Origin of the sequence: Streptomyces sp. HPF1205, assembly GCF_020400825.1 — a bacterium.
Taxonomy (GTDB): Bacteria; Actinomycetota; Actinomycetes; order Streptomycetales; family Streptomycetaceae; genus Actinacidiphila.
Genome location: NZ_JAINVH010000010.1, coordinates 57,672 through 173,014, shown reverse-complemented (window position 1 = coordinate 173,014; position 115,343 = coordinate 57,672). Strand labels below are relative to the sequence as shown.

Sequence of the window (115,343 nt, the reverse complement as noted above, 5' to 3'; positions counted from 1 at the left end):
GCGCAGCCGTCCTCGGGCGGCGGTCCGTGGTCCGGCGCCGGTGGGGCGGCCGGCGGGGGGCTGCGGAGCGGAGAGCGGCTGACGCACTGCGGAACCTCACACCTCGTCGTTCGGTCGGGGGGCTGGAGCGTGGGTGGTGCTCCCATGTCCTTTGCCACGCGAAACGCCAGTCATCTCGTGTGACGAAAAGAAACCCTCGTCAGGGGGCCAGAATGCCCTCTCACGGCCCCGTCCCGCACACCGGGGGTGGGCATGTGCAAGTGCTTGACGGTCCGTGACGTCCGGGTTCAGCATGTGGGAGCGCTCCCACCCCCCACCGCTGGAGGACGCGTGACCAGATTCCGCATACCACCCGGAGCCCGGCGGGCCCGGGCGGCCGCCGTCACCCTGGCGGCGGCACTGCTGCCCCTGACCCTCGCGGCGGCGGCCGGGGCCCCCGCCGCCCACGCCGCCAGGAACGCCGCGGACGCCGCCCCCGCGTACAACTACGCCGAGGCCCTCCAGGACTCGATGCTCTTCTACGAGTCCCAGCGCTCCGGCAAGCTGCCCGCCGACAACCGGGTCTCCTGGCGCGGCGACTCCGACCTGTCCGACGGCGCCGACGTGGGCATCGACCTGACCGGCGGCTACCACGACGCCGGCGACGAGGTGAAGTTCGGCTTCCCGATGGCGTTCTCGATGACCATGCTGGCCTGGGGCGGCGTCGACGAGTCCGCCGGCTACACCAAGAGCGCCCAGAGCACCTACCTGCTGCGCAACCTGCGCTGGGGCGACGACTGGCTGCTCAAGGCCCACCCCTCGCCCAACGTGCTGTACGGCCAGGTGGGCGACGGCAGCTCCGACCACTCCTTCTGGGGGCCGGCCGAGGTCAACCCCTCGCCCCGCCCCTCGTACAAGATCGACGCCTCCTGCCCCGGCTCCGACCTGGCCGGGGAAGCGGCGGCGGCGCTGGCCTCCTCCTCCATGGTGTTCAAGGCGAGCGATCCCACCTACGCGGCGACGCTGCTGACCAACGCCAAACAGCTCTACACCTTCGCCGACACCTACCGCGGCACCTACGACAAGTGCATCACCGCCGCCCAGGGCTACTACAACTCCTGGAGCGGCTACTGGGACGAGCTGGTGTGGGGCGCGATCTGGCTGTACCGGGCCACCGGCGACAGCTCGTACCTGACGAAGGCGGAGACGTACTACGCGCAGCTCCCGAAGATGAGCCAGTCCACCACGCCCGAGTACAACTGGACGCTGGCCTGGGACGACAAGAGCTACGGCGACTACCTGCTGCTGGCCGAACTGACCGGTCAGCAGTCTTACGTCGACGACGCCGAGCGCTGGCTGGACTGGTGGACGACGGGCGTGGGCGGCTCCAAGGTCGCCTACTCGCCCGGCGGCCAGGCGTTCCTGGACACCTGGGGCTCGCTGCGCTACTCGTCCAACACCGCGTTCGCCGCGCTGCAGTTCAGCCACTGGCTGACCGGCCAGGGCAGGGACACGGCGAAGGCGCAGACGTACCACGACTTCGGGGTGCGGCAGATCGGCTACGTGCTCGGCGACAACCCGCGCCACGAGAGCTACGAGATCGGCTTCACCAACTCGGGGACCAACACGAACTGGCCGCAGAACCCGCACAACAGGACCGCGCACGGCTCGTGGGACCAGTCCATGTCCGATCCGCCCACCACCCGGCACCTGGACATCGGCCTGCTGGTCGGCGGACCGTCGAGCGCGAACGACTCCTTCACCGACGACCGCCAGCAGTACGCGATGACCGAGGGCGCCCTCGACTACAACGCGGGCTTCTCCGGCGCGCTCGCCGCGCTCACCGACGAGTACGGCGGCACCCCGCTGACCGGATTCCCGAAGAAGGAGAGCCCCGACGGCCCCGAGGAGTTCATGCAGGCCGCCGTCAACACCGCGGGCACGAACTTCTACGAGATCAAGGCCCAGGTGGTCAACAAGTCCGGATGGCCCGCCCGGCACCTCACCCACGGCAGCTTCCGCTGGTACTTCACCCTCGACCCGGGCACCAGCGCGTCCCAGGTCACGCTCACCTCGCCGTACAACCAGTGCTCGGCGCCGACCGGGCCCACCCAGTACTCCGGCAGCGTCTACTACGTGACCGTGAGCTGCGAGGGCCAGGACATCGCGCCCGCCGGGCAGTCGGCCTTCCACCGGGAGGTGCAGTTCCGGCTGACCTTCCCCGGCGCCCACAACCCGGCGAACGACTGGTCCTACCAGGGAGTCCCCACCACGCCGGGCGCCACGCCGGTGACGGTCCAGAACGTGGTGCTGTACGACGGGTCCACCGCGGTGTGGGGCAACGCGCCCGACGGCTCAAGCACTCCGCCGCCCACCAGCCCGCCGCCCACCACGCCCCCGCCCACGAGTCCGCCTCCGACGAGTCCGCCTCCCACCACCCCGCCGCCGACCGGCGGCGCGGCCTGCGCCGTGGTGTACAAGGTCACCAGCTCCTGGAGCGGCGGCTTCCAGGCGGACGTGGCCGTCACCGACACCGGGGCGAGCGCCGTCAACGGCTGGAAGCTGACCTGGACGTTCGGCGGTGACCAGAAGATCGGCAACGGCTGGAACGGCACCGTCTCCCAGAGCGGCCAGAAGGTGACCGTCACCGACGCCGGCTACAACGCCGCCATAGCCCCCGGCGGCTCGGTCGACATCGGCTTCACCGCCACCTGGTCCAGCAGCAACGCGGCACCGACCGGCTTCGCGCTGAACGGCGCCGCCTGTTCGACCTGACCGTCGGTGAACACCGGGCCGGGGCACCGTCGAATCGCGACGGGGCCCCGGCCCGTGGCGTGTCCGGCGCGCCACGGGACATGCGTCAGTGCAGGGGACGGCCGCCTGATCCACAGCGGTGGCCGTGCACCGCCAACGGAAGTGTCCGGCGCGCGACAGCCGCGGGCCGGTGTGAGACTGACCGGCGAGGAGGTGATCTTCCATGGCCGTGCACCGGCCGAGTACCGCGCAGAGCGGGACCGTCACCACCGACGTACCCGCGCGCCTGGACCGGCTGCCGTGGTCGCGGTGGCACTGGATGATCGTGGTGGGTCTGGGGACCGTGTGGATTCTGGACGGCCTGGAGGTGACCACGGTCGGCAACATCGCCGGCCGGCTGTCGCAGGAGGGCAGCGGCCTGGCCGTGACCTCGGCTCAGATCACCGGCATAGCGGCCGCCCTCTACGTGGCCGGAGCCTGCTCCGGCGCCCTGTTCTTCGGCTGGCTGACCGACCGCCGGGGCCGCAAGAAACTGTTCATGCTCACCCTGGCGGTGTACCTGGGCGCCACCGCCATGACCGCGCTGTCCTTCGCGCCCTGGTGGTTCTTCCTGTTCCGCTTCCTCACCGGTTTCGGCATCGGGGGCGAGTACGCGGCCATCAACTCGGCCATCGACGAACTCATCCCGTCCCGCTACCGCGGCCGGGTGGACCTGATCATCAACGGCAGCTACTGGCTCGGCGCCGTCGGCGGCTCGTTGCTGTCCATCGTCGCCCTCAACACCCGAATCTTCCCGGTCGACGTGGGCTGGCGGCTCACCTTCGCGCTCGGCGTCGTGCTCGGCCTGGTCATCCTGCTGGTCCGCCGGCACGTGCCGGAGAGCCCGCGCTGGCAGTTCATCCACGGGCGCGGTGACGAGGCGGACCAACTGGTCGACTCGGTGGAGCGGCGGATCGAGCAGGAGAAGCAGGAGCGGCTGCCGCGCGTGCGGCAGCGGATGACCATCCACCAGCGCGAGAGCATCGGCTTCGGCGTCATCGCGAGGACCGTCTTCACCGCCTACCCCAAACGGGCGATCCTGGGCCTGGCCCTCTTCGTCGGCCAGGCGTTCCTCTACAACGCGATCACCTTCGGCTTCGGCAGCATCCTCACCACGTTCTTCGACGTCGGCACCGGCGACACCGGCTACTACTTCGCGGTCATCGCGGCCGGCAACTTCCTCGGCCCGCTGCTGCTCGGCCACCTCTTCGACACGCTGGGCCGGCGCGTCATGATCTCGTCCACCTACATCGTGTCGGGTCTGCTGCTGTTCGGCACCGCCTGGCTGTTCGACCGCGGCTCGCTGGACGCCACCACGATCACCGCCTGCTGGTGCGTGGTGCTGTTCTTCGCCTCGGCCGGTGCCAGCAGCGCCTACCTGACGGTCTCGGAGATCTTCCCGATGGAGACGCGGGCCATGGCCATCGCGTTCTTCTACGCCCTGGGCACCGCGGCCGGCGGCATCAGCGGTCCGCTGGTCTTCTCCGACCTCACCAAGTCCGGTGTCGTCGGCGACACGGTGCTGGCCTTCGTCATCGGAGCGTCCCTGATGTGCGCGGCCGGTCTGGTCGCCGCCTTCCTCGCGGTCGACGCGGAACAGCGGTCGCTCGAGGACATCGCCGCCCCGCTGTCGGCCGCGCCGGCGGCGAGCCCGACGGGCGGCGCCTGAGCGGAACGAACGGGGAGGGGTGCCCGGTCCCGGGGGCCCCTCCTTCGTGCTCGGTGCGGGTCGCCTGGAGCGCCGGACCGTCCGGAGTGCCGGACCGCCACGCGGACGGGAGGACGGGAGGACCCGCAGTCGAGCGGGCCGCGAAGCCACGGGCCGCGGAGGCGAGGACGCCATTGGACGCAGGGAAGCCGCGCACGCGAACGGCGGCCGCGGCCCGGGGAGGGGTTCCGGGCGGCGGCCGCCGAGTGCGAGTGCGCGGCGGGCGCGACGTCACTCCTGCGCGAGCAGTCCCGCGCGCAGTTTCGCGATGGTGCGGCTGAGCAGCCGGGAGACGTGCATCTGCGAGTAGCCCAGCTCCTCACCGATCTGCGCCTGCGTCATCTCCTCGCCGAACCGCATCCTCAGCAGCCGCCGGTCCCGCTCGGGCAGCTTCTCGATCAGCGGTGCGAGGCTGTGGAAGTCCTCCACCAGCTCCAGCGCCGGGTCGCAGGCCCCGAAGGTCTCGGCGAGCGTGCGTCCTTCGCCCTCCGCGCCGCCGTCGGTGTCGCTGTACGGGGTGTCGAGCGAGCCGGCCGTGTAGCCGTTGGCCGCGACCAGGCCCTCCAGGACCTCCTCCTCGCTCATGCCGAGGTGCTCGCCCAGTTCCTGCACCGTCGGGTCCCGGTCCAGGACGACCGACAGCTCCTCCTTCGCCTTGCTGAGCTCGACCCGCAGCTCCTGCAGCCTGCGCGGCACGTGCACCGCCCAGGAGGTGTCGCGGAAGAACCGCTTCATCTCCCCGACGATGTACGGGATGGCGAAGGTGGTGAACTCCGTCTCCCGCGACAGGTCGAAGCGGTCGATCGCCTTGATCAGGCCGATCGTGCCCACCTGGATGATCTCCTCGTGGTCGGTGGCCGGCCTGTTGCGGTACCGGCCCGCCGCGAAGTGCACCAGCGCGAGATTCATCTCGATGAGCGTGTTGCGCGCGTATTGGTATGCGGCTGTTCCCTCCTCCAGCTCCTGCAGGCGGTTGAAGAAGAGCTTCGACAGCGCCCGGGCGTCCTTCGGTGCCACGCCCGCCGCGTCATCGATCAACGGCAGTCCGCCGGTGGTGCATTCGTCCCCCACCGCCCACTGCGCCCTCATCGCGGTCCCGTTCGTGCCTTCCGACTTGCCAACCGTTGTGGTCACGTCATCGCCTCGCACATCGTCGACTGTTCGCGAGCCGCCTTCCCGCTCCGAGCGGATGTATTCCACATCATTACCCGACTTCTTCGTCCCGGTATTCGTCCGGGACCCGGGCGCGCCCCGGCCCGCCGGCGTACCCGGCTTCCGTACCGGTCCCGGGGCGGCCGGCGCGGTCCTCGCGCGCCCGCCCGGGGCCGCCGCCCGCCCCGTGCCGCAGGCCGTCCATCAGCAGGTCGAGCAGCCTGCCCGCCTGCTCGCGGTTGTCGGGCCGGCCGGCCGCCAGCGACACCCCGCTCAGCGCGGTGAGCACGTCCGCGGGATCGATGTCGGTACGCAGCGCGCCCTCCCGCGCACCCGCCTCCAGCAGTGCGGACAGCGTCCCGACGAGCAGGTCGCGGCTGTGCGCGAAGGGGTTGCCGCCGGAGGCGACGACCGCCCGCAGGGCGTCGGCCATGCCCCGCTTGGCGATCATGTAGTCGACGAAGCGGTCCATCCACGCCCGCGTGGCCAGGTCGGCCGGGCCGGCGTCGAGCAGCAGCGGGGCCGCCTCGCACAGCCGGGTGAGCTCACTGCGGTACGCGGCCTCGACCAGCGCCTCCCGGGTGGGGAAGTGGCGGTAGAGGGTGCCGATGCCGACCCCGGCGTCCTTGGCGATGGCCTCCAGCGTCACCTCGCCGCCGTCGGCGAGCGCGCTGACGGCGGCGGCGAGCAGGCGCTCGCGGTTGCGCCGCGCGTCGGCGCGCAACGGACGTGAACCGGTGCCCGGCACGGTGGCACTCCTTCGCTTGCAAGCGGAGGAACCTCCGCTTATGGTGGGTCGTAGTGGAGGAACCTCCGGTTCCACCATGGTACCGGCCGCTCCCACGGCGCGCGGGCGCGCGCCCGCGGCCGGCCGGCCGCCGGCCGGACTCCGCCGCACCGGCACATCTTCACGGATCGGCCCTCGCGCCGAGAAATGGTCCGACATGACTTCGCACTCCTTGACCACCACCCCCTTCGACCGTCACTCGACCGCGGCCGAGGTCGTCGCCGGCATCGACCTCACCGGCCGCAGGGCCGTCGTGACCGGCGCTGCCTCCGGGATCGGCGTCGAGACCGCCCGCGCCCTGGCCGGCGCCGGCGCCGAGGTCACCCTCGCCGTCCGGGACACCGCCGCGGGTGAGCGGACCGCGCGCGACATCACCGCCGGCGCCGACAGCAAGAACGTACGGGTGGCCCGTCTCGACCTCGCCGACCAGGCCTCGGTGACCGCCTTCGCCGAGGCGTGGCACGGACCGCTGCACATCCTCGTCAACAACGCGGGGGTCATGGCCTCGCCCGAGACGCGCACCCCCGAGGGCTGGGAGCTGCAGTTCGCCACCAACCACCTCGGCCACTTCGCGCTCACCGCCGGGCTGCGCGAGGCGCTCGCGCGGGCCGGCGGTGCCCGCGTGGTGTCGGTGAGTTCCTCGGCCCACCTGCGCTCGCCCGTGGTCTTCGAGGACATCCACTTCCTGCGGCGGCCCTACGACCCGTGGCTCGCCTACGGGCAGTCCAAGACCGCCAACGTGCTGTTCGCCGTCGAGGCGAGCAAGCGCTGGGCGGCGGACGGGATCACCGTCAACGCCCTCATGCCCGGCGGAATCCGCACCAACCTGCAGCGCCACGTCACCGACGAGGAGCTGAACCGGCTGTGGGCCCGGTCCGGCGCGGGCGGCGCCGACTGGAAGACGCCGGAACAGGGAGCCGCGACCTCCGTCCTCGTGGCGACCTCGCCGCTGCTCGACGGCGTCGGCGGCCGCTACTTCGAGGACTGCCGGGAAGCGGAGGAGAACCAGCCGGGCACCCGCCGGGGCGTGGCGCCGTACGCCCTCGACCCCGAGGCCGCGGCCCGGCTCTGGGAGGTCACCGAGGAGATGCTGGCCGCCCGCACGGCCTGAACCGCACGGCCTTCCCGACCGGCCCGAACGGCCTCGACCGCCTGGGCGGCCTCAACCGCCCGAACGGCCCGGACCGCCCGAACGGCCCGAGCGGCTTCGGGCCCGGGCGGTTCCCCGATCGTGCCGGGCCGCCCGCGGCGGACCGGCCGTACCCCTGCCGTACGGCCGGTCCGCGAAGAAGACGGGCGTCATGCCTTCCTGGGGCTGCTCTCGCCGGCGGGCCGGCCACCCGGGTCGGTGGTGCAGCCGCCCTTGCGGCAGTTCACGTCGGGACAGGACATCGTGGGTCACCTCTTTTCTGCCAGGTCGTCGGGAACGCAGTCCAGAAGGAGCTTGTCGACGCGCTTCCCGTGCCACAGGGCGGCGCTGCGCAGCCGTCCGGCGATGCGGAAACCGGCCTTGAGGTAGGCGTGCACCGCGGCGGTGTGGGGAGCGAGCACCTCCAGCCACACCGCGCTGAGCGACGCGATGGTGAACGCCCAGTCCAGGGTGAGCGCGGTCGCCTCGGCCGCGTAGCCCCGGCCGCGTTGCTCCGGGGCTATCACCACGGTGAATTCGGCGGTGTTGACGGACTGGTCGACATTGAGGGAGGTGGTCCCCACCGGGGTCCCGCCGTCAGCGGTGACCACCTCGAAAAGCTGGTAGTGGGTGGTGGTGTGACCGCTGTGGAATCTGGCCCGGAAGACTTCCCAGGACACCGGCCAGCGGGCACCGAAACCGACGACCGTCGCCGGGTCGGTCTCCCACCGGTGGTAGTCCTGCATCATCTCTTCCCTCGCCAGCGCCAGCGCCAGCCGTTCCCCGGTGCGCAGCGGTACCGGTGCGGTGGTGCGGGGTGTGGTCATCACGCGATGTCTCCCCTAGGTTTGCCCGGTCGGGCTCGTTGCGACCGTCCATAAAGCGTCATTCCTTTGACCGCGCGAAGGGGGCCGATCCCCGGTATTGGCGCGGGAGCGGCGGATATGTGCTTGTCGCCGTTCCGGTTACGCCGCGAAGGCGGACGTACCGCGACCGGCCGGTGGCCCGCCGTGACCGCAAGCACGCCTCATGCGTCGCTCCGGTGGATCGGCGTCACAGCAGACGTCGGTGGTCGGCCGCCCGGCCGGGCCGCAGCGCCTCCTCGGGGCCGCGCGGGACATGGCCGGATCGCGAGCAACCTTTTCCGGCCACGCCCGGCACGGTAGAGGTGGCCGCGGGCGGGGAAGGCAACGAGCACGGTCGTCGAGGGCGGGAGGATCAGTGAAGGTCGGGCTGCTGACGCGCGAGTACCCGCCGGACGTGTACGGCGGGGCGGGGGTGCACGTCGAGTTCCTGGCCCGGCACTTGCGCGCCCTGGCGGACGTCGAGGTGCACTGCTGGGGCCGGGGCGGCGACGAACCCGGGGTGGTCCGGCACGGCCCGCCCGGCTTCCTGGACGGCGCCAACGACGCCCTGCGCACCTTCGGCACCGACCTGTCCATGACCGCCGCCCTGCGGGGCCGCGACCTGGTGCACTCCCACACCTGGTACGCCAATCTGGCCGGCCACCTCGCCAAGCTGCTGTACGGGGTGCCGCACGTGTTGACCGCCCACTCGCTGGAACCGCTGCGGCCCTGGAAGGCCGAGCAACTGGGCGGCGGCTACGCCCTGTCCAGCTGGGCCGAGCGCACCGCGATGGAGTCCGCCGACGCCGTGGTCGCGGTCTCCGAGGGCATGCGCGGCGACATCCTCGGCTGCTATCCGGCGCTCGACCCCGGCCGCGTGCACGTCATCCGCAACGGCATCGACACCGCCACCTACCGCCCCGACGCCCGCACCGACGCGCTGGAGCGGATCGGCGTCGACCCCGACCGCCCGTACGTGCTGTTCGTCGGCCGCATCACCCGGCAAAAGGGCGTCCCCCACCTGCTGCGCGCCGCCCGCCGCACCGATCCGGCCGTGCAGCTCGTGCTGTGCGCGGGCGCACCCGACACCCCCGCCCTGGACCGCGAGTTCCGTGCGCTGTTCGACGAACTGAGGGCCGTCCGCGACGGGGTGCACTGGATACCGGCGATGCTGCCGCGGCCCGCCGTCGTCCAACTCCTCACCCACGCGGCGGTGTTCGTCTGCCCTTCGGTGTACGAGCCGCTCGGCATCGTCAACCTGGAGGCCATGGCGTGCGGCACCGCCGTCGTCGCCTCCGCGGTCGGCGGCATACCCGAGGTCGTGCGGGACGGCGTCACCGGACTCCTGGTGCCCTACGACGAGGGGCGCCCCGAGGACTTCGAGGCCGCCCTTGCCGCCGCCGTGGACCGGCTCACCGGCGATCCGGCGCTGGCCGCCCGTATGGGCGAGGCCGGCCGGGACCGCGCCGTACGAGAATTCGGCTGGGACACCGTGGCGGCACGCACCGCCGAGCTGTACACGCGGGTCCTCGGCGGCGGATGAGACCCGTGCCCGTCCACACCGACGGGCGACCCCGGACGCGGGCAGGACACAGGCGGACACAGGCGGACACGATCCAAGGGGGAACCCGATGCGCGGTGGACCTTCGGTGCTGGGCATAGTGCTGGCCGGCGGGGCGGGCAAGCGGCTGATGCCGCTCACCGCCGACCGGGCCAAACCCGCGGTCCCCTTCGGCGGCACCTACCGCCTGGTGGACTTCGTGCTGTCCAACCTGGTCAACGGGGACATGATGCGGGTCTGCGTGCTGACCCAGTACAAGTCGCACTCCCTGGACCGGCACATCAGCACCACCTGGCGGATGTCGAGCCTGCTGGGCAACTACGTCACGCCCGTGCCCGCCCAGCAGCGGCTCGGCCCGCGCTGGTACCTGGGCAGCGCCGACGCCATCCTGCAGTCCCTGAACCTGGTGTACGACGAACGGCCCGACTACATAGCCGTGTTCGGCGCCGACCACGTCTACCGGATGGACCCGCGGCAGATGCTCGCCCAGCACATCGAGCACGGCGCCGGCGTCACGGTGGCCGGCATCAAGGTGCCCAGGGCCGACGCGCACGGCTTCGGCGTGATCACCCCGGGCGCCGACGGCATCCAGGTGGAGCGGTTCCTGGAGAAGCCCGCCGACCCGCCGGGACTGCCCGACGACCCGGCCCACGTCTTCGCGTCCATGGGCAACTACCTGTTCACCACGAAGACCCTGATCGACGCGCTGCAGGAGGACGCCGAGGACCCGCAGTCGGTGCACGACATGGGCGGCAGCATCCTGCCCCGGCTCACCGGCAAGGGCGTCGCCCAGGTCTACGACTTCGGTACCAACCACGTACCCGGCGAGACCGCCCGCGACCACGGCTACTGGCGCGACGTCGGCACCCTGGACGCCTACTACGACGCCCACATGGACCTGGTCGGCGAGCACCCCGCCTTCAGCCTGCACAACGGCAACTGGCCCATCTACACCCACACCGGACCGCTGCCGCCCGCGAAGATCGCGGCAGGCGGCATCGTGGGGGAGTCGGTGATCAGCCCCGGCTGCGTGATCCGCGGCCAGGTCACCCGCTCGGTGCTCTCGCCCGGGGTGATCGTGGACCCCGGCGCGGTGGTGCAGGGCTCGGTGCTGCACGACAACGTACGGGTCGGCCGCGGCGCCATCGTCCGCGGCGCGGTGCTGGACAAGAACGTGGACGTGCCGCCCGGCGGGACCATCGGGGTCAACCCCGACCGCGACCGGGAGCTGTACACGGTCTCCGCCTCGGGCGTGATCGTGCTCGGCAAGGGCCAGCCCGTCCGCTGACCGGATCACGGCGGTCCCGGGCACCGGGCGCGGGCCGGATCGGAAACCGGTTCGGCGCAAGGCATTGACGGTGTCACGGGACCGCTCTACCGTCACGGGTCGTACGTCGTACGTCGTACGTGGTACGTCATATATCAGAATCGCTCCACCCGTCGGGGATCCCGCGGAGCAAGGGCGTTGACGCCTATGGCAAGCGCTTGCTACGTTGGCGGTGATGCGACGGTGACACAGGTGACCTGAGTTCGGGCCGAGTTGTCCTACCCGTTTCTCGGAGACCCTGGTCGAACCGCAATGATGACGCCTGCGCGCCCGGCTCCCGATGTCCGGGGGTAATCGCACGCCGGCACAGTAAGCGCTTGCTGATCGTTTACCGACGGTGAGCGTGTTTCGTCGCCGCCCCCCACGGCGGCCCCCCACATCCTCCTGACGAGAGGGAACGGCACATGAAGCTCACGCACGTATCAGTCGAGCGCCCGAGCGGCGCGCGCCGCCGGCGTCTGGCGGCCGCCGCGGGCACCGCGGCCCTGGCCCTGGCGGTCGTCCCCGCGGTGACCGGCGCCCCCAGCGCCCACGCGGCGTCCTACGAGTCGTCGCCCGTCGGGTACGGCGCCGGCACCACCGGCGGCGGCTCGGCCGCGGCCAAGACCGTCAGCAGCCTGTCCGCGTTCAAGAGCGCGGTCAGCGGCGATTCCGCGAAGGTCGTCAAGGTCTCCGGCCTGATCCCGCTGTCCGGCCAGGTCGACGTCGGCTCCAACACCACCGTGCTCGGAGTCGGGTCGAACTCCGGCTTCACCGGCGGCGGCCTGCGGGTGAAGGACAGGACCAACGTCATCATCCGCAACCTGGTGATCAGCAAGGCCGTCGGCACGGACGCGATCACCGTGCAGCACTCCACGAAGGTCTGGGTCGACCACAACGACCTGTCGTCCGACCAGAGCCACGGCAAGGACTACTACGACGGCCTGCTCGACATCACGCACGCCGCCGACTACGTGAGCGTGTCGTGGAACAAGTTCCACGACCACTACAAGGTGTCCCTGGTCGGCCACTCCGACAGCAACGCCTCGGAGGACACCGGCCACCTGCGGGTGACCTACAGCCACAACTGGTTCTACAACGTCAACTCCCGGCTGCCCAGTCTGCGCTTCGGCAAGGGCCACATGTTCAACAACTACTACGAGAACGTCGGCGACAGCGGCATCCACTCCCGGATGGGCGCGGAGGTCTACGTCGAGAAGAACGTCTTCACCAACGTCCCCGACGCCATCACCACCACCGGCGACAGCCCCACCGACGGCTACGCCAACCAGTCCGGCAACATCCTCAACAACTCCACCACCGACATCACCCGGACGTCCTCCTACAAGCCCTCCTACAGCTACAGCGCCGAGAGCGCCTCGACCGTGGTCTCCTCGGTGACCGCGGGAGCCGGCACCGGCAAGGTGGGCTGACCGTACGACCCCGGTACGGGGCCGCGCCTCCTCGCGGCCCCGTACCGGGGGCACCACGTACGAGCCGCGTGACGACGGCCCGCACGGCAGCGACCGTGCGGGCCGTCGGCGTGCCCGGGCCCCACCCGAACGGCGTACGTGCGGTGGCCCCCGGGCGGCGGACGGTGACAAGACTGGAGAAGCGTGCGTGCGACGTCCCGGGCCGGGCAGGCGAACGCCATGACCGGACAGCGCGCGGGTCCCCGCGCACATTCCCCCGTCATGAGACCCGCATGAGAGGTGAACACCATGCCTCGAGGTTCGTCGCCCAAACGTGAGCGGCAGTACGAGCACATCAAGGACAGCGCCCGCGAGCGCGGCGAGTCCGAGCGGCGCGCGAAGGAGATCGCCTCGCGGACCGTGAACAAGGAGCGGGCCCGCTCCGGCGAGGCCCGCACCGCCAGCCGTACCTCGGTCCAGGACATGTCCTCGTCACGGCGCGGCGGCAAGCGCTCCGGCAACCGGTCGGGACCCGGCGGTCCGACCAGGGACCAGCTCTACAACGAGGCCAGGCAGCGCAACATCAAGGGCCGCTCGCACATGAGCAAGGAAGAGCTCAGCAAGGCCCTCGGCCACTGAAGGACGCCGCCCCGCGGACGTCCGCCGCCCGGCGCCACGCGCGCCGGGCGGCGGGCGGCGGGCGGCCGGAAAGGTGCGTATGACCACGATCAGCGGAAAGGCACGCGGCCAGGCTCCCGGCGCCCCCTCGCCGGGGACGGCGATCGACGTCACGGCCCTGGAGAACGCCCTGCGCGGCGAGGTGGACGGCGAGGTCCGCTTCGACCCGGGGAGCCGGGGTGCCTACGCCACCGACGGCTCCAACTACCGGCAGATACCGCTGGGCGTGGTCGTGCCGCACAGCGTGGACGCCGGGGCCGACGCCATAGCCGTCTGCGCCCGCTTCGGCGCCCCCGTGCTCTCCCGGGGCGGCGGCACCAGCCTGGCCGGCCAGTGCACCAACACCGCGGTCGTCATCGACTGGACCAAGTACTGCTACGGACTGGTCTGCGTGGACACCGAGGCCCGCACCTGCGTGGTCGAGCCGGGCATCGTCCTGGACGACCTCAACCGCCAACTCGCCTCGGTCGGCCTGCAGTTCGGCCCCAAGCCGTCCACCCACAGCCAGTGCACCATCGGCGGCATGATCGGCAACAACTCCTGCGGCGCCTCCGCCCAGGCGTACGGCAAGACCGTGGACAACGTCCGCCGCCTGGAGATCCTCACCTACGACGGCGTGCGCTGCTGGGTCGGTCCCACCTCGCACGAGGAGTACGAGGCGGTCTCCGCCATCGGCGACCGGCGCGCCGAGCTGTACCAGGGCCTGCAGGGCATCGGCGACCGCTACCTCGCCGACATCCGCCGCGGCTACCCCAAGATCCCGCGCCGCGTGTCCGGCTACAACCTGGACGACCTGCTGCCCGAGAACGGCTTCAACCTCGCCCGCGCCCTCGTCGGCAGCGAGGGCACCCTGGTCACCGTCCTGCACGCCGAGCTGGAACTGGTGCCGGTGCCCGCCGCCGAGGCCGTCCTGGTGCTGGGCTACCCCGACATCTGCGCCGCGGCCGACGACGTGCCCCGCCTGCTGGAGCACTGCCACCCCGGCCAGCTCGAAGCGCTCGACGACCGCATGGCCCAGCTCATGCGCGAGGAGGGCAGCCACCTCCAGTCGCTGCGCAGCTTCCCCGAAGGCGGCAGCTGGCTGCTCCTGCAGTTCACCGGCGACTCCCAGCAGGACGTCGAGCGGCAGGTCCACGACCTGCTGGCGGCGATCGGGCGCGACGAGAGCGACCCCGGCGTGTCCTTCTCCGAGGACCCCGCCCGCGAACAGCGCATGCTCAAGGCGCGCGAGGCCGGCCTCGGCGTCACCGCCCGCCCGCCGGACGACCGCGAGACGTGGGAGGGCTGGGAGGACTCCGCCGTACCGCCGGACCGGCTCGGCGACTACCTTCGCGACCTCAAGGGCCTGTTCGCCCGCTTCGGCTACGACCACCCCGCCCTGTACGGCCACTTCGGCCAGGGCTGCGTCCACACCCGCATCCCCTTCGGCCTGCGCACCGCCGAAGGCGTCGCCGCCTTCCGCGACTTCCTCCAGCAGGCCGCCGAACTCGTCGTCTCCTACGGCGGGTCGCTGTCCGGCGAGCACGGCGACGGCCAGGCCAGGGGAGAGCTGCTGACCATCATGTACGGCGACCGCCTGGTGCGCGCCTTCGGCGAGCTGAAGGAACTGTTCGACCCGGCCGACCGGATGAACCCCGGCAAGGTCGTCGCCCCCCACCGCACCGACCAGGACCTGCGTCTGGGCGCCGACTTCCGGCCCCGCGACGACCGCGACGCCCGCTTCGGCTACCCCGAGGACGACCACTCCTTCAACCGCGCGGTGATGCGCTGCGTCGGCATCGGCAACTGCCGCAGCCACGAGGGCGGCGTGATGTGCCCGTCCTTCCGGGCCACCGGCGAGGAGGAGCACTCCACCCGGGGCCGCGCCCGGCTGCTGTTCGAGATGATCGGCGGCCACACCGACTCGCCGATCACCGACGGCTGGCGCTCCACCGAGGTCCGCGACGCACTCGACCTGTGCCTGGCCTGCAAGGGCTGCAAGTCCGACTGCCCGGTCGGCGTCGACATGGCCACGTACAAGGCGGAGTTCCTCTCCCACCACTACGAGGGCAGGCTGCGGCCGGCCGCCCACTACGCCCTGGGCTGGCTGCCGCTGTGGGCCCGCGCCGCCTCGATGGCACCCGGGGCCGCCAACACGGTGCTGCGCGCCCCCGGCGTCTCCCGGCTCGGCAAACGCCTGGCAGGTGTCGCCGACCGCGACGCGCCGCTGTTCGCCGAGGAGTCCTTCCTGCGGTGGTGGCACTCGCGCGGCACACCGGAACCCGACCCCGCCGACCCCAGGGCCGTGGTGCTGTGGCCCGACACGTTCAGCACCTACTTCCACCCGTCGGTCGCCCGCTCGGCGGTCCGGGTGCTGGAGGACGCCGGGTTCCACGTGGCCGTTCCCACCCGGCCCGTGTGCTGCGGACTGACCTGGATCTCCACCGGGCAACTCGGCGTCGCGGAGCGGGTGCTGCGGCGCACCGCCCGGACACTGCGGCCGTGGATCGAGGCGGGCACCCGCATCGTCGGCCTGGAGCCGTCCTGCACCGCCGTCTTCCGCGCCGACGCGCCGGAACTGATGCCGGACGACGAGGACTTCGAACGGCTCGCCGGGCAGTTCCACACCCTGTCCGAGCTGCTCCTGCGGCACGCCCCGGACGACTGGCGGCCGCCCCGGCTGACCCGCGCGGCCACCGTGCAGACCCACTGCCACCAGCACGCCGTCACCAAGTTCGACGCCGACCGGGAACTGATGCGCCGGGCGGGGCTCGACGCGGACGTGCTGGACGAGGGCTGCTGCGGCCTGGCCGGGAACTTCGGCTTCGAACGCGGCCACCGTGAACTGTCCATGGCGGTCGGCGAACTCGGCGTGCTGCCCGCGGTCCGCCGCGCCGCGCCCAGCGCCCTGGTGATCGCCGACGGCTTCAGCTGCCGCACCCAGATCGAGCAAGGCGGCACCGACCGCCGCGCCCTGCACCTCGCCGAGGTGCTCGCGCTCGGCCTGGACGCGGGTCTGCCCGCCGACCGCCCGGAGAAGGCGGCCGCGCGCCCCGAGCCGCCCTCGCCGGCGCGCGCCCGGCTCGTCACCGCCGCCGCGGCCGGCGCGGTGGGCGCCGCCGGCTGGGCCGTGACCCGACGGCTGCGGACCTGACCCGAAGGCGCCCCCGGCCGCCCGCCAACCGCTCAGCGACGAGAGGAAGACCCGTGTCGATCAAGGTGTCCGACTACATACTCCAGCGCCTGCGCGAGTGGGACGTCCAGCACGTCTTCGCCTACCCCGGCGACGGCATCAACGGGCTGCTCGCGGCGTGGGGCCGGGCCGAGAACAAACCCCAGTTCGTCCAGGCCAGGCACGAGGAGATGGCCGCGTTCGAGGCCGTCGGCTACGCCAAGTTCTCCGGCAAGGTCGGCGTCTGCGCCGCCACCTCGGGCCCCGGCGCCATCCACCTGCTCAACGGGCTGTACGACGCCAAGCTCGACCACGTGCCGGTCGTCGCCCTCGTCGGCCAGACCAACCGCAGCGCCATGGGCGGCAGTTACCAGCAGGAAGTCGACCTGCACACCCTGTTCAAGGACGTCGCCGCCGACTTCTGCGAGATGGTCACCGTCCCCGAGCAACTGCCCAACGTCCTGGACCGCGCGCTGCGCACCGCCTACGCCAAGCGCACCGTCACCGCCGTCATCCTGCCCGCCGACGTCCAGGAACTGGACTACTCGCCGCCGACGCACGCCTTCAAGATGGTGCCCTCCAGCCTCGGCGTCGCCGACTACGCGCCCGTGCCCGCCGACCAGGACATCGCGCACGCCGCCGAGATCCTCAACGCCGGCCACAAGGTCGCCATCCTGGTCGGCCAGGGCGCCAGGGCCGCCCGCGCGGAGGTCGAGCACGCCGCCGACCTGCTCGGCGCCGGCGTGGCCAAGGCGCTGCTCGGGAAAGACGTCCTGCCCGACGACCTGCCCTACGTCACCGGCTCCATCGGCCTGCTCGGCACCCGGCCCTCGTACGAGATGATGCGGGACTGCGACACGCTGCTGGTGATCGGGTCCAGCTTCCCGTACACCCAGTTCATGCCCGAGTTCGGGCAGGCGCGGGCGGTGCAGATCGACAACGACCCGTTCATGATCGGGCTGCGCTACCCCTTCGAGGTCAACCTCGTCGGCGACGCGGCAGGCACCCTCAAGCGGCTGCTGCCCATGCTGAAGGCCAAGCGGCACGGCGACTGGCGCAAGACCGTCGAGAAGAACACCGCCCGCTGGTGGGAGGTGATGCAGCGGCGCGCGGCCGTCGACGCCGACCCGGTCAACCCCGAGTACGTCGTCCACGCCCTCGACGACCTGCTGCCGGACAACGCCGTGCTGGCCGCCGACTCCGGATCGGCCGCCAACTGGTACGCCCGCCACCTGCGCATGCGCGGCCACATGCGCGGCTCGCTGTCGGGCACGCTGGCGACGATGGGGCCCGGTGTGCCGTACGTCATCGGGGCGAAGTTCGCCCACCCCGACCGGCCGGCGATCGCCATCGTCGGCGACGGCGCCATGCAGATGAACGGCATGGCCGAACTCGTCACCGCGGCCAAGTACTGGCGCCAGTGGCGCGACCCCCGGCTGGTCGTCGCCGTCCTGAACAACCAGGACCTCAACCAGGTGACCTGGGAGATGCGGGCCATGGAGGGCGCGCCCCAGTTCCTGCCGTCCCAGTCCATCCCCGACGTGCGCTACGCCGACTTCGCCCGGTCCGTCGGCCTGGAGGGAACGCGGGTGGAGGAGCCGGGCGGCGTCGTCGACGCCTGGCAGCGGGCGCTGGCCGCCGACCGGCCGTTCGTCATCGACTTCCGCACCGACCCCGCCGTGCCGCCCATTCCGCCGCACGCCACCCTCGACCAGATCGAGGCCGCCGCCTCCGCCGTACTGCACGGCGACAGCGACCGCGTCGGCATGGTCAGGCAGGGCGTGAAGGCCAAGGTGCAGGAGATGCTGCCCGGCCGCAGGCACCGCGGCGACCGACCGGGGGCCGACGACCAACGATGACCGGACCCGCGGGCGGGCGGCGTCCGCGGGGGCCCGGGCACGGCCGCACGCCGTGCCCGGACGGGCGGAGCACTACCAGGCGGGGTGAGGAAGCGGATGCGGCGGACGACGGTGGACGGCGGCGGGCGGGACGAGCGGACCGGGGCTCCGGCCGGGGCACACGGCGGATCGCCCGGCTGGGCCCGCGCCTACCCGCCGCAGTCGCTGCGCGACCATGTCCTGCTCGCCGACGGCGAGCGCGGGGCGCTGCTCGGCCCGCGCGGCGAGGTGGCCTGGATGTGCGCGCCGCGGTGGCACGACGACGCCGTCTTCGCCACCCTCATCGGCGGCGCCGGGGTCTACGCGCTCACCCCCCGCGGCCGGTTCGTCGGCGGCGGCGCTTACGAACCCGGGTCGCTGGTCTGGCGGCGCCGCTGGATCACCGCGACCGGCGTCACCGAGTGCCGGGAGGCGCTCGCCCGCCCCGGCGAGCCGGGCCGCGTCGTCCTGCTGCGCCGCACCCACGCCCAGGAGGGGCCGGCGCACCTCGACGTCGTGCTGCACCCCGCCGCCGGGTACGGCCGCGCGCCGCTGACCGGGGCCCACCGCGACGAGGCCGGGGTGTGGACCGCGCGCAGCGGGGACCTGTGGCTGCGCTGGACCGGCGCCGGCGACGCCCGGATCGCCGACCCGGACGGCGCGGGGGAGCGGTTCCTCGCCCGGCTGGACCTGCCCCCCGGCGCCCGCCACGACCTGGTGCTGGAACTGGGCACCGGCCCGCTGCCCGACACGCCACCGCCGGACCCCGACCGGGCCTGGGCCGCGACCTCGGCGGCCTGGGCGGACACCCCGTCCATGACGCACACCATCGCGCCCGCCGACGCCCGGCACGCCTTCGCGGTGATGCGCGGGCTGACCGGCGCCGGGGGCGGCATGGTCGCGGCGGCCACCACCAGCCTTCCCGAACGCGCCGAGGAGGGCCGCAACTACGACTACCGCTACGTCTGGATCCGCGACCAGTGCTACGCGGGCCAGGCGGCGGCCGCCGCCGGCGCGTACGAACTGCTGGACGACGCCGTGCGCTTCGTGACCGCGAGGCTGCACCAGGACGGGCCGCGGCTCGCCCCCGCGTACACCCCCGACGGCGGGCCCATACCGGGCGAGCGGCGGCTGAACCTGCCCGGCTACCCCGGCGGCTACGACGTGATCGGCAACAAGGTGCGCGGGCAGTTCCAGCTCGACGCGTTCGGCGAGGCGCTGCTGCTGCTCGCCGCGGCTGCCCGGCACGGCCGGCTGGACCGCGACGGCCTGACCGCGGCCGCGACCGCCGCGGACGCTGTCGGCAGGCGCCGGGACGAACCCGACGCCGGCATCTGGGAGCTGAGCCCGCGCCGGTGGACGCACAGCCGGCTGACCTGCGTGGCGGGGCTGCGCGCCCTGGCCGCGGCCGTGCCGCACGACTCGCGTACGGGGGAGTGGACCGGACTCGCGGAGAGCCTGCTGGCCGCCACCACGGCGGAGGCGCTGCACCCCGACGGCCACTGGCAGCGCTCCCCGGACGACCCGGCCCCCGACGCGGCGCTGCTGCTGCCGCCCATCCGCGGGGCACTGCCCGCGAGCGACCCGCGCACCCGCGCCACCTTGCGGGTCTACCGGGAGCGGCTCACCGACGACCACTTCGCCTACCGCTTCCGCCACGACAGCCGCCCGCTGCCCGAGGCCGAGGGCGCCTTCGTGCTCTGCGGTTTCCTCATGGCACTGGCCGAGCATCAGCAGGGCAACGGGATCGCCGCCCACCGCTGGTTCGAACGCAACCGCTCGGCCTGCGGCGTCGCCGGACTGTTCGCCGAGGAGTACGACGTCGCCCAGCGGCAGCAGCGCGGGAACATCCCGCAGGCGTTCGTCCACGCCCTGCTGCTGGAGAGCGCCGCCCGGCTCACCACACCGTACGGAGAGGACCACCAAGCATGACCCGGACAGTCGTCGTCACCGGTGCCAGCGGAGGGATCGGGCGGGCCTGCGCCCGGCAGTTCGCCGCACGCGGGGACAACGTGGTGCTGCTCGCCCGCGGCCGGGCCGGCCTGGAAGCCGCCGCGGCCGAGCTGGAGGCCCTGGGCGGCCGCGCCCTCGCGGTGCCCACCGACATGGCCGACCACCAAGCCGTGGAAGCCGCCGCGGACGCCGCCCAGGGTGCGTTCGGAGCCGTCGACGTGTGGGTCAACGTCGCCTTCGCCTCCGTCTTCGCCCCGTTCACCGAGATCACTGCGGAGGAGTACGAGCGCGTCACCGCGGTCAGCTACCTGGGCTTCGTCAACGGCACCAGGGCCGCCCTGCGCCTGATGCGCCCGCACGACAGCGGGGTGATCGTGCAGGTGGGCTCCGCGCTGGGGGAGCGCTCCATCCCGCTGCAGTCCGCCTACTGCGGCGCCAAGCACGCCGTGAACGGCTTCACCTCCTCGCTGCGCACCGAGCTGATGCATGACAAGAGCCGCATCCGCGTCACCGTGGTGCAGATGCCGGCCGTCAACACCCCCCAGTTCTCCTGGGTGCGATCCCGGCTGCCCCGCAAGCCGCAGCCCGTGCCGCCGATCTACCAGCCGGAGGTCGCCGCCCGGGCCGTGGTGCACGCCGCCGACCACCCGCGCCGCAAGCAGTACTACGTGGGCGCCTCCACGGTGGCCACCGTGCTGGGCGAGAAGGTCGCCGCCGGCCTGCTCGACCGCTACCTGGCCCGTACCGGATACGCCTCCCAGCAGACCGGTGAGGCGGACACCGTCCGCCCCGACAACCTGTGGCACCCGGTCGACGAGGCGCCGGGCACCGACCACGGCGCCCACGGCGCCTTCGACGACCGGTCCGCGGCACGCTCCTACCAGTCCATGGCCGCCCGCCACCCCCTGCCCACCACGGCGGCGGCGGTGTCGGCCGCGGCGGCCGTCGCGGTCGCGGTGCGCCGGCACCGCGGCTGACCGGCGGGCGTCGCCCCGGCGGACCCGGCGGGCGTGACCGCCGCCGGGTCGGCCGGGTCAGGGGATCCAGTTGAAGCTCTCCGGGTCCGGGCCGGTGCGCTCGTCACGGTTCAGGGCGGTGATCGCGGCCATGTCGCCGGGCGTGAGCTCGAAGTCGAACAGCTCGAAGTTCTCCTCGATGCGCGCCCGGCTGACCGACTTGGGGAAGACGACGTCCCCGCGCTGGAGGTGCCAGCGCAGCGTGACCTGCGCGGCCGACCGGTCCAGCCGGGAGGCGATACCGGCGATCACCGGGTCGCCCAGCACCTTGCCCTGGGCGATCGGCGACCACGCCTCCGTGACGATGCCGTGGCCGCTGTCGAAGGCACGCACCGTGGCTTGCGTCAGATAGGGGTGGACCTCGATCTGGTTGACGGCCGGGACCACCTCGCCGCCGTCCAGGAGGCGCTGAAGGTGGCCGGGGTTGAAGTTGGAGACCCCGATCGACCGGCAGCGGCCGGACCGGTAGATCTCCTCCATCGCCTTCCACGTCTCCAGGTAGTCCCCGACCGCGGGCATCGGCCAGTGGACCAGGAACAGGTCGACGTACCCGAGCCCCAGGTCGTCCAGCGTGCGGGCGAAGGCGGCCAGCGCGTCCCCGTAGGCGTGGTGGCCGTTGTTGAGCTTGCTGGTGACGAACACCTCGGAGCGGGGCAGCCCGGAGTCCCTGACCGCCTGCCCCACCTGCTTCTCGTTCCCGTACATCTGGGCGGTGTCGATGTGGCGGTAGCCGGTCTCCAGCGCGGTCAGCACGGCGCTGCGGGTGCTCTCCGGGAGGATCTGGAACACACCGAAGCCGAGCTGGGGGATCTCGACGCCGTTGTTCATGGTGAGCGTGGGCACTGAGGTCATCGGTGCGGTTCCTTACCGGGCTCCTCGCCCTCGGTTCGGCTGCTTCCGACTGCCGGCCCCGCGGACCGGCTCCGTCCGGCTGCCCCCTCACCCACCGTAACGGCAGCGGGGGACTCCGGCGCGCCGGAGGCGGGCCCCGGCGGGGCCGCGGCACCCGGCGAGGACCGGGCCCGCGGCGGCCCTCACGCGCGGCCGCGGGCGATTCGCCGCAATCGTGACACTTCCACAGGTGTGGACCGCGGCCGATCGGGCACCCGGCCGGACGTACACGCCCGTCGACGCGAAAGGGCGCCCGGCCCCGTCCGGCCGCCCGAGGGGATGGCCATGAGCAGCGGGTTCATCGGACCTGAGGGCTACGGCCCCGACTCGTTCGGAGAGTTCCTGGCCCGGTTCCTGGGCGGCGGACAGCGCCGCGGACCGCAGCCGATCGACATCGGGCGGCTGATGAGCGAACCGGCCCGGCAGATGGTCGCGGGAGCCGCCGCGTACGCGGCCGAGCACGGCAGCAGCGACCTGGCCACCGAGCACCTGCTGCGCGCCGCGCTCGCCATCGAGCCGACCAGGAGCCTGATGGCGCGCTCCGGTGCCGACCCGGACCGGCTGGCCGGCGAGATCGACCGCAGGGCCGGTGAGGTCGAGCCCGGCGGCGACCGCCGCTCCCGGGACCCGGTGTCCTTGTCGGTGACCCCCGCGGTCAAGCGGGCCCTGCTCGACGCCCACGAACTGGCCCGGGCGGGCGGCGCCGGCTACATCGGCCCCGAGCACCTGCTCGCGGGCCTGGCCGCCAACCCCGACTCGGCGGCCGGGCACATCCTCAACGCCGCCCGCTTCGATCCCGGGCCGGTCCCGCAGGCCGGGCCCGCCCGGCCGGGCGCCGGGCCGGAACAGCGCCCCGGCCCGGCGGGCGGTCCCGGGACCGGCCCCACGCCCACCCTGGACAGGTACAGCCGCGACCTGACCGGCCTGGCGCGGCAGGGCAGGATCGACCCGGTGATCGGACGCGACGAGGAGATCGAGCAGACCGTGGAGGTGCTCTCCCGGCGCGGCAAGAACAACCCCGTGCTGATCGGCGACGCGGGTGTCGGCAAGACCGCGGTCGTCGAGGGGCTGGCCCAGCGGATGGCCGACGGCGACGTGCCGGACACGCTCGCCGGGCGCCGCGTGATCGCCCTGGACCTGTCCGGCGTCGTCGCCGGCACCCGCTACCGGGGCGACTTCGAGGAGCGGATGAACGGCATCATCGAGGAGATCCGCGCCCACTCGGGCGACCTGGTCGTGTTCATCGACGAGCTCCACACCGTGGTCGGCGCGGGCGGCGGCTCCGAGGGCGGCTCCATGGACGCGGGCAACATGCTCAAGCCGGCGCTCGCCCGCGGCGAACTGCACGTCATCGGCGCCACCACCATGGAGGAGTACCGCCGGTACATCGAGAAGGACGCCGCGCTCGCCCGCCGCTTCCAGCCGATCCTGATACCGGAGCCGACCACCGCCGACGCCGTCGGGATCCTGCGCGGCCTGCGCGACCGGTACGAGGCCCACCACCAGGTCCGCTACACCGACGAGGCACTGGTGGCCGCGGTCGAGCTGTCCGACCGCTACCTCACCGACCGTTTCCTGCCCGACAAGGCCATCGACCTGATGGACCAGGCCGGTGCGCGGGTGCGGCTGCGGGCCCACACCAAGGGCTCCGACGTGCGGGCGATGGAGCGCGAGGTGGAGCAGCTCACCCGCGACAAGGAGCAGGCGGTCGCCGCCGAGAGCTACGAGCGGGCCACGGAACTGCGCAACCGGATCGCCGAGCTCACCGAGCGGATCGGCCGGGGCGAGGCCGAGGAGCAGCGCCTGCAGTCCGGGGACGGGAAGGTCGTGGAGGTCACCACCGAGGACATCGCCGACGTGGTGTCCCGGCAGACCGGCATCCCCGTCAGCAGCCTCACCCAGGAGGAGAGGGACCGGCTGCTGCACCTGGAGGAGCACCTCCACCAGCGGGTGGTGGGACAGGACGAGGCGGTGGGCGTGGTCGCCGAGGCGGTCCTGCGCTCGCGTGCGGGACTGTCGCCCCCGGGGCGGCCCATCGGCAGCTTCCTCTTCCTCGGTCCGACCGGCGTCGGCAAGACGGAACTGGCCCGCGCGCTGGCCGAGGCCCTGTTCGGCAGCGAGGAGCGGATGGTCCGCCTGGACATGAGCGAGTTCCAGGAGCGCCACACCGTCAGCCGGCTGGTCGGCGCCCCGCCCGGGTACGTCGGGCACGAGGAGGCGGGACAGCTCACCGAGGCCGTGCGCCGCCATCCGTACTCGCTGCTCCTGCTCGACGAGGTCGAGAAGGCGCACCCGGACGTCTTCAACATCCTGCTGCAGGTCCTCGACGACGGGCGGCTCACCGACGCGCAGGGCCGCACGGTGGACTTCGCCAACACCGTCATCGTGATGACCAGCAACCTCGGCTCGGAGATGATCACCGGCCGCGGCACCACCCTGGGATTCGGCGGCGGCGGCGCCGCCGGAGCGGAGGCCGACGAGGCGGCCCGCCGGGAGCAGATCCTGCGGCCGCTGCGCGAGCACTTCCGGCCGGAGTTCCTCAACCGCATCGACGAGGTCGTGGTCTTCCGGCGGCTCTCCGACGAGCAGCTGCGCCGGATCACCGACCTGCTGCTGGAGGAGACGCGGCGCCGGCTGCTCGCCCAGGACGTGGCCGTCGAGTTCACCGGTGAGGCGGTCGACTGGCTGGCCAGGCGCGGCCACCAGCCCGAGTACGGGGCCCGCCCGCTGCGCCGCGCCATCCAGCGCGAGGTCGACAACCCGCTGTCCCGGATGCTCCTCGACGGCAAGGTGACCGCCGGTGACCGCGTGGTGGTCTCGGTGGACGACGGCGCCCTGGGCTTCCACGCGCGCCCGGCCGCGGGCGAGGCCGGTGCCGGGGCGGCCGGTCATGGCCCGTCCGGTCCTGGCCCGTCCGCGGGCGACGCCGGTGCCGGGGCGGGCCCCGCGGACCGGCCGGCTCCCGACGGGCCGCCGCCCCCGACGGGCGCGTCCCCGCCGGCGGGCCCGTCCTCCTCCTCGGGCGGCTCCGGGTTCCCTCCGGCGGGTCCGGCGCCGGGCGCGGGCCCGGTGCCCGGGACCGGGCAGGACCGGGACTGACCCGGGGCGGTGCCTGGCGCGGCGGGTGACCGGCGGGCGCGGAAACCGGCCCGCCGGGGATCGCCGCCCGAGCCGCCCCGTACCCTCCGGCCGCCGAGCCGCCCCATGCCGCGGCCTTTCGGCGCATGTCGCGAGCGGACAGGCGAGCGGGCGCGTTCGACGCGCCCGGCGGGGCGGTGCGCGCGATGATCGGAGGATGAGGCGGACCGGCGGTGAGGTCGGGGTTCCCGAGCTGGAACCCGAGGTGTTCGACAGCGCCATCGTGGCCGTCGCGCTGACCGCCGGCCCGGACCACCGGCTGGTGTACCGCAACGACGCGTTCCAGGAGCTGTTCGGCCCCAGGCCGCTGGGCGACCCGGCACGTGCGGCGTTCCCGGAGCCGACGGCCACGCGCTGGCTGCGGATGCTCGACGAGGTGCACCGGGACCGGCGGGCCCGCCAGGTCACGTCGGCGCGGACCACCACGGGGTCCGCGCCCGGGGCACCGGCCGGACGGCACTTCGTCTACAGCTGCTCGCCCGTGGTGTCCCGGCACGGGCCGGGCGTGCTCACCGTCGCCGTCGACACCACCCGCCAGATCGAGGCGATGAAGCGCGCCGAGGACCTGTCCGAGGAGCGGCACCAGGCACTGCAGCGCTACGAGGCCCTGATGTCGGCCGTGCCGCAGATCGTCTGGCTGATGAAGCCCGACGGCGCCATCACCGAGCTGGTCGGGGGCTTCGAGGAGTTCACCGGCACGCCGTGGCGGCCCAGGATCGACGAGGAGTGGCTCGCCGGGGTCCATCCCATGGACCGGGAGCGCCTGGTGCAGACCTGGCGCGACGCCGCCACGGGCACCCCTTCGTTCTTCGCCTGCACCTTCCGGCTGCGTACCGCCTCCGGCGAGTACCGCCATGTCCAGTCCCGCGCGGTTCCCATCGTCCGCGACGGCGTGGTCGTGGAGTGGATCGGCGCCACCGCCGACATCGAGGACCAGTGGCGCAACCGGCTGCGCGAGCGGCTGCTCGCCCGCGTCGCGAGCGTCACCGCCGCCGACGACCTGCCGCAGGCGTTCGCCGCCGTCGCCGCCGCGGTGGTCCCCGACCTGACCGACGCCTGCGTGGTGTGCCTGCTGCCCGCCTCGGGTGTGGCCGCGCCCGCGGGCCCGCTGACCGCGACCCGCGTCGCGTCCGTCGCCCGCGCCGGGCTCCCGCCGGTGCCGCCGATCAGCGACCAGCCGTACGCCGTGGGACAGCTCGCCCAGCAGGTCGTCGAGAGCGGGCGGCCCAAGCTGCTGACCTTCCCCGCCGGCGACCCGCCGGGCGGTGTGCTGCCGGAGATGTCCATGGCCTGGATGCGCAAGGTGCGCTCCACCAGCCTGACCGTGGTGCCGATCGTCATCGACGCGGCCGTGGTCGCCTACGCGTGCGCGGTCGGCTGCGGCGAGAGCCCGCCACCCGGCCCCGGCGACCTCGCGCTGCTCGGCGAGATCCTGCACGGGGTGCGCGAGCCGCTGCGGCAGGCGCTGGAGCTCGAGCGCACCCGGCAGACCGCGCTCACCCTCCAGCGCGCCCTGCTCACCCCCACCCCGCGGGTGCCCGGCGCCGAGCTCGCCGCCAACTACCAGCCCGCCAGCCGTACCGCCGAGATCGGCGGCGACTGGTACGACGCGCTGCTGCTGCCCGACGGGGGCGTCGCCCTGACCATCGGCGACATCGCGGGGCACGACCTGGAGGCGGCCACCTCGATGAGCCAGCTCCGCAGCATGCTGCGGGTCATCGCCTACGACCAGGGCCGCCCGCACTCGCCCGCCGAGGCGCTGTCCACGCTGGACCGGGTCGCCGACGGTCTTGACATGGCGCCGCTGGTCACCGCCGTGCACGTCAGCCTGACGCCCGAGGAGTCCGGCGGCTGGCACGCGGCCTGGTCAAGCGCCGGGCACCCGCCGCCGCTGCTCATCCCGGCCCGCGGCGCCCCCCGCTACCTCGGCGCGGACGGCGCGGACCTGCCGCTGTGCGTGGCCCCCGAGGTGCCCCGCACCACCCGGCACCACGACCTGGGGACCGGCGACACCCTGCTGCTCTACACCGACGGCCTGATCGAGGTGCCCGGCCGCGACATCTCCGAGGGCATGGCCGACCTCGCCGCCCACGCCGAGGAGATCAGGCGCGGAGGCGGCACACTGGCCGAGCTGTGCGCGCGGCTGCTGGCCGCGGTCGTCGACCGCCGGGACGACGCCGCCGTCATCGGCTTCCGCCCCCTGCCGCGCGGACTCGCCGCCGACGGCGACCCGGATCCCGGCCCGGGGGACCGCCGGCCGGGGCGCTGACGCGCCGCACAGGACCCGCGCCCGCCGCGGCGCGGACCCTAGACCCGCACCGCCATCGCCACGCCCAGCGTCACCATCGTGCAGGCGATCACCACGTCCAGCACGCGCCAGGACGAGGGCCGGGCGAACGGCCGGCTGAGCAGCCGCGCCCCGAAGCCGAGTCCGCTGAACCACAGCACACTGCCGAACGCCGCACCCGCCCCGAACGGCCAGCGGGCCGTGCCGTACTGGTTGGCCACCGAGCCGAGCAGCAGCACGGTGTCCAGGTACACGTGCGGGTTCAGCCAGGTCATGGCCAGGCAGGTGAGCACCGCCGCTCGCAGCGACCCCTCGCCGGAACCGCGAGCGCCGCCGGGCCCGCCCGCGGTCAGCGCGGCGGGCCGCAGCGCGCGCCGGGCGGCGAGCACCCCGTAGCACACGAGGAAGGCGCCGCCGATCCAGCCGGTCGCCGTCACCGCGGCCGGCCATCGCCCGATCACCGTGCCGACGCCGCTGACGCCCACCGCGATCAGCACGGCGTCCGAGGCCGCGCAGATCGCGACCACCGCCGGCACGTGCTCGCGCCGGATGCCCTGCCGCAGGACGAACGCGTTCTGGGCGCCGATGGCGACGATGAGCGACAGGCCGGTACCCAGGCCGGTAAGGGCCGCGACAGGTGCGGTGGACATGCCCCGAGGCTAGGAGCACCGCGAACCATGAAGCCAGCTAATGATGCTTAGGTAAGATGAGCTGAACTTATGATGTGCGCCTTGAGGGCCTCGGGGCTCCTGTGGGCGAGGCCCCGGGCGCCAAGGCGCCGAGGGGGCCGGAATTCACGGCTTCGGGTCCCGGGACAACCGGTGCCGGACGGACACCGGCCGGCGCGAGAGGAGCCCGATGATCGACCTTCCGCTGGACCAGGTGCGGACGCTGCTGGCGGCGGTGGACGAGGGCACCTTCGAGGCGGCGGCCGAAGTGCTGCACGTGACGCCGTCGGCGGTCAGCCAGCGTGTCAAGGCGCTGGAGCAGCGCACCGGCCGGGTGCTGCTGCTGCGGACCAAGCCGGTGCGGCTCACCGAGTCCGGCGAGGTGGTGGTCCGCTTCGGGCGGCAGCTCACCCGGCTGGAGCGGGACGCCGCCGAGGAACTGGGGATCGGCGAACGCACCGGACCGGCCACCCTGCCGATCGCGGTCAACGCCGACTCGCTGGCCACCTGGTTCCTGCCCGCCCTCGCCGGCCTCGGCGAGGACCTCGGGGTGTGCTTCGACCTGCACCGCGACGACCAGGACCACACCGCCCACCTGCTGCGTCAGGGCCGGGTGATGGCCGCGGTCACCTCCTCGCCCGAACCGGTGCAGGGCTGCTCGGTACGGCCCCTGGGACGGATGCGGTACCGCGCCATGGCCGCTCCCGGCTTCGTGGCGCGGCACCTCGCCGACGGGTCGCCGAGCGACCTCCTCCCCTCGGCGCCCGTCGTGGTCTTCGACCGCAAGGACGACCTGCAGGACCGCTTCCTGCGGGAGCTGGCGCCGGGCCGCCCGCCCGGCCGCTTCCGGACGTACGTCCCCTCCTCCGAGTCCTTCGTCGAGGCGGTCGCCGCGGGCCTGGGCTGGGGCATGATCCCCGACGCCCAGGCCGCCGCGCACCGGGCGGCGGGCACGCTGACCGATCTGGCACCGACACGGCCGGTGGACGTCGCCTTGTACTGGCAGCAATGGAAGCTGGACTCCCCGGCGCTGGCCGCCGTCGCCGAGGCGGTGGCCAGGACCGCCGCCCGGGCCCTGGCGCGGCCCGAGGGGCGAGGGGGGAGCGACCGGGCCGCCGTACGCCCGCCGGCCCCGGGACGGGCGGCGGCGAGGTAGAAGTAGCGGCCCGGACGGAGAAGGGGCTCACGGGCGTACGGCCGGCCGCGCCGCCTTCGCCCCCGGCTCGCCCCCGGGTTCCAGCCCGTCCGGACCGCCCGGCCCCGCGGCTTCGCGTCCTGCCGCTCCAGCCGGAACGCGCGGGCCGGAATGCGCGGGGACCGGCTGGTGTTGTCATGCGTGCAACAACAGTACGAGCAGGGAGGCATCCCGATGAAGGTCCGCAACTCGCTGCGGTCGCTCAAGCGGCGCCCGGGGTCCCAGATCGTCCGCCGGCACGGGAAGGTGTACGTGATCAACCGCAAGGACCCGAGGTCCAAGGCGCGCCAGGGCTGACGCTTCCCGCCGGCCGAACGCCCTCGCACCAGCCACGGCCCCGGCTCCCCCGCCCCAGCGGCGGGGGAGCCGGGGCCGTCCGCGTCCCGTACACCCGTGGGGCGCGGACGCGTACACCCGCGCCCCCGGGCGGACGCGCACACCCGTGGGCGCGCACGCCGGATCGCACGCGTCCGGTCGACGTGCCGCGTCCGGTCGACGGCGCCGCGTCCGGATCAGGCGCAGGATGCCGCGGCCTTGCCCTCCCCGGCCTTGTCGCTGGTGATACGGCTGAGTTCGGCGCGGGTCAGAGCCGGACGGGAACTCGGCGGGGCGGCGGCGGACCGCAGCCCGGCGAGCTGTATGTCCAGATGCCGCCGCCAGGCGTCGGGCGCCACGGGACCGCTGGTCTCCACGATGCCGCGCAGCCCCCATATCAGCGTCATCACGTCACCCAGCTCTATGCCCGGCGCGACCCTTCCCGCCCGCTGGGCCTGGACCAGCAGGTCGGCCACCAGGTCGCGCAGTTGCTCCACGCCCTCCGCCTTGGTGTGGCCCACCAGCTTCTCCGCGTAGCCGCGGTGCTCGCTGAGGGACTGGCCCACCACCCGCAGGAAGGTCTCGAGCCCGGTGCCGTCGGCCAGGGCCAGCGACCGCCGGGCCTCCTCGGTCAGCCGCCGCAGCATCTGCCCGGCTATCTCGTCGACGAGCGCTTCCTTGTTGGGGAACCGCCGGTAGACGGTGCCGACGCCCACCCCCGCTCGCGAGGCGATCAGCTCGATGCTGGCGTCGGTGCCGAACTCGGCCAGGACCTCGCGTGCCGCCTCGACCACCAGCCGGTGATTGCGCGCCGCGTCCCGTCGCATGGGCCGGTGCCCCGTGTCGTGCGAACTCATCGTCACTCCAGGTCGGTCCGTGATCCGGTCGCTGCCGTCGGTGAGGCGGCGGGGAGGGCCGCTGCCCGGCTCCCGCTCGTGCCCATTGTCGCGCCGGGCGTCACCGGAGGTCACCGCGGGGTCACTCGGGCAGGGTTCCGGCGGAGGCGGCGCTCGTGACGGGCGCGGCCCGGTCCGCCGGCCGCGGCTCGCCCGCGGCCTCCACCCGGCCGGGGCGGCGGCCGACGGGTATCAGTATCGCCGCGATCGCGGCCACCAGCAGCGCGCCGCCGAGCATCGTGAACCCGTGGGTGTAGCCGGCCTCGCGGGGCAGCCCGTCGGCGGCCGGGCTCGCCGTGACCACGCTGGCCATGAGCGCGGCGCCGATCGAGCCGCCGATGGTACGGATGTTGGCGTTCATGCCGCTGGCCACACCGGTCTGCTCGGCCGGGACCGCGCTCACGATCAGGCTCGACATGGCCGCGAAGGCGAAGCCGAAGCCGAGGCCCATGACGCCGGTGGCCACGTACAGCTCCCAGGTGTGGGCGTGCGCGAAGGCGATCAGCGCCATGGCGGCGGTGCCGATCAGCGAGCCCAGCAGGACCACGCCCTTGGCGCCGACCCGCGCGGCCAGGCCGTTGGCCCACAGGCCGGCCAGGAACATGGTGACGGTCAGCGGCAGCAGGATCAGCCCGGACTCGGTGACGGAGGCGCCGAAGCCGTAGCCGGTGGACTTCGGGGTCTGCACGAACTCCGGCAGGAACGCGAACATCGCGTACATCCCGACGCCGAACAGCAGCGCCACCAGGTTGGTGGTCCACACCGCGGGCCGCCGCATCATCGTCATGTCGATCAGCGGTGTCGCCGCCCGGCGCTCCACCTCGACCCAGCCGGCGGCCAGTACGGCGGCCGCGGCGAACAGGCCGATCACCCGGCCGGAGCCCCAGCCCCACACCGGGGCCTGGCTGAGCGCCACGAGCAGCGCGACCAGCCACGCGGACAGCAGCAGCGCCGGCGCCCAGCTGATCCGGCCGGGCATGCGCACCGGGGACCGCGGCACGAAGACGAAGGCGGCGACGGCCGCCACCACGGTGAGGATCATCGGCAGCCAGAACAGCCAGTGGTAGTCCAGGGCGCTCACGATCGGTCCGGCCAGCACGATGCCCAGCCCGCTGCCGACCGCCAGCAGCGAGGCTATGGCCCCGACCGCCGAGTGCAGCCGCTCGCGCGGGAACTCGTCACGGATGATGCCGAAGGCCAGCGGCAGCACGCCGCCGCCTATGCCCTGGATCACCCGGGCGACGATCATGAACTGCACGTTGGTCGCCAGCGCCGCCAGCAGCGAGCCGGCCGCCAGCGCGCCCAGCGTGGCCACGAAGACGCGCTCCTTGCCGATCATGTCGCCGACCCGGCCCATGATCGGCGTGAAGATCGAGGCCGAGAGCAGATACGCCGTCAGCACCCACGTCACGGTGTTCTGGGTGGTGTGGAGGTCGGCCTGGATGGTCGGCAGGACGGGCGTGACCAGGGACTGGAGCAGCGCGTACGCGGACACGCTCACCGCGAGGACGGCGAAGGTGACCTGGTGCGGCGTGCGCCGGGTCTCGGAGGCCAAGGCAAACTCCTCGAAAGGTCGAAAGAAACCGGAACGATCATTCCGTCTCAGGCGTCAACAGCCTCCGGCGATCAGGAATTCCCCTTCCGGTTCGCGGAAGTGAGGGATGGAACACAGGGCGTAGTGGGAATAAACGTGCGCACTCGCGGCAAACGCGCCCGGCGGGAGTCGTCGGCGATATTTACAGCGGTATCGCGGCGCGCTAACTTCGAGGAGTGGGAGCGCTCCCACGTCAGGGACGACCGGCCCGTCGCCATCCATCCTTTCCCCGCCACGGCGGCGGGCCGGTACCCTCCCTATGCTGAACGGGTGTTCTCTCCCCGCGGCCCCTCGCTGCGCGAACTCGCGGTCCAGGCGCTGTCCTCCGTCGAGCGCGGTTACGACCTGCTGGCGCCGAAGTTCGACCACACCCCCTTCCGCACCCCCGACCGCGTACTGGACGCGGTGACCGGCGCGCTGCGCCCCCTCGGCCCCTTCGACGCGGGCCTCGACGTCTGCTGCGGTACGGGGGCGGGGGCGCGGGCCCTGCGGCCGCTGTGCCGTACCCGCGTCGCCGGGGTCGACTTCTCCGCCGGGATGCTCGCCGTGGCCCGCCGGGGCGACTCCTCGCCGCTGGACGCCTGGGTGCGGGCCGACGTGCGGGCGATGCCCTTCCGGCCGGTCTTCGACCTCGCGGTGAGCTTCGGGGCGTTCGGGCACTTCCTGCCGGACGAGCGGCCCGGGCTGTTCCGCGAGGTGCGGCGGTGCCTGCGGCCCGGTGGGCTGTTCGCCTTCCCGATCGGGGCGCCGCCGCCGGTCACCTCGCCGTGGTACTGGGCGTTCCGCGGCTTCGACGCCGGAATGCGGGTCCGCAACGCGCTGCGCCGCCCGCCCTTCGTCATGTACTACCGCACCTTCCCGCTGGGGCCGGTGTGCGCGGACCTGCGCCGGGCGGGCTTCACGGTGACCTCGCGCCCCCTGGAGGAGTTCGGCCGGCGCGGCGACGGCAGCCCGAGCGTCCGCCTGGTGCTGGCCCGCGCGCACTGACGCGGCCGGCCACAGGTGTCGAACCGCCACGGTTCGTCGCGCGAAGTGGGGGACGCGGCCATTGCGGACGGCGGGCATCCGTGGACGGCGGCGAAGGTGTGGGCGGACACCATGAACCGGCGGGGAAGTATGGGCGCCGACCACGTGTGCGGGTCCGCGCCGGGTACCTAGCGTGACGGGCCATGGAGAGCTTTCCGAGCCCCGACGCCGGCGCCGAGCCCACCACGCGCGCGGCGGACACCAGCGGACCGCTCCCGGGCGCGCGCTTCCTGGCCGGCCGGACCGCCCTGGTCACCGGCGCGGCCGGCGGCATCGGCCGGGCCTGCGCGCTGGCCCTCGCCGAGGCCGGCGCCGACGTCTACGTGGTGGACCGCGCCGCCGACGCCGCCAAGGAGGTGGCCGCGCTGGTGGGCGGCGTCCGCCTGGTCGCCGACCTCGCGGATCCGGACGCGGTGGACGCCCTGCCCGCGGACGCCGACATCGTCGTCAACAACGCGGGCCTGCAGCACGTCGCGCCCGTGCACGAGTTCCCGCCCGAGCGCTTCACCCTGATCCAGCGGGTGATGGTCGAGGCGCCCTTCCGCATCCTGCGCCGCACCCTGCCGCACATGTACGCGCGCGGATGGGGCCGGGTGATCAACATCTCCTCGGTGCACGGCGTGCGGGCAAGCCCCTACAAGTCCGCGTACGTCGTCGCCAAGCACGCGCTGGAAGGACTCAGCAAGACCGTCGCCCTCGAAGGCGCCGCCCACGGCGTGACCAGCAACTGCGTCAACCCCGGCTACGTGCGCACCCCTCTGGTCGAGGACCAGATCGCCGACCAGGCCGCCGCCCACGGCATCCCCGAGTCCGAAGTGGTGGAGCGGGTGATGCTGGAGCGCACCGCCATCAAGCGGCTCATCGAGCCCGACGAGGTCGCCGCCGCCGCGCTGTGGCTCTGCTCGCCGCACACCGGCTACGTCACCGGCACCTCCCTTCCCCTCGACGGTGGCTGGACCGCGCACTAGCGCCCCAGGGCCCGCCGCCCCGCCCGCCTGCGCGTCATCCCGCCCTCGTCCGCACCGCCCCTTCGTACCCGCCCCCTCGCCTCCGTCCCCACCCCCATCCCGGAACCGGTGACAGCCATGGCCCCTCACAGCGTCGTGCACGGCCCCCGCCCCGCAAGATCCGACCGACTGACCCGCGTGGTCGCCGCGAGCCTCATCGGCACCACCGTCGAGTGGTACGACTACTTCCTGTACGGCTCCGCCGCCGCGCTGGTCTTCGGCAAGGTGTTCTTCCCGGACTCCGACCCGCTGACCGGCACCCTGCTGTCCTTCCTCACGTACGCCATCGGCTTCGCCGCCCGTCCGCTGGGCGCCCTGGTCTTCGGGCACTTCGGCGACCGCATCGGCCGCAAACGCCTGCTGGTGCTCAGCCTGCTGATGATGGGCGGCGCCACCACGCTGATCGGCTGCGTGCCCAGCTACCACAGCATCGGGGTCGGCGCGCCGATCCTGCTCACCACCCTGCGGGTGGTGCAGGGCTTCGCCCTCGGCGGCGAGTGGGGCGGGGCGGTGCTGCTGGTCTCCGAGCACGGCGACGCCGGGCGCCGCGGCTTCTGGGCGTCCTGGCCGCAGGGAGGCGCGCCCGCGGGCAACCTCATCGCGGTGGGGGTGCTGTCGCTGATGACCGGCGTGCAGAGCGACGCGGCCTTCGTCGCGTGGGGCTGGCGCATCCCCTTCCTGTTCTCCGCGGTGCTGGTCGGCATCGGCCTGTGGATCCGCCTGTCGGTCGACGAGTCCCCGCTGTTCAAGGAGGCGCTGGCCAAGGCCGAGCGGCGCGAGAAGGCCCGAGGGGCGGTCGACCGGCTGCCCGGCCTCGCCGTCCTGCGCGACCACTGGCGGGACGTCCTGGTCGCCATGGGCGCAAGGATGGCGGAGAACATCTCGTACTACGTGCTGACCACCTTCGTCCTCGCCTACTGCGTGGAACACCTCGGGCTGCACAAGCAGACCGCGCTCAACGCCGTGCTGATCGGCTCGGCCGTCCAGTTCTGCCTGATCCCGCTGTTCGGCGCGCTGTCGGACCGGGTCGGCCGCAAGCCCGTCTACCTGGTCGGCGCGGTCGGCACCGGCGCCTGGGCGTGGGCGTTCTTCACCATGCTCGACACCAGGAACTTCACCGCGCTGGTGTCCGCGGTCACCGTCGGGCTGGTCTTCCACAGCGCGATGTACGCCCCGCAGGCCGCGTTCTTCTCCGAGCTGTTCGCCACCAGGATGCGCTACTCCGGCGCGTCGATCGGCGCGCAGTTCGCGTCCGTCGCCGCCGGGGCGCCCGCGCCGCTCATCGCGGTTGCGCTGCTCAAGTCCTACGGTGACGCCACCCCGGTGTCGGTGTACGTCAGCCTCGCCGCCGTCGTCACGGTCGTCGCCCTGCTCTTCGCCCGCGAGACCAGGGGCCGTGACCTGGAAACCCTCACCTCGGGCGGCGGCGGGGCGGGCCGGGGTTCGGTAGGTTCGGCGTCCACGGAGACCGCCGCCTCGTCCGCGTGACGGCCGGCCCCGCCGTACGTCCCCGGTGAGGGAGCCGCGAAGGAGCGGCTCCCTCACCGCCCGTCGTCCCGAACACCGGGCGGGAATCCTGGCACCGAGCGCGGCGCCCGGCCCCGCCCCACGTCCGATCAGCCCGCGACCCGCACGGTGGCCGAAGATGTCCGCACAGCCCGCTCCCATCGCCGCGCACATGCGCCGGCTGCTCGAACTGATCGCCGAGGACGCGCCCGCCGAGGACTTCGGCGCGGTGGCCGCCCGCGCCAGGACCGAAGGGGCGGGCCCCGCCGACCTGTCGGAACTGGAGTCGGCCACCGGCACGGCGCTGCGGCTGCGCCGGGTGCTGCGCCAGCACCGCCGCCGCGAGACCGAGCTCGCGGCCCTGTTCGACACCGCCGGCGACCTGGCCGGGCTGCGCGACCTCGACGCGGTGCTGCAGTCCATCGTGCGCCGGGCCCGGATGCTGCTCGGCACCGACACCGCCTACCTCACGCTGCGCGACGACGAGGCGGGCGACACGTACATGCGGGTCACCGACGGCTCGGTCTCCCCGCTCTTCCAGGCGCTCCGGCTGTCCTACGGCGACGGCCTCGGCGGTCTGGTGGCGCAGACCGCCCGCCCCTACGCCACCCCGGACTACCGCACCGACCAGCGGTTCCGGCACACCGGCTCGATCGACGAAGGGGTACTCGACGAGGGCCTGGTCGGCATACTCGGGGTGCCGCTGCTGCTCGGCGGGCGCGGTGGCACCTCCCGTACCGACGGCGCGGGCGCGGGCGCGGGGCCGGGCGGCGACGGCGACGTCATCGGCGTGCTGTTCGCCGCCGACCGCACCCCGCGGCCGTTCTCGCCCGACGAGGTCGCGCTGCTGTGCTCGCTCGCCGCGCACGCCGCGATCGCCATCGACACCGCGCGGGCCATCACCGACCTGGCCCAGGCCAACGCCGTGATCCAGGAGCACGCCGCCGCCATGCAGCGCGCGGAGGAGGCGCACGACCGGCTCACCGACCTGGTGCTGCGCGGCGGCGACCTGCCCGAGGTCGCCGCGGCCGTCGCCGGACTGCTCGACGGCGGGATCAGTATCCACGACCCGCAGGGCCGCACCCTGGCCGCGGTCGGCAGGGGCGGCGGCGCCTTCCAGGGGCCCGCGCCCGACCCGGACGTACTGGTCGGACATGCCGCCGACTCCCACGCGGCGGCCCGCGCGGTGCGCCGGGACGGCCGGTGGACCTGCGCGGTGTCGGCCGGCCAGGAACTGCTGGGCTGCCTGGTGCTGTACGGACGCGGGCGGCTGGACGACTCCGACCGGCGGCTGTTCGAGCGGGCCGGCGTGGTCACCGCCCTGCTGCTCCTGCTCAGCCGGTCGGTCGCGGAGACCGAGAACCGGGTGCGCGGCGAGCTGATCACCGACCTGCTGACCGCACCCGGCCGCGACCCCGCGGGACTGGTGGTACGCGGCCGCCGGCTCGGCATCGACCTGGGCAGTGACTGCCTGGTGCTCGTCGCCGAGACCGCCGAGGGCCACCGCGACAAGCTGGCGGGCGCCGCCGGCCGCTACCTCTTCGGCAGCCACGGGATCAGCGCCGAGCAGGCCGGCACGGTGGTCGTGCTGCTGCCGCACGACGGAACGCTGCCGGGTGAGGCCGCCAGGACGGCCGTCGGCCGGCTCACCCACCTCGTCGGCGCCCCCGTCACCGCCGCCGCCGCGGGCCCGGCCGCTGGACCCGCCGCCTTGGCCGAGGCGCACGCCGAGGCCTTGCGCTGCCTGCGCGCCCTCCGGGCGCTCGGCCGCATCGGCGACGGCGCCGGCGCGGCCGAACTCGGCTTCCTCGGCGTCCTGCTGGGCAACGCCCACGACGTCGAGTCCTTCGTCACCGCCACCCTCGGCCCGCTGCTGGACTACGACGCCCGGCGCGGCACCGAACTCGTGCGCACCCTCGGCGCGTACTTCGCCTGCGGCGGCACCCTCACCCGCACCAAGGACGAACTGCACCTGCACGTCAACACCGTGGTGCAGCGCCTGGACCGGATCCAGGCGCTGCTGGGGCCCGGCTGGAACACCCCCGAGCGGGCGCTGGAGCTCCAACTCGCGCTTCGGCTGCACCTGCTGTCGGAACCGGGCAAGGGCCGGTGAGAGGGCGGGCGGCGGGCCGCCGGGCCCGCCGCCCGCAGCAGCGCGGCGAGCAGCGCGACCACGGCGAGGTCGCCGAGCCCCGCCGCGGTGCAGTAGCCGGCCGGGCGGCCCGCGACACGGCGGGGGCGGCGGAACGGGGCCGGCCGGCCCGCGCGTCCCGCCGGGTTCTCGGCGCCGGTGAGGTGCTCGGTGAACTGCTTGTGCGCATGGCTGACGGCTCCCGGAACCAGTGGCGGCTTGCGCAAACCGTAGAAGCGGCCCGGCGAGCCGGACATGTGGGCGCGGCACGCACCGCCACGGGGACGCGTGTCGGCGGCCACCATGGCGGCGGGCGGCCACGCTCGGGGACGCTGCCGTCGTGCGGCCCGCCGGCCGCGACACCATCGACCACACCGTCAGTCGCCCGCCGGGGCGCGGCGCACCGCGTCGGCGATGTGGTCCGCCACCACGCGGGCGCCGCGCTCGCCGAGCACCAGCGAATAGTGGTTGACGTCGGGCACGAAATGGAGCGGCACGCCGGACGCCGCGAGGCCGCAGGCGGCGATCGTGTCGGGGGAGTACAGCCCGGTCGGCTCGTTGCGCAGGCCGCGTTCGGCCCACAACAGGCGGGCCGGAACGGTCAGTTCGTGGATCGCCCGGAACACCGCCGGGTCGCGCAGCTCGTCCTCCGCGTCCTCCCGGATCGCCGCCGCCCGGCACGCCGAACGCAACCGCGGCTCCCGCCCGACCAGGTCGCGGTCGAGGTGCTCGGCCAGCAGCGGGCCGCCGAGACCGGCGAAGGCCGGGTGCGCGGCCCAGAACGCGTGGTAGGCGGCCCGGTCGGGGAACTCCATGTCCAGCCGGGCCATCGCGGGACCGACCACCGCGCCCAGCACCGCGTCGATGTCGGCGTCGGCCGGCACCGGGATGCCCAGGCCGCCGTCGACCAGCACCAGTTCGCGGTACCGCGCGGGATCGCGGCGCGCCGCCACGCAGGCGACGAAGGCCCCCATCGAGTGCCCGGCCAGTACGGCGGCGCCGAGCCGGAAGTGGTCGAGCACCGCGATCAGGTCCTCGGCGTGGCGCGCCATGCCGCCGGGCCCCGCCACGTCGCGGCTGCGCCCGCGGCCCCGCAGGTCCGGCGCGATCACCTCGGTACCGCCGAGCGCCTCGGCCACCTCGCCCCAGGCCAGGCCGTTGCCGGTCAGCCCGTGCACGGCAAGGACGGTCCCGGCCCCGGGCGCGCCCGGCCAGCGGCGCACCGCCAGGAGCCCGCCGTCCACCTCGACCGTCACGTCCTGGAAGTCCCGCATCGCGGCCCGCCGCCTTTCCGCCGTCCGTCACCGACCGAGCAGGATAGGGAGCCCGGAGCCCGCGGGGAGACGGCGGCGCGCCACACAACCGGGCTAGCCGGAGTGTGGGCCTGGCACACCGAAGCCCGCGGTGTGCCAGGTTTCGCCGTCCGGCAGCACCACGAAGGCCTCGGTCGCGGGCTGGTCCGCCAGCCAGCCGAAGGACGCGGTGCCCATCGCGTACGAGGCGGTGGCCGACACGTCCGCGTCGGTGAGGGACGGGCAGACCACCGTGACCGAGGCCATCGCGGGGGCGGCCGGACGGCCGGTCGCCGGGTCCGCGATGTGCGGGCCGCGCTCGGCCGCGCCGGAGGTGGCCACCGCGACGTCGCCGTCGGCGTGCACCACCGTGGCCAGCGTGCCCGGGCGCAACGGGTGCGACACCCCGATCCGCCAGGGGCCGCCGTGCGCCTGGACGTCGCCGCCGCCGTTGACGAGGACCGCGTCCGCGCCCGCCGCCGCCAGCATCGCCGCGGCGCGCTCCACCGCCCAGCCCTTCACCAGCCCGGTGGGGTCGAAGCCCCCCGCGTACCCGGCACTGAACCAGCCGCCGGTGCGTCGGCGCGCCGCGTCGCACAGCCGGTGCACCTCCCACACCTCGGGCGTGCACTTCGACAGCGGCAGGGTTCCCGCGGCCAGCCGGCTGATCTGGCTCGTGGGGCGGTAGGTGGAGAACACCTCGTCCACGTGGCGCAGCCACAGCACGGCCTCCTCCAGCGCAGCCGGGATCCGGCCCGGATCGCCGCCGCGTACGTCGAAGGAGAACACCGTGCCCATGGTGTGCTCGACCCGCCGCTGACTGCCGGCCCGCTCCCGGACCGTGCCCCCCGTCACAGTCCCGCCTTGTCGAGCGCGCTCTGCAGCGACTGCGTGTACCCCGCGCTGGTGTAGGTCGCGCCCGACACCGCGTCGATGTGGGCGCTCTGCGCGGCCAGCGCCTCCTGGGTGAGCTGCGGCACCGCGAAGCCGGCGATCTCCTGGTCACGCGGGTTGTCGCTCGGCAGTTGCAGCGCGGTGACCTTGGTGAGCTTCCCGCCGGTGAGGGTGATCCGCAGCTGCACCGGGCCGTAACGGGTCTGCACCGTGTCGCCGTTCACGGTCCGCGTGGCGGCGGAACCGCCGCCGCTGCCGCCGCTGCGCGAGGAGCCGGACTTGGAGGAGCCAGACTTCGAGGAGCCGCTCGTCGACGTGCCGCCCTTCGAGGAGCCGGACGACCCTCCGGACGGCGTGCTCCCGCCGGAGGCCCTGCCGTCCGAGGAGCCGCCGGTGGACGATCCGGTGCCCGCGGTCGCGGTGGAGGAGGGGGCCGGGACGGCGGCCGCCGTGGTCCCGCCCGTCGTGTGCGGCTTGAGGGACAGCAGGACCACCACACCCGCGACGGTGGCGCCGGTGGACAGGACGACGCGGCGTGCAGGGCGCCCGTGCAGCGCGCTCACCGGCGTACCTCCCCGCGTCCGCGCCCGGCGGGCGCCACGCGGCCGTCTCGGGCCGGCGGGCCGTCGTTCACTGGTGCGGGCATCGGGACTCTCCTCACAGTTCGAAGGACTCGTGGTGGATGTGCCGGGCGGGCACACCGGCCGCGCGCAGCGCCTCGTAGCCGGCGTCGGCCATACCGGGCGGGCCGCACAGGTACACGTCGTGCCGCGCGATGTCGGGCAGCGCGGCCCGCAGGCCGTCCGCGGTCAGGGCGGGGCGGCGCCCGTCCGGGCCGTTGAGCGCGAAGATCAGCCGTGCCCCGCGGACCGCCGCGATCGACTCCAGCTCACGGCGCAGCGCGAGGTCGGCGGCGGATCGGGCCCGGTAGACCAGGGTGAGGTCGCCCGGCCCGGCGGGGAGCGACTCGAACAGGGCTCGCAGCGGGGTCACCCCCACGCCGCCCGCCAGCAGCAGGACCTTGCGCCGGGTCCTGCGGTCCGCCGTGAGGCCGCCGTACGGGCCCTCCGCCCAGATCCTGGTGCCCGGCCGCAGCCGCGCCAGGGCCGCGCTGTGCCCGCCGACCGCCTTCACCGTGATCCGCAGCAGGTCCGGGCGCGGCGCCGCCGACAGGGAGTACGGATTCGCCGTCCACCACAGCCCCGGCGCCAGGAACCGCCAGCGCAGGAACTGGCCCGAGCGCGCCCCGAGGTGCCGCAGCCGCTCGCCGCGCACCACGATCGACACCACGTCCGGGGCCTCGGGCACCACCGAGTGCACCCGCAGCCGGTGCCGCAGGTTGAGCCGCACCGGCCCCAGCACGCGGTACCAGAGCACCGCCCCCGCCGCGGCCGCGTACAGCGCGTACCAGAAGGCCTTCGCCGCGCCGCCCGCCGCGAAGTCCGCGCCGAGGGCGAGCTGGTGCCAGAAGGCGAGGAAGATCGCCACGTAGGTCAGCAGGTGCAGGTAGTACCAGACCTCGTAGCGCATCCGGCGGCGGGCCGCGCGTACCGACACCGCGCCGACCAGGAGCAGCAGCAGACCGCCGAGGGTCGCCTTGCGCATCTCCGGGTACGTCCACACCACCGTCCACGACTCGCTCAGCACGGCCGCGTGCGACTGCGCCGCGTACCCCCACAGGATCAGCACGATGTGCGCGACGAGCAGGCACACGGTGTAACGGCCGGCCATCGCGTGCCAGCGGGCCACGCGGTCGCTGCCGACGCCGGTCTCCAGCGCGGGGATGCGGGCCATCAGCAGCATCAGCAGCGCGCAGCAGTAGCCGGCCAGCAGACCGCTGATGCGGCCCGCGCCCAGCAGCCAGTCCGTGGACCCCACCACCGCCGTCGTGTCGTGCCACCACAGGCCCAGCACCGCGGCCGCGCCCGCCCACCCGAGGGCCAGGACCCAGGCGGCGGTCGAGCGCCGTCGCGGGGCGGGCGCGGCCACCGCGTGCCGCGCCTGGCGTGGGGGCGAGGTGCTGGTCATGGGGGTGTTTCCTTTCGTGGCGTACACCGGCCACTGTGCGTGCGTAACTTCTGAACGAGCTCTGAACGGGCTCGCAATCGCCTCGGAAAGCGCTCGGAACGGGCGCAGAACCGGCTCGGACGGGGGCTGGAAGCGGCCCGGAACGGCCCGGAACGGCCCGGCAGGCGCCCGGCACCACCCGGCACACGCCCGGCACCGATCGCCGGTGGCCCGATTCACAGCGATCGCAAAGGCCGCTCCCGTCCCGCCCGGCCGCGTGTCGGGGGATGCTGGGAGGCATCATGAACAGCACCGCGCATCCCCTCACGCACCCCGACGGCACCCCTGTCCGCGTCTTGGTCGTCGACGACGAGCCCGACCTCGCCGAGGTCCTTTCCGGCGTCCTGGCGTACGAGGGGTGGCAGGTGCGCACAGCCGGCGACGTGGCCACCGCCGTGGCCGAGGCCAGGACCTTCAAGCCCGACGCGGTCGTACTCGACGTGATGCTGCCCGACGGCGACGGAATCGCCGTGCTGCACAAGCTGCGGGAGGGCCGGCCGGACGTGTGCGTGCTCTTCCTCACCGCGCGCGACTCGGTGGAGGACCGCATAGCGGGCATCACCGCCGGGGGCGACGACTACGTCACCAAGCCGTTCAGCCTGGAGGAGGTGCTGGCCCGGCTGCGCGGGCTGCTGCGCCGGGCCGGGATGACCAGGGCCCGCGGCGACGCGGCCGTCCTCGCCGTCGGCGACCTGGTCATGGACGAGGAGGCGCGCGAGGTCACCCGCGGCGGCGAGGCGGTGGAGCTGTCCCCGACCGAGTTCGAGCTGCTGCGCTTCCTGATGCGCAACCCCCGGCGGGTGCTCAGCAAGGCCCAGATCCTCGACCGGGTGTGGTCCTACGATTTCGGCGGCCAGGCGCACATCGTCGAGCTGTACATCTCCTACCTGCGGCGCAAGATAGACGCCGGCCGGGAGCCGATGATCCACACCGTACGGGGCGCCGGTTACGTGCTGAAGGCGGCGCAGTGGTGAGGAGTCTGGTGCCGCGCACCCTGCGTGCCCGGCTCACCTGCGGGCTCGTGGTGCTGCTCGCGCTGAGCTGCGCGGCCGTCGGGATCGCCGCGGTCGTCGGGCTGCGCGGCTTCCTCACCGAGCGCCTGGACCAGCAGGTCGTGCAGGCCGGCAGCCACTTCCCGGCCAGCCTCGAACACACCCACGGCGCGCGGGGGGAGCCCGACGCCGACAACAAGTACGCCGACACCCGCCGCCAGGCACCGGGCACCTTCGGCGCGCGGCTGCTGAACGGCAAGGTCACCGACGCCGCCGTGGTCCGCGCCGGGTCGGACACCTCCGTACGGCTCAGCCCGGCCGACCGCGCGGCGATCGCGGCCGTGCCGGTGGACGGGCACTGCCACGGGCTGGACCTGTCCGCGCTCGGCGACTACCGGGTGCAGGCCACGGCGGGCGACGACGGGGACGTCCTGCTCACCGGCCTGTCGATGCGCAGCGTCGAGGACGCCGCCGAGCGCCTGGTCGTCGTGGAAGCGGTCGTCTTCGGCTGCGCGCTGGTCGCCGCCGGCGCGGCCGGGGCGTTCTGGGTCCGCTGGTCGCTGCGCCCGCTGCGCAGGGTGGCCGCCACCGCCGCGGCCGTCACCGAGCTGCCGCTGGACAGCGGGGAGGTCGTGCTGCCCGACCGGGTGCCCGACACCGACCCGCGGACCGAGGTCGGGCAGGTCGGCGCCGCGCTCAACCGGATGCTCGGACACGTCGAGGGCGCCCTGACCAAGCGGCACGCCAGTGAGGAGCGGCTGCGCCGCTTCGCCGCCGACGCGTCCCACGAGTTGCGCACACCGGTCGCGGCGATCCGCGGCCACGCCGAACTGGCGCTGCGCCATCCCGACCCCGTGCCGCCCGGCGTGACCCGGGCGCTGGACCGGATCGCCGCCGAATCCACCAGGATGGGCGGCATGGTCGACGACCTCCTGCTGCTGGCCAGGCTGGACGCGGGACGCCCGCTGGCCCGGGAACAGGTCGACCTGACCCGGCTGGTCCTCGACGCGGTCGACGACGCCCGGGCGGCCGGCCCCGGCCACCGCTGGTCGCTGGACCTGCCGGCCGAACCCGTCGTCGTCACCGGCGACGGCGCGCGCCTGCACCAGATCGCAGCGAACCTCCTGGCCAACGCCCGCGCCCACACGCCGGCCGGCACCCGGGTGACCGTCCGCCTCCGGCAGACCGCGCGGGCCACGACCCTGGCCGTCAGCGACGACGGCCCCGGCATCCCCGAGGCCCTGCGCGAATCCGTCTTCGACCGGTTCACCCGCGCCCCGCATCCCCGCTCCGGCCACGGTGCCGGGCTGGGCCTGTCCATCGTCTCGGCGGTGGCCGCCGCCCACGGCGGCTCGGCGGGCGTGACGTCGGTTCCGGGCCGGACCACGTTCACGGTGACGCTGCCGGGCGGCCGGTAGCGGGGCCGGCCGCGGTCGACCCGCGGGCCGTGGTGCCCGCCGCCGGGTCTGCGGGCCGTGGTGCCTGTGCCGGACCCGCGGGTTGTGGTGCCTGTGCCGGACCCGCGGGCCGTGGTACCCGTGCCGGACCCGCCCCCTCCGCGGCGGGTCCGGCACCCAGCGGACGGGCCCGCGCGCTACTCCAGCAGCCGCCTCGCCGTCCCCGTGGGCTCGCGGCCCGCCGCAAGCCAGCCGGCGGCCGCCGCCAGCAGGGGTACGCCGGGCACGGCGGTCAGCAGGGGGAGGTACAGGCCGTGCCGCAGGGACGCCGGATCGTCCGCGTAGGCGCACAACAGGACCAGGTAGGCACCGGCCGTGCCCAGCAGGGTGCCGGCCAGGGCCAGCGAGCCGGCCGTGGCCGCGCCCAGGCCGCGCCGGGTCCGCGGCCCGGCCCCGGCGGCCGTCAGCGTGCGCAGGTCGTCGGCCGATTCGGCGCGGACCGTGCCGACCGTCATCGCCAGGACGCCCAGCGCCAGCCCCGCGCCCGCCGCCACGCAGCCCCGGCGCACGGTCTCCAGGCCCTCCTGGAGGTTCCGGGTCTCGGTGGTCAGGCCGTTCGCCACGGCCATGTCCCGCGCGGCGGAGCGCTGCGCGGCGCTCAGGTCGTGCGGGGCCGAGACGAACCAGCCGGCGGTCAGGGTCCGCCAGCCGCCCCGCCGTACCGCGTCCGGGGTGATGAACACCCGCGGCTGCGAGGAGTACGCGGGCCCGGGCACGTGCGCGGTCGCGGCGCGGTCGCCGCCGCGCCGGGCCTGGCCGAGCAGCGTGAGGGCGTCGTGGCCGGGCAGGAAGGTGAGGACATCGGCGCCCGCCCGGCCGGGCGGGCGCAGGCCGAACCGGCGGACCGCGTCGGGCGTGGCCACGTACAGCCGAAGGCTCGCCCAAGTGCGCGGCCCGGTGGGCCGGCCGGCCTCCAGGACCTGCCGGCCGGAGCCGCCGCTCCGCATGCCGCCCGGCGGTACGGCCGGGTCGTAGGCCATCACCAGCGGGGTCGCGGTGCCGCCGAGCTGCGCCGCGTACCGCTGGACCGCCTCCTGCCGGTGCCGCAGGTCCGGGGCGGACAGGACGGGCACGAGCGGCCCGTCGTAAGGGGCCCGGACCAGGACGTCCCGGGCCGAGAGGTTCCCGGCGGCGGCGCCGTCCCGGCTCACCGCGGCCACCACGCTGATCGCCACGGGCAGCCCGATCGCCAGGGTGATCGCCGCGAGGGCCGCGCCCGAGCGGGCCTGGTGACGGCCGAGATCGCGCAGGACCAGGCGTACGGTGAGCGGGGCCCGGCCCGCGGCCGCCGCCAGGCCGCGGACGACCAGCGGGCTGACCAGCAGCATCCCCGCGACCACCGCGACCAGGCCGGCCACGACGAGGAGCCCGTCGGTTCGGCGCGAGGCGACGAGGCACCCGGCGCCCGCGGCGACCAGGACCACGGCGGCCCGCACCGAGCGGCGGCCCCGCACGGGTTCCGGCGGCCGGGCGGACAGCGCCCGCACCACGGGCACCCTGGCCATCGTGCGGGCCGGCCACCACGCGGCGGCGGCCGGGGTGAGCACCGCGACCGCGAGGAGCGGTGCCAGCAGCGTCCAGGGCAGGGCGAAGGCGTCGATGCGGTGGCCCGCGGCGCCCTCCAGACGAGGGGCCAGGGAGAGCCACGCGGCCAGGCCGAGCGCCGTGCCGGTGGCGGCGCCCGCCAGGCCGGTGAACAGGCCCTGCCCGACCAGTACCAGCCGCAGGTGCCGGTCGGTGGCACCGATCGCGCCCAGCATGCCGATCTGGCGCAGCCGGCGGTGGGCGATCACCGCGAAGCCCGCGGCGGCGACCAGCGCGACCAGCAGCAGGGCGACCGTGGCCGCCGCCAGGACGAGGACGTCGGCGCCCGCGGACGCGTCGCCGTACCGGTCCTGGACGTCGAGCGGTCCGTCGCCGCCCGCGCGGAAGGCGGCCATCGCGTCGGGGGAGGCGTCGGCCAGGAGGTCGACCGAGGCCGCGGGGAGTCCGGCGACCTCGGGGTCAGCGGCGCCGGGGGGAGCGGCCAGCGCGAAGGTGTCGGCGAGCCGCCCGGGGTTCTCCACCAGCCCGACCACGGTGAGCGAGCGGCCGCCGAACCGCGACGAGCGCCCGACGCCCGTACGGAAGAGCGCGGCCGCGGACCGGGTGAGGGCGACCTCGCCCGCCGAGGCCGGGTAGCGGCCCTCCAGCAGCCGCAGCCGCCCGGCGCCGTACGGCCCATGCGGGTCCTGCGCCCGCACGTCAAGCACCGACACCGATCCGGGGACGGGCACCTGCCGGTGGGCGATCACCTCGACGGTGCCCAGCTTCGAGCGCGCGGACGCGATCCGCGCCTCCAGCGTCCGCCGGCCGTCGTCGCCCGCGTCGAGGCGCACCAGTTGCCGCGCCGACCCGAAGGTCCCGACCGGGCTGTACTGGTACGCGTCCACCGCGACGAGCCCGCACACCGCGCCGGCGACCGTTGTCACCAGGAGCGCGAGCAGCAGTGCCTGGCGGCGCCATTCGCGGCGCAGCAGCCGCCACGACCAGCGGACCACGGCCACCCGCGCGGGCAGCCCGCCGTGCGTCCGCGAGCGCCCGCCGACCGGGCCGGGCGCGGTCCGCACGGCCGTCACGACTCCTCCCCACCGGACGCCAGGAGCGACTCGGGTCCCGCGAGGGGGCGGGTGGAGTCGACGATCCCACCGTCGCGCACGAAGACCACCCGGTCGGCCCACGAGGCGAGTTGGGCGTCGTGGGTGACCAGGACGGCCGCGGCGCCGGACCGGCAGGCGGCGCGGATCAGCCGCATCACGCCCTCCCCGGCGCCGGAGTCGAGGGCGCCGGTCGGCTCGTCGGCCAGCAGCAGCCGGCGCTCGCCCACCAGGGCCCGGGCCAGCGCCACCCGCTGGCGCTGGCCGCCGGACAGCTCGTCGGGGAAGCTGTCGGCGCGGTCGGCGAGGTCCAGCTCGGCCAGGGCGCGCAGCCCCGCCCGGCGGGCCGCCCGGGACCTCACCCCGTCCAGTTCCAGCGGCATGGCGACGTTCTCCACCGCGGTCAGCCCCGGCAGCAGGTTGAAGTCCTGGAAGACGTAGCCGATGCGGCGGCGGCGCAGCCCGGCGCGCTCGCCCCGGCTCAGCCCGGACAGCGCGGTGCCCTCGACGAACACCTCGCCCGTCGTGGGCTCCTCCAGGCTGCCGGCGATGGTCAGCAGCGTGGACTTGCCCGACCCGCTGGGTCCCATGACGGCCACCATCTCGCCGGCCTCGACCGACAGGTCGACCTCGGCGAGCGCGCGCACGGCCGCGGCCCCGTCCCCGTACGTCTTCGACACCCCCCGCAGTTCCAGGGGCGGCGCCGCGCTCATCGCACGGCTCCCTCGGGCGGGACGGGAGCCCCGGCCGCCGGGCGCTGGGAGGGCGCGGGGCCCGGCGGGGTGCGGTGGCGCAGCCGCGCCTGGGTCGCGTCGAGCCAGCGGACCACCGCTTCGAGCCGGTAGAGCTGCGCGTCGGCGACCATGAGCAGCGCCAGGTCGTCGGCGGCGTGCTCCTTGAGGCGGGTGAAGTGCTGCATGCGGACGATGGTGTGGTTGCGGTGGGTCTGCAGGAGCGCGGGCAGGTCGGCGCCCGGCAGCCGCAGCGCCACCAGCACCTTGATCACCAGCTCGTCGCGAGGCGGGGCGTCGTCGGCCGGCGGGGTGCGCAGCCACGCCGCCAGCTCCTCGGCGCCCGCCTCGGTGATGCGGTAGGTGCGCTGCGGGCCGGGCCGCGCGGCGTCCTCCGGGTCGCACTCCACCAGGCCGTCCCGCTCCAGCCGCTGCATCGTCGAGTACACCTGGCCGACGTTCAGCGGCCAGACCTCGCCGGTCCTCGCCTCGAACTCCTGACGTAGCCGCAGCCCGTACTTCGGCCCCTCGCCGAGCAGGGCGAGCAACGCGTGGCGCACGCTCACCGCGATCCCCTCCTTCGCCTGAATACCCCGTACAATACTCGGTATACAGGCGGGTGGAAGGCCACCGGGGATTCCACCGGAAAGAACGGGCGGGCGGCGGACCGCCGGAGAACCGGCGCCCGCCACCCGCCAGGACGGTGCCCCTCCGCCGGGGGGCGGCCCCCATGCCGCCCCCCGGCCGCGGCAGGGCTCAGCGGCCGCCGTCGGACCGCTTGCGGTGCAGGGTGAAACGCTCGAAGACCGACAGCTCGCCGTTCGGCTTGTTCACGTTGTAGTACGTGACGTGCAGCCGGGTGGTGTCGCCGGGGAAGCGGCCGGGGTCCACCGTGAACGCGGCGAAGCCGTACGGGTGGTCCACGTCGCGGACCGCGCTCCACACCGCCTGCTCCTTGACGTAGGTCGCGGCGCGCTTGCCGTTGGCACCGGGCGTCGCCGACACCGCGGTGATGACCTTCGCGCTGCCGTCCTTGTAGAACGTCTGGTTGCTCGTCCCGGACACGCCGCCGCCGCCGAGCACCATGTGCACGGTGCCCAGGCCCGTGTCGATGTCGTCGGTCGCGGCCGAGACGGGGCTCGGGGTGAGCGTCTCGCTGCCGCCGAGCACGCCGCGCACCGCCAGCGACCGCTCGTAGTGGTGCTCGTGGCCGCAGACCACCAGGTCCACGCCGTAACGGTCGAACAGCGGGCCGTACTTGGCACGCAACCCCAGGTCCGAGCCGTTGAAGTCCGCCGAGGAGACCATCACCTGGTGCATGGCCACGACGACCCAGTCGACGCCCCGGTCCGCGCGTGCCGCCCTCAGCTCCCGCTCCAGGAAGGCGAGCTGGCGCCCGCCGGAGTAGCCGTTGATGTAGACGTCGCCGCCGTCCTGCAGGCAGTTGTCGTCGTTCTGCAGCACGATCACCCGCACGGAACCGGCCGTGAACGCGTACCACAGGCCGGACAGCTCCTCGTCGGTCTCGTCCGAGGGCAGCTCGAAGTACGTCTGGTACGCGCCCATGCCGATCGGGCCGTTGCCGCTCTCGATCTCGTGGTTGCCGGCGGCCGGCATCCACGGGCGGAAACGGGCCGAACGGCTGTTGTTGGTGAAGAAGTTGTTCCAGGTGCGCACCCGGTCCACGTCCAGGTTGGCGTAGCACAGGTCACCGTTGAGCAGGTGGAACAGCGGCGCCACCTGCTCGATGCCGGTGACGATGTCCTTGCTGGCCGGCGCGACGTTGGCGTCCAGGCCCACCGCGCCGGCCGCGGTCCACGACACCTCGGGAGTGGACTGGTCGCCGAAGCTGGTGAACGTCAGCGGCACCCGGCCGCGCGGAGCCGTGGTGAAGGTGCCGCTGTCGGGCGTCGCCCCGTCGTGCGAGACCAGGTACAGGTACGTGGTGCCCGGGCTCAGCCGGGACAGGGCGGCGTGGTGGACGTACACCGTGCGGCCGGACTTGCCGTCGCTGTAGCTGCGGGTCGTGGCCGGGGCGCCGGATCCCAGGCCGTGCGCCAAGGTGCCGTACAGCACCCGCGGGCGCCGCACGGGGGCGTCGGTGATCCAGGACACCACCATCTGGGTGGCCGGGTCCTTGCCGAAGGTCAGGTGGAGGCCCTGCACCGGGGCCGCGCCGCTCGCGTCGGGCGTCGGGTGGAAGGCCGGCGCGCCGGCCGGCGCCGCCGCTGCCTGACCCGCCGTCAGCAGCGGGCCCGCGACCGCCCCCGCCCCCGCCGTGCCGAGCAGCCCGACCGCGGTGCGCCGGCTCAGGCGGTTCCCGGACGGGGAGCCGGCCGGACGGGCGGCCCCGGGCTGCGGTGTGTCCATCTGTGCGGCCATCGTTACTCCCTGGTGCAAGGGCGGTGAAGGGCGTACCGGTCGTGGGACCGCGTGAAGACTCCCGCCCGCCGGCGACGCCCGGTTGAACGGCGCCTTGCCGGGCGACGTCGGAACGCGATGTGACCGTGCGAACGCGCGACCGGTGACGTACCGGACGGCCGGGCACTCGCGTCCCACCCGCACCGCCCGCCGCGGCGCGCCGCGCGCACGCGGGCTGTTCGCGACCCGTACCGCGCGGCGCCACCCGGGCGATACGGTGCCGTCGCCCGCTGTCGCTGCTCTTGGGACCGCCCTCCCCACTTTCCCCGAGCCGAAGAGGTCCAGGTCAGACATGTCCGAACTCAACCGGCGGCGGTTCCTGCGGATCGCGGGCGCCACCGCGGGCTTCACCGCCCTGTCCGGCAGCATCACCCGCGCCGCCGCGATCCCGGCGGCCCGCCGCACCGGCACCCTCCAGGACGTCGAGCACATCGTCGTCCTGATGCAGGAGAACCGCTCCTTCGACCACTACTTCGGCTCGCTGCGCGGAGTGCGCGGCTTCGGCGACCCGCGTCCCGTCCGGCTGCCGAACGGCAAGTCCGTCTGGCACCAGAGCGACGGCGCCAAGGACGTGCTGCCGTACCACCCGCAGGCCGACGACCTGGGCATGCAGTTCATCGAGGGCCTCAACCACGAGTGGACGGGCAGCCACAAGGCGTTCAACGACGGCAAGTACGACCAGTGGATCCCCGCCAAGGGCGCCGGCACCATGGCCTACCTGACCCGGGACGACATCCCGTTCCACTACGCCCTGGCGGACGCGTTCACCGTCTGCGACGCCTACCACTGCTCGTTCATCGGCGGCACCGACCCCAACAGGTACTACATGTGGACCGGTTGGACGGGCAACGACGGCAAGGGCGGCGGCCCGGTCCTGGACAACAGCGAACTCGGCTACGACTGGACCACCTATCCCGAGCGCCTGGAGAAGGCCGGGGTGTCCTGGAAGGTCTACCAGGACATCGGCGACGGCCTCGACGGCCCGCACTCCTGGGGCTGGATCGAGGACGCCTACCGCGGCAACTACGGCGACAACTCACTGCTGTACTTCGACAACTACCGCACCGCGCGGCCCGGCGACCCGCTCTACGACAAGGCCCGCACCGGCACGAACGCCGCCGCGGGCGACGGCCTCTTCGACGTGCTGCGCGCCGACGTCCGGGCCGGCCGGCTGCCGCAGGTCTCCTGGATCGCCGCCCCCGAGGCGTTCTCCGAGCACCCCAACTGGCCCGCGAACTACGGCGCCTGGTACGTCTCCCAGGTGCTGGACGCGCTCACCTCCGACCCGCAGGTGTGGAGCAGGACGGCCCTGTTCATCACCTACGACGAGAACGACGGCTACTTCGACCACGTCGTGCCGCCGTTCGCGCCCCCCGGCCCCGGCCGCGGCGCGTCCACCGTGAGCACCGAGGGCGAGGTCTTCGGCGGCGACAGCGTGTACCGGCCCGGCCCCTACGGGCTCGGCCAGCGGGTGCCGATGCTCGTGGTCTCCCCGTGGAGCACCGGCGGCTGGGTCGACTCCGAGGTGTTCGACCACACGTCGATCATCCGCTTCATGGAACGCCGGTTCGGCGTGCGCGAGCCCAACATCTCGCCCTGGCGCCGGGCCGTGTGCGGCGACCTCACCTCGGCCTTCGACTTCGGCCTCACCCGCACCGCGCCGCCCGGGCTGCCCCGCACCGACGGCTACCGGCCCACCGACAACCAGCGGCACGACTCCTACGTCCCCGTGCCGCCCGCCAACCCCGCGCTGCCGGTGCAGGAGAAGGGCCACCGACCCGCGCGCCCGCTGCCGTACGCGCCCCTCGTGGACTCCTCGGTGAGCCGGTCGTCCGGCCGGATCACCCTCACCTTCGGCGGCGGGGTCGCCGCGGGCGCCTGCTTCCACGTCACCTCCGCCGACCGCGCCGACGGCCCCTGGACCTATACCGCCGAGGCGGGCAAGAAGGTCACAGGCCAGTGGGACACCGCCGCCACCGGGGGCCGGTACGACCTCATCGCCCACGGCCCGGCCGGCTTCCTGCGCGCCTTCAAGGGTTCCACGGCGCAGGCCGGGCCCGAGGTGACGGCCCGCCACGACGCGGCCTCCGGCCGGGTCGAGCTGACCCTGGCCAACGCCGGCACCACGGACGTGCGCCTCACCGTCACCAACGCCTACGACGGCCGGCGGCAGACCCATGTCGTGCGCGCGGGCCGCCGCGTGACGCAGTGGGTGGAATCCGGCGCCGGCCACCGCTGGTACGACCTGACGGTGGTGTCGACCCACGACCCGGTGTTCCTGCGCAGGCTCGCCGGGCACGTGGAGAACGGCCGTCCGGGCGTCAGCGACCCGGCGATCGCCACCGGCTGAACCGGGCCCGCCTCGGGGTGGGTGAAGCCGTCGGGAGGCGGCGCCGCGGTGTCAGCCGCGGCGCCGCCCGCGGCCGTAACGCGCCGGCGGGACGCCCATGTGACGGGTGAAGTGCCGGTTCAGGTGTGCCTGGTCGTAGAAGCCGACCGCCGTGGCCACCTGCGCCGGCCGCTGCCCGGCCAGCAGCAGCCGGCGGGCCAGGTCGATGCGCCTGCCGGTGAGGTACGTGTGCGGCGGCAGCCCGTAGGCACGGGTGAAGCAGCGGATCAGGTGGGTCGGGTGGGCGTGCAGCAGCGCGGTCGCCTCGTTCAGGGTGAGCCCGGTGGTCAGCCGGGCGTCCAGCAGTTCGCGCAGCCTCGCCGCCAGCCGGTCGGCCTCGCGGCCGGTGGCCGGGCGGGCCGGCGCCGGCCCGCCGACGGAGGTTCTCGCGCCGAGGTGGTGCAGCAGCCGCTCGCGTACGAAGGCCAGCCGCGACTGCGCCTCGAACACCTCGGTGTCGTCGCGCAGCGCGGCGTGCAGCCGGTGCACCCGGCGGCGCAGCAGCGGGTCGCCCAGCACCGGCACGTCCACCGCGTGCCCGGCCAGCCGCTCGGGCAGCACGTCCGTGTCCAGGTACAGCACGCGCTTGCGGAAGCCGGTCGGGTCGACGGTGCGGCCGTCGTGCGGCACGCCGGGCGGCAGCAGCACCACCCGGCTCGCGTCCCATGCGCCGTGCCTGCGCCGGTCGAGCGCGAAGTCGACCGCGCCGTCGTCCAGGAGCATCAGGTCCCAGGTGTCGTGGGTGTGCACCGGGTACGCGTGGTCGGTGAAGTGGGCGTGCAGGACCTCGGTGATCCCCGCCACGGCCGGCCGCCAGGCGCGGACCTCGGTTCCGGTCCGCGATCCCCTCACGTCAGAAATGTACAAGACCGGCCCGCGCCGGCCGCGCGATGCTCGTGCCATGACCGACACAGCTCCCGCAGCTCCCGCCGTCACCGAGCCCGCCCGCGAGACCGCGCCCGTAACCGGGCCCGAGAACGCCCCCGGGACCGCCCCCGAACCCGGGACCGCCCGCAAGGCCGTCAGCATCGCCGGCAAGCTCGCGCAGTTCAGCGAGCTGTGGGCGCAGCGCACCGTAGCCACCGTCAACGACTACGAGGTCAAGGTCGCCAAGGTGCACGGCGAGTTCGTCTGGCACCGGCACGACGACACCGACGAGTTCTTCCTCGTGGTCAGCGGCCGCCTGACCATCCAGCTCAGGGACGGCGACGTCGTCCTCGGGCCGGGCGAGATGTACGTGGTGCCCAAGGGCGTCGAGCACTGCCCGCTGGCCGAGGAGGAGACGGCGATCCTGCTGCTGGAACCGGCCGGCACCAGCAACACCGGTTCGGCAGGCGGCCCGCGCACCAAGGCGCCCGTGGCGCTGTGACCGGGCCGCTCGGCGCCGCGGGCGGGCTCAGTCCGCCGCCGGCGCCGGGTCAGCGGGGTCCGCCTGGTCCGCGGTCGCCGGGGGCCGCGGGCCGTTCGCCGTGAGGGCGCGGCGGGCCGCCGACTGGATGACCTCCTGCATGACGCGGGCGGCGCGGGGCGGGGCGACATCGCTGCGGTGGGCCAGGGCGACGGTGCGGCGCAGACCCGGCCGGGCCAGGGGGGTCACGCGCAGCTCGGGACCGGTGCGGGCGGCAACCGTGGCCGGCACCACCCCCAGGCCCAGCCCCGCCCGCACGAAGCCGAGCACCGCGTCCATCTCGCCGCCCTCGACGGTCAGGTACGGTTCGAAGCCCGCCGCCCGGCAGGCCGCCAGCGTCAGGTCCCGCAGGTCGTAGCCGTGCCGGAACATCACCATCGGCAGTCCTTCCAGGTCGGCCACCCGCAGCGGCGACCGCGGCGCCGGCGCCCGCGCGGAGGAGACGACCACCAGGTCCTCCTGGAACAGCTCGACCGTGGTGAGGGCGGGGGACGGGCTGGGCAGCGGCAGCACCACCAGCGCCAGGTCCAGCGCGCCGCGGGCCAGTTCCCGTACCAGGTCGTGCGAGCCCCCCTCCTCGATCAGCAGCGCGATGCCCGGATGGCGGTCGTGAAAGGCGCGCAGCACGTCGGGCAGCAGGCCGGTGCACAGGCTCGGGGTCGCGCCCAGCCGCACCCGGCCGCGCCGCAGCTGCGCCAGCTCCTGCACCTCCTGCCGGGCGGTGTCGGCGTCCGCGAGGATCCGCCGGGCCAGCGGCAGCAGCGCCTCGCCCGCGTCGGTCAGCGTGATGTGGCCGCGCGCCCGACTGAACAGCTGCGCGCCCAGTTCCCGCTCCAGCGCCTTGATCTGCTGGGACAGCGAGGGCTGCGAGACATGTACCTGCTCCGCGGCGCGGGTGAAGTGCCGGGTGTCCGCGACGGCCACGAAGTAGGCGAGCTGTTGGAGCTGCACGCGCACAGCTTAAGCGCAGTCCATAGGTAGCGCCTATTGACATGAGCCGAACCATGTCTTGGACCACTGGTCATGTGCGCCCCTAACGTCTGGTGCCATGGCACTGGCAACTCAGACGGATCGCCGGCCGTCCGCCGCGCGGACGCTGTGGGACTCGACCGTGGGCAAGAAGACGATCATGGCCGTCAGTGGCCTGATCATGGTGCTCTACCTGCTCGCCCACATGATCGGCAACCTCAAGATCTTCTTCGGGGCCGGCCAGTTCAACGGGTACGCCCACTGGCTGCGCACCCTCGGCGAGCCCTTCCTGCACCACACGTGGGCGCTGTGGATCATCCGCGTCGTGCTGGCCGTCTCGGTCGTCGCGCACGCGGTGTGCGCGTACCAGCTCAGCCGCCGCGACCTGCGCGCGCGCCCGGTCGGCTACGTCCACCGCAAGGCCCGCACCAGCTACGCCACCCGGACCATGCGCTGGGGCGGGGTGATCCTCGGCCTGTTCGTCGTGTGGCACCTGCTGGACCTGACGACCGGGACCGTGCACTCCGGCGGTTTCCAGCCGGGCCACCCGTACCAGAACGTGGTGGACACCTTCTCCACCTGGTACGGCGACGTGATCTACATCGTGGCGGTGCTGGCCCTCGGGCTGCACATCAGGCACGGCTTCTGGAGCGCCGCCCAGACCCTCGGCGCGGGAAGCCGCACCCGCGACCGGGTCCTCAAGACCACCGCCAATGCCCTCGCCCTGGTGCTGACGGCCGGCTTCGTCGCCGTGCCCGTCGGCGTCATGACCGGAATCGTGAGCTGACCCATGACCGACTACACCGAGTACGAGGTCGGCGCGCCGGTCGCCGACACCAAGGCGCCCGCCGGACCCATCGCCGAGCGCTGGGACACCCGCCGCTTCACCGCCAAGCTGGTCAACCCCGCGAACCGCCGCAAGCACACCGTGATCGTGGTCGGCACCGGCCTGGCCGGCGGCTCGGCCGGCGCGACCCTGGCGGAACAGGGCTACCACGTGGTCCAGTTCTGCTACCAGGACTCCCCGCGCCGCGCCCACTCCATCGCCGCGCAGGGCGGCATCAACGCCGCGAAGAACTACCGCAACGACGGCGACTCTATCCACCGGCTGTTCTACGACACCGTCAAGGGCGGCGACTTCCGCGCCCGCGAGTCCAACGTCCACCGGCTCGCGCAGATCTCGGTCGAGATCATCGACCAGTGCGTCGCCCAGGGCGTGCCGTTCGCCCGCGAGTACGGCGGCCTGCTCGACACCCGCTCCTTCGGCGGCGTCCAGGTCTCCCGCACCTTCTACGCCCGCGGCCAGACCGGCCAGCAGCTCCTGCTCGGCGCCTACCAGGCACTGTCCCGGCAAATCGCGGCCGGCAACGTGGAGATGCACCCCCGTACCGAGATGCTCGACCTGATCGTGATCGACGGGAGGGCCCGCGGCATCGTGGCCCGCGACCTGATCACCGGCGAGATCCGCACCCACTTCGCGGACGCCGTGGTCCTGGCCTCCGGCGGTTACGGCAACGTCTTCTACCTGTCCACCAACGCGATGAACTCCAACGCGACCGCGATCTGGCGGGCCCACCGCCGCGGCGCGTACTTCGCCAACCCCTGCTTCACCCAGATCCACCCCACCTGCATCCCGCGCACCGGCGAGCACCAGTCCAAGCTCACCTTGATGAGCGAGTCGCTGCGCAACGACGGCCGCATCTGGGTGCCCAGGGCCAAGGGCGACACCCGGCCGCCCGCGCGGATCCCGGAGGACGAGCGCGACTACTACCTGGAGCGCATCTACCCGTCGTTCGGCAACCTGGTGCCCCGCGACATCGCCTCCCGCGCCGCCAAGAACGTCTGCGACGAGGGCCGCGGCGTCGGCCCCGGCGGCCAGGGCGTCTACCTGGACTTCGCCGACGCCATCGCCCGCATGGGCCGCAAGGCCGTCGAGCAGAAGTACGGCAACCTCTTCGAGATGTACGAGCGGATCACCGCGGAGAACCCGTACGAGACGCCGATGCGGATCTACCCGGCCGTCCACTACACCATGGGCGGCCTGTGGGTGGACTACGACCTGCAGACCACGATCCCCGGCCTGTTCGCGATCGGCGAGGCCAACTTCTCCGACCACGGCGCCAACCGGCTCGGCGCGTCCGCCCTCATGCAGGGGCTGGCCGACGGCTACTTCGTGGTGCCCGCGAGCGTCAACGACTACCTGGCCCGGCACCCGCACGGCGAGCCGGTCGACCCGGCCCACCCCGCCGTCGTCGAGGCGGTCACCGCGACCAGGGACCGGCTGCGCCGGCTGGTGGCCGTCGACGGCGACCGCTCGGCCGACTCCTTCCACCGCGAGATCGGCGAACTGATGTGGGAGCTGTGCGGGATGGCCAGGTCCGAGGAGGGCCTGCGCAAGGCCCTGGACCGCATCCCGCAGATCCGCGAGGAGTTCTGGCGCCGGATCAAGGTGCCCGGCACCGAGGCCGAGTTCAACCAGTCCCTGGAGCGGGCCAACCGCGTCGTGGACTACCTGGAACTGGCCGAGCTGATGTGCCTGGACGCGCTGCACCGCGCCGAGTCCTGCGGCGGCCACTTCCGCGAGGAGTCGCAGACCCCGGACGGCGAGGCCGCCCGCAGGGACGAGGAGTTCTCCTACGCCGCGGCCTGGGAGTTCACCGGCACCGGCCGGGCCCCCGTCCTGCACAAGGAAGACCTGGTCTTCGAATACGTCCACCCCACCCAGCGGAGCTACGCATGAAGCTCACCCTGCGCGTCTGGCGCCAGAAGAACGCCGACGCGCCCGGCGCGATGGTCACCTACGAGGTCGACGGCGTCTCACCGGACATGTCCTTCCTCGAAATGCTCGACACCCTCAACGAGCGGCTCACCGCGGAGGGCGGGGAACCCGTCGCCTTCGACCACGACTGCCGCGAGGGCATCTGCGGCGCGTGCAGCATGGTCATCAACGGCGACGCGCACGGCCCCGAGCGCACCACCACCTGCCAGCTGCACATGCGGTCCTTCCAGGACGGCGACACCGTCGACATCGAGCCCTGGCGGGCCGCGGCCTTCCCCGTCGTCCGCGACCTGGTGGTGGACCGGTCGGCCTTCGACCGGATCATCCAGGCCGGCGGCTACATCACCGCGCCCACCGGCTCCGCGCCCGAGGCGCACGCCACCCCCGTACCCAAGCCCGCCGCCGACCTCGCCTTCGAGCACGCCGAGTGCATCGGCTGCGGCGCCTGCGTCGCCGCCTGCCCCAACGGCTCGGCGATGCTGTTCACCTCGGCCAAGGTCAACCACCTCGGCGCCCTCCCGCAGGGCGCGCCGGAGCGCGAGACCCGGGTGCTGGACATGGTCGCGGCGATGGACGCCGAGGGCTTCGGCGGCTGCACCCTGACCGGCGAGTGCGCCACCGCCTGCCCCAAGGGCATCCCGCTGACCTCCATCACGTCCATGAACAAGGAGTGGCTGCGGGCCAACCGCAAGGTCCCGCGCGGCCGGTAAGCACGTGCCCCGCCCCGCCCCTGCCCGGGGCGGGGGCGCACGGCGGAAAATGCGTTGCCGTCGGCCCCGGCGCCGTGGTGCGGTGATCCCGTACCGAGCCACCGACCCGGGAGTTGATCATGCGGGGAGCGTTCATGTCCAACCAGCTGAAGATGACCCGTCTCTCAGAGGACATGACACTTCGTGCACACGCTCAACCTCGGAATCCTGGCGCATGTCGACGCCGGTAAGACCAGCCTGACGGAGCGGCTGCTCCACGCCGCCGGAGTCATCGACGAGATCGGCAGTGTCGACGACGGCAGTACCCGCACCGACTCCCTGGCGCTGGAGCGGCGGCGTGGGATCACCATCAAGTCCGCCGTCGTGTCGTTCGCCGTCGACGGCGTCACCGTGAACCTCGTCGACACCCCCGGCCACCCCGACTTCATCGCCGAGGTGGAACGCGTCCTCGGCGTGCTCGACGGCGCCGTGCTCGTGGTCTCGGCCGTCGAAGGGGTGCAGCCGCAGACCAGGGTGCTGATGCGGACCCTGCGCCGGCTGCGGATCCCCACCCTCGTCTTCGTCAACAAGATCGACCGGCACGGCGCCGACCCCGCCCGCACCCTGCGCGACATCGCCGGCCGGCTCGCCCGCGACGTGGTGCCGATGGCCGCGGCCGTCGCCCCCGGCACCCGCGCGGCCCGGTCCGTACCCCACACGGCAGCCGACCCCGCACACGTGTCGCGCCTGACCGAGGTGCTCGCCGAGCACGACGACGCCCTGCTGGCCGCCTACGTCGCCGACGGCCCGCCGGTCCCGTACGAACGGCTGCGCGCCGCGCTCGCCGAGCGCACCGCGCAGGCACTCGTGCACCCCGTCTACGTCGGCTCGGCCATCACCGGCGCGGGAGTGGACGCGCTGGTCGCGGGGGTACGCGAGCTGCTCCCGGCGCGGGCCCCGGACGCCGGGGGACCGGTCCGCGGAACCGTGTTCAAGATCGAGCGCGGGCCGGCGGGGGAGAAGATCGCCTACGCCCGGATCGCCTCCGGCACCGTACGCACCCGCGACCGGCTGCCCCTGCACCGCGACGGCGAGGCAGCGGGCGAGGGCAAGGTCACGGCGATCAGCGTGTTCGACCACGGCACCGACGTACGCCGGGACGCGGCCGCCGCCGGGCGCATCGCCAGGCTGTGGGGGCTGGGCGACGTCCGCGTCGGCGACGTACTGGGCCACGCCCCGGCGGGGCAGGACACCCGGCGGCACTTCGCCCCGCCGACCCTGGAGACGGTCGTCACCGCCCGGCACTCCCGCGACCGCGGCGCCCTGCACGCCGCGCTCGTCCAGCTCGCCGAGCAGGACCCGCTGATCAACCTCCGGCGGGACCCGGTGCGCCGCGAGATCGCCGTGTCGCTCTACGGCGAGGTGCAAAAGGAGGTCCTCCAGGCCACCCTCGCCGAGGAGTACGGGGTGGACGTGGTCTTCCGCGGGACGACCACCCTCCACATCGAGCGGCCGGCCGGCACCGGCTCGGCACTTGAGGTCAAGGAGAAGGACGGCAACCCGTTCCTCGCCACCATCGGGCTGCGGGTCGAACCCGCGCCCGCCGGCAGCGGGGTGGCCTTCCGGCGCGAGGTCGAACTGGGCGCCCTGCCGTTCGCCTTCTTCGCGGCCGTCGAGGAGACCGTCCGGCAGACCCTCGCCCAGGGACTGCACGGCTGGCAGGTCACCGACTGCGCGGTCACCATGACCCACTCCGGCTACAACCCGCGGCAGAGCCACGCCCACGCGGTGTTCGACAAGAGCATGTCCAGCACCGCCGGCGACTTCCGCGCACTGACCCCACTGGTGCTGATGACGGCGCTGCGCCGGGCCGGCACCGCGGTGTACGAGCCGATGCACCGCTTCCGGCTGGAGCTGCCGGGCGACGCGCTCGGCGCGGTGCTGCCGGCCCTGTCCCGGCTGCGGGCCGTGCCGCGCACGCAGGCGGCGCACGGCGTCGCGCGGGGCGCGGCGGACGGTGTGGCGGAGGGCGGGGCCGCCGCGTATCCCGCCTCGTACGTCGTGGAGGGCGACATCCCGGCGGCCCGCGTGCACGACCTGGAGCTGCGGCTGCCCACGCTCACCCGGGGCGAGGGGGCGCTGGAGAGCGCCTTCGACCGCTACGAGGCGGTACGCGGACCGGTGCCCGAGCGGCCCCGCACCGACCACAACCCGCTGGACCGCAAGGAATATCTGCTGCGCGTGCAGAGGTTGCGCAGTTGAGAGGGCCGTTCGAGACGGCCGCTCGACATGCTCGACATTGGCTGATGTCCGCAGACAGGCGCACCCGAGGGAGAACGCCGTGACACGTCCCGTACTCAAGCCGGGCCCCGACCACCCGATCACCGTGCGGCCCACCGCCTCCCGGCTCGTGGTGCGGGCCGGCGGCAAGGTGATCGCAGACACCTCCCGCGCCCTGACCCTGCAGGAGGCCGACTATCCCGCCGTGCAGTACATCCCGCTGGAGGACGTCGAGCCCGGCGCCCTGCGCCGCACCGACAGCGCCACGTACTGCCCCTACAAGGGTGACGCCTCGTACTACACCCTGGTCACCGCGGACGGCGAGGTGCCCGACGCGGTGTGGACCTACGAGCGGCCCTACGAGCCGGTCGCCGAAATCGCCGGGCATGTCGCCTTCTACCCCCAGCACGTCGAACTCAGCGTGCAGGACGCCTGATCGGCCCGCCGGCCGGCCCGTCACACTTGTCCCATGGGTGAGAACAAGAGGCGGATGCTGGCCGGCGAGTGGTACGTGGCGGACGACGAGGAACTGGCGCGGGAGACGGCCCGCAGGGCGGAGCTGTGCCAGGCGTACAACACGGCGGACGCCCTCGACCACGCGGCGCGGCGCGAGGCGCTCGAAGAACTGATCGGCGAGCTGGGCGAGGACGTGCGGATCAGGCCGCCGTTCCGGTGCGACTACGGGAGCCGCATCGCCATCGGCGCCCGTACCTTCGTCAACTTCGGCGCGGTGTTCCTCGACGCCGCGCCGATCACCATCGGCGAGGACGTCCAGATCGGCCCCAACGTCCAGCTCCTCACGCCCACGCACGAACTGGACACCGAACGCCGTCGGGCGGGGTGGGAGAAGGCGCTGCCCATCACGATAGGCGACAACGTCTGGCTGGGCGGCGGGGTGATCGTCTGCCCCGGGGTGACCATCGGTGAGAACACGGTCGTCGGCGCCGGCGCGGTGGTCACCAAGGACCTGCCGCCGGGGGTGCTCGCGGTCGGCAACCCGGCCCGGGTGGTCCGGAAGCTGGACTGAGCCGTCCCAGGGGCACGCCCGCGCGGCCCGCGCGGCCCGTGACCCCGCCGTGTCGGGCGCCCGCCCGGACCGTGACCCCGCCGCGTCGGGCCCGGGGCCCCGGGGCCGGCCGTCAGGCCCGCGCGCCGCCGTCCACGGGCAGGACCGCGCCGGTCACGAAGGAGGCGCGGTCGCTGAGCAGCCAGGCCGCGGCCTGGGCGATCTCCTCCGGGTCCGCGGCGCGGCGCAGCGGGGTCCGCTCCCTGAGCCGCTGGAGCAGGCCGGGCGACCGGGCCTCCCAGGTGCGGATCATCTCGGTCAGCGTGCCGCCCGGGGCGATCGCGTTGACCCGGATGCCCTCCGGGCCGTAGGTGACGGCGGCCGACTCCGTGAGGCTGTTGACCGCCCGTTTCATGGCGCCGTAGGCGGGCAGCTCGGGGTTGCCCCGCAGACTGCCGACGGACGAGTTGTTGACGATCGCCCCCGTTCCGGCGGTGGCCCGGATCGCCGCGACCTCGGCGGCCATGGCCAGCCACGTGCCTTTGAGGTTCACGGCGTAGACGCGGTCGAAGTCCTCCTCCCGCACCTGGTCCAGCGGGCCGGGCGGTACGAAGGCGGCGCCGTTGTTGAAGGCGGCGTCGAGCCGGCCGTACAGCTCCACGGCGCGGTCCACGGCGGCGCGTACGGCGGCCCTGTCGGCCAGGTCGCACACGACGTGGTCGGCGGTGCCCCCGGCCGCGCGCACCTCCTCGGTCACCGCTTCCAGCTGGGCCCTTGTCCTGGCCGCGAGCAGCACCCGGGCGCCCTCCCGGGCGAACAGCCGGGCCGCCGCGGCGCCGATCCCGCGGCCGGCGCCGGTGATGAGGACGGCCTTGCCGGCCAGCAGGGCCGAGGCCGCGGGGGCGGACGTGTCGGTAGTGGGTGTGATGTCCATACGGCCGAGCCTTGGCGCTGCCGCGGACCCGTTCCAGGCACCGGCGGTACCTGGATCCGCCCCGCAGCACCCGCGCACACTGGGGGACGTGGACCGACGAGAACTGGCCGACTTCCTGCGCTCCAGGCGCGAGCGGATCACCCCTGCCGACGTGGGTCTGCCGGCCGGGCCGCGCCGCCGCACCCCCGGGCTGCGGCGCGAGGAGGCGGCCCAGCTCGCGTACATCTCGACCGAGTACTACACGCGGCTGGAGCAGGCCCGCGGCCCGCGCCCGTCCCGTGAGGTGCTGGCCGGGCTGGCCCGGGCGCTGCGTCTGTCCGACGCCGAGCGCGACCACCTCCACCACCTGGCCGGAGTGCCGCCCGGCCCGCCGCCCGGACCCCCGCGCGAGGTGCGGCAGAGCATCCTCGACCTGCTGCGCCGGCTGCCGCTGGCCGCCGCCACGGTGACGTCCGCGACGCTTGAGGTCATCGCGTGGAACGACCTCGCGGCCGCCCTCATGGAGGACTTCTCCGCCGTGCCGCGCCGCGACCGCAACCTCGTGCGCCGGCTCTTCCTCGGCCCCCACCCGCAGGGACGGCGGCTGTACGGGGTGTCCGACGCGGACGAGTTCGGCCGCATGGCCACCCAGCACCTGCGCGCGGCGGCCGCGCGCTACCCCGACGATCCCGAGACGACCCGACTGGTCGCCGAACTCCTCGACGGCAGCCCGGAGTTCGCCCGGCTGTGGAAGTCCCACGACGTGGGCGCGGACCCCGCCCTGCGCAAGACCTTCCGGCACCCGCTGGTCGGCCCCGTCACCGTCGACTGCGACGTCCTGTCGATCACCGGCCGGGACCAGCAGGTCGTCATCTACACCGCGGCGCCCGGCTCGCCGTCGGAGGACGCGCTGCGCCTGCTGTCGGTCGTCGGCACGCAGCGCATGGGCGTGCCCGGCTGACCGGGCCGGGGCTTTCGCGGTGCCGAGACGGCGGCTGACCGGGCGGGGCGGGTCGGCCGGGCGGTCGGGTCGGCCGGTCGTGTCGGCCGGGCGGGCTGGGGGTCGGGCTGCCGGTCGGGTCGGCCGGGCGGGTCCGACCGGGCGCGCGGTCAGGTCGGCCCGGAGGGTCGGCGGCCGGTGTGGGTGCCGTCCGAGCCGCGGGCGCGAGCCGGGTGGCGGGGTCCTCGTGCGGGGGCTGCTCGGTGGGCCGGTCCAGCGGCCGCGCCCGGGCGGGTGCCCGCCCTGTCCCGGCGGGTGCGCGCCCGCCCCGGAACCGTCCGCCGCTACGGTCGCCGCGCCCGCCAGTGCCGCACCGCGTACAGCGCGCCGCCCGCCGCCAGTCCCCAGAAGGCGCCGCTCACGCCGAGGAACGTCACGCCGGAGACCGTCACCACCAAGGTGACCACGGCCGCCTCGCGCCGGTCCGCGTCGGCCATCGCGGCCTGCAACGAGTTGCCGAGCGCGCCCAGCAGCGCCAGGCCGGCGACCGCCTCGATCACGTTCGGCGGTGAGGCGTTGACGAACGCCACCGCGGCAGCCGCGCCCAGGCCCAGCAGTATGTACATCGCGCCGGCCACCGCCGACGCCCGGTACCGCCCGCCGCGGTCGGGGCCGGCCTCCTCGCCCGCGCACAGCGCCGCCGTTATGGCCGCCAGATTGACGGCGTGGCCGCCCAGCGGCGCCGCGAGCAGTGTGAAGGCGCCGGTCCAGCCGAACAGCGGGCCGGGCGCCGGCTCGTAGCCGTTGACGTTCAGCACCGCGATGCCCGGGATGTTCTGGGAGGCCATGGTGACCACGTACAGCGGCAGCGCGATGCCTATCAGCGCCGGCACCGTGAAGTGCGGTGCCACCGGCACGGGATGCGGCCACATCGGGCCCAGGGAGTCCGCGGCGATGTGGGTCGTCGTGGCGATCAGCACGACGGCGACGACGACCGCGGCCGGCACCGCGTACAGCTTGCGCACACTGCCGACCGCGGCCCAGGCCACCACGACCGCGAGGCCGATGGCCGGATCGGACTTCACCGCGTGCGCCGGAGCCAGGCACAGCGGCAGCAGGATGCCCGCGAGCATCGCGTTGGCCAACGGCTTGGGGATCGCGGAGACCCAGCGGCCCAGCGGCTTCCACAGGCCCGACACGACCATGAGCACCCCGGCGACCAGGAACGCGCCGACCGCCGCCGCGAACCCGCCGCCGGGCCTGGCCGACCCGGCCAGCAGCGCCGCTCCCGGCGTGGACCAGGCCGTACTGATGGGCATCCCGGAGCGCAGGCTCAGGAAGATCGCGCACGTGCCCATGGCGAGGCACAACGCCATCAGCCCCGACGCGGCCTGCTCGCGCGACGCCCCGACCCTGGTCAGTCCCTCCAGCACGACGGCGAAGGAACTGGCGAACCCGACGAAGGCGGCCACGACCCCGGCGGTGGCGGCATGGAAGAAGCCGCCCCGAGAGATCCCGGGCCCCGCCGCCCGCGCCGCTACCGACTCCTGGCCCGCCCCCGGTACCGGGGGCTGTCCCGCCCCGCCGCCCGGTCGTCCGTCCGCCGTGACGTCGTGCGCGCCGCCGTCCGCTGTGGTGCCGCTCAACCCGCCCTCCTCGCCTCGCGCCCCCGGGCGGATGATCGCACACCCGCCCGGCGCCGCCTGCCGCCGCCTCGACGACGCCGGCGTCGTGGACGATCCTGGCGAAGGGCGGTTCCGCCCGGGACCCCCGCATCCCGCGCGGGGAACGAGCCGCCTCCCGGCCGCCGGCCGCCCGGACCCGCGACGTCGGCGCGGTCCTCAGCCGAGCAGGTACCGGTACGCCGGGCAGAGGTACGTGATGGCGTCCCGGGCGCCGGGTATCTCGCCGTCCTTGACGGCCTGCCGGGCCGCCCGCGCGTCCTCCTGCGCCGTGTTGGCGATCCGGTCGCAGGCGTCCTGGCCGTTCTGCAGGACCGCCGCGGGATCCATCCCCTCGGGCACCTTCCCGACCAGGTAGTCCTTCTGGCGCTCCGTGAACGTCCCCGTGGCCGGCGTCAGCCGCGCCCTGGGTACGGTGGCCTGCGCCCGGCCGCCCCCGGCGGCGGGTGCGACCGTCTCGGCGGTGCCGTCCGGCCCCACGCCCGGCGCCGAGGAGGCCGGGGGTTCCGCGCTCCCGGAAGTGGACACCGCCGCGGGCGCGCGGTGCCCGGCCGTACGCCCACCGCCATTGCCCCGGCCGCCGTCATCGCCGCCGTCCTTACCGCCCCCGCCGCTGCCGCACCCCGCGACCAGCACCACGGCGGCCAGCACGGCCGCCGCGACCGCGAGACCCCGGGCCGTCCGGACCCGAGCCCGCGCAGCGCCCCGCCGTCCTCGGCCATGCGCCTCGGCGGTGCGGTCCGCCTTCGCCTGCGCGCCCGCCCGGGGCCGCCGCCCAGAGCCGCGAGCCGCCTCCGCCCGCGGCCCGGCGGCACGGCCCGGGCGCCCCGCGACTGTCGTCGTCCTCATGACCGGCCCCTCACGCCCGGCCGAAGGTCAGCGTCAACTGCGGGTGCCCCGAGGTGCCGGGCGCGTTCCGCGACCAGAACCAGGCGGAGTCGGTTCCCGGCGAGGTCAGCGCGAGGTCGAGTGTCCCGCCCAGGCGCGCCTGGACCGCCGACGTGGTCAGCGCGGCCGAGTAGTCGGTCTGCAGCACGGACGGCGCGGTGATCGACCCCAGCACCTCCGTGTCCAGAGCGGGCTTGTCCGCCCACGTCACCCCCGTCTCGCTCCAGGCTCCGGTGACCGCCTGCACATGCAGGGTGTCGGTGGACCCCGCTACCGGGTCGGAACTGGTGCGCACGGTCAGCTGGGCGCTCTTGAGCACCATCCCGCTGGGCGCTGTCGGCAGGGCGAACCGCAGATAGGTCTCGTACGCCGAACTGCCGCGCACCGCGAGCTGCTGGTCCGCTCCGTAGTTCGCCGACGCGGCCGAGGCGTTGACGTAGCTGTCCGCCGAGTCGGTCACGGTCACGGTCGCGGAGGTCGGCGTGCCCGGCGTGGTCACGCTCGCCACGGCCGACTTCGCGCTGGTGTTGCCGACCGAGTCCGCGGCAGTCACCTGGTAGGCGTACGTCGTACCGGAATCCGCCGTCGTGTCGGTGAACGACAGCGTCGGCCGCAGCCAGAACTTCGAGTCGCCCGTCACCGTGCCGACCGGGTTGCCGTCGCGGTAGACCCGGTACGTCAGCGCCGAGTCGTCCAGGTCCAGGCTCGCCTGCCAGCTCACCTTCACCCCGCCCGTGACAGCGGCGGCGGCCGTGCTCTGCGGCACCGAGGGCGCCCGGGTGTCCGGTGTGCTCGCGAAGCGGACCAGGCCCTGCTGCGGACGGTTGCCGTTGCTGGCTATCCGGGTGAACTCCCCGCCCACCCACAGGTAGTCCACCCCGCCGGCGGAGGCGAAGGCCAGCGCGCGCGGCCCGATCCGCTCGGTGCCGACCGGCCCGTCGTCGGTGTCGGGGAACCAGCCCAGCAGCGGCTTGGGGTCGTCCACCGACTCGGCGAGCAGGTGCTGACGGTCGTTCATCTGCGGGAACTGCCCCATGCTGGAGCAGTCGTGGGCGTGCGAGGCGCTGTAGAGCACCCCTTTGTAGACCTCGACCGACTGAGTGGCACCCAGGCAGGTGTCCCGCCACCGCTGCTTCAGGGTGGCGAAGTCGACCGCGATACGGCCGTCGAACACCCCGCCGCCGGTGCCCTCGTTCGCGGTGTAGAACCCGGTGGGGTCCTCCGTCAGGTGCTGAACGGTCGACGTGGCCTGGATGAAACCGGGATACGTCCTGATGTTCGCGCCGGTCTTCGCGTCCACCACCGCCAGGGCGTGCGAAGCGGCCCCGTTGACCGTGTCGAAGTCGCCGCCGATGACGACTTCGGTGCCGCTCGGGCTCACCACCACGGCCTTGCCCGCCTTGTCGGCGTTGGCGGTGAACGGCTGGAGGGCGCCGGTCGTGCTCACGGCCGCGAAGTGCGCCCGGGCCTTCCCGGCCACCGTGGTGAAGTTGCCGCCGAAGTACACCGTGCCGGCGGTCGCCGTGATTCCCCGGACCTGGGCGGACACCGCGACCTTGAAGCCCGCCTTGACCGTGCAGCCCGGGAGGCTGATCGCCGCGATGTTGCTGACCGCCACCCCGTTCACCGCGCCGAAGGTCCCGCCCGCGTACAGCGTCGACTTGTCCGGGGACACCGCGAGGGCGCGCACCGTGGCGGTACCCGTGCCGACCGTGAAGGACAGCTTGCACGAGGTGGGTGCTCCCGTGGCGGCGTTGAACGCCTGGAAGTTCAGTGCCTTCTGCTCGCTCGTGCCCGCCGCGGCCCCCGGCGGGCGGACCGTGGAGAACGTGCCGCCCGCGTACACGACACCGTCGGCCTGGGCCAGCGCCCACACCACGCCGTTCGTCTGCCAGGTCGGCAGGTCGTCCGCCGTCATCGCCACCGGCGGGGTCAGCGCGCTCGCCGGGCGCGCCGCCGTGAACCCGATCAGCGACGCCGCCGCCAGCGACACCGCGGCGGCGACCGCACCTGTTCTGCGCATGAGCCCCCCTGCCCCTCGCCCGTCCGAACGCCTGTTGTCCGGTCCTCCCCATGGCGACGGCCCGATGACCGTGCCGTACCGCCACATTAGCCCTTGCGGCCGAGGCCGCGTCAGCCCGCCTGTGGACAACCGGAAACCGCCTGGTCACCCACAGCCACCCGGCCGAGGCGCCGTCGGCGGGATACGGGCCGAGGGCGCCGAGCCGCCCCAACCCGCCCCGCGGCGACGGGCGGCGGGGCCTCACACCACGGCGGTGACCTCGACCTCCAGCAGCGCGCCCGGGACGAACAGGCGGGAGACCTCCACTGTCGTGCTCGTCGGCGGTGTGTCCCCGAACCGATTCCGCCGCGCCTGCCCGTACTCCGCGAGCCGCGACATGTCCGTCAGGTAGGTGCGGACGTTCACGACGTCGCCGAAGCCGGCACCGTGGGCCGCGAGAATGGTGCCGATGGTGTCCATCACATACGCGGTCTGGGCGGCCATGTCCCCCTCGCCGACGAGTTCGCCGTCCGCGTCCACCGCCACCTGCCCCGACAGGACGAGCATCGTCCGCTCCCCGAGGTCGATCCTGGCCACATGCGAATAGCGCCCCGGCGGCGGCGCGGGAACCCCCGCGGGATTGTCGAAGACCACCATGGTTCTGCCTCCTTGTTTCCCGGGCCCCGGCGCGAGGGGACCCCGGGCGCCGGGACGGCGTGGCCGCGCGCCGGAACGGCGTCGCCGCGGGCCTCAGGCTAGGAGCGGAGACGATCATTCCACCAGCGAATGTCCCGCATGCGTGGCATGCGGGACGCGCATGCGCGTGCCTCAGCCGCCGCGGCCCGGGTTCCGCGGCCGGCCCGAGCGGGTGATCCTGAAGGGGAAGTGACACAGCGGCGGCCGACGGAGGGCGGAGGGGCGATGGAGGCGTACGACTCACCCGAGGCGGTGGCGCGGACCGGCGGGCCCGGCCGCCGTCCCGCCGCGGCGCGCGGGTGCCCGTGAGCACCCCCGCGACGGGGCCGCGCGACGCCCTCACCGATGTCCGCGGGCTGCGGGTCGGCCACGCCCAGCGGACCGGCGGCGGCTGGCTGACCGGCGTCACCGTGGTTCTGGCCCCGGAGGGAGGCGTGGTCACGGCCGTGGACGTACGCGGCGGCGGCCCCGGCACCCGCGAGACCGACGCGCTCGACCCGCGGAACCTGGTGCAGCGGATCGAGGCCGTCGTCCTCACCGGCGGCAGCGCCTTCGGCCTCGACAGCGCCTCCGGGGTGGCCGAGTGGCTGGAGGAGCGGGGGCGCGGCTTCCCTGTCGGCCCCGGACGGGTGGTGCCGGTGGTGCCCGCGGCAGTGCTGTTCGATCTCGGCCGGGGCGGCGAGTGGTCGGCCCGGCCCGACCGCGGTATGGGCCGGGCGGCGGTCGAGGCCGCGGCCGCCGGTGAGCCGGGCGCCCCCGTGGCGCAGGGCTGCGTCGGCGCCGGTACGGGGGCGGTGGCCGGCGGACTCAAGGGCGGGGTCGGCACGGCCGCGGTGCGGCTGGCCTCCGGCACGACGGTGGCGGCCCTGGCGGTGGTCAACGCGGTGGGCTCGGTCGTGGATCCGGACACCGGCGCGCTGTGGGGCGCCCGCCGGGCATGGGCCGCGGAACTCGGCGTCGACGGTGCCCCCTTGCCCGCCGACACCGTCGCCCGCGCGCGGGAGCGGCTGTCCGCCGCGCAGCCGCCACCCTTCGGCACCACCCTCGCCGTGGTCGCCACCGACGCCGAGCTCACCCGCGCCCAGGCGCACAGGCTCGCCGGCGCCGGCCACGACGGGCTGGCCCGTGCCGTCCGCCCGGTCCACCTGCTCTCCGACGGCGACACCGTCTTCGCCATGGCGACCGGCGACCGGCCGCTCGTCCCCGCGGACCGGCCGCCACCGGCCGGCCCCGTGTTCGGCGCGCAAGCGGCGGCCGGCGCGCTCGACGGGATCCTGGCGGCGGGCGCGGACGCGCTCACCCGGGCCGTGGTCCGCGCGGTCCTGTCGGCACGGGGCGTCTCGGGACCGGGCGGAACCTTCCCCTCCTACCGGGAGCTCTACGGGCTCCAGGAGGGCGCGGAAGGCCGGGAGAGCGCCGACGGCCAGGGCTAGAGCGGCTCGGGGAGGGCGGCCAGGGGGAGGCCGGAGTGGACGCGTTCGATCAGTGATCCGTACGCGGCGATCATGCGCGTGCGGCTGAAGCGTTCGCGGGCGGTCTCCAGCAGCGGACGCAGCCGCGCGGCGCTCCCGGCGGCCTCGGCCCAGGCGGCGGCGATGTCGTCGGGGTCGGCCGCGGTGACGAAGCCGCGGCCGGCCACGAGGGCCGCGCTGTCGCCGACGTCCGTGGTCACCGGCACCGCTGCGCACATCATGCCCTCGATCAGGCACAGCGGCGCGGCCTCGCCCGAGTCCGAGGTGAGGGAGACCACGTCGGCGGCCGCGTACACGGCCTCCATGTCGGACCGCACGCCGAGGAGGGCGACGCGCTCGGCGAGCCACGGCTGGTCGCCGAACGCCGCCGTGATGTCCGCGCGCAGGTCGGCGTTGGCGGGTGTCATCCCGGCCCCGCACATCAGGACGTGGGCGCCGGGGTCGCGCCGGAGGTACGCGCGGGCCGAGCGCAGCAGGAGCGGGACGTTCTTCATGGCGGCGTAGCGCGCGGCGAAGACCACGACCGGAGCGCCGGCCGGAATGCCGAGCCGCGCCCGGACCAGGGCGCGCGCGACCGGGTCGGGGCGAAAGCGCAGCAGGTCCACGCCGTTGGGGATGACGTGCAGCAGGTCCTCGGGCACGCCCGCGGCCGCGTAGGCCGCACGGGTGGACTCCGCGCAGCACACGCACGCCCTGACCCGGCCCGCGGCGATCCCGGCGAGCATGGCGTCCAGCGCCGCGCCCTGGTTCAGCGGGTCGGACCGGTGCAGGCACACCACCACCGGCCGGTACGGCAGCCCCGCCTGGTTCAGCAGCGCCAGCGGTTGCTCCTTGAGCGACAGGATCACGTCGGCCCGGGCCGCCGCCCGGGCCGTCGCCGCCACCTCGGCGGCGGTGAAGCCGTCGCAAGTCCCCGCGCCCAGCCCCCGCCGCAGCGCGGAGACCGGCACCCCGGCGCCGGTCAGCGACCGGTAACAGGCGTCGTCCTCCATCCGCTGCCGCGTCGCCTCACGCAGTACGTCCCCCTGCACGCTCAGCACGGAATGCCGCTGAACACCGCCATGAAGGCCGAGCACGACATCGCTGTGCAGAATTCGGGCCCCACCGGAGAAGAAGCCTTCGTAGATCGACAGCACACGGAGTTCGCTCATGAACGCGCAACCCATCGGACGTCCCGCCGGGCGGGAATTGACGGAACCCTCTTGACCAGCGGGTTAGCCGCGATGGGAGCAGTCGAAACTGGACGCCGTGTGAATTCCGCATTTCCGGAAGCGGCGTGGCCGGTTACGTGTCCGCGTGACCTCGCGAAAAGCGCCGCCGGGGGTCACCGTCAGGCCGGCAGGTGTCAGGAGGCGTCGGTCCGCGGGAAGACGAACTCGTCGAGCACGATGCCGAGCGCGACCGCCACCGGGATCGCCACGAGGCCGCCGACGACACCGAGCAGCGAACCGCCCGCGAGCACCGCGACCACTGTCACGACCGGGTGCACGTCGACCGCGAACTTCATCGCCCGGGGCATGATCAGGTAGTCCTCGGCCAGCCGGAAGCCGATGTAGAACACGGCGGTCGCTATGGCGACCGGCAGCGAGACCGACAGCGCGGCCAGGCTCACCACCACGCCGCCCACGGTGGAACCCACGATGGGCACCATGTCCATCAGGGCGACGAACAAGCCCATGGCCGCCGGATACGGCACGCCGACCACCTCGCACCACACGAAGGTGGCCAGCCCGGCGATGGCCGAGGTCACGATGTTGCCCAGCATGAAGCGGCCGACCCGCGTGAGGATCGTCTCGGAGACGGCGACCACGCGCTCCCTGCGGGTGCCGGGCACGAAGCGGTAGCAGAACCGTTTGATCGTGGGCAGCGCCACCATCATGTAGAGGGTCACGGTGATCACGATCACCGCCGAGGTCACGACGCTGATCACCAGCTGGCCGGCGCCGAGCACCCCGCCGGCCACCTTCGACGCGCCGCCCGAGCCGAGCCCGCTCTGCGCCTTCTCGATCAGGTGGTACCGGTCCTCCAGCCGGCCCAGCGTCGAGTGGTGGTCGTGCAACTGGCTGCGCCAGCGCGGCACCGCGTCGGTCAGGGCGGTCACGGCCGCGGTGACCGGCGGGATCACCAGCGCCACGAAACCCGCAAGCAGCCCGGCGAAGGCGGCCACCACGGCCGCCACCGACCAGCCCCTGCGCAGCCCGCGCCGGCACAGCCAGGCGACCACCGGCTCCAGGCTGACCGCGATGAACGCCGAGAGCAGCAGCAGGGTCAGCAACTCGCTGAGCCGCAGGACCGTCCGCACCAGCAGCCAGGCCAGCACCGCGCCCAGCCCGGTCGCGAAACCCACGCCGAACCACGATCGCGCCCCCCGCGGCGGCTGCGCCCCACGCCCGCCCCGACGCGCCCCCGGCAGGGACGCCGCGCCCCCGGAGGGGGCAGCGCCGCCGTCCGGGGGAGCAGCGTCGCCGTCCCGGTCCAGCCCGTCCCCGCCGGGCGCGGAGCCCGCCGCAGCACCGCCGGAGCCCTCCGCCCGGCCCGCGTCCCGTGTGTCGTGCGCATCCCGTGCGTCGTGCGCATCCCGTGCGTCGCGTGCGCCACCCGCGCGTGCCGCGGCGGCGTGCGCCGGATCAGCCGAGATGTCGGGCATGGCCGTGTCTCCCTTGGACGGTCGTCAGGCGTCTACCCCCGCGGGCGGCGCCGACTCCGCCGCGTCCTGTGCCGATCCGTCAGGAGCGCTCCCGTCCGGCGCGGATCAGCAGGATCGTCGAACGCCCCTGCGCCTTGACGGTGTCACCCGGCCCGTGGACCGCGTCGTCGTCGCGGGTGGCGGCCGCGGTGTCGACGAGGACCCGCCACCGCTCGCCGTAGTCCGCGGGCGGAAGGGTGAACGCCACCGGCTCCCAGTAGGCGTTGAACAGGATCAGGAAGGAGTCGTCGCGCACCGGCTGCCCGTGCGCGTCCCGTTCCGAGATCGCGTCGCCGTTCAGGTGCACCCCGATGGTGTGCGCGTCCGGGCGCCCCCAGTCGGCCTCGGTCATCTCGCGGCCGTCCGGCCGCAGCCAGGTGATGTCCCCGATCTCCCCGTTGGCGGCCCGCCCCTGGAAGAACCGGCGCCGCCGCAGCACGGGGTGGTCCCGGCGCAGCGCGATCAGCCCGCGGGTGAACTCCAGCAGTTCCCGCTGCTGCGGGCCGAGGTCCCAGTCGACCCAGGACAGTTCGTCGTCCTGGCAGTAGGCGTTGTTGTTGCCGTGCTGGGTGCGGCCCAGCTCGTCGCCGTGCGAGAGCATCGGCACGCCCTGCGAGAGCAGCAGCGTGGTCAGGAAGTTGCGCTGCTGCCGGGCGCGCAGGGCCAGCACCTCCGGGTCGCGGGTCTCGCCCTCCGCGCCGCAGTTCCACGACCGGTTGTGGCTCTCGCCGTCCCGGTTGTCCTCGCCGTTGGCCTCGTTGTGCTTGTCGTTGTACGAGACCAGGTCGCGCAGCGTGAAGCCGTCGTGGGCGGTGACGAAGTTGACGCCGGCCCTGGGCCTCCTGCGGTCGCCCGCGTACAGGTCGGCGGAGCCGGTCAGGCGCGAGGCGAACTCCGGCAGGGTGCCGTCCTGGCCGCGCCAGAAGTCCCGTACGCAGTCGCGGTACGTGCCGTTCCACTCGCTCCACAGCGGCGGGAACCGGCCCACCTGGTAGCCGCCGTCGCCGACGTCCCACGGCTCGGCGATCAGCTTGACCCTGCTGATCACCGGGTCCTGCTGCACCAGATCGAAGAACGCCGAGAGCCGGTCCACCTCGTCGAACTGCCGTCCCAGGGTGGCCGCGAGGTCGAACCGGAACCCGTCGACGTGCATCTCCGTCACCCAGTAGCGCAGGCTGTCCATGATCAGCTGAAGGACCATCGGATGCCGCATCCGCAGCGAGTTGCCGGTGCCGGTGGTGTCGAAGTAGTGCGCGGGGTCGCCGTCCACCAGGCGGTAGTACGAGCTGTTGTCGATGCCGCGGAAGGACAGCGTCGGGCCCAGCTCGCTGCCCTCGGCCGTGTGGTTGTAGACCACGTCGAGGATGACCTCGATGTCCGCCTCGTGCAGCGCCTTGACCATCGCCTTGAACTCGGTGACCTGCCCGCCGCGGCTGCCGGCGGCGGCGTAGGCGTTGTGCGGCGCGAAGAAGCCGATGGTGTTGTAGCCCCAGTAGTTGCGCAGTCCCCGGTCCAGCAGATGGCCGTCCTGCAGGAACTGGTGCACGGGCATCAGCTCGATCGCCGTCACCCCGATGCCGGTCAGGTGCTCGATCACCGCCGGATGGGCCAGCCCGGCGTAGGTGCCGCGCAGATGCTCGGGCACCGCGGGATGGCGCCGGGTCAGCCCGCGTACGTGCGCCTCGTACATCACCGACTCGTGGTAGGGCCGGCGCGGCCGCCGCTCACCGCTCCAGTCGAACGCCGGGTCGGCGACGACCGACAGCAGCGCGTGGGCGAGGTTGTCGCCGCCGTCCGGGCGGCCGGGGTCGTCGGTGCGGTAGCCCAGCAGCGACGGGTGGCCGTCGCCCTCGCCCTCGACGGCCTTGGCGTACGGGTCGAGCAGCAGCTTGGCGGGATTGCAGCGGTGCCCGCGCGCCGGGTCGTACGGTCCGTGCACCCGGAATCCGTACCGCCGGCCGGGGCCGATCTCCGGCAGGTACGCGTGCCAGATGAAGCCGTCGACCTCCTCCAGCGCCACCCGCTCCTCGGCACCCGATTCGTCGATCAGGCACAGCTCGACCTTCTCGGCCACCTCCGAGAAGAGCGCGAAGTTCGTGCCGGAACCGTCGTAGTCGGCTCCGAGGGGAATCGGGTGACCGGTCCACTTCTGCATCATTCGCATTGGCCGACGATAACCGCGGCGGCCGGCCCGCGGACGGCTCGGCGCGCGGGGACGCCCGGTCCGCCGTCCCCCGGGACGCGGGGTGGCGCGCCGCCGGAAACCGGGGGTGGTGTGGCCGGGAGCGGGACGGGTACACGGCGAATGTCCGGAGAACAGCGGGGACAGGGGTGTCCATGACGACCAGCACCGGCAGCGGCCCGACATTGCTGTCCGGCCCGCGCACGGGAGCGGTCGCGGGGGCCGGCGCCGGAATGGTGTTCGACGGTGAGACCGCGTCCATAGCGGCCTCGCGCGCCTTCACCGCGGGTTTCCTGGAACAGGCCGCGGCCGAGCACGGGGTCCGGGTGCCGCGGCAGGCGGCCGCGGACGCCCAGCTCGTGGTCAGCGAACTGGTGACCAACGCGGTGAAGTACGCGGCAGGGCTGTGCGCGGTCCGGCTGGTGGTGAGGGATCGGCTGCTGGAGATCACCGTGTGGGACACCGAGCCCACCATGCCGGAGCCGCGCGGACCGGAACCCGGCCGGATCGGGCACCACGGGCTGGAGGTCGTCCTCGCGCTGTGCGAGAGCTTCGAGGCGCACCGGGACCCGTTCGGCAAGCACGTCACCGCCTGCCTCGCCCTCGGGCCGGCAGCCGTTCCCGAAGGTCAGGCCGTCGTTCCCGGCGGTCGGGCGAAGACGCGTGCCACGGCCCCGGCGCGGGGCGTCCCCGCCGCCGGGAAAACCGCGCCCGATCCGGCATGAGCGCCCGCGGCCGGGGCAGACGACCGTAAGCTCCCGCCCGGGATCGGCGGGAGTACGGGCTCCGGCCGGTTGTTGGCCCGAGAGGCAGGCCGAAGCCCCGCCCGGTGACGCCCATCCCCCCCGCGTCCCCGGGCCGCGCCCGGCCGCCATCCGCCCCCCAGCACGGCGGCCGGGCGCCTGCCGTCAGCCGTGGTGGTGGAGGCTGACGTTGGCGCAGTGGCTGCCGAAGGCCGGGTTGAGCAGTCCGATGACGCTGAGGGAGTTGCCGCAGGCGTTGATGGGGATGTCGATGGGGATCTGGACGACGTTGCCCGACAGGAACCCCGGCGACCCGATGGCGGCCCCGCCCGCGCCGGCGTCGGCCGCGGCCACCCCACCGCCGGCCAGGACCAGCCCGCCGGCCAGCGCCGCCACCGCGGCGCCCTTGCGCATGAGCTTCACAGGTACTCCTTAGCTATGAGTGATCGTCACGGCGGCGTCCGCACCCTAAGAGGACGCCGTCGGTCACTCAGAGTCCCCCGGCGTCCGCCGCCACCGGCCGCCACGCCGGGCGGCGCGCGGCGAAGTCACCCGTACGGGGGCAGCGGCGGTGTGACCATCGGCCCGCGCCGCCACCGCAGCGCGCCGCACCTCACCGGCCCGCGCCGCCCCGCCCCGCCACGGCACCCCGCACCGTTCCGCGCCGCACGGCCCGGTGTCGTCCCCCCACCGCCCCGACAGGCCGCCCGGCCCGCCCGCGCGCACAATGGACGAGGCAGCCGGACTCCGGCCCCGGACCTGGGAAGCGATGCTGGTATGAGCAAAGCCGCCGACATAGGCGTCACCGGACTGGCCGTGATGGGCAGCAACCTCGCCCGCAATTTCGCCCGCAACGGCTTCACCGTCGCCCTGCACAACCGGACCACGGCCAGAACCACCGCGCTCGTCGAGGAGCACGGCGACGAGGGCGACTTCGTGCCGACGACGAGCGCGCGGGAGTTCGTCGCCGCCCTCGAACGCCCCAGACGACTGATGATCATGGTCAAGGCGGGCGGCCCCACCGACGCGGTGATCGACGAGTTCGCGCCGCTCCTGGAACCGGGCGACGTGATCATCGACGGCGGCAACGCCCACTTCGAGGACACCCGCCGCCGCGAGCGCGAGCTGCGCGAGAAGGGCCTGCACTTCGTCGGCACCGGCATCTCGGGCGGCGAGGAGGGCGCCCTCAACGGCCCCTCGATCATGCCCGGCGGCTCCGCCGAGTCCTACCGGTCGCTCGGCCCGATGCTGGAGCGGATCGCCGCCAAGGCCGACGACGGCGCCCCCTGCACCACCCACGTCGGCCCGGACGGCGCCGGCCACTTCGTGAAGATGGTGCACAACGGCATCGAGTACGCCGACATGCAGTTGATCGCCGAGGCGTACCACCTGCTGCGGGCGGTGACCGGGTACGAGCCGCGGCGGATCGCGGAGATCTTCCGCGCCTGGAACACCGGCCGGCTCGACTCGTACCTGATCGAGATCACCGCCGAGGTGCTGGCGCACACCGACCGGGCCACCGGCCGGCCCTTCGTCGACGTCGTCGCGGACCGGGCGGAGCAGAAGGGCACCGGGCGGTGGACCGTGCAGATCGCCCTCGACCTGGGGGTGCCCGTCTCCGGGATCGCCGAGGCCGTCTTCGCCCGCGCGCTGTCCGGCCACGCCGACCTGCGCGCCGCCTCCCGCGACCTGCCGGGCCCGCACGGCGCGCCACTGCCCGAGGAGCACGCCGCCGCCTTCGCCGACCAGGTCGAGCAGGCCCTGTACGCCTCCAAGATCGTTTCCTACACGCAGGGCTTCCACCAGATCCGCACCGGCAGCGACACCTACGACTGGGACATCGACCCGGGCGCCGTCGCCGCCATCTGGCGCGGCGGCTGCATCATCAGGGCCGCGTTCCTCGACCGGATCACGGCCGCCTACCAGGGCCGCCCCGACCTGCCGAGCCTGCTGTCCGACCCCGGCTTCGCCGAGGAGATCGGCGGCGCCCAGGACGACTGGCGGCACGTGGTGAGCGTGGCGGTGCGCCAGGGCGTCCCCGTCCCCGGCTTCTCCGCCGCGCTGGCCTACTACGACGCCCTGCGCGCCGACCGCCTGCCGGCCGCGCTCACCCAGGCCCAGCGCGACTTCTTCGGCGCCCACACCTACCGCCGCACCGACCGCGACGGGGTGTTCCACACCCTGTGGGGCGGCGACCGCTCCGAGGTGAGCGCGCCGTGACGGGTGTGTACGGGGCCGTGACGGGGGCAGGCGGACACCGAGGGACACCGCCCGTACCGCCGACGACGCGAGGAGGACGGCATGGTCCGGATCGCCGATCTGCGTGAATGGCGCGAGCACGCCGTGGTGGACGAGAACGGCCGCCGGATCGGTGTCCTGGAAGCGGTCTACGTGGACACCGGCACGGACCAGCCCTCGATGGCCACGGTCCGCACCGGGGCCCCCACCCGCCGCCGGCTGGTCTTCGTGCCGGTGGACGAGGCGACCGCTGGTCCGGACCAGGTACGCGTGCCGTATGCCAAATCGCTGGTGAAGTCGGCCCCCTCGATCGGGACGGACGACGTCCTCCCGGCCGAGGACGAGGAGGCGATCTTCCAGTACTACGGCCTGGCGTACACGTCCGGAGCGGACGGGGTGCGCCGGCTCGCCCGCCGGTGACAGCCCCGTCGCCGCCGTTGCGACCGCACCGGTCGGACCGCAGACGCCGGAAGGAGGCGCGACGATGAGCTTCTTCCTGTTCCTGATCATCGTGGCGTTCGTGCTCGGCCTGATCGGTGCGGTGGCCGACGGCCTGACCTGGCTGCTGGCCGTCGGCTGCGCGGTCTTCGCGGCCGACCTGGTGTACGGGTGGCTGCGGCTGCGCGGCCGGGTACGGCCGCCGGGCCGCCGCGGCCTGAGGTGAGAGGCCGGCGAAGGCCGTGCACGGCATCACCGACTGGCTGGCGAGCGGCTCGGGACTGATGGTCTACGCCGTCGTCGGAGGACTCGTCTTCTGCGAGGACGCCCTGTTCTTCGGCTTCGTGCTGCCCGGCGAGACCGCCGTCGTCCTCGGCGGGGTGATCGCCAACCAGGGCCGGGTCTCGGTGTACTGGCTGTGCGCCGTCGTGGTGTTCGCCGCCGTGCTCGGCGACTCGGTCGGCTACGAGGTCGGCCGTCGCCTCGGGCCCCGGATCCTGGATGCCAAGGGGCTGCGCAGCCACCGCGAACGCATCGGGAAGGCCCAGGACCTCATCCGGCGGCGCGGACCGGTCGCGGTGTTCCTCGGCAGGTTCATCGCCTTCTTCCGCGCCCTGATGCCCGCGCTGGCCGGGATCTCCCGCATGCCCTACCGGGTGTTCCTGGCCTTCAACGCGCTCGGCGGCCTCGTGTGGGGCGTCGGCTTCACCCTGCTCGGCTACTTCGCCGGCACCGCCTACAAGCGGATCGAGCACGTCGCCGGCACCGCCGTCGCGGCCACGGTGGCCGGTGTCGTCGTGATCGCCCTGATCGTGTGGCACATCCGGCGCCGCCGCAGGACCGGCGAGTCGGACCACTGAGCGGGGCCCGGGGGCGGGGCCCGGGGCGGCCATTCGAGGCGAATACGGCGCCTCCTTGCGTGCTCGCGCCCGCCGCGGGAAACCGCTCAGGCATGGCGAACGACCTGGACCTGCCCGGCACGGGCGAGTCGTACTGGACGCACGGCACCGACTGGACGCGCTTCGCGCCGCTCACCGACGACCTGAGCGTGGACGTCGCCGTGATCGGCGGCGGCATCGCGGGGCTGAGCACCGCGTGGGAGGCGGCCCGCGCCGGGCGGTCCGTCGTGGTGCTGGAGGCCGACCGCATCGCCTCCGGGGTCAGCGGCCACACCACGGCCAAGGTGACCGCGCAGCACACCCTGATCTACGACCGGCTGCGCAGCAGGCACGGAGCGGAGGCGGCCGCGCTGTACGCCGCCTCCCAGACCGACGCGCTGGAGCGGATCGCCGCCACCGTCGGCGAACTGGGCCTGAACTGCGACCTGGAACGGCTGCCCGCCGTCACGTACTCGCGCGACCCGGCACAGCGGCCGAAGCTGGAGGCGGAGGCCAGGGCCGCGCGGGAGGCCGGGCTGGACGCGCGCTACACGGACCGGACCGGGCTGCCGTTCCAGGTCGCGGGCGCGGTGCGGGTGGAGGGGCAGGCGCAGTTCCATCCCCTGGCCTACATGCTGGGCCTGGCCCAGGACCTCCTGGCGCGCGGCGGCACCGTCCACGAGCGCACCCGCGTCACCTCGCTGCGCGAGGGCGAGCCGGGGAGGCTCGGCACCGAGTCCGGCGCGACCGTCACCGCCCGCGACATCGTGGTCGCCACCCACTACCCGGTCTTCGACCGCGCCCTGCTGTTCGCCCGACTCAAGCCGCGCCGCGAACTCGTCGTCGCAGGCCCCGTCGACGCGGCCGCGGACCCGCGGGGGATGTACATCACCGAGGGCGACGGCAAGCGCTCGGTGCGCACCGCCCCGCTGCCGGACGGGCGGCGGCTGCTCATCGTGACCGGCGAGGACTTCACCCCCGGCACCGGGAGCGCCGCCGAGCGCTTCCGCACCCTGGACGCCTGGATGCACGAGCACTTCCCGGTGGAGGAGACCGCCTACCGCTGGGCCGCGCAGGACAACGACCCGACCGACAAGGTCGCCCTCGTCGGCCCGCTGCACCCCGGCGCCCGCCACACCTATGTCGCCACCGGCTTCGGCGGCTGGGGCATGACCGGCGGGGTGATGGCCGGCCGGCTGATCAGCGAGCTCATCGCCGGCCGTCCGCCGCGCTGGGCGGGACTGTACGACCCGCGCCGCCTGCTGCCGCTGCTCAAGGAGGCGCCGACGCTGCTGGCGCAGCAGGCCGAGGTCGCGGCCCACTTCGTCGGGGACCGGCTGCGCGCCGCCCGCCACGACGACCTCTCCGCCGTCGCCCCCGGCACCGGCGCGGTGGTGCGCACCGGCGGCGGCACGTACGCCGTCTACCGCGACGAGGACGGCGCCGCGCACGTGGTGTCCGCACGCTGCACCCACCTGGGGTGCCTGGTCGCCTTCAACGACGCCGAGCGGGTGTGGGAATGCCCCTGCCACGGCTCGCGGTTCGGCGTGGACGGCGAAGTCCTGCACGGCCCGGCCGTACGGCCGCTGAAGCGCCGCGGACCGGACTGAGTCGCCGTCAAGCCTCTTCGTGCGCACCCCTGTTCGCCGTTGGTACGGCGGTTCGGGACGGGACGGGGGGAATGTGCGGGTACGGCAACAATCACGCCACCCCGGGTTCGAAGGGGCCGTGCGCCGAGCACCCGTCAGACATGCGTACTTCGTCCGTGCTCTTCCGTTCCGCCGCCGGGATCCGCCGCAGGCCGCCGGTCGCGGTGGCCGTGGCCGGCGTCCTGCTGGCCGCGTCCGCCGCCGGATGCGGCAGCTCGTCCGGCGGGGCGTCCGCCGCCGGGACGTCCGCCGGCGCCACCGCCGCCCCGACGACTTCGTCCGCCGCACCCGGTACCGCCGCACCCTCCGTGACGCCGGCTCCCTCCGTGACGCCGGCTCCGTCCGGCGGCCGGGCGCCGTCCGCGACACCCGCCGGCTCCACGCGGTGCACCGTCGGCGACCTGAAGCTGCGGCTCGGCCGCGGCGATCCCGGCGCCGGCCAGGTCTACTACCCGCTGACGTTCACCAACGTCTCCGCACACCCGTGCACCCTCGACGGCTATCCGGGGGTCTCCCTGCTGCGCGGTGACGGGAGTGTCATCGGCCGGCCCGCGGGCCGCGAGGGCGGCAGGGCAGCGGTGGTGCGGCTCGCCCCGGGCCGGTCCGTCGAGGCGGACCTGCACACCCTCAACCAGGGTGTCCGCGAGGGGGGTTGCTGGCGCGCACCCGCGTTCGTCAAGGTGTACCCGCCGGGGTCCACCGAGGCCGTGACCCTGGCCGTGGCCGCCCCCGTCGTGTGCGGCGGCACCTTCGGCACCGGCCCCGTCCACTGACCGGCCCCCGTCCATCGACAGGCCCTGCCACCGACCGGCCCCCGTCCATCGACCGGTCCCGTGCCCGCACCCGCCCCTTCTCCGCACCACCGGCCCGGCCGGAACCGCCACTCACAGAATTCGGACCGCGCATGAGCCTCAAAGGAATCGACGTCTCCTCGTACCAGAGCACCGACTACGGCACCGCGGGCTTCGGCTTCGTGTTCGTGAAGGCGACCGAGGGCACCTCGTACGTCAACCCCCGGCACGCCGCGCAGGTCGCCCACGGCCGCGCGGCCTCGCTCGTGGTCGGCCACTACCACTTCGTCCGGCCCGGCTCGATGAGCGCGCAGGTCTCGTACTTCCTGCACCGCGCCGCCCCCCGGGCCGGGGACGTGCTCGCCCTGGACTGGGAGGACACCGGTGTGTCCGGCTCCGACAAGGACGCCTTCCTGAAGGACCTGCGGGCGGCGGCGCCTGGCCACAAGGCCGTGCTGTACTGCAACCGCGACTTCTGGCTGCACCGCGACCACACCTCGTACGTCGGCGACGGCCTGTGGATCGCCGACCCGGACGCCCCGGCCGGCCGGCCGCGGATCCAGCACTCCTGGCTGTTCCACCAGTACGGCGAGAGCGGCGGTCTTGACCTGAACGTGGCGAACTTCGCGGGCAAGGGCGCACTGCGGGCGTGGGCGGGCGGCGGCAGCGGCGCCGCGCCGGGCTACGAGCCGTTCCCCGGCTCGGACTGGTTCACCCCCGGCCGCCGCTCGCCGATCGTGGCCGCCATGCACGACCGGCTGGTCGCGGTCGGCTGCGACCACTACCGCGGCAGCGCGAACAAGGACGTGATCGGCTCGGGCGACATCGCCTCGTACGAGGCGTGGCAGCGCACCTACAGCGCCGAGCACCACAAGGGCTGGACGGGCGAGGCCCTGAAGTGGCCCCCCGGCAAGGAGACGTGGGACGCGCTGCACGTGCCGCGGGTGTGAGGCGCGCCTCCCCGCGGGTGACGCCGGGACGCCCGAGAGTGAGACGGGGCCCGCCGCGGGGAACAGCGATCGTCATGGAACCGATCGAGGCGCTGGAACGGATCGCGTTCCTGCTGGAGCGCGCACAGGCACCCACCTTCCGCGTCAGGGCGTTCCGGCGCGCCGCCGAGGTGCTGGCGGCGCTGCCCGAGGAGGAACGCCGGCGGCGGGCCGCCACCGGCCGGTTCACCGATCTCAAAGGCATCGGGCAGAGCACCGGCACGGTCATCGCCGAGGCGAGCGCGGGCCGCGTCCCCGGCTACCTGGCCGCGCTGGAGGAACAGGCCCGGACCACCCCGCTCGCCGAGGGCGGCCGGCGGTTGCGGGCCGCCGTCCGCGGCGACTGCCACCTGCACTCCGACTGGTCCGACGGCGGCAGCCCCGTCGAGGTGATGGCCCTGGCCGCGCGCGGCCTCGGCCACGAGTGGGCGGCGCTGACCGACCACTCGCCGCGGCTGAAGGTCGCCCGCGGCCTGTCCGCCGACCGGCTGCGGGCCCAGCTCGACACGGTCGCCGAGCTGAACACCCGTCTGGCGCCCTTCCGGCTGCTGACCGGCATCGAGTGCGACATCCTGCCGGACGGCTCGCTGGACCAGGACGACGACCTGCTCGACCGGCTGGACGTGGTCGTCGCCTCCGCGCACTCCGAACTGCGGATGCCCGCCCCCGCCTTCACCGCCCGGCTGGTGGCGGCGGTCACCAACCCCCTGGTCGACGTCCTCGGACACTGCACCAACCGGCTGCTCGGCGGGCGCGCGGTGCGCCCGGAGTCCGCCTTCGACGCCGATGCCGTCTTCGCGGCCTGCGCCCGTTCCGGCACCGCGGTGGAGATCAACAGCAGTCCCGACCGGCTGGACCCGCCCCGCCGCCTGCTCGCGCTGGCCCGCGACAGCGGCACCCTGTTCGCCGTCGACAGCGACGCCCACGCTCCCGGCCAGCTCGACTGGCTGATCCGCGGCTGCGCACGCGCCGAGGAGGCGGGCATCCCCGCCGAGCGCGTCGTCACGACGTGGACCGCCGACGAGCTGGTGACCTGGACCAGGACGCGGCGGGCTCCGGCGGGTCGGTGAGTCAGCCGCCGAGGGCGGCCCGTTCCGCCTTGAGCAGCCGGTTGCCCATCTCGTGCAGTTCGTCGGGGGAGTGGGCGGCCCGGGCGGCGGGGAACACCTCGCGCTCCTCCCGCTCGGCGTGCGCGCGGAACTCGGCGGCGAAGCGGGCGAAGCGGGCCGCGAAGTCGGGGCCGTCCGCGTCCAGGGCGGACAGCTCGGCGGTCAGGCGCGTACCCCGCGTCCCCGCCCGGCCGCCGTCCGGCCCGTTCAGGTAGCCCTCGCCCGTTTCGTGCAGCGCCAGCAGCTCGCCCAGCTCGTCGAGCGCCTCCCGCCGGGCCGGGCCGCCGGCGGTCTCCACCGCCGTCAGCAGCTCGCGGATCCGCTCGTGCTGCTCGGCGAGCGTGTCGAGGATGTCGATCGGCGAAGAGGCGGTCATCGGTGTCTCCCTGCGTATTGCCGCTCGTCCGTGCCGGCGGGCCCGCGGCCGGTCGTCCTTGCGCCTGACCCGCGCCGGTGCCGGCGAAACCACCGGCGCGCGGGGACCGTCCCCATGGCCTACGGCGCGTGCCGCCGCCCGCACCGCACGCGAGGGGGCCCGGTCCGGCGTCGCGCGCCGGACCGGGCCCCTCTCACCGCGTCGCCGTCGCGGTTTCCTGCTTTCTCACCGCGGCACGGTCGCGGTCACTGCGTGGTGCACACCGTTCCGTTCAGCGTGAAGACGGTCGGCGGCGGGTTGGCGCCGCTGTTGGCGCCGGTGAAGCCGAAGGAGGCCGAGTTGCCGCCGTTCGCGGCGAGGGTGCCGTTCCAGTCCACCGGGGTGGCCACCACGGTCCGGCCGCTCTGGGTGACCTTCGCGTTCCAGAAGCCGGCGACCGACTGGCCGGTGCTGGGGAAGTCGAAGGCCACCGTCCAGCCGGTGATCGGGGTGGGGCCGGTGTTGGTCACCGTGACATTGGCGTTGAAGCCGCTGCCCCAGCCGGCGGTGAGCTGGTACGACACCTGGCAGGTCGACTTCGCCGGGGTGCCGGTGCGCACGGTGACCGGGTCGGACGGGCGGGAGAGTTTGCCGTCCGCGTCCCTGGCCAGCACGTTCCAGGTGAACGTGGACCCCGGCGTCAGGTTGGGCACCGTGACGGAGGTGCCGGTGGAGCTGCCGAGCAGCTCGCTGACGGTGCCGACCTGGCGGTACACCTCGTAGCGGGTGACCGGCCCGCCGCTGGACGGGCTGAAGCTCACCGTCGCGGTCGAGTCGGTCGCCGCCGTCACGTGCGGGCTGCCCGGGGCCGACAGCGCGGACGCCGTACCCGCCTTGGGGTGCAGTGTGACGGTGGTGATCGAGTACGGGGGCAGGGTGTGCGTGGCGGAGTACGCCGAGGTGGCGGTGTCGATCGACGTGGCCTCGTCGCCGTAGGTGGACACGGTCTGCGTCGCGGCGGTGTCCGGGGTGAAGCCCGCGTAGTGCAGGGTCACGTCCTTCGCGGCGGACGGGTCCTTGTTGATCAGCATCACGCTCAGGTCGCCGTTGGCCCGGTGCACGGCGTGCGCGGCCACCATGGCGCTGTCGCTGCCCGCGCCGACCAACTGGTCACCGGCGACGCCGACCCGGCTGAGCATCCGGATCGCCCAGTAACTGGGGAACGGGGTGTTCAGGGCCGGCTCGCACACCGAGCCGACGCACGTCCCGCTGGACAGCACGCCCCAGTCCTCGTAGTCGGTGGCGCCGTCGGGCGCGGTGTCGATCTTGGTCGGGCCGTTGTGGGTGTCCCACCAGTCGACGTTGAACACGCCGTTCTGCAGGGCGGACAGGTAGGCGTCAGCGCCGAACAGTGCGTTGGGCTGGGTGTCCTCGTCCACGCCGCCGTTGACCTCGGTGAGCGCGATCGGCGTCCCGGCGGCGCCCGCCGCGTCGAGTTCGTCGCGCAGCTGTGCCAGCTCACCATTGAGCTGCGAGACCGAGTCCAGCATGTGCGCCGCGTCGGAGCTGCTCGGGTACCAGTGGACGATCACGAAGTCGGCCTTGCCCGCGATGATCGGGATGACCGTGTGGTTCCAGTCGGAGCTCTCGCCGCTCGCCATCACCCCGTCGGGCCAGTTGCCCGGCATGGTCAGAACCGCGCCGACCTTGACGGTGGGGTCCACGGCCTTCATCGCCGAGACGTAGTCCAGCACGTTATGCGCGTACGCCGAGGGCGAGGTGTCGGCGTGCTGGTCGGTCTCCCAGCCGGAGCCGTAGTGCCCGTTGCCGTACAGCTCGTTGCCCACCTCCCAGAACTTCGCGCCGTAGCCCTTGGTGACGTTGGCGTACCGCACCCAGTCCGCGGCCTCCTGCGGGGTGCCCGAGCCGTAGTTGGCGATCAGCATGGGCTGGGCGCCGAGCTTCTTGACAGTGCCCATGAAGGAGTCGAAATCGGTGCCGGGGGCGACGTAGCCGCCGGGCGCGGTGTTGTCCTGCCAGTGGTAGATGTCGCCGTACGAGCCGCCGGGGTAGCGCAGCACACCGACGCCTGCCGCCTTGAGCAGGTCCTGCACCTCGGGCACGTTCATCTGGGAGTCCCAGACCGCGCTGTTGAGGCCGTAGCCGGTGGCGGGGATCGTGCCCTGTCCCTCGTTGGCGTTGACGGTGACGTCGACTCCGGAAGGCGGCGGATCGTCGGCGTGGGCGGCGCCGCCGGCCGCGAGCAGGGCGGCGGCCATGGCGGCCGCCGAGGCCCCGGCGGCGAGGCGCCGGCGCCAGGGCGTGGTCGTGGGACGGGTCGATCGCACGGAGAATTCTCACCTTCGACGAGGCGGGACGTGGGGGGCGTGCGCGGGCGTGAGGTGAGGCATACACGCCGTGGGAGCGCTCCCGTGGGAGCGCTCCCAAATTTCGCTCCCGCCCTGACCGGTTGTCAATCCCCGCGGGGAAAACCTCGCCTCGCCTCGCCCCCGCCCCCCGCCCGCGCCGCGGCACCGGCACCTGCGGCCCGCGGCGCGGCGAACGCCACCCGGCTCCTGGGCCGGCTCAGGGCTTGAACAGGACCTTGATCGCCCCGTCCTGCTTCTTCTGGAACATCGCGTAGGCGTCCGGCGCCTCGTCCAGCGGCACGTGGTGGGTGGCGAAGTCGTCCACGCCCAGCGGGTCCTCGTCGGTGAGCAGCGGCAGGATCTCGTCGGTCCAGGCACGGACGTTGGCCTGGCCCATCCGCAACTGGATCTGCTTGTCGAACATGGTCAGCATCGGCAGCGGGTCGACCGCGCCCCCGTACACCCCGCTGACCGAGACGGTGCCGCCGCGCCTGACCAGCGAGATGGCCAGCTCCAGCGCGGACAGCCGGTCCACGCCCGCGGTCTCGGTGATCCTGGCGCCCAGGCCGCGCGGCAGCAGTCCGACGGCCGCCTGGGCGAGCTTGGCGACGGGACTGCCGTGCGCCTCGGTGCCGACCGCGTCGATGACGGCGTCCGGGCCGCGCCCGTCGGTCAGCCCCCGTACGGCGTCGACCAGGGCGGCACCGGAGTCGAAGGCCTCCAGGTCGAGCGCCGTCACGCCCTCGCGCAGGGCCCGGTCGAGCCGCTCGCGCACCAGGTCGACCCCGATGACCGTCCCGGCCCCCAGGTGGCGGGCCACCCGGCAGGCCATGGCGCCGATCGGGCCGAGCCCGAGGACCGCGATGCTGCCGCCGGGCGGTACGCCGGCGTACTTCACCGCCTGCCAGGCGGTCGGCAGCACGTCGGACAGGTACACGAAGCGGTCGTCCGGCGGCCCCTGGGGCACCTTGATCGGGCCGTACTGGGCCTGCGGGACCCGCAGGTACTCCGCCTGGGCGCCGGGCACCGCGCCGTAGAGCTTGGTGTAGCCGAACAGCTGCGCGCCCATGCCGTACTCGGTGACCTGGGTGGTCTCGCACTGGGTGGGCAGCCCCCTGCGGCACGTCCAGCACTCGCCGCAGGCGATCTGGAACGGCACCACGACCCGGTCGCCCGGCGCGAGGTCGGGCACGGCGGGGCCCACCTCCTCCACGATGCCGATCGGTTCGTGGCCGAGGATGTCGCCGGGGGTCATGAAGGGCGCGAGCACCTCGTACAGGTGCAGGTCGGAGCCGCACAGCCCGGAGGAGGTGATCCGGACGACGGCGTCGGTGTCCTCCTGGATCCTCGGATCGGGCACGTGCTCAACCCTTACGTCGCGCTTGCCGTGCCACACCGTCGCTCGCATCCGGGCCACCTCGCCTCTCGTCACACGGTCGCCGTCCAGGCGACGTCACCCGGGCGCGTGCCCGGGACGGACCGGGGCAAACCGGCACCAGGCGCCGGGAGCGTCACCCGGTCGGCGCCGCCGGGGCGCGGCGGCGGTCGCGGGTGGGGAGCCTGGCAGCAGGACGGCGCGGGGATTGCCCGGCCCGGGCCGGGGCAGCAGGCAGGGAAACGGACCGGGCGGGGGCAGGCACGCGAGAACGACTTTCCGGAAGGGCGCGACCGTGGCAGCGAAAGGCACGAGGGCGGCATCCACTCAGGCGCGGGCACGGTCCGGGGCGCCGCCGAGCGCCGAGCACCGCTCGACCGTCACCCTGCGGGTCAACGGGACGGACCGCACCCTCACCCTGGACCACCGCACCACCGTGCTGGACGCGCTGCGCGAGCACCTGGGTCTGTTCGGCGCCAAGAAGGGCTGCGACCACGGGCAGTGCGGGGCCTGCACGGTCCTGGTCGACGGGCGCCGCGCCAACAGCTGCCTGCTGTTCGCGGTGGCGCAGGACGGCGCCCGCGTCACCACCGTCGAGGGCCTGGCCGAGGGCGGCGCCGACGCCGAGCGGCTGCACCCGATGCAGGAGGCGTTCCTGGACCGCGACGCCCTGCAGTGCGGCTACTGCACGCCCGGCCAGATCTGCTCGGCGATCGGCATGCTCGGCGAACTCGCCGCGGGCCACCCCTCCCACGTCACCGCCCCCGGCGAGCGCCCCGCCCTCACCGAGCCGGAGATCCGCGAGCGGATGAGCGGCAACCTGTGCCGCTGCGGGGCGTACGCCAACATCGTCGACGCCGTGCGGGACGCGGCCCGCGCCACCGCCCACGGCGCATCGGCCGACCGGGACGGAGGCACCCGGTGAGGCCCTTCGCCTACGTGCGCGCCCACAGCCCCGCCGAGGCCGTCGAGGAGTACGCCGCCCACCCCGGCGCCCGCTTCCTGGCGGGCGGCACCAACCTGACGGACCTGATGAAGCTCGGCGTGGAGACCCCGCAGACCCTCATCGACGTGAGCCGGCTGCCGCTGGACCGGGTGGAGACCCTGCCCGGCGGGGCCCTGCGGATCGGCGCCGCCGTGCGCAACAGCGACCTGGCCGCCCACCCCGTCGTACGGGAGCGGTACCCGGCGCTGTCGCAGGCGCTGCTCGCGGGCGCCTCCGGGCAGCTGCGCAACATGGCGACGACGGCCGGCAACCTGATGCAGCGCACCCGGTGCACGTACTTCCAGGATCCGGCCAAGCCCTGCAACAAGCGCCTGCCGGGCTCCGGCTGCCCGGCCGGGGAAGGGGTGCACCGCGATCTGGCGGTGCTCGGCCACAGCGAGCGCTGCGTGGCCACGCACCCGTCCGACATGGCGGTGGCCATGGCCGCGCTGGGGGCGACCGTCCACCTGCTCGGCCCCGAGGGCGAGCGGGCGCTGCCCCTCACCGGCTTCCACCGGCTGCCCGGGGACCGCCCCGAACGCGACACCGAGATCCTTCCCGGCGAGCTGATCACCGCTGTCGAACTCCCGCCGCCCATGGGCGTGTCCGCCTACCGCAAGGCCCGCGACCGCGCGAGCTACGCGTTCGCGCTCGTCTCGGTGGCCGCCGTGCTCGATGTGCGCGACGGGATCGTGCACGACGCCGGCCTCGCCTTCGGCGGCGTCGCCCACCGGCCGTGGCGGGCGGACGCCGCGGAGACCGTCCTGCTGGGCGCGCCCGCCACCCCCGACACGTTCGCCCAGGCCGCCGAGGCCGAACTGGTCCACGCCCGCCCGTTGCGCGACAACGGCTTCAAGGTGCCCCTCGCGCGCAACCTGGCCGTCGACGTCCTGACCGCTCTCGCCGCCCGCGCCACCGGAGCCCCGGCATGAACGAGACCACCGCTCCCGCCGGCACCGACCCCCTCGGCGCCCCCGTCGTGCGCCTCGAAGGCCGCGCCAAGGTAACCGGCACCGCACGCTACGCCGCCGAGCACACCCAGCCCGACCGCGCCTGCGCCCGCCCGGTGGGCGCCACCGTCGCCCGCGGCCGCGTCACCGCCCTGCACCGCGACGAGGCGCTCGCCGTCCCCGGCGTGATCGCCGTGCTCGGGCACGACAACGCCCCCCGGCTGCGCCGCGGTGACGACGCCACCCTCCACCTGCTGCAGGACGACCGCGTCCCGCACCGCGGCTGGTACGTCGCCCTGGTCGTCGCCGAGACGCCCGAAGCGGCCAGGGAAGGCGCCGCGGCCGTGCGCGTGGAGTACGCCGAGGAGCCGCACGACGTGATCCTGACCGCCGACCACCCGGGCCTGTACACGCCGGAGAAGGCCAACGGCGGCCACCCCGCGCTGCGCGAGCACGGCGACTTCCCGGCCGCCTACGAGGCCGCGCAGGTCCGGGTCGACGCCACGTACACCCTCGGCGCCCTGCACAACCACCCGATGGAGCCGCACGCGAGCACCGCCTGGTGGCAGGACGGCCGGCTGACCGCGTACGACTCCAGCCAGGGCTCCACCGCCGTGCGCGACGCGCTCGCGGCACTGTTCGGCCTGCCGGAGGACCGCGTGGCCGTGGTGTCCGAGCACGTCGGCGGCGGCTTCGGCAGCAAGGGCACCCCGCGCCCGCCGGTCGTGCTGGCCGCCCTGGCCGCCCTGCACACCGGCCGGCCGGTCACGTGCGCGCTGCCCCGCCGCCACCTGCCGGCCGTCACCGGCCACCGGGCCCCCACCGTGCAGCGGGTGCGGATCGGCGCCGGGCGCGACGGCCGGATCGGCGCGCTGGCCCACGAGGTCGCCACCCACACCTCGACCGTGCGGGAGTTCGTCGAGCAGGCCGCCGTGCCCTCCCGCGTCATGTACACCTCGCCCAGCAGCCGCACCCTGCACCGGGTCGCCGCGCTCGACGTGCCCAGCCCGTCCTGGATGCGCGCGCCGGGCGAGACCCCCGGCATGTACGCCCTGGAGTCGGCGATGGACGAACTGGCCGTCGCGACCGGCCTCGACCCCGTCGAACTGCGCCTGCGCAACGACCCGGCCGCGGAGCCCGACAGCGGACTGCCGTTCAGCAGCCGCCACCTCGCCGAGTGCCTGCGCGAGGGCGCCGACCGCTTCGGCTGGCAGCCCCGCGACCCGCGGCCGGCCACCCGCAGGCAGGGTGACCTGCTGCTCGGCACGGGCGTGGCCGCCGCGACCTACCCGGTGCTGATTGCACCGTCGCGGGCCACCGCGTTCGCCGCGCCCGACGGCGGCTACGAGGTGCGGGTCAACGCCACCGACATCGGCACCGGCGCCCGTACCGTGCTCGCCCAGATCGCGGCCCACGCGCTGCGCGTCCCGCTGGAGCGGGTCCGGCTCGAACTCGGTGACAGCAGGCTGCCCGCGGCGCCGGTGGCCGGCGGCTCGTCCGGCACCGCCTCCTGGGGCTCGGCGGTGCACAAGGCGTGCTCGCAGCTGTGCGAACGGCTGGAGGAGCACGGCGGCCGGCTGCCTCCCGAGGGCATGAGCGTGACCGCGGACACCGAACAGGAGACGGCGCGGGGCTCGCGATACGCCCGGCACGCCTTCGGCGCGACCTTCGCGGAGGTCGCGGTCGACACCGTCACGGGCGAGGTGCGGCTGCGGCGGCTGCTGGGTGTCTACGCGGCCGGCCGCATCCTCAACCCGCGTACCGCGCGCTCCCAGTTCATCGGCGGCATGACCATGGGCGCCGGGATGGCGCTGTGCGAGGGCAGCACGACGGACCCGCGGTTCGGCGACTTCGCCGAGCCGGACCTGGCCTCGTACCACGTCGCCACGTGCGCCGACGTGCCCGGCGTGGAGGCCTACTGGCTGGACGAGGCCGACGAGCACCTCAACCCCATGGGCGGCAAGGGCGTCGGCGAGATCGGCATCGTCGGCACGGCCGCGGCGGTCGGCAACGCGGTCCACCACGCAACCGGGGTGCGGCTGCGTGAACTCCCGCTCACCCCGGACCGGTTGCTGCCGCGCCTGGAACGCGCGGGCCTGCGCCCGTCCGCCGTCGCGGCCTGAGCGGCGCGGAGGGGAACGGCCTACCGCAGCACGTACCGCAAGCACCGCACGCACCCGCACCGCACCTATCGCACGTACCGCACGCACCCGCCGCCCGGCATGTCACGAGCGGCGCAGGAGGAGGGGGGAAGAGGCATGATCGTGGACTGCGCCGTCTACCGGGACGGCCACCGCGCCGCGACCGCGCGGGACCTGTCCGACGCCCTGGCCCGGGCGCGGGCCCACGAGGACGCGTTCGTCTGGGTCGGGCTGTCCGAGCCCACCGCGGAGGAGTTCGACTCGGTCGCCTCGGAGTTCGCGCTGCACCCGCTGGCCGTCGAGGACGCCCTGCACGCCCACCAGCGGCCCAAGATGGAGGTGTACAGCGGCGCCCTGTTCACCGTCCTGCGCCCGCTGCGCTACGACGACGAGCGGGCCACCGTCACCACGAGCGAGCTGATGGTCTTCATCGGCGACGGCTTCGTCGTGACCGTCCGGTACGGCCACAGCGCCACCGCGGCCGAGGTGCGCCGGCGCATGGAGCAGACACCCGAGGTGCTGCGGCTCGGCCCGGTCGCGGTGCTGTACGCGATCTGCGACAGCGTCGTCGACGCCTACCTGGACATCGCGGCCGACCTCCAGGTCGACCTGGAGGAGTTGGAGGAGCAGGTGTTCGCGCCCGACGGCAGCGGCTCGCCCGGGCTCGCCGGGGTCATCTACGCCTTCAAACGGCAGGTGCTGGAGTTCCGCCGGGCCACCGGCCCGCTCACCGAGCCGCTGGCCCGCCTGGTCAGCGGCCGGGTGCCCCACGTCAACCCCAGCGCCAAGCCCTTCTTCCGCGACGTGGCCGACCACCTCGCGCGCGCCAACGAGGCCGGGGACGGCCTGGATCACCTGCTCGGCGACATCCTCGCCGCCCACCTCACCCAGGTCGGCGTCCGGCAGAACGACGACATGCGCAAGATCTCCGCGTGGGCCGCCATGGCCGCCGTCCCCACCCTGATCGCCGGCATCTACGGCATGAACTTCGACCACATGCCCGAACTGCACCGAACCTGGGGCTACCCCACGGTCGTCGGCGTGATGGCCGCGGCGGTGCTGTGGCTGTACCTGCTGTTCAAGCGGCGGGGGTGGCTGTGAGGGGCGCGGCTCCCCGGCCGCTCAGCTGGGCAGCTGGCGCCGCAGCGGGGCCCGCCCCGGCGGCTGCCGCAGGGGCGGGTGCGAGGGCGGCTCCGGGATCGGCCGGGTGACCGGCGCGTCCGACGTCAGCGTGAAGGGCTTGCCGAAGTGCAGGACCTCCAGCGGCTTGCCGTCGGACAGCGTGTACGTCGCCGAGCCGCGCTTGACCTCCACCCGCAGCCGCCGGCCGCGGAACATCAGGCGGAACGCGATCCGGCTGAGCGCCTCCGGCAGGCGCGGGGCGAAGCGGATGGACTCGCCCCGGAACAGCCGCATCCCGCCCAGCCCGGCCACCAGCGCGGTCCAGGTGCCGGCGAGCGCCGCGATGTGCAGGCCGTCGCGGGCGTTGTTCTCCAGGTCCTCCAGGTCCATCAGCGCCGACTCGGCCAGGTAGTCGTACGCCAGCTCCAGGTGGCCCACCTCGGCGGCGACGATCGACTGACAGTACGCCGACAGCGACGAGTCGCGCACCGTCATCGGCTCGTAGTAGGCGAAGTTGCGGAGCTTCTGCTCGGGGGTGAAGGCGTCGCCCCGCAGGTACATCGCCAGCACCAGGTCGGCCTGCTTGACGACCTGCTTGCGGTACAGGTCGAAGTACGGGTAGTGCAGCATCAGCGGATAGTCGCCGGGGTCGGTGCCGGCGAAGTCCCACACCTGGTGCCGGGTGTATCCCGCGGACTGCTCGTGCACCCCCAGGTCGTGGTCGTACGGGACGGTCATCGCGGCCGCCGCGTCCCGCCAGGCGGCGGTCTCCTCGTCGGTGACGCCCAGCGCGGCCGCGTGCCGCGGATGCCGCTCGGCCGCGTCGGCCGCCGCGGTCAGGTTGGCCTGCGCCATGAGGTTGGTGAACGTGTTGTCGTCGCTGATCGCGCTGTACTCGTCGGGCCCGGTGACGCCGTCGATGTGGAACGCGCCGGCGTGGTCGTGGTGGCCCAGCGAGCGCCACAGCCGGGCGGTCTCCACCAGCAGTTCCAGACCCGTGTCGCGCTCGAAGGCGTCGTCGCCGGTGGCCGCCACGTAGCGCACCACCGCGTCGGCGATGTCGGCGTTGATGTGGAAGGCCGCCGTGCCGGCCGGCCAGTAGCCCGACGCCTCGTCGCCGTTGATGGTCCGCCAGGGGAACGCCGCCCCGGCGAAGCCCAGTTGGCGGGCCCGGTCCTGGGCCGCGGGCAGCATGTTGCGCCGCCAGCGCAGCACCTCGGCGGCCGCCTTGGGCGCGATGAAGGACAGCAGCGGCGCGACGATGGTCTCCGCGTCCCAGAAGGTGTGGCCGTCGTAGCCGGAACCCGTCAGCCCCTTGGCGGGGATCGCCCGCTCCTCCGCGCGGGCACCGGTCTGCAGCACGTGGAACAGGCCGAACCGCACCGCCTGCTGGATCTCGGTGTCGCCGTCCACCTCGACGTCGGCCCGCTCCCAGAAGTCGTCGAGGTACTCGCGCTGCTGGTCCAGCAGACCGGTCCACCCCGTGTCGCGGGCGCCGACCAGTGCCGCGTCGGCCTGGTCGCGCAGCGCCGGCAGCGAGCGCGTCGCCGACCAGCCGTAGGCGACGAACTTCTCCAGCCGCAGCCGCTGCCCCAGCTCCAGCACCGAGGTCACCGTCAGCCGGCTGACGTCCTCGCTGGACTCCGCCGACACCTGGGTGGTCCCGATGGGGCCCGCCACGCGGTGGTCGGCCGCCGCCGCCAGCCGCAGCGCGCTGCGGGTCGTGGAGTGGATCAGCCGCAGCCTGGTGCCCTCGGCGAACCGCTCCTCCGGCCGCAGCGGCGACTCCAGCGCGGCGGCCACCCGGGGGTCGCCGGCGATGCGCGGCACCTCCTCGTTGGCGGCCAGCTCCGACTGCACCACCACCCGCACCTGGCTGTCCAGCGGCTCCACCTCGTAGGCGATGGCGGCCACCGCGCGCTGCCGGAACGACACCATGCGGGTGGAGCGCACCCGTACCGCCCGCCCGGCCGGCGAGACCCACTCGCAGGTGCGCCGCAGCACCCCCGCGCGCAGGTCCAGCTCCCGCTCGTGCGAGCGGACCGTGCCGTAGCGCAGGTCGAACGGCTCGTCGTCGACCAGCAGCCGGATCAGCTTGCCGTTGGTGACGTTGATGACCGTCTGGCCGGACTCCGGGTAGCCGTAGCCGGCTTCGGCGTACGGCAGCGGGTGCAGCTCGTACAGGCCGTTGAGGTACGAGCCGGGCAGTCCGTTGGGCTCGCCCTCGTCGAGGTTGCCGCGCCAGCCGATGTGGCCGTTGGACAGCGCGAAGATCGACTCGCTCTGCGGCAGCACGTCCAGGTTCAGTTCGCGCTCGCGCAGCGTCCAGGGGGTGACGGTGAACGCCGGGTCGGTGATCACGGCGTCACCCCGATCAGGTCGGCCAGGTCGGTGACCACCGTGTCGGCCCCGTGCCTGCGCAGTTCCTCGGCCTGTCCCACCCGGTCGACGCCGACGACGTAGCCGAACCGCCCGGCCCGGCCCGCGTCCATGCCGACCAGCGCGTCCTCGAACACCGCGGCCTGTTCCGGGGCGAGCCCGAGGTCGTGCGCGGCCTCCAGGAAGGTGTCCGGCTGCGGCTTGCCGCGCAGACCCCGGTCCAGGGCCGTCAGTCCGTCGATCCTGGTGTCGATCAGGTTCTCGATCCCGGCGGAGACCAGGACGTCGTGCGCGTTCGCGCTGGAGGAGACGCAGGCGGTACGCAGGCCGGCGTCGCGTACCGCCTCCAGGTACCGCACCGAGCCGGGGTAGGGCCGCACCCCCTCGGTCCTGATCTTCGCCACCACGAGGGCGTTCTTGCGGTTGCCCAGGCCGTGCACCGTGTTGCGGTCCGGCGGGTCGTCCTCCTCGCCCTCGGGCAGCTCGATGTCCCGCGAGGCCAGGAAGGTGCGCACTCCGTCCGCCCGCGGGCGGCCGTCCACGTACCGGTCGTAGTCCTCCACCGGGTCGAACGGGCGGAAGTCCGCGCCCTGCAGCTTGCGCAGGAACTCGTCGAACGTCTCCTTCCAGGCCGCGGAGTGCACCAGCGCGGTGGGCGTCAGCACCCCGTCGAGGTCGAAAAGGCAGGCACGCACTCCCGAGGGCAGGCCGATCTCCGTCATGTCGCAGCTTGTGCCCGGCCCGCCCCGCCCGCATGCCGGTCCCGGGGCAAGTCCGCCCGAACGCCCGATCGGCCCAATCCGCGACAGGCGGGACGGGCGGGACGGCGCCCACGGGTTTTCCCCAGGACCGGCACACCGGCCAGCCGGATGGGACGGGGCGCGGCCGGCGCAGAGGCTGGTAGCCGGAACATCCGAGCGTCCGCACCGCGTCCTCGACGTCCGTCCACCCCAAGGAGCAACCGTGCCCACTCGCAGGGTCGTCCTCACCTCGGCCGCGGCGGCCGCCGCCTCCGCCGTCACGGCCGCGGTACCCGCGCGGGCCCTCGCGGCGCGCCCGTCGCCCGCGTCTCCGTCGCCCTCCTCCGCGGCACCTTCGGCCGGGCGCGAGGGCGCTCCCGGCCGGGTGCGTGTGCGGCTGCCCGCGCCCGGCGGCCCGTACCCCGTGGGCACGGTGGCGCTGCGGCTGGTGGACACCGCGCGGCCGGATCCATGGGTGGCGGGGGAGCGCCGGCGCGAGCTGATGGTGAGCGTGCGGTACCCGGCCCTGGAGGCCGGCCGCCACCGGCTCGCCCCGCAGATGCTGCCCGGCGAGGCCGCCGGGTTCGACGCGCTCAACAACCTCTCCGGCATCCCCGCCGGCCGCGTCGACTGGGCCGCCACCCGTACGCACGCGCACCTGGGCGCGCCCCCTGCACCGGGCCCGCACCCGGTCGTGCTCTACTCGCCCGGCGCGGGCGACCCGCGCTCGTGGAACGCGACCCTCGTCGACGACCTGGCCTCGCGCGGCTACACGGTGGTCACCGTCGACCACACCTATGACGCGACGGCCGTCGAGTTCCCGGACGGACGGGTCGCGCACACCGTGCTGCCCGAGGAGTACGCGCGAGCCGTGCCCGACCCCGAGCACCCCGACCCGGTGAAGGTCGCGGCGCTGCTGAAGAAGACGATGGACGTGCGCGTCGCCGACACGCGGTTCGTCCTGGACGCGCTGCCGGACGCCCTGCCGCCGCGGCTGCGCGCGGCCGCCGACTTCGGCCGCACCGGCATGTTCGGCCACTCCGCGGGCGGGTTCACCGCGTTGCAGGCCATGCACGACGACCCCCGCCTCGCGGCGGGCGCGAACTTCGACGGCGTGCTCGCGTACGTGCAGAACGACCCCGACCGCGGCTACCTCTCCCCGGTCGCGGCCGACGGCCTGGACCGGCCCTTCCTGCTGGTCGGCAAGGACGGCAACACCCGCGGCACCGTGCCCTCCTGGGACGCGCTGTGGCGGCGCAGCCGCCCGGGCCTTCGGTCGGGTGTGACGCTGCGCGGCGCGGAGCACGGCACGTTCACCGACGCCGAGCCGCTGGTGCCGCAGATCGCCCGGCTGCTGGGGCTGCCGGCGGCGACGGTCCGCGGCAACACCGGGACGATCGGCGTGCGGCGCGCCGTTACCGCCGAACGCGCGCTCCTGGCCGCCTTCTTCGACCGGTGGCTGCGCGGCGGCGCGGGCCGCGGCCCCCACGACGGCGGCCTTCCGCGGCTGCCGGGCGTGCGCCCGTTCCGCTGAGCGCGGGCCGCGCTGCCTCGCCCGCCCGGTCCGGCCGCCACCGGCGCCGGGACCGGGCCGCGGGTTCGCGGGGCCGGGCGCGGCCGGCTCCCGCCGCGGTTCAGTCCCTGCGGTCCTCGACCCCGTAGCCCAGGGCCCTGACCACCGCCTGGACGTTGGGGTACTTCTCGTCCGGCGGGAGGGCGGTCACCCGCTCCACGAGCGCGTCGGGGGCCTGATGGCGGTGGAGGGAGCCGAGAAGACCGGAACGGCGGGCCGGGAAGACGCTGCGGTCGAGATGCCTCGCCAGTTCGCTGCGTACCGTCACGCCCTCGGGGGTCATCCCCGAGGGGGTGCCGGCGCCCGGTACCGTACGGGCGACCTCGGCGAGCGGCTGGTCCTCGCCGGAGGGCTGCGGCTCGTACGCCTCCTCCGAGCGCACCGCCCGGTTCGCCTTCAGCTCGCCCTGCATCTCCCGCTTGAGCTCGTCGTCCCGGGCGAAGCCCGTCTTGTTGGTTCCCTGGTCCGTCATGGGCTGCTGCCTCCCGTGTGGTGCTTTGGGGTGTCCTGCGGCTACCCGGACCCCCCGCCCCGAAACGGAGTACGCGGCGGCTCCCCGGGTACCCGCACAGCACTCGATCAGGGAGGTTCCGGTGAACGCGCGCACGAAGGACGCGGCGGTGCTGTTCGACGTCGACGGCACGTTGATGGACACCGTCCACCTGCACACCGTGGCCTGGTGGGAGGCGCTGCGCCAGCGCGGGCACATCGTCCCGACCGCAGTGGTGCACCGCAGCATCGGCATGGGCAGCGACCACCTCCTCGACCGGCTGCTCGGCGAGGACCGCGACCGCGGCGCCGACGGGGCGCTGAGCGCGGCCCACGACGCGCTGTACGCCCAGTACTGGTCCCGCCTCGCGCCCCTCGAAGGCGCGGCGGACCTGCTGCGGGCCTGCGCGAAACGCGGCTGGCGGATCGTCCTGGCCAGCTCCGCCAAGGACGAGGAACTGCGGGTGATGCGCGCCGCCCTGGGCGCCGACGACGTGATCGACGCGGCGACCACCGCCGACGACGTGGAGGCCAGTAAGCCCTCGCCCGATCTGGTCGGCCGGGCGCTGGAGCGCGCGGGGGTGCCCGCGGCCCGCGCGGTGTTCGTCGGCGACACGGTCTGGGACGCCGAGGCCGCCGGCCGGGCCGGTGTGCGGTGCGTCGGCCTGCTCACCGGCGGATGGGCACGCGAGGAACTGGCCCGCGCGGGCATGACCGGGATCTACGAAGGACCGGCCGACCTCCTGGCCCGCCTGGACGGCAGCGTGCTGCGCGGGCCGGACGCGCTCGGCTGAGCCGCCCGGGGCCGTCCGCCCGTACCGCCGCCACCCGCGCCCGGGGCCGCCCGGCCGCCCGTAGCGTCCCGCGCACACAGGGTCGCGGACCGGGCATGACCGGCCCCGGGGCGGGCAGCCGGACCGGTATGACCACCACCCACATCGAACAGGAAGCGACATTCGAAGGACCCGGCGTCCTCGACCCCGCCCTGCTGCGACGGGTACCCGGTGTGGCGCGGGTGCGGGCCGAGGAGCCCGAGGAACTGGACGCCGTCTACTACGACACGGCGGACCTGCGGCTGCTGGCGCACGGCATCACCCTGCGCCGGCGCGGCGGAGGCCACGACGAGGGCTGGCACCTGAAGCTCCCCGGCGCCGGCGGCGAGCGCCTGGAGCTCCACGTGCCGCCGGGCGGGACCCGGCCCGCGGGGGTGCCCGCGGAGCTGTACCGCGGGGTCGCGGCGTACGCCCGCGGCGCCGAGCTGACGCCGGTCGCGCACGTGCGCACCCACCGCACCCGCCACAGCATGCTGGACGAGCGTGGCCGCCGGCTCGCGGAGGTCGCCCAGGACGAGGTCGACGCGCAGATCCTGGGTACCGAACGGCTGCGGCCCGGCCGCCCCGCCCCCGAGGGCGCGCCCGTCCGGTCCGGCGGCACCAGCACCCGGCTCAGCCACTGGTCAGAGGTGGAGATCGAGACGGACGCCGGCGACGCGAAGCTGCTGCGCGCCGCCGCCCGCGAGCTGCGGGCGGCCGGCTGGCGGCCGTCACCGCATCCGCGCAAGCTCGGCCACGCGCTCGCGCCCGTGCTGCCCCCCGACTTCGGTCCCGTGCCGCCGGTGAACGCCTGGGGCCGCGGCTCGGCGGGCGAGGCCGTCGCGACCAGGCTCCGGGACCAGGTGAGGGTCCTGCTGTCGCTGGACGCGGCGGTGCGCGCCGACGAGCCCGACGCCGTGCACCGGATGCGTTCCACCGCGCGCCGCCTGCGCAGCCTGCTGCGCGGCCACCGGCGCCTCCTGGACCGCGGCCGCACCGAGCCGGTCGCCGCCGAGCTGCGCCGGCTGACCCGCGCGCTGGGCCCCGCGCGCGACCACGAGGTGCTCGCGGAACGCCTGTACGACCAGGGACGCGCCCTGCGCGGCCCCGCCGACCCCGGCTTCGCCGCACTCCTGCGCGACGAGGAGCGCGCCCGGCACGCGGAGGGCCGGCGGGCCGCGGTCGCGGCCCTGGACAGCCGGCGCTTCGCCGCGCTGCTCGACGCCCTGGAGGACCTGGTGAACAACCCGCCGCTGCGCGAGGGCAGGGCCCGCAAGCCGGCCGCCGAGCACCTGAGCAAGGCCGCGGCCGGGGACCGTCGGCGGCTGAAGCGGCGGATGGCCGCCGTGCGGCGGGCCGAGCCGGGCCCCGAGCGGGACCGGGCGCTGCACAGCGCCCGCAAGGCCGCCAGACGCGCCCGCCACACCGCCGAGACCGCCGAACCCTACGGGGGCAAGCGCGCTAAGCGGCTGCGCAAGCGCACCAAGGCACTGCAGGGACTGCTGGGCGAACACCAGGACGCCGTGGTGGCCCGCGCCGAACTGCTGGACCTGGCGGCCCGGGCCCGGGCCGCCGGCCAGGACACGTACGCCCACGGCCGCCTGCACGCACTGCAGGACCGGCTCGCCCTCGAAGCGCGCGCCGCCCTCCCGGCCGCCTGGCGCAGGGCCCGCAAGCGGAAACTCGTCCGGTTCGCCTGACGGCGTTTCGCGACCGGCGCGGGGCCCGCCGCCGGGGCCCGTACCCGGCCCGACCGGGTTTTCCCGGCCCACAGCGGGAAGGCGTTCCCCTCATGAGTACCTATGTCGTCACCGTGCCGGGCACCTTCCTCGAAGAGCCGACCGAGCAGGCCCGCGAGGCGCTCCTGCGGGCGCTGCGGCCGGCCGACCCGCAGGGCACCGACCTCGGCGAGGCCGAGGACCTGGACATCCTCACGGTCTACGGCGGCACGAACGCCTTCAGCCTGCGCCTGGAGGTCGCCGCCGACACGGCGCCGGCCGCCGAGGAGGCGGCCCGCGAACTGGCGGCCTCCGCCCTGCGCACCGCCGGCCTGAGCCCGGAGCAGGCCCCGCTGGGCGACCCCGTCATCACCGGACTCGACAAGCGGTGACCGCCCCCGGCCCGCACCGGTCCCGGCCGGTACGCGCGCTCAGGTCAGGCAGCCCACGTGCGCCAGGGCCTGCTTGAGCAGCACTCCCTGCCCGCCGGGCATCTCCTGCTGCAACTGCGGCGACGACGCCTCGTGAGGGGTGAGCCAGACCAGGTCGAGGGCGTCCTGCCGCGGGCGGCAGTCACCCGCCACCGGGACCACGTAGGCGAGGGACACGGCGTGCTGCCGGGGGTCGTGGTACGGCGTGATGCCCTTGGTCGGGAAGTACTCGGCGACCGTGAACGGCTGCAGCGAGGCCGGTACCCGGGGCAGCGCGACCGGGCCCAGGTCCTTCTCCAGGTGCCGCAGCAGCGCGTCGCGGACCCGCTCGTGATGCAGGACGCGGCCGGAGACCAGGGTACGGCTGACCGTCCCGTCCGGCCCGATGCGCAGCAGGAGGCCGACGTGGGTGACCTCCCCGCTGTCGTCCACCCGTACGGGCACGGCGTCGACGTAGAGGATCGGCATGCGGGCGCGCGTCGACTCCAGCTCGTCGCGGGAGAGCCAGCCGGGCGTGGTTTCGGTCGTGTCAGCCATTGGCCGATCGTACGTTGGGCGCCGCCGGCCCGAGCACCCGCTCGCCCGCACGCCACGACGCACGGCGGCCGAATGTTCGCAACCGCCGCTGCGCGCCGCCGCCGCGGCGCTGTGGTAGGCATGACGGGTCGTTTCGCGCCGCATGTTCTGGAGCACCCCTGTATGACTATCAGTGAGGCCTTGGTCGGTTTGCGGACCGATTCGGACGGCCCGGGCCCGGTGGCCGTCGAGGAACGCCGGCTGTCGCACGGCGGCTTCGGCTACGTGTGCCGAACGGCGAGCCGCGGGGCCCGCGCCACCGAGCCGTTCGTCCTGCTCGGCGGTTCCTCCCAGGACCGCTTCTCCTGGGTGCGCCACGAACCCGCCCTGCTGGGGCTCGGCCCGGTGACGACCGTGGACCTGCCCGGTTACGGTGACGCGGACTTCCTGCCCGCCCGGTACGGCATCGACTTCCTGGCCGACGCCGTCCGCGGCATGCTCGACGACCTCGGTCTGGAACGGGTGAACCTGCTCGGCGCGTGCTTCGGCGGCGCGGTGGGCCTGCGGTTCGCCCAGCGCCACCCCGACCGGGTCCGGCGGCTGCTCCTGGTCGGGATGACGGTGGCCATCCCGGACGACTACGCCGACCGCGTACCGCACTGGACGCGGCTGCTGGACGAGGGCCGCACCGGCGAACTGGCGCGGGACCTCGTGGACCGCTTCATGTCGCCGCCCGGCACCGGCCCGGTGCGCAGGCACGCGGCCGTGTCCCGGCTGCTGTACCGGCAGTTCGTGGAACGCGGTCCCGACCGGCTCAGGATGGACGTCGAGCACAACACCCGGCTGATGAGCCACGACTGGTACGTTCCCGCCCCCGTGCCGCCGGTGCCCGCCCTCGTCCTGACCGGCGAGCACGACACCCTGACGCCGCCGCACATGGGACTGCAGACCGCGCGCCGCCTCGGCGGCGCGTGGTTCACCACCGTGAAGGAGGCGGACCACCTCGTCCCCGTGGAGCGCAGCGACGAACTCAGCGACCTGATCGCCCGGTTCTGCGCCGACCGCTCCATCCGCGACCTGCCGTACTGCAATCCGGCCCGGTTCGTGCCCGCCGCCTCGTCCGCCAACTGACGGACCGCCGCAACCGCGGGACCGCGTGGAACCGCCCGGCACCGTGCGGGGCGGCCCGGCGGCGGCGGTCGGCGGCGGGTACGGCAGACTCTTCCTCCACGGCGGCGGCCACAGGGGCGGCACGCGACACGAGGGGGACGACTTTTCCGTGATCATCTTTGGAACCCGCAGCTACCTGCAACGGCTGGCCATGATCACCCTGCTCTGCGCGGTGTGCGGCAACCCGGCCGCGCACACGCTCAGGAAGCGCGTGGTCAAGTTCACGCTGTTCTTCGTGCCGTTGTTCCCGATCAGCACGAAGTACTCGACGCAGTGCACCTTCTGCGGCGCCGAGCACGCCCTGCCCAAGGAGCAGGCGGAGCAGCTGCGGGCACAGGGCGCGGTCCAGCCGCCGGCGCAGCCGCAGCAGGGCGCGCCCGCTCCCCAGGGACACGGCCAGGGCGGGCAGCACAGCCCTTACCAGAACTGAGGCCGCGGCCCGCGCGGGGGGCCGCGCGCGGCGGGCGAGGGCCGGGAGTGTCAGGATGGGCCCATGGACAATGTGTACTTCGACATCACCATCGACGGCGAAGCGGCCGGGCGGATCGTCTTCCGCCTGTTCGACGACGTGGTCCCGAAGACGGCGCAGAACTTCCGCGAGCTGGCCACCGGGCAGCACGGCTTCGGTTACGAGGGCTCGGCCTTCCACCGGGTCATCCCGGGCTTCATGCTGCAGGGCGGCGACTTCACCAGCGGGGACGGCCGCGGCGGCAAGAGCATCTACGGGGCGAAATTCGCCGACGAGAACTTCCAGCTGGGGCATGACCGCCCGTACCTGCTCTCGATGGCCAACGCGGGGCCGAACACCAACGGCTCCCAGTTCTTCGTCACCACCGCGGTGACCGACTGGCTCAACGGCAAGCACGTGGTGTTCGGCGAGGTCGTCGAGGGCAAGGACGTGGTCGACAAGATCGAGGGCAAGGGGTCGCGCAGCGGCGCCGTCAGCGCGAAGGTCGTCATCGCCGGTTCCGGCACGGTTCCCGCCTGAGCGGTTCCGCCCGCCCGCAGGCGGCTGTGCGTTCCACCGGCCGGTGGAACGCACAGCCGCCTCTTCCTTTCCGGCCGCCCGCCCTTCCTGCGGCCTTTCCGTCGCCCGCCGCCCTTGTGTCGCCCGCCGCCCTTGTGCCGCCCGCGCTCCGGCCCCACCCGCCGCCTTTGCGTCGCCTCAGACGTCCCCGGCCGGCGGCGGCGGAAGGTGCAGGTGCGCGAGATCGGCGGGAACGGGAGTGGTCGGCCGGAAGAAGGGCGCGGACGCGTCCTGGCCGGCGGCCGGCGCGTCGGTCAGCCGCATCCGGTCGCGCAGCCGGCCGTAGAAGTCGGGTGGCCGCAGCCGTACCAGCCGCAGCGGGCGCCGCGCGGCGAAGACGCCGACCCAGTCGCCCGGGCCCAGCACGCCCCGCAACTGCCCGTCCACGCTGATCGCGGCCTGGCCGGAATGCGGCAGGATACGCAGCGCGACCGGTTCGTCGGCGCCCGTCACCACCGAGCGGTTGAAGGTCATGTGCGGCGCGACCGGGGTGAACACCAGTGCCCGCATCCGCGGCGACAGGATCGGCCCGCCGGCCGCGAAGCTGTACGCGGTCGAGCCGGTGGGCGTGGCGACCACGACCCCGTCGGAGGAGTACGAGGCCAGCAGCCGGCCCGAGATGTACACGCCGAGCGCGACCTGCCGGTCCCGGGCCAGCTTCTCCAGCACGATGTCGTTGAGCGCCGTCACGTCCAGGGCCACGCCCCAGCCGTCGTCCTCCGCCACCTCCGGGCGCGCGGGCGGCGGCGGCAGCGCGGGCCCCCGCCCGTACCGCAGCAGCGTCTCCATCCCGGCCGGCATCTCCGGTGTGCGCGAGGCCCGCATGGTGAGCGTCATCCGCTCCTCGCAGCCGGCCCGGCCCGCGTGCACGGCCTCCAGCGCCCGCTCCACGTCCGGTACGCAGATCTCGGTGAGGAACCCCACCCGCCCGAGGTCCACGCCCAGCACCTGGATGTCCTCCTTCGCCGCGATCCGCGCCCCGCGCAGGAAGGTGCCGTCCCCGCCGAGCGTGACGATCAGGTCCAGCCGGCCGGCCGCCGCCACCTCCGCCTGCCCGCTGCGGCGCGTGCCCGGCGTGCCCCAGACGTCGATGTCCACGCACGAGATGCCGCGCCGCGCGCACCACTCCCGCACCGTCCGCGCGCCGGCCACGGCCGCCGGACGGCCCTCGTGCACCACCAGCCCCAAGCGGCTGATCGGCATCGGCCTCACCTCCGTGGCACCCCCCGCCCCGCGCGGGCGGTCACCCGCCAGTCCCCACCGTACGCAACGCCCCGCCGTCCCGCGCGGGCCCGCGCGCGCCCGGTGGCGGGTGCCGTACGTGCATGATCGACTGGAAGCCGGGAAGATGAGCAGGCACACGGCCGTGACGTGCGGTCGGACGAGGGATGGGACGGGGCAGGACATGACCGAGGCACAGCCGGCGAACGCCCCGGTGAGCGGGGGCGGCGACCCCGCGCGGGGAGCGCCGTGCTGGGTGAGCCTGGCCGCCCGTGACCTGGAGGAGCCGGAGAAGTTCTACGGCACGGTGCTCGGCTGGACGTTCCGGGCCACGTCGCTGGGGGAGCGGTTCGCGGTCGCGCTCAGTGACGGCAAACCGGTGGCCGGGATCGGCGCGGTCGCCTCCGACCTGCAGGTCGCCGTGGCCTGGACGCCGTACTTCGCGGTCGCGCAGGCCGACGAGGCCGCTGCCCGGATCAGGGAGCGGTCCGCCACGGTGGCGCTGGGCCCGATGGCGTTCGCCGTCTCGGGCCGCGCGCTGCTGGCCGCGGACCGGGACGGCGCCGTGTTCGGCGTGTGGGACGGCCGGATGCCCGGCGGCTGGCAGACCTGGCGGGACGAGGGTCCCGTGGTGGTGCGGCTGCGCACCCGCGACGCCTTCGAGGCGGCGATCTTCTACGGCGGCGTCCTGGAGTGGGACCGCCACGACAGCCCCGACGCCGTGACGGTGGCCTACGAGCACGACGAGGTCGTCGTGCGCAGCCGCGGCAGCGTGGTGGCCCGGCTGAGCTCGGGCGCGGTGGGCGCGGCGCCCGACCCGAACCTGCGCCCGCACTGGAGCGTGCAGTTCCGGGTCACGGACGTCGACGCCTGCGTGGCGAGCACACGGGACCTGGGCGGGAGCGTGGTCGACCGCGGCGGGAACGGCGGCGAGCAGTACGCGGAGCTGCGCGACCCGGACGGCGCCCGGTTCACGGTGCTCAGCCGCTGACCACCGGTTCGCCGCGGTCCCCGGCGGAACGGCGGCAGGCCGCGCGCGCCCTGCCGGGGGAGCGGCGCCGTACCCGATGCGGCGTCGGCGGCGCCGTCGGACCCCGACGCTCCCGAAGGTGACGGTGACGTAGCCGGTACGCGCGGTGGCGCTGGTCGGCACGGGGACGAAGGCGACCTTGCCGGTGCCGGTGCCGTAGGGGCGAACTGTGCGGGAGCTCCGGCATGGTAGCCCTCCGCCGCCGGGCCGGCACCGTCCGGAACCGGCCGCGCCGGACCCGCCACCCGGTGGCGGACCCGGCGCGCGCCGAGCGGAGTGCCGGCCTGTCAGCTGTGCTTCCAGGCGACGGAGAAGTTCTCCCCGCCGGACAGCGACGACGTGCTGGCCTTGGTGGTGCTGCCCGAGGCCATGTTGATCCTGTCCGGGCTGTAGTTGCCGATGGCCTGGCCGTTGGCGGTGGAGCCGGTGAAGGACACGGTGCCGAAGTTCGACAGCGGCAGGACGCCCGAGGAACTGGACGGCGCCTCCGCGATGATCTCGGCGGACGCCTTGGACGCGCTGCTGGAGGACTTGGTCGTGGTCTTCGTCCAGCCCCGGGTGGTGTCGGACAGCGTCAGGGTGAACGTCGAGCCGCTCACCGAGACGGTGGCGGTGAAGTGGTCACCGGGGCTGACGGTGTTGCTGTAGTTCACCGGGTAGGCGGGGTACATCTCGTACCACGACGAGTAGTACGCGCGGCCGCCCGAGCAGTCGGCCTCGGTACCGGTCTGCTCGACCGAGTTGCTGCCGTCGCCGTCGATGCCGACCCAGAACGACGAGTACGTGGTCGCGCTGCCGCAGCTCACGGCCGGCTGCACCCAGCTCGCCGAGACGCTGGTGAACGTCCTGCCGGTCGCCGCGTAGCCGGACCAGTTGGAGCTGGTGCTGTGGGTGATCAGCCCGCCGCCGTGCCCGCCCACCACGACGTGGTGGGTGCTGACGGGGGTGAAGCGGAAGGCCGACTCGGCCGAGGCGGCGGTGGAGGGCGCGGTCGCCAGTGCGGACAGAACCGCCGCGGCTGCGGCGGACACGGCGGTGTAGCGGATCGTTGCCGACATGCTGCTCCTTCTCGCGGGTCCCACGATGCAGGCGTAACCGGCGTGCTCTGGTGGGGTGGACGAGACGCCAGTGATTGTCAGTGTGCTGACAATCGGCGGGTGGCAACAGATGGCCTGCGGAACAAACGGCAAAGGTCGTGCCAAGTCCCGCGGCGGAACGGGGCACTTGTGCGGGTCGACGGTCAAATGCCGGAATTCCGGGGGCGGAAGAGCGGTGGAAGAGGTGCGCGGGCCCGCCTTCTTCTCCACCGACGCCGACATCCCGGCGCACGCGCCGGCGCGCCTCGCGCCCGGTGCGGTGCATCGCCGCCGACGGCGAAGGGGCGGGCAAGCTCATCGAGGTACGCGTCACCGGCGCGCGCGACGACGCCCGGGCCGAGCGGGTCGGCAGGAGCGTGGTCGACTCCCCGCTGGTGAAGGCCGCCGTGCGCGGCGCCGACCCACCCGCCGGACGATCGCGTCGGCATCACTCGTGAGAGTGATTGTGGGCGCGCCGCGGGGTGGTGGCGTGTGCCGGCGGGTGACGTGTCCCACCCTGAGGGCAGGCGGGTGCACTGCCAGTTCAGGTGGGGATGCCTGCCGTGACGGGAGGTGTGCCGTGCCGATGGATGGATTGTGGCGTACGGTGCAGCGTGCTATCGAGGCGCCGGAGACGACTGCACGCCTGATCGCGATTCTGATCACCCTCGGCGGGTGCGCCGCCGTGTGCGGGTGGGCGTGGAGACGCTCATGACCCCGCGGCGGCGGGACCGGAGCGTCCACCCGGGGCGCCGGACGGCCGCCGATGCTACGGTGAGGACATGGACGGCACCCGTATCACCGCGACCGCGCGAGCGACCAGCTCGCCGGTTGCCGCCGCCTGACCCCTGAATTTCCCGCCCGGCGACCGGAAACGGTCGCCGGGCGCCGTGTCCGCCGTTCACGCGGGCGGGGCTCGCCGCGGCCTTTCCGGTCGTCGCCCGCCCGAAAGGCCGACCGCCGTGGACACCCGTCAGACCGTCACCGTCTTCACCGACTTCTTCGCCGAACGCGGCCACGTGTCCCTTCCAGGCGCCCGCCTGGTGCGCCCACCGGGAGACCCGGTGCTGTTCACCACCTCCGGCATGCACCCGCTGACGCCGTATCTGGAGGGGCGGCCGCACCCGCGCGGCGAGCGCCTGGTCAACGTCCAGCGCTGTCTGCGCACCACCGACCTCGACGAGGTCGGCGACCACACCCACCTGACCGTGTTCCGGATGCTCGGCTCCTGGTCGCTGGGCGGTTACGAATCCTCGCAGAGCCTGCGCTGGGCCAGGGAACTGCTCGTCGACGGCTTCGGGATCGCCCCCGGCCGGCTGCACGCCACCGTCTTCGGCGGCGACGACCGGACCGGCCCCGACACCGGCTCGCTGCGCACCTGGCAGGAGTTGGGAGTGCCCGTCGAACTCACCGGGGAGGACAACTGGTGGTCCAACGGCCCCACCGGCCCCTGCGGCCCGGACTCGGAGATCTTCGTCTGGAACGGCGACGGGCCGCCGCGCGGCACCCCCACCACCGACCCCGGATGGGTCGAGGTGTGGAACCACGTGATGATGCGCTACCGGCGGCACGGCGACGGCAGCCTGACCCCGCTGCCCCGCCGGAGCGTCGACACCGGGATGGGCCTGGAGCGGCTGGTGATGGTGCTCGGCGGGAGCCGGTCGGTCTTCGGCGTCGACGAGTTCCTGCCGTGGACCGGTGAGGTCTCCCGCCTGTGGGGCGTCGAGGGACGTGCGCTGCGCCTGGTGTGCGACCACCTGCGCTCGGCCGCCGTCGTCATCGGCGACGACGTGCGACCGGGCGGCAACGGCCACGGTTACGTGCTGCGCCGGCTCGTCCGCCGGACGCTGACCACCTTGTGGCGGCACGATCCGTCCCGCACCCTCGCCGACCTCCCCGACGGCCTCCTGGGAGGGACACTGGACCGGTTCGGGCAGCCGCCCGCCGGGTCCGGCCGGGTCCGGGAGGTGCTCCTCGACGAGGAACACCGCTTCCGCACGCTCCTGGAACGCGGCAGGAAGGTGCTCTCCCGGCAGCGGTTCACCGGCCCGCTCGGTGAGGACGACTACCGCTACCTGCACGACACGCACGGCCTGCCGCGCGAACTCCTCGGGCTCCTGCGGCAGGAGTGACCGGCCGCGGGCCGGGCCGCGCCCCCGCGCGAGGGCGCGGCCCGGCCCGGCGGCGCTCAGCCGCCGGCCGCCGCCCGCGCCGCCGCGCGCCTGATCGCCGGCAGCCCCGCCGCGAGCTGTGCGCGCCAGTCCGGCATCGGCTCCATGCCCGCGCGCGCCCACCCCGCGTGGCCGAGCACGCTGTACGCGGGCCGGGGCGCCGGCCGCGGGAACCGGTCGGAGGTGGTCGGCCGCACCCGGCGCGGATCCAGCCCGGACAGCTCGAAGACCGCGCGGGCCAGCCCGTACCAGCTCACCTGGCCGCTCGCGGTGCCGTGGTACACGCCCGCCGGGGCCCGGCGGGCGAGCGCCGCCTCGCCCAACTCGGTCAGCCGCCCGGCCAGCGCGCCCGTCCACGTCGGCTGCCCCACCTGGTCGTCCACCACGTCGACGGTCTCCCGCCGCCCGGCCAGCGCCAGCATGGTGGCGACGAAGTTGCGGCCGTGGGCGCCGTACAGCCACGCCGTGCGCACCACGAAGCCGCGCTCCGGCAGCAGTTCGCGCACCGCCCGCTCGCCCGCGAGCTTGCCCCGGCCGTACGCGTTCAGCGGCGCGCACCTCGCGTCCTCCGGGTAGGGGCGGCCCGCGTCGCCGGGGAAGACGTAGTCCGTGGACAGGTGCACGAGCACCGCGCCGTGGCGGGCGCAGGCCCCGGCGAGCAGGCGCGGGCCGCCCGCGTTGGCCCGCGCGGCGGCCGCCTCGTCCGCCTCGGCACCGTCCACGTCCGTCCAGCCCGCCGTGTTGACGACGACGTCGTGCCCCGCGACGGCGGCTTCGACCGCGGCCGCGTCGGTGATGTCGAGCGCCGCCCGGGGCGCCGCGGTGACCGACGCGCCCGGCCGGGCGGCCAGTACACCGGTCAGGTCCCGGCCGAGCATCCCGCCGGCTCCGGTCACGAGCCAGCGGGTCATGCCGGCAGCTCCGCCCGGGCGGCCAGCGGCTCCCACCACTCCCGGTTGTCCCGGTACCAGGCGACCGTGTCGGCCAGCCCCTCGTCGAAGCCCGTCAGCGGCTCGTACCCCAGCTCGTCCCGGATCTTGGAGATGTCCAGCGAGTACCGCAGGTCGTGGCCCTTGCGGTCGGCCACGTACCGGACCCGGTCCCAGTCCGCCCCGCAGGCCGCGAGCAGCCGCCCGGTCAGCTCGCGGTTGGACAGCTCGGTGCCGCCCCCGACGTGGTAGACCTCGCCCGCCCGGCCGCCGCGCAGCACCAGGTCGATGCCGCGGCAGTGGTCGGACACGTGCAGCCAGTCGCGGACGTTGCGGCCGTCCCCGTACAGCGGCACCTCGCGGCCGTCCAGCAGCCGGGTGACGAACAGCGGGATCATCTTCTCCGGGAAGTGGTAGCGGCCGTAGTTGTTGGAGCAGCGGGTCACCGTCACGTCCAGCCCGTGGGTGCGGTGGTAGGCCAGCGCCATCAGGTCCGAGGCCGCCTTGGACGCGGCGTAGGGGGAGTTGGGCGCGAGCGGCGCGTCCTCCGTCCACGAGCCCTCGGCGACGGAGCCGTAGACCTCGTCGGTCGAGACGTGGACGAACCTGCCCACCTTGTGCCGCAGCGCCGCGTCCAGCAGCACCTGCGTGCCCAGCACGTTGGTGGTCACGAACGGCGCCGCGTCCGCGATCGAGCGGTCCACGTGCGACTCGGCGGCGAAGTGCACCACCGCGTCCTGCCCGGCCGTCACGCCGTCCACGACCGCCGGGTCGCGGACGTCGCCGCGCACGAAGACCAGGTCCCGGTGCCCGGCGACCGGCGCGAGGTTCGCCTCGTTGCCCGAGTACGTCAGGTTGTCCAGGACCGTGATCCGGGCGCCCGCGCCCGAGGGCAGCTCGCCGAGCAGGGCGGCCCGTACGAACTGCGATCCTATGAAGCCGGCTCCGCCGGTGACGAGTATCCGCATAGGGCCGCCACTCTAGGCGACGCAACCGCCGTTTCGGGGAACAACCGCTCGCTTCGCGGAACAACGATGCGAAACCGGGCCGATCGCTATCATCACCGGCATGCGTGGGATAGTGCTCGCCGGGGGGACCGGCTCACGGCTGTGGCCGATCACGAAAGCCGTGTCGAAACAGCTCATGCCCGTGTTCGACAAGCCGATGGTGTACTACCCGCTCACCACTCTGGTCATGGCGGGGATCAGGGACATCCTGGTCATCACCACACCCGGTGACCGCCCGCAGTTCGAGCGGCTGCTCGGCGACGGGTCCCAGTTCGGCCTGAACTTCACCTTCGCCGTCCAGGAGCGGCCGGCGGGCATCGCCGAGGCGTTCGTGATCGGCGCCGACTTCATCGGTGACGAGCCGGTGGCCCTGATCCTCGGCGACAACATCTTCCACGGGGACGGCCTGGGCCGGCAGCTGCGCGGCTACGCCGAGCCGGAGGGCGGCGTGGTCTTCGCGCACGCCGTCGCCGACCCCGCCGCCTACGGCGTGGTGGAGTTCGCCCCCGACGGCACCGTGCTGTCCATCGAGGAGAAGCCGGCCCGGCCGCGGTCCCGCTACGCCGTGCCGGGCCTGTACTTCTACGACAGCGAGGTGGTCGCCATAGCGCGCTCCCTGACCCCGAGCGCGCGCGGCGAACTGGAGATCACCCACGTCAACCAGGCCTACCTGGACCGCGGCAGGCTGACCGTCTCGGTGCTGGACCGCGGCACCGTCTGGCTGGACACGGGCACCTTCCAGTCCCTGGTGCAGGCGTCGGAGTACGTCCGGGTGGTCGAGGAGCGGCAGGGATTCAAGATCGGCTGCGTCGAGGAGGCGGCCTGGCTGGCCGGGTTCATCGACGACGACCGGCTGCTGGAGCTGGCCGAGCCGCTGCGCAGGAGCGGTTACGGCGAATATCTGGCGCAGCTCCTCGTCCACCGCGAGGACGACACCGGCTTCGGTCACCGCTCCGGCCGCTGGAGCCCCGCGTAGAACGCCAGGCACTCCTCGTACGACGGCAGCAGGCCGAGTTCGCGGGCACGGGCCAGCGTGGGCGCCTGCGCGTCCTTGTCCGACAGCACGGGGACGGTGTCGGTCGGCCACTCGATGCCCAGCGCCGGGTCCAGCGGGTCGACGCCGTGCTCGCGGGCCGGCGCGTAGCCCTGCGAGCACAGGTAGATCACCGTGGCGTCGTCCGTCAGCGCCATGAAGGCGTGCCCCAGGCCCTCGGCGACGAACATCGACGCGTGCGTCCGGTCGTCCAGGCGCACCGCTTCCCATCGGCCGAAGGTGGGGGAGCCGACCCGGATGTCCACGACCACGTCGAGTACGGCGCCGCGTACGCAGGTGACGTACTTCGCCTGCCCGGGAGGTACGTCGGCGAAGTGGACACCGCGCAGCGTGCCGCGTACCGACACCGAGCAGTTCGCCTGCGCCAGGGTCAGCGACCGGCCTGTCGCGGCCGCGATGTCGTCCTGCCGGAACCACTCGTGGACGCCACCGCGAGCGTCGTGGAAGACCTGCGGTTCGTGCAGCCAGGAGCCCTCGATGGCCAGTGGCTTCATGGGATCACGTCCTCGATGGTGTCGTCGGGCCCTCATTGTGGGGTGCCGCGGCTTATGCTCGCCCCCGTCCGGAGAATCTGGGGGGAACGTGACGGTCACGGTCAAGTCCACCGCGCAGGTGGATCCCGACGCCGAACTCGGCGAGGGCACGACGGTGTGGGAGCTGGCGCAGATACGGGAGGGAGCCCGGCTCGGCCGCGGCTGCAACGTGGGCCGCGGCGCCTACGTGGGACCCGGGGTGCGCATCGGCGACCGCGTCAAACTGCAGAACTACGCGCTGGTGTACGAGCCGGCCGAACTCGCCGACGGGGTGTTCGTCGGCCCGGCCGCGGTGCTCACCAACGACCACTACCCGCGGGCCGTGGACCCCGAGGGCGTCCTCAAGCGCGGCGGCGACTGGGAGCCGGTGGCCGTGCGGGTCGGCGAGGGCGCGGCGCTCGGCGCCCGCTCCGTGTGCGTGGCCCCGGTGCGGGTCGGCCGCTGGGCACTGGTCGCGGCGGGCGCGGTCGTCACCCGGGACGTGCCGGACTTCGCCCTCGTCGCCGGGGTGCCGGCCCGCCGGATCGGCTGGGTCGGACGGGCCGGGGTGCGGCTGGAGGAACTGCCGGGGGAGCCGGGGGTGTGGCGGTGCCCGCGCACGGGCGCGCTCCACGACGAGCGGGACGGGCTGCTTGTGGAGCGCCGGTGATCGTCGTGTGGGGAAGATGTGATGAACAGGTGGCGGCAACTTTCCGCAAAACGTCAATCAGCGCACATCCGTAGGCATATCGTGTAGCCCGCCGCACCTCGGGGGAAGCGTGCGGCGGTGCACGCGCACGGCGAGGAACGTGACGGCGCGCGGCGCGGCGGTCACGGCGCGGTGCATCCGGCACGGCATACCGGCACATCGCACACGGCACGGCGCACACGGCACGGCGCACACGGCACATCGCACGGCGCACATCGCACATCGCAAGGGGAGTTCAGGGGGAAGGGCCCGCGGTCCGCGAGGGACGGCCGCGCGGCCGTTCGGCGAGCGACCAGGGGGGTCCGGTGGGTCACATCCGCGCGGTTTCTGTATGCCCGTTTTGTGGCATTGAACCGCATTCCACTGCCCGGTGCGGGCACGTCGGCGCACGCGGCCGGCCCACGCGGGACGAGACCCGCACACCGCCGCGCACGCAGGCGGCACACGGCATCCCCGCGAGGGAGACGAGGGCGCGATGACCACGACACGACTGGCGGCCCTCGGCCGCGACGATCCGCCGCTGCGCACCCTCGCCGGGCGTCTGCTGACGCTGGCGGAGGCGGGGCTGCCCGCGATGTACGTGCCCGACGGCGGCGCGGGTAACCCGAACGGCGGTGAGCCGCGCGAGGGCGGCACCTTCGTCTTCACCCGCGCCGCCCGCGGCGCGGGCCGGGCGGGCTCGCCCGGCGGCGGCACCGGCCTGGAGAGCCGCGGCACCAGCACGCGCTACGCGGCCATCACCGCGCTGGGCGCCCGCTTCCTGCCCGAGGACCGCCAGCGGCCCCTGTTCGGCGGCCGCACCTCGCACGAGTTCACCGGCCTGCTCGTCCAGCGGCTGCCGTCGGTGACGAACCTCGGCGACGCCGCCCTGATCGCCTGGGCCGCCGCCGAGCACCGCCACCCCAAGCTCTCCGACGCGCTGGAGCGCCTCGCGGCCCTGGACGCGGGCCCCGGGCCCCGCTACACCGTCGAGGCGGCCTGGGTGCTGTCCGCCCTGACTGCGGCCCGCACCGGCGCCGACGTCGAGCGGCCGCTCGCGGCCGCCCGCGACCGGCTGCTGCGCGCCCGGATTCCCGGCAGCCCGCTGTTCCCGCACGCCACCGGGCCCGGCCTGCTGCCCTGGTACCGCGCCCACGTCGGCTGCTTCGCCGACCAGACCTACCCGCTGCAGGCGC

The 115,343-nt window shown here is 74.2% G+C and carries 95 protein-coding genes and 1 pseudogene (2 of these 96 cut by a window edge); 57 read left to right on the top strand and 39 right to left on the bottom strand.

Going from position 1 to position 115,343, the window contains the following annotated elements; all coding sequences use genetic code 11:
• Nucleotides 1-87 carry the 5' portion of a glycoside hydrolase family 3 N-terminal domain-containing protein gene (locus tag K7G61_RS14250; protein WP_225847158.1) on the bottom strand. Its footprint begins 1,281 nt before the window's first position, so the window shows 87 of its 1,368 coding nt (coding positions 1-87); the start codon lies at nt 85-87; the stop codon falls past the left edge of the window.
• 243 nt (nt 88-330) lie between these two features.
• Here K7G61_RS14250 and K7G61_RS14245 point away from each other — a divergent pair, with 243 nt between their 5' ends.
• On the top strand, nt 331-2,754 hold the full coding sequence (locus K7G61_RS14245; protein WP_225847157.1) for a glycoside hydrolase family 9 protein: 2,424 nt from the start codon (nt 331-333) through the stop codon (nt 2,752-2,754).
• 202 nt (nt 2,755-2,956) lie between these two features.
• Complete coding sequence (locus K7G61_RS14240) at nt 2,957-4,441, top strand: MFS transporter (RefSeq protein ID WP_225847156.1); 1,485 nt, start codon at nt 2,957-2,959, stop codon at nt 4,439-4,441.
• A 270-nt stretch (nt 4,442-4,711) separates the two neighbouring features.
• On the opposite strand, the gene K7G61_RS14235 is transcribed toward K7G61_RS14240, so the two are convergent.
• Nucleotides 4,712-5,569 carry an RNA polymerase sigma factor SigF gene (locus K7G61_RS14235; RefSeq protein WP_225847228.1) on the bottom strand — a complete coding sequence of 286 codons (858 nt, stop codon included), beginning with the start codon at nt 5,567-5,569 and terminating at the stop codon, nt 4,712-4,714.
• A 115-nt stretch (nt 5,570-5,684) separates the two neighbouring features.
• Nucleotides 5,685-6,380: a TetR/AcrR family transcriptional regulator gene (locus tag K7G61_RS14230; protein ID WP_308190632.1), complete on the bottom strand. Its 696-nt coding sequence runs from the start codon at nt 6,378-6,380 to the stop codon at nt 5,685-5,687.
• Nucleotides 6,381-6,576: 196 nt separating this feature from the next.
• On the opposite strand from K7G61_RS14230, the gene K7G61_RS14225 reads away from it, so the two are divergent.
• Nucleotides 6,577-7,530 (top strand): SDR family NAD(P)-dependent oxidoreductase, encoded by a 954-nt coding sequence (locus K7G61_RS14225; protein ID WP_225847155.1) that lies wholly within the window; start codon nt 6,577-6,579, stop codon nt 7,528-7,530.
• A gap of 287 nt (nt 7,531-7,817) precedes the next feature.
• Here K7G61_RS14225 and K7G61_RS14220 read toward each other — a convergent pair whose 3' ends face one another.
• The gene (locus K7G61_RS14220) at nt 7,818-8,375 is read right to left on the bottom strand and encodes a GNAT family N-acetyltransferase (protein WP_225847154.1); all 558 of its coding nucleotides are present in this window, start codon (nt 8,373-8,375) and stop codon (nt 7,818-7,820) included.
• A 394-nt stretch (nt 8,376-8,769) separates the two neighbouring features.
• Here K7G61_RS14220 and glgA point away from each other — a divergent pair, with 394 nt between their 5' ends.
• From glgA to K7G61_RS14180, 8 genes are all read left to right on the top strand, one after another.
• Complete coding sequence (gene glgA, locus K7G61_RS14215; RefSeq protein WP_225847153.1) at nt 8,770-9,936, top strand: glycogen synthase; 1,167 nt, start codon at nt 8,770-8,772, stop codon at nt 9,934-9,936.
• A gap of 88 nt (nt 9,937-10,024) precedes the next feature.
• Nucleotides 10,025-11,242, top strand: coding sequence for a glucose-1-phosphate adenylyltransferase (locus tag K7G61_RS14210; protein ID WP_225847152.1), 1,218 nt, complete (start codon nt 10,025-10,027; stop codon nt 11,240-11,242).
• Nucleotides 11,243-11,685: 443 nt separating this feature from the next.
• Nucleotides 11,686-12,693: a polysaccharide lyase family 1 protein gene (locus K7G61_RS14205; protein WP_225847151.1), complete on the top strand. Its 1,008-nt coding sequence runs from the start codon at nt 11,686-11,688 to the stop codon at nt 12,691-12,693.
• Between the two features lie 288 nt (nt 12,694-12,981).
• Nucleotides 12,982-13,311 carry a plasmid stabilization protein gene (locus K7G61_RS14200; protein WP_225847150.1) on the top strand — a complete coding sequence of 110 codons (330 nt, stop codon included), beginning with the start codon at nt 12,982-12,984 and terminating at the stop codon, nt 13,309-13,311.
• A gap of 79 nt (nt 13,312-13,390) precedes the next feature.
• Nucleotides 13,391-16,483, top strand: a complete 3,093-nt coding sequence (locus tag K7G61_RS14195; RefSeq protein ID WP_225847149.1) for an FAD-binding and (Fe-S)-binding domain-containing protein — start codon at nt 13,391-13,393, stop codon at nt 16,481-16,483.
• Nucleotides 16,484-16,536: 53 nt separating this feature from the next.
• Nucleotides 16,537-18,360, top strand: coding sequence for a thiamine pyrophosphate-requiring protein (locus K7G61_RS14190; protein ID WP_225847148.1), 1,824 nt, complete (start codon nt 16,537-16,539; stop codon nt 18,358-18,360).
• A 96-nt stretch (nt 18,361-18,456) separates the two neighbouring features.
• On the top strand, nt 18,457-20,310 hold the full coding sequence (locus K7G61_RS14185; protein WP_225847147.1) for a glycoside hydrolase family 15 protein: 1,854 nt from the start codon (nt 18,457-18,459) through the stop codon (nt 20,308-20,310).
• Nucleotides 20,307-21,308, top strand: a complete 1,002-nt coding sequence (locus K7G61_RS14180) for an SDR family oxidoreductase (protein ID WP_225847146.1) — start codon at nt 20,307-20,309, stop codon at nt 21,306-21,308. The genes K7G61_RS14185 and K7G61_RS14180 overlap by 4 nt, the downstream gene beginning before the upstream one ends.
• A 57-nt stretch (nt 21,309-21,365) precedes the next feature.
• Here K7G61_RS14180 and K7G61_RS14175 read toward each other — a convergent pair whose 3' ends face one another.
• Entirely contained in the window at nt 21,366-22,199 is an 834-nt protein-coding gene (locus K7G61_RS14175; protein ID WP_225847145.1) for an aldo/keto reductase, read from the bottom strand.
• 324 nt (nt 22,200-22,523) lie between these two features.
• Between K7G61_RS14175 and K7G61_RS14170 the strand changes: the two genes are divergently transcribed.
• Both K7G61_RS14170 and K7G61_RS14165 read left to right on the top strand, forming a co-directional pair.
• A complete protein-coding gene (locus K7G61_RS14170) occupies nt 22,524-25,337 on the top strand; it encodes an ATP-dependent Clp protease ATP-binding subunit (RefSeq protein ID WP_225847144.1) in 2,814 nt (937 codons plus the stop codon).
• Nucleotides 25,338-25,533: 196 nt separating this feature from the next.
• Nucleotides 25,534-27,645, top strand: coding sequence for a SpoIIE family protein phosphatase (locus K7G61_RS14165; RefSeq protein ID WP_225847143.1), 2,112 nt, complete (start codon nt 25,534-25,536; stop codon nt 27,643-27,645).
• A gap of 38 nt (nt 27,646-27,683) precedes the next feature.
• Here K7G61_RS14165 and K7G61_RS14160 read toward each other — a convergent pair whose 3' ends face one another.
• Nucleotides 27,684-28,313 carry a LysE/ArgO family amino acid transporter gene (locus tag K7G61_RS14160; protein WP_225847142.1) on the bottom strand — a complete coding sequence of 210 codons (630 nt, stop codon included), beginning with the start codon at nt 28,311-28,313 and terminating at the stop codon, nt 27,684-27,686.
• 208 nt (nt 28,314-28,521) lie between these two features.
• On the opposite strand from K7G61_RS14160, the gene K7G61_RS14155 reads away from it, so the two are divergent.
• Both K7G61_RS14155 and ykgO read left to right on the top strand, forming a co-directional pair.
• A complete protein-coding gene (locus tag K7G61_RS14155) occupies nt 28,522-29,487 on the top strand; it encodes a LysR family transcriptional regulator ArgP (RefSeq protein ID WP_225847141.1) in 966 nt (321 codons plus the stop codon).
• Between the two features lie 213 nt (nt 29,488-29,700).
• A complete protein-coding gene (gene ykgO, locus K7G61_RS14150; RefSeq protein ID WP_225847140.1) occupies nt 29,701-29,823 on the top strand; it encodes a type B 50S ribosomal protein L36 in 123 nt (40 codons plus the stop codon).
• Nucleotides 29,824-30,038: 215 nt separating this feature from the next.
• Here ykgO and K7G61_RS14145 read toward each other — a convergent pair whose 3' ends face one another.
• Nucleotides 30,039-30,698, bottom strand: coding sequence for a TetR/AcrR family transcriptional regulator (locus tag K7G61_RS14145; RefSeq protein WP_225847139.1), 660 nt, complete (start codon nt 30,696-30,698; stop codon nt 30,039-30,041).
• A 121-nt stretch (nt 30,699-30,819) separates the two neighbouring features.
• Nucleotides 30,820-32,292, bottom strand: a complete 1,473-nt coding sequence (locus tag K7G61_RS14140) for an MFS transporter (protein WP_225847138.1) — start codon at nt 32,290-32,292, stop codon at nt 30,820-30,822.
• Between the two features lie 309 nt (nt 32,293-32,601).
• On the opposite strand from K7G61_RS14140, the gene K7G61_RS14135 reads away from it, so the two are divergent.
• From K7G61_RS14135 to K7G61_RS14120, 4 genes are all read left to right on the top strand, one after another.
• Nucleotides 32,602-33,318 (top strand): class I SAM-dependent methyltransferase, encoded by a 717-nt coding sequence (locus tag K7G61_RS14135; RefSeq protein ID WP_225847137.1) that lies wholly within the window; start codon nt 32,602-32,604, stop codon nt 33,316-33,318.
• Between the two features lie 182 nt (nt 33,319-33,500).
• Entirely contained in the window at nt 33,501-34,325 is an 825-nt protein-coding gene (locus K7G61_RS14130; RefSeq protein WP_225847136.1) for a 3-hydroxybutyrate dehydrogenase, read from the top strand.
• Between the two features lie 117 nt (nt 34,326-34,442).
• Nucleotides 34,443-35,852, top strand: coding sequence for an MFS transporter (locus K7G61_RS14125; protein WP_225847135.1), 1,410 nt, complete (start codon nt 34,443-34,445; stop codon nt 35,850-35,852).
• Between the two features lie 157 nt (nt 35,853-36,009).
• On the top strand, nt 36,010-37,983 hold the full coding sequence (locus K7G61_RS14120; protein ID WP_225847134.1) for a GAF domain-containing protein: 1,974 nt from the start codon (nt 36,010-36,012) through the stop codon (nt 37,981-37,983).
• 395 nt (nt 37,984-38,378) lie between these two features.
• On the opposite strand, the gene K7G61_RS14115 is transcribed toward K7G61_RS14120, so the two are convergent.
• From K7G61_RS14115 to K7G61_RS14100, 4 genes are all read right to left on the bottom strand, one after another.
• The gene (locus K7G61_RS14115) at nt 38,379-39,275 is read right to left on the bottom strand and encodes an alpha/beta hydrolase (RefSeq protein WP_225847133.1); all 897 of its coding nucleotides are present in this window, start codon (nt 39,273-39,275) and stop codon (nt 38,379-38,381) included.
• Nucleotides 39,276-39,368: 93 nt separating this feature from the next.
• Nucleotides 39,369-40,091, bottom strand: coding sequence for an FAD:protein FMN transferase (locus K7G61_RS14110; RefSeq protein ID WP_225847227.1), 723 nt, complete (start codon nt 40,089-40,091; stop codon nt 39,369-39,371).
• A gap of 53 nt (nt 40,092-40,144) precedes the next feature.
• Nucleotides 40,145-40,741, bottom strand: a complete 597-nt coding sequence (locus tag K7G61_RS14105; RefSeq protein ID WP_225847226.1) for an FMN-binding protein — start codon at nt 40,739-40,741, stop codon at nt 40,145-40,147.
• 103 nt (nt 40,742-40,844) lie between these two features.
• Nucleotides 40,845-42,215, bottom strand: coding sequence for a ferric reductase-like transmembrane domain-containing protein (locus tag K7G61_RS14100; protein ID WP_225847132.1), 1,371 nt, complete (start codon nt 42,213-42,215; stop codon nt 40,845-40,847).
• Between the two features lie 281 nt (nt 42,216-42,496).
• Here K7G61_RS14100 and K7G61_RS14095 point away from each other — a divergent pair, with 281 nt between their 5' ends.
• Both K7G61_RS14095 and K7G61_RS14090 read left to right on the top strand, forming a co-directional pair.
• Nucleotides 42,497-43,228, top strand: a complete 732-nt coding sequence (locus tag K7G61_RS14095; protein ID WP_225847131.1) for a response regulator transcription factor — start codon at nt 42,497-42,499, stop codon at nt 43,226-43,228.
• Nucleotides 43,225-44,664: a HAMP domain-containing sensor histidine kinase gene (locus K7G61_RS14090; RefSeq protein ID WP_225847225.1), complete on the top strand. Its 1,440-nt coding sequence runs from the start codon at nt 43,225-43,227 to the stop codon at nt 44,662-44,664. Before K7G61_RS14095 ends, K7G61_RS14090 begins: the two co-directional genes overlap by 4 nt.
• A gap of 176 nt (nt 44,665-44,840) precedes the next feature.
• On the opposite strand, the gene K7G61_RS14085 is transcribed toward K7G61_RS14090, so the two are convergent.
• The 4 genes from K7G61_RS14085 to K7G61_RS14070 form a co-directional block, all read right to left on the bottom strand.
• Nucleotides 44,841-47,321, bottom strand: coding sequence for an FtsX-like permease family protein (locus tag K7G61_RS14085; protein WP_225847130.1), 2,481 nt, complete (start codon nt 47,319-47,321; stop codon nt 44,841-44,843).
• Complete coding sequence (locus K7G61_RS14080; RefSeq protein WP_225847129.1) at nt 47,318-48,052, bottom strand: ABC transporter ATP-binding protein; 735 nt, start codon at nt 48,050-48,052, stop codon at nt 47,318-47,320. The genes K7G61_RS14085 and K7G61_RS14080 overlap by 4 nt, the downstream gene beginning before the upstream one ends.
• Nucleotides 48,049-48,636: a PadR family transcriptional regulator gene (locus K7G61_RS14075; protein ID WP_225847128.1), complete on the bottom strand. Its 588-nt coding sequence runs from the start codon at nt 48,634-48,636 to the stop codon at nt 48,049-48,051. The genes K7G61_RS14080 and K7G61_RS14075 overlap by 4 nt, the downstream gene beginning before the upstream one ends.
• A 190-nt stretch (nt 48,637-48,826) precedes the next feature.
• A complete protein-coding gene (locus K7G61_RS14070; protein WP_263984347.1) occupies nt 48,827-50,452 on the bottom strand; it encodes a metallophosphoesterase family protein in 1,626 nt (541 codons plus the stop codon).
• Nucleotides 50,453-50,783: 331 nt separating this feature from the next.
• Between K7G61_RS14070 and K7G61_RS14065 the strand changes: the two genes are divergently transcribed.
• The gene (locus K7G61_RS14065) at nt 50,784-52,841 is read left to right on the top strand and encodes a phosphocholine-specific phospholipase C (protein ID WP_225847127.1); all 2,058 of its coding nucleotides are present in this window, start codon (nt 50,784-50,786) and stop codon (nt 52,839-52,841) included.
• Between the two features lie 51 nt (nt 52,842-52,892).
• Here K7G61_RS14065 and K7G61_RS14060 read toward each other — a convergent pair whose 3' ends face one another.
• Nucleotides 52,893-53,732: an AraC family transcriptional regulator gene (locus K7G61_RS14060; RefSeq protein WP_225847126.1), complete on the bottom strand. Its 840-nt coding sequence runs from the start codon at nt 53,730-53,732 to the stop codon at nt 52,893-52,895.
• Between the two features lie 49 nt (nt 53,733-53,781).
• Here K7G61_RS14060 and K7G61_RS14055 point away from each other — a divergent pair, with 49 nt between their 5' ends.
• Complete coding sequence (locus tag K7G61_RS14055) at nt 53,782-54,249, top strand: cupin domain-containing protein (RefSeq protein WP_263984345.1); 468 nt, start codon at nt 53,782-53,784, stop codon at nt 54,247-54,249.
• Nucleotides 54,250-54,276: 27 nt separating this feature from the next.
• Here K7G61_RS14055 and K7G61_RS14050 read toward each other — a convergent pair whose 3' ends face one another.
• A complete protein-coding gene (locus K7G61_RS14050) occupies nt 54,277-55,239 on the bottom strand; it encodes a LysR family transcriptional regulator (RefSeq protein WP_225847125.1) in 963 nt (320 codons plus the stop codon).
• A 97-nt stretch (nt 55,240-55,336) separates the two neighbouring features.
• Between K7G61_RS14050 and K7G61_RS14045 the strand changes: the two genes are divergently transcribed.
• The 6 genes from K7G61_RS14045 (at nt 55,337) to K7G61_RS14020 (ending at nt 62,032) form a co-directional block, all read left to right on the top strand.
• Nucleotides 55,337-56,044 (top strand): succinate dehydrogenase, encoded by a 708-nt coding sequence (locus tag K7G61_RS14045; RefSeq protein WP_225847124.1) that lies wholly within the window; start codon nt 55,337-55,339, stop codon nt 56,042-56,044.
• 3 nt (nt 56,045-56,047) lie between these two features.
• The gene (locus K7G61_RS14040; RefSeq protein WP_225847123.1) at nt 56,048-57,997 is read left to right on the top strand and encodes a fumarate reductase/succinate dehydrogenase flavoprotein subunit; all 1,950 of its coding nucleotides are present in this window, start codon (nt 56,048-56,050) and stop codon (nt 57,995-57,997) included.
• Entirely contained in the window at nt 57,994-58,746 is a 753-nt protein-coding gene (locus K7G61_RS14035) for a succinate dehydrogenase/fumarate reductase iron-sulfur subunit (RefSeq protein WP_225847122.1), read from the top strand. The genes K7G61_RS14040 and K7G61_RS14035 overlap by 4 nt, the downstream gene beginning before the upstream one ends.
• A gap of 183 nt (nt 58,747-58,929) precedes the next feature.
• Nucleotides 58,930-60,987, top strand: coding sequence for a translation factor GTPase family protein (locus tag K7G61_RS14030; RefSeq protein ID WP_225847121.1), 2,058 nt, complete (start codon nt 58,930-58,932; stop codon nt 60,985-60,987).
• A gap of 79 nt (nt 60,988-61,066) precedes the next feature.
• Nucleotides 61,067-61,441, top strand: coding sequence for a DUF427 domain-containing protein (locus tag K7G61_RS14025; RefSeq protein WP_225847120.1), 375 nt, complete (start codon nt 61,067-61,069; stop codon nt 61,439-61,441).
• Nucleotides 61,442-61,474: 33 nt separating this feature from the next.
• Complete coding sequence (locus K7G61_RS14020) at nt 61,475-62,032, top strand: sugar O-acetyltransferase (protein ID WP_225847119.1); 558 nt, start codon at nt 61,475-61,477, stop codon at nt 62,030-62,032.
• A 112-nt stretch (nt 62,033-62,144) separates the two neighbouring features.
• On the opposite strand, the gene K7G61_RS14015 is transcribed toward K7G61_RS14020, so the two are convergent.
• Nucleotides 62,145-62,945 (bottom strand): SDR family NAD(P)-dependent oxidoreductase, encoded by an 801-nt coding sequence (locus K7G61_RS14015; RefSeq protein ID WP_225847118.1) that lies wholly within the window; start codon nt 62,943-62,945, stop codon nt 62,145-62,147.
• An 88-nt stretch (nt 62,946-63,033) separates the two neighbouring features.
• Here K7G61_RS14015 and K7G61_RS14010 point away from each other — a divergent pair, with 88 nt between their 5' ends.
• Entirely contained in the window at nt 63,034-63,885 is an 852-nt protein-coding gene (locus K7G61_RS14010; protein ID WP_225847117.1) for a helix-turn-helix transcriptional regulator, read from the top strand.
• 323 nt (nt 63,886-64,208) lie between these two features.
• Here K7G61_RS14010 and K7G61_RS14005 read toward each other — a convergent pair whose 3' ends face one another.
• From K7G61_RS14005 to K7G61_RS13990, 4 genes are all read right to left on the bottom strand, one after another.
• A complete protein-coding gene (locus tag K7G61_RS14005; RefSeq protein WP_225847116.1) occupies nt 64,209-65,510 on the bottom strand; it encodes a benzoate/H(+) symporter BenE family transporter in 1,302 nt (433 codons plus the stop codon).
• 195 nt (nt 65,511-65,705) lie between these two features.
• The gene (locus K7G61_RS14000) at nt 65,706-66,197 is read right to left on the bottom strand and encodes a hypothetical protein (protein ID WP_225847115.1); all 492 of its coding nucleotides are present in this window, start codon (nt 66,195-66,197) and stop codon (nt 65,706-65,708) included.
• Between the two features lie 208 nt (nt 66,198-66,405).
• A complete protein-coding gene (locus K7G61_RS13995) occupies nt 66,406-68,457 on the bottom strand; it encodes a DNRLRE domain-containing protein (protein WP_225847114.1) in 2,052 nt (683 codons plus the stop codon).
• A 240-nt stretch (nt 68,458-68,697) separates the two neighbouring features.
• A complete protein-coding gene (locus K7G61_RS13990) occupies nt 68,698-69,093 on the bottom strand; it encodes a RidA family protein (RefSeq protein WP_225847113.1) in 396 nt (131 codons plus the stop codon).
• Between the two features lie 344 nt (nt 69,094-69,437).
• Here K7G61_RS13990 and K7G61_RS13985 point away from each other — a divergent pair, with 344 nt between their 5' ends.
• The gene (locus K7G61_RS13985) at nt 69,438-70,565 is read left to right on the top strand and encodes a P1 family peptidase (RefSeq protein WP_225847112.1); all 1,128 of its coding nucleotides are present in this window, start codon (nt 69,438-69,440) and stop codon (nt 70,563-70,565) included.
• On the opposite strand, the gene K7G61_RS13980 is transcribed toward K7G61_RS13985, so the two are convergent.
• From K7G61_RS13980 to glgX, 3 genes are all read right to left on the bottom strand, one after another.
• A complete protein-coding gene (locus K7G61_RS13980; RefSeq protein ID WP_263984342.1) occupies nt 70,562-71,755 on the bottom strand; it encodes a glycosyltransferase in 1,194 nt (397 codons plus the stop codon). The genes K7G61_RS13985 and K7G61_RS13980 overlap by 4 nt on opposite strands.
• Nucleotides 71,756-71,949: 194 nt before the next feature.
• Nucleotides 71,950-72,951, bottom strand: a complete 1,002-nt coding sequence (locus K7G61_RS13975) for an AI-2E family transporter (RefSeq protein ID WP_225847111.1) — start codon at nt 72,949-72,951, stop codon at nt 71,950-71,952.
• 379 nt (nt 72,952-73,330) lie between these two features.
• The gene (glgX, locus tag K7G61_RS13970; RefSeq protein WP_225847221.1) at nt 73,331-75,445 is read right to left on the bottom strand and encodes a glycogen debranching protein GlgX; all 2,115 of its coding nucleotides are present in this window, start codon (nt 75,443-75,445) and stop codon (nt 73,331-73,333) included.
• Between the two features lie 182 nt (nt 75,446-75,627).
• Here glgX and K7G61_RS13965 point away from each other — a divergent pair, with 182 nt between their 5' ends.
• The gene (locus tag K7G61_RS13965; RefSeq protein WP_225847110.1) at nt 75,628-76,197 is read left to right on the top strand and encodes an ATP-binding protein; all 570 of its coding nucleotides are present in this window, start codon (nt 75,628-75,630) and stop codon (nt 76,195-76,197) included.
• Nucleotides 76,198-76,380: 183 nt separating this feature from the next.
• Here the strand turns inward: K7G61_RS13965 and K7G61_RS13960 are convergent, their stop codons facing one another.
• Nucleotides 76,381-76,629: a chaplin gene (locus K7G61_RS13960; RefSeq protein ID WP_225847220.1), complete on the bottom strand. Its 249-nt coding sequence runs from the start codon at nt 76,627-76,629 to the stop codon at nt 76,381-76,383.
• Nucleotides 76,630-76,992: 363 nt separating this feature from the next.
• Here K7G61_RS13960 and gndA point away from each other — a divergent pair, with 363 nt between their 5' ends.
• The 8 genes from gndA to K7G61_RS13920 all read left to right on the top strand — a co-directional run bounded on the left by gndA (nt 76,993) and on the right by K7G61_RS13920 (nt 84,268).
• A complete protein-coding gene (gene gndA / locus K7G61_RS13955) occupies nt 76,993-78,435 on the top strand; it encodes an NADP-dependent phosphogluconate dehydrogenase (protein WP_225847109.1) in 1,443 nt (480 codons plus the stop codon).
• A gap of 81 nt (nt 78,436-78,516) precedes the next feature.
• The gene (locus K7G61_RS13950; RefSeq protein ID WP_225847108.1) at nt 78,517-78,873 is read left to right on the top strand and encodes a PRC-barrel domain-containing protein; all 357 of its coding nucleotides are present in this window, start codon (nt 78,517-78,519) and stop codon (nt 78,871-78,873) included.
• 64 nt (nt 78,874-78,937) lie between these two features.
• Entirely contained in the window at nt 78,938-79,117 is a 180-nt protein-coding gene (locus tag K7G61_RS13945; protein WP_225847107.1) for a hypothetical protein, read from the top strand.
• A gap of 16 nt (nt 79,118-79,133) precedes the next feature.
• Nucleotides 79,134-79,751: a DedA family protein gene (locus K7G61_RS13940; RefSeq protein ID WP_225847106.1), complete on the top strand. Its 618-nt coding sequence runs from the start codon at nt 79,134-79,136 to the stop codon at nt 79,749-79,751.
• 92 nt (nt 79,752-79,843) lie between these two features.
• Nucleotides 79,844-81,379 (top strand): FAD-dependent oxidoreductase, encoded by a 1,536-nt coding sequence (locus tag K7G61_RS13935; protein WP_225847105.1) that lies wholly within the window; start codon nt 79,844-79,846, stop codon nt 81,377-81,379.
• 140 nt (nt 81,380-81,519) lie between these two features.
• Nucleotides 81,520-82,191 (top strand): DUF4232 domain-containing protein, encoded by a 672-nt coding sequence (locus K7G61_RS13930; RefSeq protein ID WP_225847104.1) that lies wholly within the window; start codon nt 81,520-81,522, stop codon nt 82,189-82,191.
• A gap of 131 nt (nt 82,192-82,322) precedes the next feature.
• Nucleotides 82,323-83,159 (top strand): GH25 family lysozyme, encoded by an 837-nt coding sequence (locus K7G61_RS13925; RefSeq protein WP_225847103.1) that lies wholly within the window; start codon nt 82,323-82,325, stop codon nt 83,157-83,159.
• Nucleotides 83,160-83,233: 74 nt separating this feature from the next.
• Nucleotides 83,234-84,268: a PHP domain-containing protein gene (locus tag K7G61_RS13920; RefSeq protein WP_225847102.1), complete on the top strand. Its 1,035-nt coding sequence runs from the start codon at nt 83,234-83,236 to the stop codon at nt 84,266-84,268.
• A gap of 1 nt (nt 84,269) precedes the next feature.
• On the opposite strand, the gene K7G61_RS13915 is transcribed toward K7G61_RS13920, so the two are convergent.
• From K7G61_RS13915 to K7G61_RS13905, 3 genes are all read right to left on the bottom strand, one after another.
• Nucleotides 84,270-84,683 (bottom strand): hypothetical protein, encoded by a 414-nt coding sequence (locus K7G61_RS13915; protein ID WP_225847101.1) that lies wholly within the window; start codon nt 84,681-84,683, stop codon nt 84,270-84,272.
• Nucleotides 84,684-84,928: 245 nt separating this feature from the next.
• Nucleotides 84,929-87,010 carry a cellulose binding domain-containing protein gene (locus K7G61_RS36955; protein WP_225847100.1) on the bottom strand — a complete coding sequence of 694 codons (2,082 nt, stop codon included), beginning with the start codon at nt 87,008-87,010 and terminating at the stop codon, nt 84,929-84,931.
• A 238-nt stretch (nt 87,011-87,248) separates the two neighbouring features.
• Nucleotides 87,249-88,439 (bottom strand): zinc-dependent alcohol dehydrogenase, encoded by a 1,191-nt coding sequence (locus K7G61_RS13905; protein ID WP_225847099.1) that lies wholly within the window; start codon nt 88,437-88,439, stop codon nt 87,249-87,251.
• Nucleotides 88,440-88,701: 262 nt separating this feature from the next.
• Here K7G61_RS13905 and K7G61_RS13900 point away from each other — a divergent pair, with 262 nt between their 5' ends.
• The 4 genes from K7G61_RS13900 to corA all read left to right on the top strand — a co-directional run bounded on the left by K7G61_RS13900 (nt 88,702) and on the right by corA (nt 93,583).
• On the top strand, nt 88,702-89,331 hold the full coding sequence (locus tag K7G61_RS13900) for a 2Fe-2S iron-sulfur cluster-binding protein (RefSeq protein WP_225847098.1): 630 nt from the start codon (nt 88,702-88,704) through the stop codon (nt 89,329-89,331).
• Nucleotides 89,328-90,323, top strand: coding sequence for a xanthine dehydrogenase family protein subunit M (locus tag K7G61_RS13895; protein WP_225847097.1), 996 nt, complete (start codon nt 89,328-89,330; stop codon nt 90,321-90,323). Before K7G61_RS13900 ends, K7G61_RS13895 begins: the two co-directional genes overlap by 4 nt.
• The gene (locus tag K7G61_RS13890; protein WP_225847096.1) at nt 90,320-92,464 is read left to right on the top strand and encodes a xanthine dehydrogenase family protein molybdopterin-binding subunit; all 2,145 of its coding nucleotides are present in this window, start codon (nt 90,320-90,322) and stop codon (nt 92,462-92,464) included. Before K7G61_RS13895 ends, K7G61_RS13890 begins: the two co-directional genes overlap by 4 nt.
• Nucleotides 92,465-92,599: 135 nt before the next feature.
• Nucleotides 92,600-93,583 (top strand): magnesium/cobalt transporter CorA, encoded by a 984-nt coding sequence (gene corA, locus K7G61_RS13885; RefSeq protein WP_225847095.1) that lies wholly within the window; start codon nt 92,600-92,602, stop codon nt 93,581-93,583.
• 21 nt (nt 93,584-93,604) lie between these two features.
• Here corA and K7G61_RS13880 read toward each other — a convergent pair whose 3' ends face one another.
• Entirely contained in the window at nt 93,605-95,965 is a 2,361-nt protein-coding gene (locus K7G61_RS13880) for a glycoside hydrolase family 65 protein (protein ID WP_225847094.1), read from the bottom strand.
• A complete protein-coding gene (locus K7G61_RS13875; RefSeq protein ID WP_225847093.1) occupies nt 95,962-96,705 on the bottom strand; it encodes an HAD family phosphatase in 744 nt (247 codons plus the stop codon). Before K7G61_RS13875 ends, K7G61_RS13880 begins: the two co-directional genes overlap by 4 nt.
• A gap of 241 nt (nt 96,706-96,946) precedes the next feature.
• Between K7G61_RS13875 and K7G61_RS13870 the strand changes: the two genes are divergently transcribed.
• Nucleotides 96,947-98,257 (top strand): hydrolase, encoded by a 1,311-nt coding sequence (locus K7G61_RS13870; protein ID WP_225847092.1) that lies wholly within the window; start codon nt 96,947-96,949, stop codon nt 98,255-98,257.
• A 100-nt stretch (nt 98,258-98,357) separates the two neighbouring features.
• Here K7G61_RS13870 and K7G61_RS13865 read toward each other — a convergent pair whose 3' ends face one another.
• Entirely contained in the window at nt 98,358-98,768 is a 411-nt protein-coding gene (locus K7G61_RS13865; RefSeq protein WP_225847091.1) for a DUF2795 domain-containing protein, read from the bottom strand.
• Nucleotides 98,769-98,889: 121 nt separating this feature from the next.
• Between K7G61_RS13865 and K7G61_RS13860 the strand changes: the two genes are divergently transcribed.
• From K7G61_RS13860 to K7G61_RS13850, 3 genes are all read left to right on the top strand, one after another.
• The gene (locus tag K7G61_RS13860; protein WP_225847090.1) at nt 98,890-99,579 is read left to right on the top strand and encodes an HAD family hydrolase; all 690 of its coding nucleotides are present in this window, start codon (nt 98,890-98,892) and stop codon (nt 99,577-99,579) included.
• 128 nt (nt 99,580-99,707) lie between these two features.
• Nucleotides 99,708-101,297, top strand: coding sequence for a CYTH and CHAD domain-containing protein (locus K7G61_RS13855; protein WP_225847089.1), 1,590 nt, complete (start codon nt 99,708-99,710; stop codon nt 101,295-101,297).
• Nucleotides 101,298-101,389: 92 nt separating this feature from the next.
• Nucleotides 101,390-101,707 carry a hypothetical protein gene (locus K7G61_RS13850; protein ID WP_225847088.1) on the top strand — a complete coding sequence of 106 codons (318 nt, stop codon included), beginning with the start codon at nt 101,390-101,392 and terminating at the stop codon, nt 101,705-101,707.
• Between the two features lie 39 nt (nt 101,708-101,746).
• Here the strand turns inward: K7G61_RS13850 and K7G61_RS13845 are convergent, their stop codons facing one another.
• Entirely contained in the window at nt 101,747-102,283 is a 537-nt protein-coding gene (locus tag K7G61_RS13845) for an NUDIX hydrolase family protein (protein ID WP_225847087.1), read from the bottom strand.
• A gap of 162 nt (nt 102,284-102,445) precedes the next feature.
• Here K7G61_RS13845 and K7G61_RS13840 point away from each other — a divergent pair, with 162 nt between their 5' ends.
• The 3 genes from K7G61_RS13840 (at nt 102,446) to K7G61_RS13830 (ending at nt 104,420) form a co-directional block, all read left to right on the top strand.
• Entirely contained in the window at nt 102,446-103,393 is a 948-nt protein-coding gene (locus K7G61_RS13840; protein ID WP_225847086.1) for an alpha/beta fold hydrolase, read from the top strand.
• 148 nt (nt 103,394-103,541) lie between these two features.
• Complete coding sequence (locus tag K7G61_RS13835) at nt 103,542-103,862, top strand: zinc-ribbon domain-containing protein (protein ID WP_225847085.1); 321 nt, start codon at nt 103,542-103,544, stop codon at nt 103,860-103,862.
• Nucleotides 103,863-103,925: 63 nt separating this feature from the next.
• Entirely contained in the window at nt 103,926-104,420 is a 495-nt protein-coding gene (locus K7G61_RS13830) for a peptidylprolyl isomerase (RefSeq protein WP_225847084.1), read from the top strand.
• A 177-nt stretch (nt 104,421-104,597) separates the two neighbouring features.
• On the opposite strand, the gene K7G61_RS13825 is transcribed toward K7G61_RS13830, so the two are convergent.
• Nucleotides 104,598-105,662, bottom strand: coding sequence for an NAD(+)/NADH kinase (locus K7G61_RS13825; RefSeq protein ID WP_225847083.1), 1,065 nt, complete (start codon nt 105,660-105,662; stop codon nt 104,598-104,600).
• A 202-nt stretch (nt 105,663-105,864) separates the two neighbouring features.
• On the opposite strand from K7G61_RS13825, the gene K7G61_RS13820 reads away from it, so the two are divergent.
• Nucleotides 105,865-106,671, top strand: a complete 807-nt coding sequence (locus tag K7G61_RS13820) for a VOC family protein (protein WP_225847082.1) — start codon at nt 105,865-105,867, stop codon at nt 106,669-106,671.
• A 326-nt stretch (nt 106,672-106,997) separates the two neighbouring features.
• On the opposite strand, the gene K7G61_RS13815 is transcribed toward K7G61_RS13820, so the two are convergent.
• Nucleotides 106,998-107,768, bottom strand: a complete 771-nt coding sequence (locus tag K7G61_RS13815; protein WP_225847081.1) for a G1 family glutamic endopeptidase — start codon at nt 107,766-107,768, stop codon at nt 106,998-107,000.
• Between the two features lie 293 nt (nt 107,769-108,061).
• On the opposite strand from K7G61_RS13815, the pseudogene K7G61_RS13810 reads away from it, so the two are divergent.
• Nucleotides 108,062-108,223 (top strand): annotated as a pseudogene (locus tag K7G61_RS13810) (bifunctional ornithine acetyltransferase/N-acetylglutamate synthase); the annotation flags it as partial.
• Between the two features lie 525 nt (nt 108,224-108,748).
• The gene (locus K7G61_RS13805; RefSeq protein ID WP_225847080.1) at nt 108,749-109,918 is read left to right on the top strand and encodes an alanine--tRNA ligase-related protein; all 1,170 of its coding nucleotides are present in this window, start codon (nt 108,749-108,751) and stop codon (nt 109,916-109,918) included.
• Between the two features lie 56 nt (nt 109,919-109,974).
• On the opposite strand, the gene rfbD is transcribed toward K7G61_RS13805, so the two are convergent.
• Nucleotides 109,975-110,868 (bottom strand): dTDP-4-dehydrorhamnose reductase, encoded by an 894-nt coding sequence (gene rfbD / locus K7G61_RS13800; RefSeq protein WP_225847079.1) that lies wholly within the window; start codon nt 110,866-110,868, stop codon nt 109,975-109,977.
• Nucleotides 110,865-111,854, bottom strand: coding sequence for a dTDP-glucose 4,6-dehydratase (gene rfbB, locus K7G61_RS13795; RefSeq protein WP_225847078.1), 990 nt, complete (start codon nt 111,852-111,854; stop codon nt 110,865-110,867). Before rfbB ends, rfbD begins: the two co-directional genes overlap by 4 nt.
• A gap of 100 nt (nt 111,855-111,954) precedes the next feature.
• On the opposite strand from rfbB, the gene rfbA reads away from it, so the two are divergent.
• Complete coding sequence (gene rfbA, locus K7G61_RS13790) at nt 111,955-112,869, top strand: glucose-1-phosphate thymidylyltransferase RfbA (RefSeq protein WP_225847077.1); 915 nt, start codon at nt 111,955-111,957, stop codon at nt 112,867-112,869.
• Here the strand turns inward: rfbA and K7G61_RS13785 are convergent.
• Nucleotides 112,839-113,441 (bottom strand): dTDP-4-dehydrorhamnose 3,5-epimerase family protein, encoded by a 603-nt coding sequence (locus tag K7G61_RS13785; protein ID WP_225847076.1) that lies wholly within the window; start codon nt 113,439-113,441, stop codon nt 112,839-112,841. The genes rfbA and K7G61_RS13785 overlap by 31 nt on opposite strands.
• 88 nt (nt 113,442-113,529) lie before the next feature.
• Between K7G61_RS13785 and K7G61_RS13780 the strand changes: the two genes are divergently transcribed.
• Nucleotides 113,530-114,129, top strand: coding sequence for an acyltransferase (locus tag K7G61_RS13780; protein WP_225847075.1), 600 nt, complete (start codon nt 113,530-113,532; stop codon nt 114,127-114,129).
• A gap of 514 nt (nt 114,130-114,643) precedes the next feature.
• Nucleotides 114,644-115,343: the 5' portion of a hypothetical protein gene (locus K7G61_RS13775; RefSeq protein WP_225847074.1), read on the top strand. 533 nt of this gene lie beyond the right edge of the window; only the first 700 of its 1,233 coding nucleotides appear in the window; the start codon lies at nt 114,644-114,646; the stop codon falls past the right edge of the window.

Bases quoted from the DNA above. Each gene is read 5' to 3' on its own strand.
- K7G61_RS14095 (WP_225847131.1), top strand. From the start codon at position 42,497: ATGAACAGCACCGCGCATCCCCTCACGCACCCCGACGGCACCCCTGTC.
- K7G61_RS13935 (WP_225847105.1), top strand. From the start codon at position 79,844: ATGGCGAACGACCTGGACCTGCCCGGCACGGGCGAGTCGTACTGGACG.
- K7G61_RS13925 (WP_225847103.1), top strand. From the start codon at position 82,323: ATGAGCCTCAAAGGAATCGACGTCTCCTCGTACCAGAGCACCGACTAC.
- K7G61_RS13850 (WP_225847088.1), top strand. From the start codon at position 101,390: ATGAGTACCTATGTCGTCACCGTGCCGGGCACCTTCCTCGAAGAGCCG.
- K7G61_RS14130 (WP_225847136.1), top strand. From the start codon at position 33,501: ATGGAGAGCTTTCCGAGCCCCGACGCCGGCGCCGAGCCCACCACGCGC.
- K7G61_RS14160 (WP_225847142.1), bottom strand. From the start codon at position 28,313: ATGTCCACCGCACCTGTCGCGGCCCTTACCGGCCTGGGTACCGGCCTG.
- K7G61_RS14080 (WP_225847129.1), bottom strand. From the start codon at position 48,052: ATGAGCGCGGCGCCGCCCCTGGAACTGCGGGGGGTGTCGAAGACGTAC.
- K7G61_RS14125 (WP_225847135.1), top strand. From the start codon at position 34,443: ATGGCCCCTCACAGCGTCGTGCACGGCCCCCGCCCCGCAAGATCCGAC.
- K7G61_RS13945 (WP_225847107.1), top strand. From the start codon at position 78,938: ATGAGCTTCTTCCTGTTCCTGATCATCGTGGCGTTCGTGCTCGGCCTG.
- K7G61_RS14070 (WP_263984347.1), bottom strand. From the start codon at position 50,452: ATGGCCGCACAGATGGACACACCGCAGCCCGGGGCCGCCCGTCCGGCC.
- K7G61_RS14175 (WP_225847145.1), bottom strand. From the start codon at position 22,199: ATGACCTCAGTGCCCACGCTCACCATGAACAACGGCGTCGAGATCCCC.
- K7G61_RS14110 (WP_225847227.1), bottom strand. From the start codon at position 40,091: ATGGGCACGGTGTTCTCCTTCGACGTACGCGGCGGCGATCCGGGCCGG.
- gndA (WP_225847109.1), top strand. From the start codon at position 76,993: ATGAGCAAAGCCGCCGACATAGGCGTCACCGGACTGGCCGTGATGGGC.
- K7G61_RS14065 (WP_225847127.1), top strand. From the start codon at position 50,784: ATGTCCGAACTCAACCGGCGGCGGTTCCTGCGGATCGCGGGCGCCACC.
- K7G61_RS13820 (WP_225847082.1), top strand. From the start codon at position 105,865: ATGACCGAGGCACAGCCGGCGAACGCCCCGGTGAGCGGGGGCGGCGAC.
- rfbB (WP_225847078.1), bottom strand. From the start codon at position 111,854: ATGCGGATACTCGTCACCGGCGGAGCCGGCTTCATAGGATCGCAGTTC.
- K7G61_RS13830 (WP_225847084.1), top strand. From the start codon at position 103,926: ATGGACAATGTGTACTTCGACATCACCATCGACGGCGAAGCGGCCGGG.
- K7G61_RS14205 (WP_225847151.1), top strand. From the start codon at position 11,686: ATGAAGCTCACGCACGTATCAGTCGAGCGCCCGAGCGGCGCGCGCCGC.
- K7G61_RS13995 (WP_225847114.1), bottom strand. From the start codon at position 68,457: ATGCGCAGAACAGGTGCGGTCGCCGCCGCGGTGTCGCTGGCGGCGGCG.
- K7G61_RS14185 (WP_225847147.1), top strand. From the start codon at position 18,457: ATGCGGCGGACGACGGTGGACGGCGGCGGGCGGGACGAGCGGACCGGG.
- K7G61_RS14020 (WP_225847119.1), top strand. From the start codon at position 61,475: ATGGGTGAGAACAAGAGGCGGATGCTGGCCGGCGAGTGGTACGTGGCG.
- K7G61_RS14015 (WP_225847118.1), bottom strand. From the start codon at position 62,945: ATGGACATCACACCCACTACCGACACGTCCGCCCCCGCGGCCTCGGCC.
- K7G61_RS14145 (WP_225847139.1), bottom strand. From the start codon at position 30,698: ATGAGTTCGCACGACACGGGGCACCGGCCCATGCGACGGGACGCGGCG.
- K7G61_RS14040 (WP_225847123.1), top strand. From the start codon at position 56,048: ATGACCGACTACACCGAGTACGAGGTCGGCGCGCCGGTCGCCGACACC.
- K7G61_RS14235 (WP_225847228.1), bottom strand. From the start codon at position 5,569: ATGAGGGCGCAGTGGGCGGTGGGGGACGAATGCACCACCGGCGGACTG.
- K7G61_RS13865 (WP_225847091.1), bottom strand. From the start codon at position 98,768: ATGACGGACCAGGGAACCAACAAGACGGGCTTCGCCCGGGACGACGAG.
- K7G61_RS13915 (WP_225847101.1), bottom strand. From the start codon at position 84,683: ATGACCGCCTCTTCGCCGATCGACATCCTCGACACGCTCGCCGAGCAG.
- K7G61_RS14120 (WP_225847134.1), top strand. From the start codon at position 36,010: ATGTCCGCACAGCCCGCTCCCATCGCCGCGCACATGCGCCGGCTGCTC.
- K7G61_RS14165 (WP_225847143.1), top strand. From the start codon at position 25,534: ATGAGGCGGACCGGCGGTGAGGTCGGGGTTCCCGAGCTGGAACCCGAG.
- K7G61_RS14115 (WP_225847133.1), bottom strand. From the start codon at position 39,275: ATGCGGGACTTCCAGGACGTGACGGTCGAGGTGGACGGCGGGCTCCTG.
- K7G61_RS13875 (WP_225847093.1), bottom strand. From the start codon at position 96,705: ATGACGGAGATCGGCCTGCCCTCGGGAGTGCGTGCCTGCCTTTTCGAC.
- K7G61_RS13785 (WP_225847076.1), bottom strand. From the start codon at position 113,441: ATGAAGCCACTGGCCATCGAGGGCTCCTGGCTGCACGAACCGCAGGTC.
- rfbA (WP_225847077.1), top strand. From the start codon at position 111,955: ATGCGTGGGATAGTGCTCGCCGGGGGGACCGGCTCACGGCTGTGGCCG.
- K7G61_RS13845 (WP_225847087.1), bottom strand. From the start codon at position 102,283: ATGGCTGACACGACCGAAACCACGCCCGGCTGGCTCTCCCGCGACGAG.
- K7G61_RS14055 (WP_263984345.1), top strand. From the start codon at position 53,782: ATGACCGACACAGCTCCCGCAGCTCCCGCCGTCACCGAGCCCGCCCGC.
- K7G61_RS14225 (WP_225847155.1), top strand. From the start codon at position 6,577: ATGACTTCGCACTCCTTGACCACCACCCCCTTCGACCGTCACTCGACC.
- K7G61_RS13965 (WP_225847110.1), top strand. From the start codon at position 75,628: ATGACGACCAGCACCGGCAGCGGCCCGACATTGCTGTCCGGCCCGCGC.
- corA (WP_225847095.1), top strand. From the start codon at position 92,600: ATGATCGTGGACTGCGCCGTCTACCGGGACGGCCACCGCGCCGCGACC.
- K7G61_RS13980 (WP_263984342.1), bottom strand. From the start codon at position 71,755: ATGAGCGAACTCCGTGTGCTGTCGATCTACGAAGGCTTCTTCTCCGGT.
- K7G61_RS14200 (WP_225847150.1), top strand. From the start codon at position 12,982: ATGCCTCGAGGTTCGTCGCCCAAACGTGAGCGGCAGTACGAGCACATC.
- K7G61_RS13950 (WP_225847108.1), top strand. From the start codon at position 78,517: ATGGTCCGGATCGCCGATCTGCGTGAATGGCGCGAGCACGCCGTGGTG.
- K7G61_RS13930 (WP_225847104.1), top strand. From the start codon at position 81,520: ATGCGTACTTCGTCCGTGCTCTTCCGTTCCGCCGCCGGGATCCGCCGC.
- K7G61_RS14035 (WP_225847122.1), top strand. From the start codon at position 57,994: ATGAAGCTCACCCTGCGCGTCTGGCGCCAGAAGAACGCCGACGCGCCC.
- K7G61_RS13815 (WP_225847081.1), bottom strand. From the start codon at position 107,768: ATGTCGGCAACGATCCGCTACACCGCCGTGTCCGCCGCAGCCGCGGCG.
- K7G61_RS13960 (WP_225847220.1), bottom strand. From the start codon at position 76,629: ATGCGCAAGGGCGCCGCGGTGGCGGCGCTGGCCGGCGGGCTGGTCCTG.
- K7G61_RS14210 (WP_225847152.1), top strand. From the start codon at position 10,025: ATGCGCGGTGGACCTTCGGTGCTGGGCATAGTGCTGGCCGGCGGGGCG.
- K7G61_RS14220 (WP_225847154.1), bottom strand. From the start codon at position 8,375: ATGACCACACCCCGCACCACCGCACCGGTACCGCTGCGCACCGGGGAA.
- glgX (WP_225847221.1), bottom strand. From the start codon at position 75,445: ATGCAGAAGTGGACCGGTCACCCGATTCCCCTCGGAGCCGACTACGAC.
- K7G61_RS13905 (WP_225847099.1), bottom strand. From the start codon at position 88,439: ATGCGAGCGACGGTGTGGCACGGCAAGCGCGACGTAAGGGTTGAGCAC.
- K7G61_RS13920 (WP_225847102.1), top strand. From the start codon at position 83,234: ATGGAACCGATCGAGGCGCTGGAACGGATCGCGTTCCTGCTGGAGCGC.
- K7G61_RS14195 (WP_225847149.1), top strand. From the start codon at position 13,391: ATGACCACGATCAGCGGAAAGGCACGCGGCCAGGCTCCCGGCGCCCCC.
- ykgO (WP_225847140.1), top strand. From the start codon at position 29,701: ATGAAGGTCCGCAACTCGCTGCGGTCGCTCAAGCGGCGCCCGGGGTCC.
- K7G61_RS14100 (WP_225847132.1), bottom strand. From the start codon at position 42,215: ATGACCAGCACCTCGCCCCCACGCCAGGCGCGGCACGCGGTGGCCGCG.
- K7G61_RS14240 (WP_225847156.1), top strand. From the start codon at position 2,957: ATGGCCGTGCACCGGCCGAGTACCGCGCAGAGCGGGACCGTCACCACC.
- K7G61_RS13890 (WP_225847096.1), top strand. From the start codon at position 90,320: ATGAACGAGACCACCGCTCCCGCCGGCACCGACCCCCTCGGCGCCCCC.
- K7G61_RS13840 (WP_225847086.1), top strand. From the start codon at position 102,446: ATGACTATCAGTGAGGCCTTGGTCGGTTTGCGGACCGATTCGGACGGC.
- rfbD (WP_225847079.1), bottom strand. From the start codon at position 110,868: ATGACCCGCTGGCTCGTGACCGGAGCCGGCGGGATGCTCGGCCGGGAC.
- K7G61_RS14170 (WP_225847144.1), top strand. From the start codon at position 22,524: ATGAGCAGCGGGTTCATCGGACCTGAGGGCTACGGCCCCGACTCGTTC.
- K7G61_RS13825 (WP_225847083.1), bottom strand. From the start codon at position 105,662: ATGCCGATCAGCCGCTTGGGGCTGGTGGTGCACGAGGGCCGTCCGGCG.
- K7G61_RS14155 (WP_225847141.1), top strand. From the start codon at position 28,522: ATGATCGACCTTCCGCTGGACCAGGTGCGGACGCTGCTGGCGGCGGTG.
- K7G61_RS14045 (WP_225847124.1), top strand. From the start codon at position 55,337: ATGGCACTGGCAACTCAGACGGATCGCCGGCCGTCCGCCGCGCGGACG.
- K7G61_RS14180 (WP_225847146.1), top strand. From the start codon at position 20,307: ATGACCCGGACAGTCGTCGTCACCGGTGCCAGCGGAGGGATCGGGCGG.
- K7G61_RS13855 (WP_225847089.1), top strand. From the start codon at position 99,708: ATGACCACCACCCACATCGAACAGGAAGCGACATTCGAAGGACCCGGC.
- K7G61_RS13990 (WP_225847113.1), bottom strand. From the start codon at position 69,093: ATGGTGGTCTTCGACAATCCCGCGGGGGTTCCCGCGCCGCCGCCGGGG.